Source organism: Bacillus sp. ISL-18 (assembly GCF_018613415.1).
GTDB lineage: Bacteria > Bacillota > Bacilli > Bacillales > Cytobacillaceae > Neobacillus.
In genome coordinates, this window is record NZ_JAGGQG010000030.1 from 1 (window position 1) to 115,343 (window position 115,343).

At 38.5% G+C, this 115,343-nt stretch carries 121 protein-coding genes, 1 other RNA gene, 2 pseudogenes and 1 riboswitch; of the genes and pseudogenes, 40 read left to right on the forward strand and 84 right to left on the reverse strand.

Annotated elements, in window-relative coordinates; genetic code table 11:
* Positions 1-184: 184 nt before the first annotated feature.
* On the reverse strand, positions 185-505 hold the full coding sequence (locus J7E81_RS27855; RefSeq protein ID WP_215047431.1) for a hypothetical protein: 321 nt from the start codon (positions 503-505) through the stop codon (positions 185-187).
* 290 nt (positions 506-795) lie between these two features.
* Between J7E81_RS27855 and J7E81_RS27860 the strand changes: the two genes are divergently transcribed.
* Positions 796-1,131, forward strand: coding sequence for a YciI family protein (locus tag J7E81_RS27860; protein ID WP_215047432.1), 336 nt, complete (start codon positions 796-798; stop codon positions 1,129-1,131).
* A gap of 178 nt (positions 1,132-1,309) precedes the next feature.
* Here the strand turns inward: J7E81_RS27860 and J7E81_RS27865 are convergent, their stop codons facing one another.
* A complete protein-coding gene (locus J7E81_RS27865) occupies positions 1,310-1,699 on the reverse strand; it encodes a cupredoxin domain-containing protein (RefSeq protein WP_215047433.1) in 390 nt (129 codons plus the stop codon).
* Between the two features lie 130 nt (positions 1,700-1,829).
* Entirely contained in the window at positions 1,830-2,081 is a 252-nt protein-coding gene (locus tag J7E81_RS27870) for a hypothetical protein (protein ID WP_215047434.1), read from the reverse strand.
* Between the two features lie 243 nt (positions 2,082-2,324).
* Between J7E81_RS27870 and J7E81_RS27875 the strand changes: the two genes are divergently transcribed.
* On the forward strand, positions 2,325-2,981 hold the full coding sequence (locus tag J7E81_RS27875) for a DUF6198 family protein (protein ID WP_215047435.1): 657 nt from the start codon (positions 2,325-2,327) through the stop codon (positions 2,979-2,981).
* A gap of 296 nt (positions 2,982-3,277) precedes the next feature.
* Entirely contained in the window at positions 3,278-4,195 is a 918-nt protein-coding gene (locus tag J7E81_RS27880; protein WP_215047436.1) for an alpha/beta hydrolase, read from the forward strand.
* A 31-nt stretch (positions 4,196-4,226) separates the two neighbouring features.
* Here the strand turns inward: J7E81_RS27880 and J7E81_RS27885 are convergent, their stop codons facing one another.
* The 7 genes and pseudogenes from J7E81_RS27885 to J7E81_RS27915 all read right to left on the reverse strand — a co-directional run.
* Positions 4,227-4,364 carry a hypothetical protein gene (locus tag J7E81_RS27885; protein ID WP_215047437.1) on the reverse strand — a complete coding sequence of 46 codons (138 nt, stop codon included), beginning with the start codon at positions 4,362-4,364 and terminating at the stop codon, positions 4,227-4,229.
* Between the two features lie 15 nt (positions 4,365-4,379).
* Complete coding sequence (locus J7E81_RS27890; RefSeq protein ID WP_215047438.1) at positions 4,380-5,408, reverse strand: YheC/YheD family endospore coat-associated protein; 1,029 nt, start codon at positions 5,406-5,408, stop codon at positions 4,380-4,382.
* A 120-nt stretch (positions 5,409-5,528) separates the two neighbouring features.
* The gene (locus tag J7E81_RS27895; protein ID WP_215047439.1) at positions 5,529-6,743 is read right to left on the reverse strand and encodes an ATP-grasp domain-containing protein; all 1,215 of its coding nucleotides are present in this window, start codon (positions 6,741-6,743) and stop codon (positions 5,529-5,531) included.
* Between the two features lie 290 nt (positions 6,744-7,033).
* A complete protein-coding gene (locus tag J7E81_RS27900) occupies positions 7,034-8,413 on the reverse strand; it encodes a Mur ligase family protein (RefSeq protein WP_215047440.1) in 1,380 nt (459 codons plus the stop codon).
* Positions 8,414-8,663: 250 nt separating this feature from the next.
* Positions 8,664-9,536: a YitT family protein gene (locus J7E81_RS27905; RefSeq protein ID WP_215047441.1), complete on the reverse strand. Its 873-nt coding sequence runs from the start codon at positions 9,534-9,536 to the stop codon at positions 8,664-8,666.
* Between the two features lie 32 nt (positions 9,537-9,568).
* A complete protein-coding gene (locus J7E81_RS27910) occupies positions 9,569-10,135 on the reverse strand; it encodes a tyrosine-type recombinase/integrase (RefSeq protein WP_215047442.1) in 567 nt (188 codons plus the stop codon).
* A gap of 243 nt (positions 10,136-10,378) precedes the next feature.
* Positions 10,379-10,588: pseudogene (locus J7E81_RS27915) on the reverse strand (collagen-like protein); the annotation flags it as partial.
* On the opposite strand from J7E81_RS27915, the pseudogene J7E81_RS27920 reads away from it, so the two are divergent.
* Positions 10,581-11,130, forward strand: a pseudogene (locus J7E81_RS27920) (hydroxylamine reductase); the annotation flags it as partial. The pseudogenes J7E81_RS27915 and J7E81_RS27920 sit on opposite strands and share 8 nt — an antisense overlap.
* A gap of 71 nt (positions 11,131-11,201) precedes the next feature.
* On the opposite strand, the gene J7E81_RS27925 reads toward J7E81_RS27920, so the two are convergent.
* Together J7E81_RS27925 and J7E81_RS27930 are read right to left on the reverse strand one after the other, a co-directional pair.
* Entirely contained in the window at positions 11,202-12,185 is a 984-nt protein-coding gene (locus J7E81_RS27925) for an NADPH:quinone reductase (RefSeq protein ID WP_215047443.1), read from the reverse strand.
* A gap of 338 nt (positions 12,186-12,523) precedes the next feature.
* Positions 12,524-12,955, reverse strand: a complete 432-nt coding sequence (locus J7E81_RS27930; protein WP_215047444.1) for a MarR family winged helix-turn-helix transcriptional regulator — start codon at positions 12,953-12,955, stop codon at positions 12,524-12,526.
* Between the two features lie 158 nt (positions 12,956-13,113).
* On the opposite strand from J7E81_RS27930, the gene J7E81_RS27935 reads away from it, so the two are divergent.
* Entirely contained in the window at positions 13,114-14,610 is a 1,497-nt protein-coding gene (locus J7E81_RS27935; RefSeq protein WP_251028931.1) for an MDR family MFS transporter, read from the forward strand.
* Positions 14,611-14,726: 116 nt separating this feature from the next.
* On the opposite strand, the gene J7E81_RS27940 is transcribed toward J7E81_RS27935, so the two are convergent.
* Positions 14,727-15,659, reverse strand: a complete 933-nt coding sequence (locus J7E81_RS27940) for a VCBS repeat-containing protein (protein ID WP_215047445.1) — start codon at positions 15,657-15,659, stop codon at positions 14,727-14,729.
* A 453-nt stretch (positions 15,660-16,112) separates the two neighbouring features.
* On the opposite strand from J7E81_RS27940, the gene J7E81_RS27945 reads away from it, so the two are divergent.
* Positions 16,113-16,832, forward strand: coding sequence for a CAP domain-containing protein (locus J7E81_RS27945; protein WP_215047446.1), 720 nt, complete (start codon positions 16,113-16,115; stop codon positions 16,830-16,832).
* 202 nt (positions 16,833-17,034) lie between these two features.
* Here the strand turns inward: J7E81_RS27945 and fdhD are convergent, their stop codons facing one another.
* The 14 genes from fdhD to J7E81_RS28015 all read right to left on the reverse strand — a co-directional run bounded on the left by fdhD (position 17,035) and on the right by J7E81_RS28015 (position 35,732).
* On the reverse strand, positions 17,035-17,841 hold the full coding sequence (gene fdhD / locus J7E81_RS27950) for a formate dehydrogenase accessory sulfurtransferase FdhD (RefSeq protein WP_215047447.1): 807 nt from the start codon (positions 17,839-17,841) through the stop codon (positions 17,035-17,037).
* A gap of 15 nt (positions 17,842-17,856) precedes the next feature.
* Positions 17,857-18,213 (reverse strand): Na-translocating system protein MpsC family protein, encoded by a 357-nt coding sequence (locus J7E81_RS27955; RefSeq protein WP_215047448.1) that lies wholly within the window; start codon positions 18,211-18,213, stop codon positions 17,857-17,859.
* 95 nt (positions 18,214-18,308) lie between these two features.
* Entirely contained in the window at positions 18,309-18,788 is a 480-nt protein-coding gene (locus J7E81_RS27960) for a helical membrane plugin domain-containing protein (protein ID WP_215047449.1), read from the reverse strand.
* The gene (gene fdhF / locus J7E81_RS27965) at positions 18,788-21,760 is read right to left on the reverse strand and encodes a formate dehydrogenase subunit alpha (RefSeq protein ID WP_215047450.1); all 2,973 of its coding nucleotides are present in this window, start codon (positions 21,758-21,760) and stop codon (positions 18,788-18,790) included. The genes J7E81_RS27960 and fdhF overlap by 1 nt, the downstream gene beginning before the upstream one ends.
* A gap of 157 nt (positions 21,761-21,917) precedes the next feature.
* Entirely contained in the window at positions 21,918-22,730 is an 813-nt protein-coding gene (locus J7E81_RS27970; RefSeq protein WP_215047451.1) for a formate/nitrite transporter family protein, read from the reverse strand.
* Positions 22,731-23,185: 455 nt separating this feature from the next.
* Positions 23,186-24,397, reverse strand: a complete 1,212-nt coding sequence (locus tag J7E81_RS27975) for a Gfo/Idh/MocA family protein (protein WP_251028932.1) — start codon at positions 24,395-24,397, stop codon at positions 23,186-23,188.
* On the reverse strand, positions 24,385-25,347 hold the full coding sequence (locus tag J7E81_RS27980; RefSeq protein ID WP_215047452.1) for a sugar phosphate isomerase/epimerase family protein: 963 nt from the start codon (positions 25,345-25,347) through the stop codon (positions 24,385-24,387). The genes J7E81_RS27975 and J7E81_RS27980 overlap by 13 nt, the downstream gene beginning before the upstream one ends.
* Before the next feature lie 19 nt (positions 25,348-25,366).
* Positions 25,367-26,197 carry a carbohydrate ABC transporter permease gene (locus J7E81_RS27985; protein ID WP_308162298.1) on the reverse strand — a complete coding sequence of 277 codons (831 nt, stop codon included), beginning with the start codon at positions 26,195-26,197 and terminating at the stop codon, positions 25,367-25,369.
* A complete protein-coding gene (locus tag J7E81_RS27990) occupies positions 26,194-27,141 on the reverse strand; it encodes a carbohydrate ABC transporter permease (RefSeq protein WP_215047453.1) in 948 nt (315 codons plus the stop codon). The genes J7E81_RS27985 and J7E81_RS27990 overlap by 4 nt, the downstream gene beginning before the upstream one ends.
* Before the next feature lie 42 nt (positions 27,142-27,183).
* Positions 27,184-28,434 carry an ABC transporter substrate-binding protein gene (locus tag J7E81_RS27995; protein WP_215047454.1) on the reverse strand — a complete coding sequence of 417 codons (1,251 nt, stop codon included), beginning with the start codon at positions 28,432-28,434 and terminating at the stop codon, positions 27,184-27,186.
* Positions 28,435-29,451 carry a Gfo/Idh/MocA family protein gene (locus J7E81_RS28000; RefSeq protein ID WP_215047455.1) on the reverse strand — a complete coding sequence of 339 codons (1,017 nt, stop codon included), beginning with the start codon at positions 29,449-29,451 and terminating at the stop codon, positions 28,435-28,437.
* Between the two features lie 530 nt (positions 29,452-29,981).
* Entirely contained in the window at positions 29,982-31,016 is a 1,035-nt protein-coding gene (locus J7E81_RS28005) for a LacI family DNA-binding transcriptional regulator (protein WP_215047456.1), read from the reverse strand.
* Positions 31,017-31,339: 323 nt separating this feature from the next.
* Positions 31,340-33,646 carry an RNA polymerase recycling motor HelD gene (gene helD / locus J7E81_RS28010; protein ID WP_215047457.1) on the reverse strand — a complete coding sequence of 769 codons (2,307 nt, stop codon included), beginning with the start codon at positions 33,644-33,646 and terminating at the stop codon, positions 31,340-31,342.
* Between the two features lie 154 nt (positions 33,647-33,800).
* Positions 33,801-35,732 carry a fructose-1,6-bisphosphatase gene (locus J7E81_RS28015; RefSeq protein WP_215047458.1) on the reverse strand — a complete coding sequence of 644 codons (1,932 nt, stop codon included), beginning with the start codon at positions 35,730-35,732 and terminating at the stop codon, positions 33,801-33,803.
* A gap of 265 nt (positions 35,733-35,997) precedes the next feature.
* Between J7E81_RS28015 and J7E81_RS28020 the strand changes: the two genes are divergently transcribed.
* On the forward strand, positions 35,998-36,426 hold the full coding sequence (locus J7E81_RS28020; protein ID WP_215047459.1) for a ribosomal maturation YjgA family protein: 429 nt from the start codon (positions 35,998-36,000) through the stop codon (positions 36,424-36,426).
* 176 nt (positions 36,427-36,602) lie between these two features.
* Here the strand turns inward: J7E81_RS28020 and J7E81_RS28025 are convergent, their stop codons facing one another.
* The 7 genes from J7E81_RS28025 to J7E81_RS28055 all read right to left on the reverse strand — a co-directional run bounded on the left by J7E81_RS28025 (position 36,603) and on the right by J7E81_RS28055 (position 44,579).
* Entirely contained in the window at positions 36,603-37,355 is a 753-nt protein-coding gene (locus J7E81_RS28025; RefSeq protein WP_215047460.1) for an NADPH-dependent oxidoreductase, read from the reverse strand.
* A 177-nt stretch (positions 37,356-37,532) separates the two neighbouring features.
* Positions 37,533-38,426: a DUF6807 family protein gene (locus J7E81_RS28030; RefSeq protein WP_215047461.1), complete on the reverse strand. Its 894-nt coding sequence runs from the start codon at positions 38,424-38,426 to the stop codon at positions 37,533-37,535.
* Positions 38,413-39,459 (reverse strand): Gfo/Idh/MocA family protein, encoded by a 1,047-nt coding sequence (locus J7E81_RS28035; protein WP_215047462.1) that lies wholly within the window; start codon positions 39,457-39,459, stop codon positions 38,413-38,415. Before J7E81_RS28035 ends, J7E81_RS28030 begins: the two co-directional genes overlap by 14 nt.
* A gap of 27 nt (positions 39,460-39,486) precedes the next feature.
* Positions 39,487-41,346 (reverse strand): MGH1-like glycoside hydrolase domain-containing protein, encoded by a 1,860-nt coding sequence (locus J7E81_RS28040; RefSeq protein ID WP_215047463.1) that lies wholly within the window; start codon positions 41,344-41,346, stop codon positions 39,487-39,489.
* Between the two features lie 15 nt (positions 41,347-41,361).
* On the reverse strand, positions 41,362-42,267 hold the full coding sequence (locus J7E81_RS28045; RefSeq protein ID WP_251028933.1) for a carbohydrate ABC transporter permease: 906 nt from the start codon (positions 42,265-42,267) through the stop codon (positions 41,362-41,364).
* Positions 42,267-43,157, reverse strand: a complete 891-nt coding sequence (locus tag J7E81_RS28050) for a carbohydrate ABC transporter permease (RefSeq protein ID WP_215047464.1) — start codon at positions 43,155-43,157, stop codon at positions 42,267-42,269. The genes J7E81_RS28045 and J7E81_RS28050 overlap by 1 nt, the downstream gene beginning before the upstream one ends.
* Before the next feature lie 66 nt (positions 43,158-43,223).
* Positions 43,224-44,579, reverse strand: coding sequence for an ABC transporter substrate-binding protein (locus J7E81_RS28055; protein ID WP_215047465.1), 1,356 nt, complete (start codon positions 44,577-44,579; stop codon positions 43,224-43,226).
* Positions 44,580-44,836: 257 nt separating this feature from the next.
* On the opposite strand from J7E81_RS28055, the gene J7E81_RS28060 reads away from it, so the two are divergent.
* Positions 44,837-45,724: a helix-turn-helix domain-containing protein gene (locus J7E81_RS28060; RefSeq protein ID WP_215047466.1), complete on the forward strand. Its 888-nt coding sequence runs from the start codon at positions 44,837-44,839 to the stop codon at positions 45,722-45,724.
* 164 nt (positions 45,725-45,888) lie between these two features.
* Here J7E81_RS28060 and J7E81_RS28065 read toward each other — a convergent pair whose 3' ends face one another.
* The 5 genes from J7E81_RS28065 to J7E81_RS28085 all read right to left on the reverse strand — a co-directional run bounded on the left by J7E81_RS28065 (position 45,889) and on the right by J7E81_RS28085 (position 53,001).
* Positions 45,889-46,740 carry a sugar phosphate isomerase/epimerase family protein gene (locus tag J7E81_RS28065; protein WP_215047467.1) on the reverse strand — a complete coding sequence of 284 codons (852 nt, stop codon included), beginning with the start codon at positions 46,738-46,740 and terminating at the stop codon, positions 45,889-45,891.
* Between the two features lie 244 nt (positions 46,741-46,984).
* On the reverse strand, positions 46,985-48,352 hold the full coding sequence (locus tag J7E81_RS28070) for a dipeptidase (protein WP_215047468.1): 1,368 nt from the start codon (positions 48,350-48,352) through the stop codon (positions 46,985-46,987).
* Between the two features lie 300 nt (positions 48,353-48,652).
* Positions 48,653-50,212: an L-serine ammonia-lyase, iron-sulfur-dependent, subunit alpha gene (gene sdaAA / locus J7E81_RS28075; protein ID WP_215047469.1), complete on the reverse strand. Its 1,560-nt coding sequence runs from the start codon at positions 50,210-50,212 to the stop codon at positions 48,653-48,655.
* Positions 50,213-50,325: 113 nt separating this feature from the next.
* Entirely contained in the window at positions 50,326-51,759 is a 1,434-nt protein-coding gene (locus J7E81_RS28080) for a M20 family metallopeptidase (RefSeq protein ID WP_215047470.1), read from the reverse strand.
* A gap of 12 nt (positions 51,760-51,771) precedes the next feature.
* Positions 51,772-53,001, reverse strand: a complete 1,230-nt coding sequence (locus tag J7E81_RS28085) for an MFS transporter (RefSeq protein ID WP_215047471.1) — start codon at positions 52,999-53,001, stop codon at positions 51,772-51,774.
* A 138-nt stretch (positions 53,002-53,139) separates the two neighbouring features.
* Between J7E81_RS28085 and J7E81_RS28090 the strand changes: the two genes are divergently transcribed.
* Positions 53,140-55,197 carry a helix-turn-helix domain-containing protein gene (locus tag J7E81_RS28090; protein WP_215047472.1) on the forward strand — a complete coding sequence of 686 codons (2,058 nt, stop codon included), beginning with the start codon at positions 53,140-53,142 and terminating at the stop codon, positions 55,195-55,197.
* 10 nt (positions 55,198-55,207) lie between these two features.
* On the opposite strand, the gene J7E81_RS28095 is transcribed toward J7E81_RS28090, so the two are convergent.
* On the reverse strand, positions 55,208-55,798 hold the full coding sequence (locus J7E81_RS28095) for a molybdopterin-dependent oxidoreductase (protein WP_215047473.1): 591 nt from the start codon (positions 55,796-55,798) through the stop codon (positions 55,208-55,210).
* Between the two features lie 282 nt (positions 55,799-56,080).
* Between J7E81_RS28095 and J7E81_RS28100 the strand changes: the two genes are divergently transcribed.
* On the forward strand, positions 56,081-56,878 hold the full coding sequence (locus J7E81_RS28100; protein ID WP_215047474.1) for an HAD family hydrolase: 798 nt from the start codon (positions 56,081-56,083) through the stop codon (positions 56,876-56,878).
* A gap of 294 nt (positions 56,879-57,172) precedes the next feature.
* On the opposite strand, the gene J7E81_RS28105 is transcribed toward J7E81_RS28100, so the two are convergent.
* Positions 57,173-57,736, reverse strand: a complete 564-nt coding sequence (locus J7E81_RS28105) for a hypothetical protein (RefSeq protein ID WP_215047475.1) — start codon at positions 57,734-57,736, stop codon at positions 57,173-57,175.
* A 291-nt stretch (positions 57,737-58,027) separates the two neighbouring features.
* On the opposite strand from J7E81_RS28105, the gene J7E81_RS28110 reads away from it, so the two are divergent.
* Together J7E81_RS28110 and J7E81_RS28115 are read left to right on the forward strand one after the other, a co-directional pair.
* Positions 58,028-58,870 carry a manganese catalase gene (locus tag J7E81_RS28110; RefSeq protein ID WP_215047476.1) on the forward strand — a complete coding sequence of 281 codons (843 nt, stop codon included), beginning with the start codon at positions 58,028-58,030 and terminating at the stop codon, positions 58,868-58,870.
* Between the two features lie 146 nt (positions 58,871-59,016).
* Complete coding sequence (locus J7E81_RS28115; protein WP_215047477.1) at positions 59,017-59,457, forward strand: cell wall hydrolase; 441 nt, start codon at positions 59,017-59,019, stop codon at positions 59,455-59,457.
* Positions 59,458-59,584: 127 nt separating this feature from the next.
* On the opposite strand, the gene J7E81_RS28120 is transcribed toward J7E81_RS28115, so the two are convergent.
* From J7E81_RS28120 to J7E81_RS28130, 3 genes are all read right to left on the reverse strand, one after another.
* A complete protein-coding gene (locus tag J7E81_RS28120; protein ID WP_215047478.1) occupies positions 59,585-60,856 on the reverse strand; it encodes an L-lactate MFS transporter in 1,272 nt (423 codons plus the stop codon).
* 60 nt (positions 60,857-60,916) lie between these two features.
* Positions 60,917-62,083: a phosphoribosylglycinamide formyltransferase 2 gene (gene purT, locus J7E81_RS28125; protein ID WP_215047479.1), complete on the reverse strand. Its 1,167-nt coding sequence runs from the start codon at positions 62,081-62,083 to the stop codon at positions 60,917-60,919.
* Between the two features lie 273 nt (positions 62,084-62,356).
* The gene (locus tag J7E81_RS28130) at positions 62,357-62,992 is read right to left on the reverse strand and encodes a hypothetical protein (protein WP_215047480.1); all 636 of its coding nucleotides are present in this window, start codon (positions 62,990-62,992) and stop codon (positions 62,357-62,359) included.
* Positions 62,993-63,622: 630 nt separating this feature from the next.
* On the opposite strand from J7E81_RS28130, the gene J7E81_RS28135 reads away from it, so the two are divergent.
* From J7E81_RS28135 to J7E81_RS28140, 3 genes are all read left to right on the forward strand, one after another.
* Positions 63,623-64,390, forward strand: coding sequence for a TraR/DksA C4-type zinc finger protein (locus J7E81_RS28135; protein ID WP_215047481.1), 768 nt, complete (start codon positions 63,623-63,625; stop codon positions 64,388-64,390).
* Positions 64,391-64,535: 145 nt separating this feature from the next.
* The gene (locus tag J7E81_RS31020; RefSeq protein ID WP_285292064.1) at positions 64,536-64,667 is read left to right on the forward strand and encodes a hypothetical protein; all 132 of its coding nucleotides are present in this window, start codon (positions 64,536-64,538) and stop codon (positions 64,665-64,667) included.
* Positions 64,668-64,900: 233 nt separating this feature from the next.
* Entirely contained in the window at positions 64,901-65,626 is a 726-nt protein-coding gene (locus tag J7E81_RS28140) for a ZIP family metal transporter (protein WP_215047482.1), read from the forward strand.
* A 56-nt stretch (positions 65,627-65,682) separates the two neighbouring features.
* On the opposite strand, the gene J7E81_RS28145 is transcribed toward J7E81_RS28140, so the two are convergent.
* From J7E81_RS28145 to J7E81_RS28170, 6 genes are all read right to left on the reverse strand, one after another.
* Positions 65,683-66,642, reverse strand: coding sequence for an aldolase catalytic domain-containing protein (locus J7E81_RS28145; RefSeq protein WP_215047483.1), 960 nt, complete (start codon positions 66,640-66,642; stop codon positions 65,683-65,685).
* Positions 66,643-67,559: 917 nt separating this feature from the next.
* Positions 67,560-68,414, reverse strand: coding sequence for an HAD family hydrolase (locus tag J7E81_RS28150; RefSeq protein WP_215047484.1), 855 nt, complete (start codon positions 68,412-68,414; stop codon positions 67,560-67,562).
* Between the two features lie 51 nt (positions 68,415-68,465).
* A complete protein-coding gene (locus J7E81_RS28155; protein WP_215047485.1) occupies positions 68,466-68,684 on the reverse strand; it encodes an SMI1/KNR4 family protein in 219 nt (72 codons plus the stop codon).
* Between the two features lie 122 nt (positions 68,685-68,806).
* Positions 68,807-70,618, reverse strand: coding sequence for a phospholipase C (locus tag J7E81_RS28160; RefSeq protein ID WP_215047486.1), 1,812 nt, complete (start codon positions 70,616-70,618; stop codon positions 68,807-68,809).
* 303 nt (positions 70,619-70,921) lie between these two features.
* On the reverse strand, positions 70,922-71,239 hold the full coding sequence (locus J7E81_RS31465; RefSeq protein ID WP_215047571.1) for a YhfC family glutamic-type intramembrane protease: 318 nt from the start codon (positions 71,237-71,239) through the stop codon (positions 70,922-70,924).
* Positions 71,211-71,690, reverse strand: coding sequence for a YhfC family glutamic-type intramembrane protease (locus J7E81_RS28170; RefSeq protein WP_215047487.1), 480 nt, complete (start codon positions 71,688-71,690; stop codon positions 71,211-71,213). Before J7E81_RS28170 ends, J7E81_RS31465 begins: the two co-directional genes overlap by 29 nt.
* 229 nt (positions 71,691-71,919) lie before the next feature.
* On the opposite strand from J7E81_RS28170, the gene J7E81_RS28175 reads away from it, so the two are divergent.
* Together J7E81_RS28175 and J7E81_RS28180 are read left to right on the forward strand one after the other, a co-directional pair.
* Positions 71,920-72,546, forward strand: coding sequence for a metal-dependent hydrolase (locus tag J7E81_RS28175; protein WP_215047488.1), 627 nt, complete (start codon positions 71,920-71,922; stop codon positions 72,544-72,546).
* Between the two features lie 194 nt (positions 72,547-72,740).
* A complete protein-coding gene (locus tag J7E81_RS28180) occupies positions 72,741-73,778 on the forward strand; it encodes an LLM class flavin-dependent oxidoreductase (RefSeq protein ID WP_374104115.1) in 1,038 nt (345 codons plus the stop codon).
* 98 nt (positions 73,779-73,876) lie between these two features.
* On the opposite strand, the gene J7E81_RS28185 is transcribed toward J7E81_RS28180, so the two are convergent.
* From J7E81_RS28185 to J7E81_RS28205, 5 genes are all read right to left on the reverse strand, one after another.
* A complete protein-coding gene (locus J7E81_RS28185) occupies positions 73,877-74,446 on the reverse strand; it encodes a hypothetical protein (RefSeq protein ID WP_215047490.1) in 570 nt (189 codons plus the stop codon).
* Positions 74,447-74,981: 535 nt separating this feature from the next.
* A complete protein-coding gene (locus tag J7E81_RS28190; protein WP_215047491.1) occupies positions 74,982-75,161 on the reverse strand; it encodes a hypothetical protein in 180 nt (59 codons plus the stop codon).
* A gap of 195 nt (positions 75,162-75,356) precedes the next feature.
* Positions 75,357-76,994, reverse strand: coding sequence for an Ig domain protein group 2 domain protein (locus tag J7E81_RS28195; RefSeq protein WP_215047492.1), 1,638 nt, complete (start codon positions 76,992-76,994; stop codon positions 75,357-75,359).
* Positions 76,995-77,123: 129 nt separating this feature from the next.
* The gene (locus tag J7E81_RS28200) at positions 77,124-77,846 is read right to left on the reverse strand and encodes a hypothetical protein (protein WP_215047493.1); all 723 of its coding nucleotides are present in this window, start codon (positions 77,844-77,846) and stop codon (positions 77,124-77,126) included.
* A gap of 142 nt (positions 77,847-77,988) precedes the next feature.
* Positions 77,989-78,198, reverse strand: coding sequence for a hypothetical protein (locus J7E81_RS28205; protein ID WP_215047494.1), 210 nt, complete (start codon positions 78,196-78,198; stop codon positions 77,989-77,991).
* Between the two features lie 29 nt (positions 78,199-78,227).
* Positions 78,228-78,311: riboswitch (cyclic di-GMP riboswitch) on the reverse strand.
* Positions 78,312-78,535: 224 nt separating this feature from the next.
* Here J7E81_RS28205 and J7E81_RS28210 point away from each other — a divergent pair.
* Positions 78,536-79,066: an ECF transporter S component gene (locus J7E81_RS28210; RefSeq protein WP_215047495.1), complete on the forward strand. Its 531-nt coding sequence runs from the start codon at positions 78,536-78,538 to the stop codon at positions 79,064-79,066.
* A 175-nt stretch (positions 79,067-79,241) separates the two neighbouring features.
* On the opposite strand, the gene J7E81_RS28215 is transcribed toward J7E81_RS28210, so the two are convergent.
* Positions 79,242-79,856 carry an LbetaH domain-containing protein gene (locus J7E81_RS28215; protein WP_215047572.1) on the reverse strand — a complete coding sequence of 205 codons (615 nt, stop codon included), beginning with the start codon at positions 79,854-79,856 and terminating at the stop codon, positions 79,242-79,244.
* A gap of 243 nt (positions 79,857-80,099) precedes the next feature.
* Positions 80,100-81,482, reverse strand: coding sequence for an NADP-specific glutamate dehydrogenase (gdhA, locus tag J7E81_RS28220; RefSeq protein WP_215047496.1), 1,383 nt, complete (start codon positions 81,480-81,482; stop codon positions 80,100-80,102).
* Positions 81,483-81,625: 143 nt separating this feature from the next.
* Here gdhA and gltC point away from each other — a divergent pair, with 143 nt between their 5' ends.
* The 7 genes from gltC to J7E81_RS28255 all read left to right on the forward strand — a co-directional run bounded on the left by gltC (position 81,626) and on the right by J7E81_RS28255 (position 84,918).
* Complete coding sequence (gene gltC, locus J7E81_RS28225; protein WP_215047497.1) at positions 81,626-82,537, forward strand: glutamate biosynthesis transcriptional regulator GltC; 912 nt, start codon at positions 81,626-81,628, stop codon at positions 82,535-82,537.
* Positions 82,538-82,736: 199 nt separating this feature from the next.
* On the forward strand, positions 82,737-83,204 hold the full coding sequence (locus J7E81_RS28230) for a hypothetical protein (protein WP_215047498.1): 468 nt from the start codon (positions 82,737-82,739) through the stop codon (positions 83,202-83,204).
* A gap of 35 nt (positions 83,205-83,239) precedes the next feature.
* A complete protein-coding gene (locus J7E81_RS28235; protein ID WP_251028945.1) occupies positions 83,240-83,479 on the forward strand; it encodes a spore germination protein in 240 nt (79 codons plus the stop codon).
* A 125-nt stretch (positions 83,480-83,604) separates the two neighbouring features.
* Entirely contained in the window at positions 83,605-84,006 is a 402-nt protein-coding gene (locus tag J7E81_RS28240; RefSeq protein WP_215047500.1) for an Hsp20/alpha crystallin family protein, read from the forward strand.
* Positions 83,993-84,175, forward strand: coding sequence for a hypothetical protein (locus J7E81_RS28245; protein WP_215047501.1), 183 nt, complete (start codon positions 83,993-83,995; stop codon positions 84,173-84,175). Before J7E81_RS28240 ends, J7E81_RS28245 begins: the two co-directional genes overlap by 14 nt.
* Positions 84,176-84,191: 16 nt before the next feature.
* Positions 84,192-84,554, forward strand: a complete 363-nt coding sequence (locus tag J7E81_RS28250) for a hypothetical protein (protein ID WP_215047502.1) — start codon at positions 84,192-84,194, stop codon at positions 84,552-84,554.
* 16 nt (positions 84,555-84,570) lie between these two features.
* Positions 84,571-84,918, forward strand: a complete 348-nt coding sequence (locus J7E81_RS28255) for a hypothetical protein (RefSeq protein WP_251028934.1) — start codon at positions 84,571-84,573, stop codon at positions 84,916-84,918.
* A gap of 158 nt (positions 84,919-85,076) precedes the next feature.
* On the opposite strand, the gene J7E81_RS28260 is transcribed toward J7E81_RS28255, so the two are convergent.
* The gene (locus J7E81_RS28260; protein WP_215047503.1) at positions 85,077-86,252 is read right to left on the reverse strand and encodes a glucose-1-phosphate adenylyltransferase; all 1,176 of its coding nucleotides are present in this window, start codon (positions 86,250-86,252) and stop codon (positions 85,077-85,079) included.
* 514 nt (positions 86,253-86,766) lie between these two features.
* Positions 86,767-87,594 carry an SPL family radical SAM protein gene (locus J7E81_RS28265; protein WP_215047504.1) on the reverse strand — a complete coding sequence of 276 codons (828 nt, stop codon included), beginning with the start codon at positions 87,592-87,594 and terminating at the stop codon, positions 86,767-86,769.
* A 237-nt stretch (positions 87,595-87,831) separates the two neighbouring features.
* Here J7E81_RS28265 and J7E81_RS28270 point away from each other — a divergent pair, with 237 nt between their 5' ends.
* Both J7E81_RS28270 and J7E81_RS28275 read left to right on the forward strand, forming a co-directional pair.
* On the forward strand, positions 87,832-88,836 hold the full coding sequence (locus J7E81_RS28270) for a DUF3231 family protein (protein ID WP_215047505.1): 1,005 nt from the start codon (positions 87,832-87,834) through the stop codon (positions 88,834-88,836).
* A gap of 131 nt (positions 88,837-88,967) precedes the next feature.
* The gene (locus J7E81_RS28275; RefSeq protein ID WP_215047506.1) at positions 88,968-89,273 is read left to right on the forward strand and encodes a hypothetical protein; all 306 of its coding nucleotides are present in this window, start codon (positions 88,968-88,970) and stop codon (positions 89,271-89,273) included.
* Between the two features lie 62 nt (positions 89,274-89,335).
* Here J7E81_RS28275 and J7E81_RS28280 read toward each other — a convergent pair whose 3' ends face one another.
* Positions 89,336-90,316, reverse strand: a complete 981-nt coding sequence (locus J7E81_RS28280) for an aldo/keto reductase (protein ID WP_215047507.1) — start codon at positions 90,314-90,316, stop codon at positions 89,336-89,338.
* Positions 90,317-90,516: 200 nt separating this feature from the next.
* Between J7E81_RS28280 and J7E81_RS28285 the strand changes: the two genes are divergently transcribed.
* Entirely contained in the window at positions 90,517-91,437 is a 921-nt protein-coding gene (locus J7E81_RS28285) for an AraC family transcriptional regulator (RefSeq protein WP_215047508.1), read from the forward strand.
* A gap of 81 nt (positions 91,438-91,518) precedes the next feature.
* Here the strand turns inward: J7E81_RS28285 and spoIIP are convergent, their stop codons facing one another.
* The 7 genes from spoIIP to J7E81_RS28320 all read right to left on the reverse strand — a co-directional run bounded on the left by spoIIP (position 91,519) and on the right by J7E81_RS28320 (position 95,722).
* A complete protein-coding gene (gene spoIIP / locus J7E81_RS28290) occupies positions 91,519-92,670 on the reverse strand; it encodes a stage II sporulation protein P (RefSeq protein WP_251028935.1) in 1,152 nt (383 codons plus the stop codon).
* Between the two features lie 151 nt (positions 92,671-92,821).
* The gene (locus J7E81_RS28295; RefSeq protein WP_251028936.1) at positions 92,822-92,959 is read right to left on the reverse strand and encodes a helix-turn-helix domain-containing protein; all 138 of its coding nucleotides are present in this window, start codon (positions 92,957-92,959) and stop codon (positions 92,822-92,824) included.
* Positions 92,960-93,107: 148 nt separating this feature from the next.
* Entirely contained in the window at positions 93,108-93,269 is a 162-nt protein-coding gene (locus J7E81_RS28300; protein ID WP_215047509.1) for a hypothetical protein, read from the reverse strand.
* 104 nt (positions 93,270-93,373) lie between these two features.
* Positions 93,374-93,829, reverse strand: coding sequence for a CBO0543 family protein (locus J7E81_RS28305; RefSeq protein WP_215047510.1), 456 nt, complete (start codon positions 93,827-93,829; stop codon positions 93,374-93,376).
* Between the two features lie 249 nt (positions 93,830-94,078).
* Entirely contained in the window at positions 94,079-94,702 is a 624-nt protein-coding gene (locus J7E81_RS28310; protein ID WP_215047511.1) for an FMN-binding negative transcriptional regulator, read from the reverse strand.
* A gap of 23 nt (positions 94,703-94,725) precedes the next feature.
* The gene (gene paiA, locus J7E81_RS28315) at positions 94,726-95,244 is read right to left on the reverse strand and encodes a spermidine/spermine N(1)-acetyltransferase (protein WP_215047512.1); all 519 of its coding nucleotides are present in this window, start codon (positions 95,242-95,244) and stop codon (positions 94,726-94,728) included.
* Positions 95,245-95,269: 25 nt separating this feature from the next.
* On the reverse strand, positions 95,270-95,722 hold the full coding sequence (locus J7E81_RS28320) for a MarR family winged helix-turn-helix transcriptional regulator (RefSeq protein ID WP_215047513.1): 453 nt from the start codon (positions 95,720-95,722) through the stop codon (positions 95,270-95,272).
* Between the two features lie 225 nt (positions 95,723-95,947).
* Here J7E81_RS28320 and J7E81_RS28325 point away from each other — a divergent pair, with 225 nt between their 5' ends.
* Complete coding sequence (locus J7E81_RS28325; protein WP_215047514.1) at positions 95,948-96,172, forward strand: hypothetical protein; 225 nt, start codon at positions 95,948-95,950, stop codon at positions 96,170-96,172.
* Between the two features lie 62 nt (positions 96,173-96,234).
* On the opposite strand, the gene J7E81_RS28330 is transcribed toward J7E81_RS28325, so the two are convergent.
* From J7E81_RS28330 to J7E81_RS28345, 4 genes are all read right to left on the reverse strand, one after another.
* Positions 96,235-97,068, reverse strand: coding sequence for an STAS domain-containing protein (locus J7E81_RS28330; protein ID WP_215047515.1), 834 nt, complete (start codon positions 97,066-97,068; stop codon positions 96,235-96,237).
* A gap of 139 nt (positions 97,069-97,207) precedes the next feature.
* Complete coding sequence (locus J7E81_RS28335; RefSeq protein WP_215047516.1) at positions 97,208-97,411, reverse strand: hypothetical protein; 204 nt, start codon at positions 97,409-97,411, stop codon at positions 97,208-97,210.
* A 117-nt stretch (positions 97,412-97,528) separates the two neighbouring features.
* The gene (locus J7E81_RS28340; RefSeq protein ID WP_215047517.1) at positions 97,529-97,726 is read right to left on the reverse strand and encodes a hypothetical protein; all 198 of its coding nucleotides are present in this window, start codon (positions 97,724-97,726) and stop codon (positions 97,529-97,531) included.
* A 121-nt stretch (positions 97,727-97,847) separates the two neighbouring features.
* Entirely contained in the window at positions 97,848-98,960 is a 1,113-nt protein-coding gene (locus J7E81_RS28345) for a glycosyl hydrolase family 18 protein (RefSeq protein WP_215047518.1), read from the reverse strand.
* Positions 98,961-99,132: 172 nt separating this feature from the next.
* On the opposite strand from J7E81_RS28345, the gene J7E81_RS30740 reads away from it, so the two are divergent.
* Positions 99,133-99,552 (forward strand): CotD family spore coat protein, encoded by a 420-nt coding sequence (locus tag J7E81_RS30740; protein ID WP_374104111.1) that lies wholly within the window; start codon positions 99,133-99,135, stop codon positions 99,550-99,552.
* A 155-nt stretch (positions 99,553-99,707) separates the two neighbouring features.
* Here J7E81_RS30740 and J7E81_RS28355 read toward each other — a convergent pair whose 3' ends face one another.
* The gene (locus J7E81_RS28355) at positions 99,708-100,898 is read right to left on the reverse strand and encodes a macrolide family glycosyltransferase (RefSeq protein ID WP_215047519.1); all 1,191 of its coding nucleotides are present in this window, start codon (positions 100,896-100,898) and stop codon (positions 99,708-99,710) included.
* Positions 100,899-101,105: 207 nt separating this feature from the next.
* Between J7E81_RS28355 and J7E81_RS28360 the strand changes: the two genes are divergently transcribed.
* The gene (locus J7E81_RS28360; RefSeq protein ID WP_215047520.1) at positions 101,106-101,333 is read left to right on the forward strand and encodes a hypothetical protein; all 228 of its coding nucleotides are present in this window, start codon (positions 101,106-101,108) and stop codon (positions 101,331-101,333) included.
* A 101-nt stretch (positions 101,334-101,434) separates the two neighbouring features.
* Here J7E81_RS28360 and J7E81_RS28365 read toward each other — a convergent pair whose 3' ends face one another.
* Positions 101,435-101,650 (reverse strand): hypothetical protein, encoded by a 216-nt coding sequence (locus tag J7E81_RS28365; protein WP_215047521.1) that lies wholly within the window; start codon positions 101,648-101,650, stop codon positions 101,435-101,437.
* Between the two features lie 42 nt (positions 101,651-101,692).
* Entirely contained in the window at positions 101,693-102,088 is a 396-nt protein-coding gene (locus J7E81_RS28370; RefSeq protein ID WP_215047522.1) for a VOC family protein, read from the reverse strand.
* Between the two features lie 355 nt (positions 102,089-102,443).
* Between J7E81_RS28370 and J7E81_RS28375 the strand changes: the two genes are divergently transcribed.
* On the forward strand, positions 102,444-103,514 hold the full coding sequence (locus J7E81_RS28375) for an AI-2E family transporter (protein WP_215047523.1): 1,071 nt from the start codon (positions 102,444-102,446) through the stop codon (positions 103,512-103,514).
* 72 nt (positions 103,515-103,586) lie between these two features.
* Here J7E81_RS28375 and J7E81_RS28380 read toward each other — a convergent pair whose 3' ends face one another.
* Positions 103,587-103,760, reverse strand: a complete 174-nt coding sequence (locus J7E81_RS28380) for a DUF3934 family protein (protein WP_215047524.1) — start codon at positions 103,758-103,760, stop codon at positions 103,587-103,589.
* Between the two features lie 210 nt (positions 103,761-103,970).
* Between J7E81_RS28380 and J7E81_RS28385 the strand changes: the two genes are divergently transcribed.
* On the forward strand, positions 103,971-104,114 hold the full coding sequence (locus tag J7E81_RS28385; RefSeq protein WP_215047525.1) for an anti-repressor SinI family protein: 144 nt from the start codon (positions 103,971-103,973) through the stop codon (positions 104,112-104,114).
* A 147-nt stretch (positions 104,115-104,261) separates the two neighbouring features.
* Here the strand turns inward: J7E81_RS28385 and J7E81_RS28390 are convergent, their stop codons facing one another.
* On the reverse strand, positions 104,262-104,399 hold the full coding sequence (locus tag J7E81_RS28390) for a hypothetical protein (protein WP_215047526.1): 138 nt from the start codon (positions 104,397-104,399) through the stop codon (positions 104,262-104,264).
* A 437-nt stretch (positions 104,400-104,836) separates the two neighbouring features.
* Between J7E81_RS28390 and J7E81_RS28395 the strand changes: the two genes are divergently transcribed.
* The 3 genes from J7E81_RS28395 to J7E81_RS28405 all read left to right on the forward strand — a co-directional run bounded on the left by J7E81_RS28395 (position 104,837) and on the right by J7E81_RS28405 (position 106,130).
* Positions 104,837-104,953, forward strand: coding sequence for a YjcZ family sporulation protein (locus J7E81_RS28395; protein WP_215047527.1), 117 nt, complete (start codon positions 104,837-104,839; stop codon positions 104,951-104,953).
* A gap of 63 nt (positions 104,954-105,016) precedes the next feature.
* Positions 105,017-105,106: a YjcZ family sporulation protein gene (locus tag J7E81_RS28400; RefSeq protein WP_215047528.1), complete on the forward strand. Its 90-nt coding sequence runs from the start codon at positions 105,017-105,019 to the stop codon at positions 105,104-105,106.
* Positions 105,107-105,314: 208 nt separating this feature from the next.
* On the forward strand, positions 105,315-106,130 hold the full coding sequence (locus tag J7E81_RS28405) for a hypothetical protein (protein ID WP_215047529.1): 816 nt from the start codon (positions 105,315-105,317) through the stop codon (positions 106,128-106,130).
* 71 nt (positions 106,131-106,201) lie between these two features.
* Here the strand turns inward: J7E81_RS28405 and J7E81_RS28410 are convergent, their stop codons facing one another.
* Positions 106,202-107,848 (reverse strand): copper resistance CopC/CopD family protein, encoded by a 1,647-nt coding sequence (locus J7E81_RS28410; RefSeq protein WP_308162300.1) that lies wholly within the window; start codon positions 107,846-107,848, stop codon positions 106,202-106,204.
* A 712-nt stretch (positions 107,849-108,560) separates the two neighbouring features.
* On the opposite strand from J7E81_RS28410, the gene J7E81_RS28415 reads away from it, so the two are divergent.
* On the forward strand, positions 108,561-109,052 hold the full coding sequence (locus J7E81_RS28415) for a CBO0543 family protein (protein WP_215047530.1): 492 nt from the start codon (positions 108,561-108,563) through the stop codon (positions 109,050-109,052).
* 90 nt (positions 109,053-109,142) lie between these two features.
* Here J7E81_RS28415 and J7E81_RS28420 read toward each other — a convergent pair whose 3' ends face one another.
* Positions 109,143-109,313 carry a hypothetical protein gene (locus J7E81_RS28420; protein WP_215047531.1) on the reverse strand — a complete coding sequence of 57 codons (171 nt, stop codon included), beginning with the start codon at positions 109,311-109,313 and terminating at the stop codon, positions 109,143-109,145.
* Between the two features lie 252 nt (positions 109,314-109,565).
* Here J7E81_RS28420 and acpP point away from each other — a divergent pair, with 252 nt between their 5' ends.
* Positions 109,566-109,793 (forward strand): acyl carrier protein, encoded by a 228-nt coding sequence (gene acpP / locus J7E81_RS28425; RefSeq protein WP_215047532.1) that lies wholly within the window; start codon positions 109,566-109,568, stop codon positions 109,791-109,793.
* A gap of 109 nt (positions 109,794-109,902) precedes the next feature.
* Positions 109,903-110,361 carry a hypothetical protein gene (locus J7E81_RS28430; RefSeq protein WP_215047533.1) on the forward strand — a complete coding sequence of 153 codons (459 nt, stop codon included), beginning with the start codon at positions 109,903-109,905 and terminating at the stop codon, positions 110,359-110,361.
* 122 nt (positions 110,362-110,483) lie between these two features.
* Here J7E81_RS28430 and J7E81_RS28435 read toward each other — a convergent pair whose 3' ends face one another.
* From J7E81_RS28435 to J7E81_RS28450, 4 genes are all read right to left on the reverse strand, one after another.
* Positions 110,484-112,085 (reverse strand): glucose PTS transporter subunit IIA, encoded by a 1,602-nt coding sequence (locus tag J7E81_RS28435; protein WP_215047534.1) that lies wholly within the window; start codon positions 112,083-112,085, stop codon positions 110,484-110,486.
* 184 nt (positions 112,086-112,269) lie between these two features.
* Positions 112,270-112,578: a hypothetical protein gene (locus J7E81_RS28440; RefSeq protein WP_215047535.1), complete on the reverse strand. Its 309-nt coding sequence runs from the start codon at positions 112,576-112,578 to the stop codon at positions 112,270-112,272.
* A 188-nt stretch (positions 112,579-112,766) separates the two neighbouring features.
* Positions 112,767-113,057 carry a hypothetical protein gene (locus J7E81_RS28445; protein ID WP_215047536.1) on the reverse strand — a complete coding sequence of 97 codons (291 nt, stop codon included), beginning with the start codon at positions 113,055-113,057 and terminating at the stop codon, positions 112,767-112,769.
* A gap of 82 nt (positions 113,058-113,139) precedes the next feature.
* A complete protein-coding gene (locus tag J7E81_RS28450) occupies positions 113,140-113,679 on the reverse strand; it encodes a hypothetical protein (protein ID WP_215047537.1) in 540 nt (179 codons plus the stop codon).
* Positions 113,680-113,829: 150 nt separating this feature from the next.
* Here J7E81_RS28450 and ffs point away from each other — a divergent pair.
* Positions 113,830-114,095, forward strand: an RNA gene (gene ffs / locus J7E81_RS28455) — signal recognition particle sRNA large type.
* A 56-nt stretch (positions 114,096-114,151) separates the two neighbouring features.
* Here the strand turns inward: ffs and J7E81_RS31025 are convergent.
* Positions 114,152-114,280 (reverse strand): hypothetical protein, encoded by a 129-nt coding sequence (locus J7E81_RS31025; protein ID WP_285292065.1) that lies wholly within the window; start codon positions 114,278-114,280, stop codon positions 114,152-114,154.
* A 232-nt stretch (positions 114,281-114,512) separates the two neighbouring features.
* The gene (locus tag J7E81_RS28460; RefSeq protein WP_215047538.1) at positions 114,513-115,337 is read right to left on the reverse strand and encodes an aldo/keto reductase; all 825 of its coding nucleotides are present in this window, start codon (positions 115,335-115,337) and stop codon (positions 114,513-114,515) included.
* Between the last annotated feature and the right edge of the window lie 6 nt (positions 115,338-115,343).

The window sequence follows — 115,343 nt, forward strand, 5'->3', positions numbered from 1 at the left end:
ACACAATTAAATGGACTTGACTTTCTTATCTGTCGAAGCCCCTCCTTCTTGTTGCATACAGGGGTTATGATCCTTTCTTATCTGTCGAAGCCCCTCCTTCTTGTTGCGTACAGGGGTTATGATCCTTTCTTATCTGTCAGAGCTCTTCCTTCTTGTTGCTTACAGGGGTTATGAACTCTCTTATCTACTCTCTATCAGCGAATTTTTCCAATCTTTCCAACTTCACTTCAAATCTATTAATCATTTCATGTAATTCCTCAAACCCATGCTTACATTCCTGTAGTAGAGTTTTCAATGCCCTTTCCCTTACTACTTTTCTTATGGCTTGACTAACTGTTTTCCCATCTTGTCTCGTCTGCTGGACTCTTTCTAAATCGGCAATATGAGTATCATTTAAATGTTCAAATTCCTTTATTAAACCATATTTTATGTATTCCTCTCTAAGATCCGCTAATAATGATTTGCTGACACCTGTCATTTCCCTTACTACCTTATCCGGATACATCCTACCATCTCCTTAAGTAGTCTTTACTAGACTCTATTAAAGATAGTTGGGATTTATACCACCCCAAACCAAATTCAAGCTAGGATTGGTTTCAAATATGTCCCCCAAACGGGAATACTAGACGAAAAAACCATAACAGCACTCTTCTTCTCTGGGAGTATCCAAAATATCTATTATCTTTCTATTCATCCAAAAGAGGTTTGATTGTATCCGAAAGGGATTTATGGAATAATTGTTGAATGTCGTAATCAAGAAAACGGAACATTCAGATTGATGGAGGCTAATAAGAAATGTCGGACAATACCGTTAGTAAAGCTACTACTAAAATGCACTTTATGCTTAAATCTACTCCACCAAGAACAACTTTTCATCAGGATATGACAGTAGAAGAACGGGACATTATGTTAAAACATATCGACTATTGGACGGTTAAGCAAAACCAGGGGATTGCACTTGTCTTCGGTCCTGTTTTACATCCCACCTCTCCACATGGAATTGCCATCATTGAAGTTGAAAATGAAGCACAGGTCCCAACGCTCATAGAAGAAGACCCTGCCGAAATTGCCGGCCTAATGACAACTGAATTTTATCCGATGAAAGCAATGCTGCCGAAACAACACGCTTGATCTTTAGGAAGTGTTAATAAAAAAGGAAATTTGAAAAGTTCACAGGAAATGGCTCAGTATCGGACTGAGCCATCTGCTTTTTCCGTTCAAAAAATGATCAAAATCTAATAAAAATTCAGAGTCGCTATTGAGGTTTTTAAAATTAACAAACTATAAGCAAGTCCCATTATCCCTGTTTTTATTTGACAATTACTTTTCCAACCATTCCCTCTTGGAAATGGTACCGACATATCAAATCATATGTACCGGGATTAGTCGGGTTCACGGTAATGGTTTTTTCTTTTCCAGGCTGGATTTCTTCGTCAATTCGGAGCTTTTCCACAGTGAAGGTGTGCTCTTTCCTACCATTGTTCTTCAATATCAACGTTGTCGTTTTTCCATTCGGAATGGTGATCGATTTTGGATTAAAGTAATCATCGTTCAACTCGACCTGAAGCGCTGTTACTGGTTGAGCAGGCTGTGTTTCGGCGTTGGATTCGGCAAATACACGCAGTGAACTTGGAGTTGTCATACCCACCATCATCGCAAACAAAACGACCAAGCCAGTTACCCATTTTTTTAAAAACATTTCTATCCCTCCTTTCCTAAGACTATTTTTTTCCTATTTATAAAATATTATTAGATAAGTTTGGGTTCTCAATAAAAACTAGCAGCAACAGGTATCTGAAACTGATTATGCTCGGGCATCAGCCAAATTCTTACCAAAAGATATCGTCCATCGGTGGAATCGGTTGATTTTCGATTTCTTTTACTTCCTCTGTTATGTCAATTGATCCGTTCGCCACTACCTCTTCAATTATTGTTCTCCGATACCCCGTTTCATGTTTTATGCTTTGTATGTATTGATGGGCAACGGTTGGGATGTCTTGTTTGTTCCGTGCTGAAAATCTTCCTCTAACAGATAGCCCTGTCCCTTCAATTTTTAAATGTAATTCCAAGTTAAACTCCATATCAAACACCTCTTCCTTGTTTATTATAGAACAAATGTTCCTATTTAGTATATAATAAATAAATGGAAGTATTCCCCAAATAGGTTTATTGGCTCTTGACCCAATACTCATTACTTATTCCGGTATTTCAACGTATCGTCAAGTTCTTTAGGAAAAATAAATATATTGAAAGCTCCTCTATGAAAATACTATTATTACAAGGTAGGTAAAATTTTTACAATGCGCTGAAGGCGAGGAATAGTCATGCACTTATTTACTATAAGAAGAATTTTTATGACGGTGATTGGAAACTTATGTATCGGAATTGCCGTTTCCCTATTACGTTTAAGTCATTTTGGAACTGACCCTTTTAGCACGATGAATTTAGGGGTAAGTGGATTTTTACATGTTTCGTTTGGTGTTTATCAATTAATCTTTAATTTATTCCTCCTTATTATTCAATTTATTTTTGTTCGGAATGCCATTGGGTTTGGTACTATTGTCAACATGGTTGGAATTGGTTTCATTTCCGATCTTTTTGTAAATGGTTACCATGTACTATTCGGATCTTCTTTACTCTTTATTACAAAAATTTTATTCCTCCTTATTGCTGTAGTCTTGATTGGAATCGGAGTTGCCCTTTATATGACCTCCGATTTGGGCATTTCACCATGGGATGCTATGCCGCTAGTCATTCAAAAATTATCGCGTAACAAACTGCCATTTGTCCTCGCTCGGATGATGGCAGATGTAATAAGTGTAGTGATTGGTTTTTCCTTCGGGGCCATTGTGGGGATTGCCACCGTCATTATGGCTTTTGGTACCGGCCCTCTTGTCCAATACTTCCGGAAACAGCTTGCAGAACCATTATTACGAAATAATCACGCAGCCTTACCAGCGTCAGTTGACCTTCATAAATAACGACTGAAAAACCTCTATTTCGAAATAGAGGTTTTTTTGGGATACAAGGCCCTCATTTCCTAGGCAAGCGCATGATTTGACAATATCGGCAAAAGTGGGACTTATCTTGACCAAGCCAGTCATCCTTTGTTTGCTCGAGTTTAAATTGCATTTTTATTTAAATGCATTTCTTCCATACTTCTACCGTTGACCATTTTAAAAAAGGACGTAAAATGGGACTCTAGAACTTTTCCGTTTTTATGTTCACCCGCATACGATAAAGTATCGGTTGCTTAAACGGAAAGGAGGAGTGGATGTTGAGCAAGGAGAAAAAAGGTAAATCAATTTGGCGCCCATTATTGGCAGCACCCGCTTTATTTTTTCTTGCGCCTGTTTCCATCGGATTGTATCTAACACATCCCTTCCCGGCAAAAACCATGAAAACACCAAAGGAATACGGTCTTGAATTCGAAGAGATTGAATTTTTCAGCCGAAAAGATCAAGTTAAGCTGTCTGGCTGGTGGATTCCAGCGGCTTCCAACCAAAGCAAGAAAACGGTCATCACGGCTCACGGATATATGAACGAACGAGCCATGGAAGGAATTGAAGGACTACAACTCGCCAAAGTTCTCGCGGAACATGGATATAATGTCCTGATGTTTGACTTTCGTAATGCAGGCAAGTCGAAGGGAAGAACCACAGGGATTGGATATTTCGAAAGACACGATTTGTATTCAGCGATTGACTATGCCATTCAAGAAAAAAATCAGGAAAAGATTGCTCTCCTCGGCTGGAGTATGGGAGCTGCTGCTGCTCTTATTGCCGGATGTGAACATCCTGCTGTTTCCGCTATCATTGCCGATAGTCCCTTTAGTGAATTAGGACCTTTTTTAAAAGAAAATCTTTCTCACTGGACTAAGCTGCCCAAAAGACCTTTTACATCGATAATTTATCACTCGATGCGAATACTCCTCAAAATTGACCCCACTGAAGTATCACCCATTGAACATGTAAGAAATACGAAAGGAAAATCGTTTTTCCTTATTCATAGTAAAACGGATGAAGCGATTCCTTATGCAGAGAGTGAAAAAATCGTGCAAACGATCTCATCCGATAACCATAAAGAATTGTGGCTGACGAAAGATTGTCAGCACATTAATTCCTATCTTTTAAATAAAAAAGAATATACACACCGTGTACTCCGATTCCTGGAAAATCACTTAAAACTTGGCTAGGCAGTAAACAGCAGAGGGTCTCTTTTAAACATCAAGCTTTTCTCGGATTTTCCAAATTCAGCCGTTTTCTCCTTCTCTCTCTTGTGACGATACGGATGGTAAAAGAGCAAATGACACCACTGTCTGTCATCGCTCTTTTTTTGCTTATCATCATTCCTACTAAATGCAATTCGCGTCCTCCCACTTAGAGTTTTTTTCTATCAGCTAAATATTTAGCATACAAAATTGTATTTTTGGCTACATCTAATTCAAGACTATATATATTAGGCGGGCCTGGTCTCCAATTCACTTCAAAAAGCCATAGTTTTTGATTTGCATCTATTCCGACGTCAATCCCCAATTCATCCAATTCACTGTCATATAAAGAATCAAAATGATTTGAAAAACTGATTGCAAACTGTTCAAGATACTTTTTCATATCATACCAGGAGTCACCAAACTCTTGTTTTAAAAAAATATCCGGGTAAGTACTATAACCACCACTCCCCATATTGGAAGTTATCGTCCCTAAACGCCCGATCCTTGGATAAATAGAAGTAATCACCCATTTTCCTTCTCCATTTTTTTGTACATGTAACCGGAAATCAAAAACATGTCCAGATTTTGTTTGACTCGTAATAAACTGTTGAACGACGTAATCTTGTTCTCTTATTTTTGGCGATAACCAGTCTAGCATTTGTTTTTCATTAATAGATGATTCCTCTCCGGCTTCATTGATTTTATAATGATTGGATCCATCTTTTTCAATAAAAACAACGCCGCCGCCTTGATGGCCAGATAATGGCTTGATAATCACCTTTTGATAACGATTGATCATGTCTGTAAAAATCTGAATGTTTGTTAATTCATAAAAAGGAATAAGATATTGTTTATATTTTTTTGCTCTTTTTATTCTGTTATATACAGATAATTTGTCCCCAATCGAATGACTTGTAAACGGAATCCGCTCATACAAATAATCAAAGATCGGTCTAGTTTTCTCAGTTTCTTTATAACTTGCATTATAAATGACATCAGGGAAAGGAAATTCCTTTTCAATCCATTGTCCATTTTCATAGGATTTTCCCAAGATTTTATGCTGTTTTATATTCACCTTCCCTGGGGTAAAGTAAAAAAAGGTTACACCTTCTGCTTTAGCTACAGCGGCATATGCATATGCTTTCTTTACTTTACTTGGATCTTTACGATGATGAAGCATGCCTATTAACGTCATTTTGCTTCTTCTCCACCTCTCCAAGTTCTGTTTCTTATAAAAAGACGATAATCATTGTTCATTCATTAAAGCTTAAAGCTCACGATGAACATCATACACATTATTTATCACTCGGAAATGTTAAAGAAGTTCAAGGTAGAAACGGATATTACTGGCTGCTTGCATGGCAATTTTTTTCGCTTCTATTTTATTATCTGAGGATGCCAAAATATATCCCAAGCGATCTCCCATTGATAAAGGCGGTCGTACAATCTGGCCTTTTCGGGGCTTTATATACACCTCTTCGACACCTGGATATTGAGAACTGAGTTCTTTCCCCGTTACCTTTATTAATTTCCCCCTAGAACCAACGGTAAAATAATGTGCGTATACATACTTACTGTGTTTTTTAGTAAGGCAAGGCTCATTTCCTAGCATTAATTGAATGGTTTCCTCTACTAAATTAATTCCATATCCCACTTCAATGATTCGATTCATCGCTCCGCCTGAGATTCGCGGGTTAATTTCGATTAATTTCCACAACCCATTTACCATGCGCATTTCTAAGTGACAGGCACCATTTTTCATTTGAAAAGCCTTTAAAATGGAACTTACGGTCTCATAGATACTAGTGTATAAACGTTGATTGATAGTTGGTAGTAAACAGTATCCGTTTACGATAAATCGCTGTGAAAAGGCAATCTGTTGTTCGATTATTGCCACAATATGAACTTTTCCATTGTGGACAAGAACTTCAATTAAATATTGAGGTCCTTCTAGATATTCCTCCAGTAAAATCTGTTTATTATTTTCAAGTAATTTTTGCATTGCCTGCTTTAACTGGTTCACGTTATTGGCCAAAAGAACATCTCTTGAGCCGGCAGATGTGGGAGACTTTACAATAAGTGGTAAATGGTCTTTAGCTTGTTCAATAAAATTCTCTAAGGGATAATCTGGCGTATAAATTTCATAGAGGGAAGATAGTGGAAGGTCTTTGAGAAGTTCACGGGTTAAAACTTTATTTTCCATTTTTAATATGGCTTCAGTAGAGACTATACTTGAACAATATTCTTCTGATAAAGTTGCTGCTACATGGACAAAAGGATCTACAAAACTAAGTATCCCTTTTATTTGTTTACCCTGTTTTTGTAGTTTGCTAAGGTTATTTTTTAATTCATCATAATTAGATAGATCCACTAAAATCATTTGATGGACATCGGGGAATTCTGTTCTTTGTAGAATATATTTTTGTCTATTCGTAAATAACACCGTATAATAGCCGAGTCGTTCTGCGGCTTTGATTGCTTCCCTGCTTGACCCAGATTTGTTCGTTTCAATAAATACAATAGTTTGCATACGTTCATCATCCTGCCTTTTTGGTTTTATGTAAGAAGATTTAGCTTTAACAGCCATGTTGAAGAGTAAAGTACAAACAGCTTTCCTTTTTAATATATTGTCTTATGACAAGTTTGGTTTGGACAATCATACTAATTCTTAAGACCGAAATTTAATAAAGATAAAAATAAAAAGAGCGGCTGCAATAGGTGCAAATCGCTCTTCAAAAGTAAGATAAATGGAACCGTGTTGTGGGTTAACGGCAGTAATAGTATAAAGAACATTCCATAATGAGAGCTGTTCTAATCTTCCTAATTTTCTCCCCTTAAATAATCGATGATCTCATCGAAGTCATAGCCATTACCGGCCGTTTTGAAATAAACAATATCATTTGGGAGTAAAAACAAATCAAAAAAATTCTTTATTTCATCTACTTCTGTAAAATGATAATGCGATTTTACTCCCGCCTCTATTGCTGGCTTAGCAAAATCTTTTGCAATCGATCCTTTCGTAATAAGAACATCAATCCCTAAGTCACCTACTAGATGACCTGCTTTTTCGTATTCTTCATCTGCATATTTTCCAAGTGCTTGCATTCTTCCCAAAACAACAATTTTTCTTTGAGCTGCCGATGCGATCTTACATAATGTTTCTAAGCCTGTTCTTAAGGAAGCAGGATTGGACTTCCAAGTATCATCTACCAATGTAATTTGATTTCGCAGTTTAAAAATTTGAAAATGGGATCCCATGTGATGGTAAGTGGATAATCTTTTTAACGCATAGTTAAGGTCCACACCTAAGCTCGCAGCTGCAGCTAATGAAGCGGCTGCATTATAGACATTATGCTCACCTAGACCTGGTATATATCCTTTGTATTCATTTTGCTTATATTCAACCCAATAAGTCATGCCGGATGTATTATATTGAATCCTCTTTATTCTAAAAATAGCATTCTTGTTTTTTCCGAATGTTATAATCTTCCCTTTAAACTTTGAAGTATCTATGGTGGAGAGAAATGGGTCGTCCTTATTTAGAATAAGCGTTCCCTCATTGTTCATTCCTTCCATAATTTTTACTTTTTCTGCTACATAATCATCGAATGATCGAATTTGATCCGTATGATCCACATCAATCATTGTCAAAATCCCAATCGTTGGGTAAAAATACTTACAGGATTGTGTCATATCCCCTATTTTAGATACAGCTGTCTCAAACACGGCCACATCCGTATCTTCGTCAATTCCCAGTAAATAAGAAAGATTGTAATAATCAGCATTTTTGCTCGATATTGTTGCTTGGACATTGTGTTTATCTTCTAAAATATGTTTTAACATTTCCTTCGTAGTAGACTTTCCGCATGTACCTGTAATGGCAACTACAGGAATGTTAAACAGATGTCTGTAATACGAGGTGAATTTATAGAAACTGTCTTTCAGATCCTTTACCATAATGATTTGCTCTGAATGTAATCGATCCATATCAGAAAATGGTTTATCTGTAACGATAAATACATTCTTGTACCTTTTTATCTTTTCAACAGGCACTTCTTTGTTGTTATAGCGAAAATACACCGTATGATTACTAATTTCAGATCTGTCATCCGTGACCGTCTTAATCCGTATCCCTTTTTGCTTTACACTAGGCTGAATGTTCATGGCAGTTAAAATGTTCTCCAATAATAATGTCTTCAAAATCTCCCTCCTGAAGTTCCTTTTATGAAAAAAGCATCTCTCCCAAATGCAATAATTGAATCACTATGAATTCAAAGCCTAATGTATCATATGATTTGTCCCCTCATGCAGGTGTGTGATAAATACACAGGCAATAAGCGGAAATAAATCATGGTTTAAATTTATGATTGTAGGAAAGTTAAAATCAGGGTATCGGCCACGTTCAACCGTTTGTTGAATAAAAAAAACCGCCAAATTTATGGCAGTTCGTTCAATGAATATTATGCTTTCTAAAATTACCGCCCTTCACTTCTGCTACATCATATACGGTAACAAAGGCTCTTGGGTCTATCTCATTGATGATTTCCTTTAGTTTAGTTTCCTCTAAGCGGTTAATCACACAGGTAATTTCTTTAAATTTTTCATGGGAGAAACCGCCATAAGCTTCTTTATACGTTGCACTTCGACCTAAACGATCCCGGATGGTCTCTACCAGGATTTCGGGTTGAGTGGTGATAATTTGAAAGCCTTTCGAACCACTAAGACCTTCTTCGACAATGTGAATGACTTTCGAAGCAATATAGTATGCTATGGCCGAAAGAATCGCTCCTTGCAGACCAAATACAATCGCAACAAATATAAACACAAATATATTTAAGAAAAGAATCAAATCACTGGTACCAAATGGTAATTTTCGAGCTAAAAGTACGGCAAGCATATCAATACCATCTAATGCACCGCCATTCCGCAAAGCTAAGCCCATCCCAACTCCAAGGATAATCCCGCCAACAACGGTAATTAATAGTGTATCTCCATCAATAATGGCTGGAGTATGGTGAAAAAGGAGTGTACCCACCGCTAGAGAAGCAATGCCGATAATCGAAAAAAGGGCAAAGCTTTTTCCAATTTGTTGATACCCTAACCAGATAAAAGGAACGTTTATAATGGCAATTAGAACGCCTAATGGTAAATCAAATAGTTCTGAACCAACGATACTAAGACCCGTCACGCCCCCATCCGATACGTTGTTTGGAATCAGGACCGTTTCTAGTCCATAGGCAGCGATAAATCCTCCGATAATGACCATTAATCCTCGCAGGATCAATTTTAGTTTATTCGGTTTATGTATTTTGTTTGTCTCCATCGAATTCCTCTCTTCCACTGTGATTTTAGAACTTATAAATTTACATCAATTTGAGTGGTAATCACGTCTTCTTTCGTGATTCCTAAAAATTTCAGAGTCTCTGCTGGTGTTGAATGATTAAAGTGTTTTTGTAAAAGGGCAATCGAGACACCTTGTTTGAACGCATGAAATCCAAACGTCTTTGCCAGTGAATTCGTCCCAATCTTCCCTTCTATGCCTACCTTTACTGCAGCTTCATGAATAATTCGATAGGCCTGTTGCCGCGTAATCGGTTGTTTAAACTTACGAGATTGGAATAAATACATCTGTTCTTCTCTGTTGACTTGATTTAAGTATGAGAGTACAGCTTCCTTCACTTTGTTATTTAAAAATACCGTCTTCCTCCTTTCACTCTCCATTTCTGAATAATGATAAAAATCCTTGATTTCTCCTTCGCTATTAAAAAGTTCCTTTACCTTAATCAAAAGCAGTTCAGATATTTTTAGACCTGTATTAATTCCAACCACAAACAATAAATAATCCCGGTAGGATTGTTTTTTTAGTTGTTCTTTCATGGAATTTATTTGTTCTAGGTCTCTAAGTGCATCGACTGTTTCCAACTTATCCATTACTCCTTCAATGTTACTTAATTTAAGTTTAATTTATAATTGAGTAACATTCAAACCATACGCTTGTGAAATACTGATTTATTTATCTTCTGAAATTTAATCAGCAAGTATACTTTTTGGACATCAGATTTACATCAAATTGTAAAGAAAAGAGTAGAAACCCTTAGTAAACATTTTTTTTAAAAGCAAAAGGCGATTCCGTTATGCTGGAATCGCCTTCGAAAATGAATGGAGTTAAAAACACGTAAACGACATAATTCTCCTTGTATCAATACCAAAAATCATCCATGACCACCCATTCCATCTAAAACCAGTAACAGATCTTGGACCTACGAAAACAGGATAAAACCAAAACGCTTCACCATTGTTTAGCCAAATAAAAGTATTACGGAACTGGCACAACCTAATTGCTCCTGGATCAACCGCAAATGGTGAAGCAACTGCTCAAGTCGCTGATCAAGTGGTAGAAGCCGTGAAAAACGGTGATATTAAACGATTCTTTGTCATGGCTGGCTGTGATGGCCGTCATAAGAGCAGAACATATTACAAAGAATTTGCCGAAGAGCTTCCTAAAGATACGATCATTTTAACAGTCGGTTGTACAAAATATCGATACAATAAGCTAGATTTAGGTGATATCAACGGAATTCCAAGGGTCCTTGATGCTGGTCAATGTAACAATTCCTACTCTCTTTTCATGACGGCAATGAAGCTAAAAGAAGCTTTCGGATTAGAAAGTGTGAATGAATTACCGTTATCTTACAATATCGCATGGTATGAGCAAAAAGCAGTGATCGTTTTCTTATCACTACTTTACCTAGGTGTGAAAAATATTCACGTTGGACCAACCTTACCAGCTTTCTTGTCACCAAACGTTACAACTTCTTGGTTGAGAATTTTGGTGAGGCGGCATTACCAATACAAAAGCCGACTTGGAAATGTTTATGAACAGCTCGATTGAAGTTCAAGAAAGTACAATAGTTTAATAATAGACTAGGGTCCCACCTGGGATGAAGGATAAAGGGAGAGTCAGTGACTCTCCCTTTATCTATATTAATCAGTCAATTGTCAAAACAAGTTTACCATTTCCTATCCCTTTTTCCAGCTGTTCAAAGCCCTGTGCCGCTTGCTGGAGCGATAAAGTTGTCCCAATCATTGGACGAAGTGCACCACTCGTTAGCATTCCAATGACACCATGAATGCTTTGTTCATATTCATTTTTTGGAGCATTCCAAAGAGCGGTTGCTAAAATATCACACTCCTTTTGCATGGCAAGACGTGGATTGATTTCGATGGAACCACGATTTCCAATAATGACAATTTTACCAAATGGTGCAATCAGCTTTAAATCGGTTTCTAAATTCTTGTTGGCTAAAAACTCAATAATAACATCTGGTCCATTCCCACCTGTTAAGGCTAGCACCTCTTCAATCGTTGCTTCTGTCACATGATTAATGACAAAATCGGCACCAGCTTGCTGGACCATTTTTTTACCTACATCTCTGCTTGCCGTTCCAATCACTTTAGCACCGTGAGATTTCGCCATTTGCACAGCCTGTAATCCAACCCCGCCACTGGCCCCATGAATCAGAACGGTTTGTTGCCCTGGCTTCAGATAAGCACGTTGAAATAGTGCACGATAGGCGGTTAATGCAGGGACTCCTAGTGCTGCACCTTGTTCAAAGGATACCTGTTCCGGTAGTGGATGAACCGAAGCTGCATCACATACTACTTTTTGAGCAAATGTACCTGTACTATTCCCTCCCATTAAGGATGCAATAAAGACACGATCACCAACACGAACATTTGTAACCCCTTCCCCAATCGCCTCGACAATCCCAGCGCCGTCTAAGCCTGGGGTATAGGGCAGCTGGGGTACACTAAACGCATATGTACCTGTTAAGGTGTAGGTATCACTCGGATTGACGCCCGCGGCATGTACACGAACACATACCTCTCCCTTTCCTGCTTCTACTTCCTCAACATCAGTAAAGACTAATTTCTCAGGTCCACCAAATTCTGTAACTTGAATGGCTTTCATGTTATCAACCTCCTCGTAATTTATTATATATCGAAATTTATTATTTACTGTAGTATCAAGGTTTTAACTATGATTTTTACTTAATTTTACTTTTTACGAGCTTTTAGGTTGGTCGGCCGTCAATGAGCTCTATTGACTACTCTGTTGCTTTATTTTTGGGGTGGTCGGTCGCCAATAAGCTCTATTGACTACTCTGTTGCCTTATTTTTTGGATGGTCGGTCGTCAATTGGCTCTATTGACTACCCTGTTCCCCTATTTTTTGGATGGTCGGTCGTCAATGAGCTCTAATGGCTATCTGTTGCCTTAGTTTTTGAATGTTTTTCAGTAATTTGATAGACTACTCCACTTTCAAATGCTCCACGAGCCGGCCAAGTAAATCACTTAAAACCATTATTTCTTGATCATTGTAAATATGATAAGTCTGGGCATTAAAATCATTGCGTAACGATTTCAGTTGCTCATAAACATGGATTCCTTCCTCAGTTATTTTCACCCGCGTGCGTCTTTTATCTTCAGGGTCTTGAAATAGGGTAACCAAATTTAACTGCTGCAGGCGATTGATCATCCCTGTCATATTTTGTTTCGTGACAAGCATTTCTTCTTTTAGTTCCCCGATAGATATGTCTTCTCTATTTATGATGGTTCTAAGAATCACCCATTGTTGTATACTAGTCAGTCCAACCTCGGAAACCATTTTTGCACCATATCTATTTAAGAGATTGGATATCCTAAAAAAATCTAACGTTATGTTTGTTTTTACTTCTTCCATACAAACCTCCGCATCTTTAAATTATCACTATCTTAATGCAGGGAAAAAACTTAGTCAAGTAGTTGACTAAGTTGAAAGGATAACTTAAACTAATTTAGTCAATAACATGGCAATCAAAGAACTTTTATCTAATTTTTAAAAAATAAAGGAGAAAAAACATGCCAAAAACAACAACGAATCGTAAAATGGTAACCGTTGCGATGCTGGTTGCGATTTTATTAGTCGCGATTGATGTCACGGTTGTCAGTACCGCGATGCCGCGGATTGTCAGTGACCTGAGTGGTTTAAAATTAATTAGCTGGGTATTTGCCATCTATACGCTTACCACTTCGGTAACGACCCCTATTTACGGGAAGTTATCTGATTTATTCGGCCGAAAAAAGGTTTTTATCACTGGTGTTATTTTGTTTGTAGCAGGCTCGATGTTATCAGGTGCTGCTCATACGATGACTCAATTAATTTGGTTCCGCGCTTTTCAAGGAATTGGTGCGGGTGCGGTTATGCCGCTAACTTTTACGATTATTGGTGACCTCTACCCTGGTGAACAACGCGCCAAAATGCAGGGAGTATTTAGTTCAGTCTGGGGAATTGCCGGTCTTCTTGGTCCATTAGTAGGTGGATTCTTTGTAGACCAAATCAGCTGGCGTTGGATTTTCTATATTAATTTGCCGGTTGGGTTAGTTTCACTTGTATTAATCACTGTCTTCTTCCACGAAACCGTTGAATTGAAAAAAGATCGCAAAATCGACTATCTTGGAGCGATTACGTTTACGATTGGAATTTCGACTCTATTATATGCATTACTCAATGCCGGTCCTGGTCAGAAATATGCATGGAATTCAACAGCAATTTATATCCTGTTTGCTGTTGCGGTGATCTTTATTGTGCTGTTTGGTTATATTGAAACCAAAGTCAAGGAACCGATGCTTCCTCCATCCTTATTCAAGATTCCAGTGATCCTTGTTTCCAATCTTATCGGATTTCTAGCAAGTTCTGTCCTGATTGGGGTTAATGTTTATTTGCCAATGTGGATCCAAACGATTCTTGGACACAGTGCGACGAGCTCCGGACTTACGCTTATGCCAATGTCGATCGCCTGGCCGTTGGGTGCCACTTTTGCTGGCCGATATATGTATAAAATTGGCTCTAAGTTAACGGCCATCCTTGGTGCTGTATTGATTGCCCTCGGTGGAACATGGCTGCTTGCCGTGGAGCTGGACTCCCCGTATTGGTATTTTGTAGGAATTATGATTGTGATTGGTCTTGGAATGGGCTACGCTACCACTCCTACCACGGTTCTCGTTCAATCAGCGGTAGGCTGGCAAATGCGTGGTGCGGCAACCGCATCCAACACGTTTACTAGGTCGATTGGCCAAACAGTTGGAGTGGCTGTCTTTGGAACTATTTTTAACAACTCCCTGATTACTTATGGGAAAGAACATGCAGGCGGAGGCAATATTAGTAATGTCTTAAGCTCTGAATCGATTAATAAGCTGCCTGCAAACGTCATTACGATGATCCATGAAGGGCTCGCCCATGGAATGCACTTAGTGTTTATTCTCGTGTTTTTTATTGGAATCGCGAACCTCGTTGCTACTTTCTTCCTACCTTCACATAAGAAGGTCATGGAGCAGCAAAAACAAGTTCAACATTAGTTATTAAGCCGCCAATTTGGCGGCTTTTATTTTGCAACTGCAAGTAGAAGAAGGTATAATCTCCAGAACCAATTCCTCCAGCCGTACCGTCCCATCCGTCCCCATCATTAACGTTGTTACATTTGACCTCCAGTGATGGCCACTGTCTGCCTATCAGGGCCAAACACCTGACCGTTCCATTTCAATACCGTTTGGACCAATCCCAGACTGTCAGCATTATACCTGCCGGCTATCCGTTGATACGCTTCTAGTTCATATATTTGATCCCTGTTAAAGTCAATCGGGTATAAACCCGACAAAGGGTTAACCCATCCATTAATTGGAGCCTTTAAAATCCCATTGTCGTTATATACTTCGGATAGGTATTCCTTCCCCTTATAAGTAAGGTCCAGAATATACTTTTCTTTGAGATGATAACTGAGGACCTTTGCTTTGTATTGATTTTTAAATGTCACATTGTACGTATAGGAATCATTGAATGTATCCGAATCAAAAATCTGCGATATTTGACCGTTCATATAAGAAAAGATATACGCATAAATAGCACCGCCGCTTCCTCCGGTATCAATGACCACTAGAATATCATCACCCTTTTTCCCTGTAAAGTCACCAAGAAAAAGGGTGGGATTGTATCCAGAATTATTTTTAAAGTGGATGTAATCATAATGATGTGTGCGCCCATTTTGGACAACCAAAGTTATATCTTTCCAGAATGGACTATCCGAGGATTTATTCGCAGTTAGAAAGACATTATCCATAATCCCGTCTCCGTCTAAATCACCCCTCTTTACCGTTACAACGGATGGACTCTTGGTTTGTACTTGTCTTGCATCAGCTGATTGCAATCCCGCCCGTATTTCTAAAAGTTTGTGCTTTGACGGATAAGGATTGGGAAAAGACAAAGCCATGTCTATCGTTTGCAGTGCTTCATTGGTTAATCCGGCTCTTGCCTGCGTATTAGCCAAACAGTACCAATAATAAGGATGATTCGTTTCACGAATTTTTGTGTAATAGTGATGGAGCTCTTTATGGAAATCTTTGGTGTCCATTTTCAACCCACCTGTCTTATTATTCTCCATATAGATTTATGTAAGAATTCACAGGAGCATTCCAAGTCCGATCTACCCGTACTTATATTTGACAATAAGAGGCACCTAGGTCAGTTTGGAGCTAATGTTCCCCCTTCTCCTTTTACATCTATATTTTCCTGTAAGCTTTGATACTCAACTGAAATATATGTAAAAAAACTCCGGATTGCTTAAGGTTGTCAACCCTCAATTCTAGAGAAAATTTTACTATTTTATCAAACTATTAGACCTAATTAGGACTTTCTTAAAAAGTCTCCCGGAAGTGGTAAACGATAAGGGTTTTAAAGACGTTTTATTTAAATAAAATATTCCTGAATTGCTTTGACTGTAAAATCATCCCATAAATATGACAAAAAACATATGTTAGGATAATTATGTGTTAACTAGTAAACTTTCAAACAGGAGGATCTTAACATGTTATTGGGTAAAACAATTCTTACCTTAGCCGCCTCGGGTGCCTTATTTGGGGCAAATCCTACATTAAATCAAGATCATTTATCTTCTAAACAGGAGAAAATCTATTCAATCCAAGGAACCAATGTAAATTCTGATGAGATTAATAGAATGATTGAAGCGTATCTAAGTAAAATGGAAAGCAACTCACAAACTTCTGTTGCCCAAAAGCCTCAGGCCCAGTCTCAGCCTGCTCAAACAGTCCAACAGTCAGCACAAGCTCAGCCAGTGCAAACCGAAACCACGAAGCCAATACAGCCGTCAACAGCGGGAACAACCACTACAACTCAAACAACCGGCACATTAAGTGCTTTTGAACAAAAAGTGGTTGATCTAACAAATCAAGAGCGAGCTAAAAATGGCTTACCAGCCCTTAAAGTGGATACAACGCTCAGCAAAATGGCACACGAAAAAGCACGTGACATGTCGGCAAACAACTATTTTAGCCACACGAGTCCGACTTACGGATCCCCTTTTGACTTGATGAAGAAATTTGGCATTACCTATAACTATGCTGGTGAGAATATCGCCATGGGGCAGCAAACTCCGCAGGAAGTTGTCAATGCATGGATGAATAGTGAGGGTCACCGCAAAAACATTCTCAGCTCGAACTTCAACTACATCGGCGTTGGATATGTGGCTCAAGGAAATTATTGGGCACAGGATTTTATTGGTAAATAATAAAGGACAAAGGCAGGCTAGTAAAATAGTATAGGCTGTCTTTTACTAAGATCTATAAATAATGAACCAACCTCCATTAACATATCGTTTTTAACCAATAAAATTAATATAAAAATGATGAAAATCGCAAAATACGGCTTCGAATTACTGGTAATCTCTATCTCTATCATACAAAATAATGGCAATGACTAAAATTCCCCAGCTATATAGATGGATGTATCTCAATCCGATCGGGTCTTGTATAAATGTTTAAAGAATGATTGCGGAGAAAACCAACTGTCGTAATTTGAAGCTCTTCCGCCAGCCTGACAGCCAATTCGGTTGGAGCTGATTTTGACAGAACAATGCCGCATCCTATTTTGGCTACTTTTAGTAGTACTTCCGAAGATAGACGACCACTAAATACCATGATCTTGTCTGAAAGGGTTATTGAATGCTGTAAGCAATGACCATAAATTTTATCTAGGGCGTTGTGTCGTCCTATGTCCGTTCTATCTACAATGATACCGTTACGGTCACAAAGGGCTGCATTGTGGACCCCGCCTGTATCCTTAAAGATAACAGACGACTCCTGCATAAGTCGCATCAAATGAAAGCATTGGTCAATAGAAACCGTCACATCAACATTATCCAGTGGTTTAACGGTTCTGGCATCATTATAAAAATAAAAGCTTTGACGGCTTTTCCCACAGCAAGATGTTACTACTCGTTTAGAATGGAACAATTCATTTAGTTTGTTGGCCCTATACGTTTTTACAATTGCACGGCCAGTTGCTTCTATAATCGTAAGTTCTTTAATTTCTTTATAACTTCTGATGATCCCTTCTGACGCCAAAAAGCCAATTACTAATTCTTCTATGTGCTCAGGGCTACAAACAAGTGTAGCAAATTCTTGATCATTTAGAACAATGGTGATCGGATATTCAGTGACGATCGTATCCGTTACTCTCTGTATGGCCCCATCCTCATACCGCCATATATTGCTTTCCGTTTTCATTGGCTGATCCATACTTTTCACTCCTAATTACTTCCCCTCAATCGTCTGGTCAAATACGAATACAGTCATAGCAATATCTTCATCAACATTAATATCTGAAAATAACCGTGTTACTTTTGCCCCCATCAGGTTTTCAAATCTTAAAAGGACCTCTGGCTTTTTATATATATCCTTCACAAATGTTGTTCTCGTTTGATGGACCATCTTTTCACCATGTTCTGAATGAAGCATAAACTTCTCTATATTTGTCAGGTTCCCTTTCATTTCACTGATCGCCCAAGAACCGATAAATTTTGTGGTGATTTCCTTCGGACCATTTCCTACATACTCTTTTCTAATTTCGCGAACAAGCATACTAAATTGATGCTCCAGATTCTTTGCCATTCACTGTCCCTCCTTTTCCATACAAATTAGTTTGATTCAAGAGAGGAAATCCATTCTTTAATAAAACGAGTGGGTTTCCATTTTTGTATTTCATGTTACTCTTTTAATCCTTCACCCATCCCTTTTAACAGATTAAATCCAAATCCTAACGCCCGATTAATATCAGGATCCTTTAACGCCTTCATTACATCAAAGAGTCCAAGCTTGGAATCGGCTTTTAATCCTTGTTCCGCCTTTTTCAATCCAGCCGTTAAGCTTTTGGCGAGCTTACTTGTTGTTTCCGGGTCCAGCTCAGTCAGAATTCCGCCTGCAGCCATCGCATTATTAATCATGTTTGTGACAGGTTGGCGTGTAAGTTGACTGACCGCAATTTTTGCTGCTTTCTCTTTCGCTTTTAGAAGACTTCCTAAAGCGTCCATAATACCGCTATCGTGTAATTCCTGCATCAGATTCAATGTCTCGAGCAGTGAATCCTCATTTTGTGCAACCCCAGAGAGAAGATTCTCCAGGGAATGCATTTTCTTTTGTTCTTCAGTCAGTTCTGTCTTTTGAATCACTTTAATCGGTTTTGCCATTACGCATTCCTCCTGTCATAGAATCCAGGCTTAATATGTTCATTGACACTGGCGAGTGGAACGTAATCACCGCGTTCCCATTTGCGATAGATTTCAAGGCCCATTTGCGGTATACGAGTCCCATTACGTGGATTGTACCTTGGAAGCGGATTTTCTCCGTCCATTTCAAGGACTTCCATCCGCACTTTCACTTGTTTGTATGCTGGTGTATGTGTCACGACATCAACTGCCCCACCAGTAAGAAGGTTAACCGCACTCTCGTGGCTTGAGGAATGCATTGGTACATAAACGGTTTTTCCTGTCACACGATCTGTTACAAGAACTGGTAGTTTAATAGTTCCGTACGTTGATACAAGACGTACAAGTGAACCGTCCTTTACGCCGCGTTCTTTCGCAAGTTCCGGTGATACCTCCACGAAAACTTTCGGGAATTTGTAGTTAAGTCCCTCTGATTTCTGTGTTAAGTTTCCTTCATGGAAGTGCTCCAACAGACGTCCATTATCTAATGAAAGATCGAATTCTTTCGGGAACTCCATAGGCGGTACATAATCGAACAAGCCGAACCGTGCTTTTTTATCTGGGAAAGCAAAGCCGTCTTGGAAAAGCAGCGGCGTGTTCGATCCATCAAGAGATCCCCAGTGGAAACTGTTCCACCCTTCGAGAACATCATAGTTACACTGGCTGAAGAATGGGGTTAAGCTTGCCATTTCGGCAAAAATCTCACTTGGATGCATATAATTCCAATCAAAGCCCATCTTTTTAGCGAGCTGTGTAAGAATCCACCAGTCCGGTTTACTATCGCCTAGAGGCTTTAATGCTTCGTACAAGCGCTGCACGCGACGCTCGGTATTTGTAAAGGTTCCATCTTTTTCAAGAGAAGGAGCACCTGGTAAAATCACATCTGCAAATTGGGCGGTTGTTGTTAAGAAGATCTCTTGGACGACAAGGAAATCTAACTTCGCAAGCATAGCCTGTGTATGATTCGAGTCAGCATCAACCCATGCCATATCCTCTCCAGCAATAAACATCGCTTTCATCTCGCCTTTATCAACAGCCCCGAGCATTTCAATATTGTCTAGACCAGGATTTACGGGGATTTTAACCCCATATGCCTTTTCAAATTTTTCGCGAATTTCGACATTTGTTACTGATTGATATCCTGGGAAGATATTTGGCATTGTTCCCATATCAGCTGCGCCTTGCACATTATTATGTCCGCGTAATGGGTAAGCACCAGCGTTTGGACGCATCATGTTACCTGTTGCAAGAAGCAGGTTGGCAATCGCAACGGATGTGTGTGAACCTGCGATATTTTGCGTAACACCCATTCCCCAGCAAATCGCTGTTCCATCCGCATCACGGACCATTTCTGCCATTTGAATTAATGTTTCTTTTGCAATACCTGTAATCCTTTCTGCCTCTTCAAGACTATATGGCTCCATCATTTTCAAAAACTCGTCATAGTAATTGACGTGTTCTGTGATAAATTTCACATCATGCCAACCTTGGTCAATGATATACTTTGTAATAGCGGAAAGCCAGACATAGTCCGTTCCTTGTTTTGGACGAACGAACAAATCCGCACGGTCTCCCATTTCATGTCTGCGCACGTCAACGGTAATTAATTTTTGTCCGTGAAGTTTTTGCGCCCGCTTAATACGTGTGGCAAGTACAGGATGTCCTTCTGCAGGTGCGCATCCCACAAGAATGACAAGCCCTGCACCCGCGATATCCTGAATCGTTCCAGAGTCGCCGCCGATGCCTCCGGTTTGCTGTAATCCCCATGAAGCAGGTGATTGGCAATAACGTGAGCAATTGTCCACATTATTGGTTCCAAACACTTGACGAGACAGCTTTTGGATGAGGTAGTTTTCCTCGTTCGTAATTTTAGATGACGAAATAAAACCAATCGCATCGCTGCCATACGTTTCTTTAATACCGCTAAGCTTATTCGCAACGAGAGAAAGAGCCTCATCCCAACTAGCTTCCACAAATACATCACCTTTGCGGATTAAAGGTGTGGTGATCCGTTCTTGTGAATTGACAAAATCCCATCCAAATTTACCTTTTACACAGGTGGAAACACTGTTTACAGGGGCATTTTCAGATGGTTCAATTTTGAGAATTTCACGGTCTTTTGTCCAAACTTCAAAAGAGCAGCCAACCCCGCAGAACGTACAAACGGTTTTTGTTTTCTCAATACGAGTTTCACGCATGGCTGCTTCTACCTCTGAAATTGCCATGATAGTTTGATAATCAGGCTCTACCGCTTTGACAATGTCGATCATGGGTGTAAGTAAGTCGTCAGAAATTCCGGTCATAAATCCAGCATTTCCAAGCATTGATTTTTCCATTAATGCGTTACAAGGACAAACGGACACACATTGACCACAGGATACGCAAGAGGATTCATTAATGCTTTTTCCTCCGTCCCATAAGACACGCGGCTGCCCGGTTTCCCAGTTGATGGTTAGCGTTTCATTCACTTGAAGATCTTGACAGGTTTCCACACAGCGGCCACACAAAATACATTGATCAGGATCGTAGCGATAAAACGGGTGAGACATATCTACTTCATAGCCCTTTGAGCGATGAGGTCGTGTTTGGTGTTCTATTCCCATCATTTCTGCTGTATTATGTACACGACAATTGCCATTGTTATTGTCACAAACGGTGCAATATAATAGATGGTTTTCTAAAATACGGTCCATTGCTTCCGCCTGCGCTTGCTTTGCAATCTCAGACGAGGTCAGAATGTCCATGCCATCTTCCAGTACCGTTGAACATGCGCGCATAATACTGCCATTTACTTCACACATACATGTATCGCAGCTCTGAACCGGACCCAAGACATCCGAATAGCAGATGTGTGGATGCTCCATTTCCTTTTGTAGTAAATAATTTAAAATACGCGTTCCTTTTTCTACCTCATGTTCTGTTCCATTAATAAACACATTTACTTTTTCTTTCACTGTTAGTCCTCCTACGTTCAAAGCATGCAGAGAATATCTATTTAATAACCAATAAGATCACATTTAATGACAATGTATCAGGTATTCTCTCTTACCTAAAACTAGTCCTTCTTTTTCTATAAAACTATTAATATGCATAATGTACAAATACTAGTCGTTAACTAGCTTTTTTGATACTTGTCTTTGCTATTGCTAGTGTTTGAAAAGATTCTTTATGTATGATCCAATAGATGAAAGCAACAAAAACCGCACCGCCAATAGCATTTCCCATTAATACTGGGACAAAATTAATAAAATAATTTTCCCATGTAAAGTGCCCTGAGAAGATAGCTGCCGGGATTACGAACATGTTAGCTACAACTTGCTGAAAGCCGATTGCTACAAACCCCATAATCGGCAACCAAATGGCACACATTTTTCCAACAATATCATTTGAACCAAAAGCCATCCAAACAGCTAAGCAAACGAGCCAGTTACATCCAACGGCGGAAATGAAGCTTTGAATAAAGGTTTGGTGTATTTTCTCTTCTGCGATTGCAACGGTTTTGTTTAGGAAAGGACCTGTTTCCGTTAACCCTACTATGTGACCAAAGAAGTAGGCAACAAAGATTGCTCCAATAAAATTACTTATTAATAGTAAGAGCCAATTTTTCATTAACTGTACGATCGTCGTACGCTTCGCTAGAACGGCAATCGGAAGTACCATCATATTTCCTGTTACCAATTCTCCCCCTGCGATTACGATTAATATTAGTCCTATTGGGAAAACCGCAGCACCTATTAGTGAACTGAAGGAACCCCATTCCTCTGGTAAATTTGCCGTTACTCGAATATCTAAGAGGAATCCAAATGCAATAAAGGCTCCACCTAAAAATCCTAATAAAAGTGTATGTCCAAGCCTCATTGATGCCTTTTTGTCACCAGCCTCAACTGCTAATTCTACAATCCGCTTGGAACTATGAAACGCCATATTCTTTTCCTCCCGTTAGTTAATTCTAGAAGCATGGGGACGGTTCTCTTGCTCCTTTAGAAGCAAGAGAACCGTCCCCGTGCTTCCCCTTGTTTCAAAAACGCAAAAAAGCCCACCATAAACCGGTTTTCATGCTAATGCATGTACCGTTTTATAGTGGGCTGATAGCTGAGCATTTTATCATACTAGCAATCTTTCCCGCCATAGACACTAAGTCAAGAACAGGATGCTGCAGTCAATTTTTTATTAACTGGCATCTATGAACTTGCCATACTCTATAAATCTATCTAATATTATCATGGAAAAGTACATTTGTGAACATTTTACGAATTTTTTTTGCTTTTAAAATCGGTTTTTTATTTTTCCAAGCCTTTTATAGATTGAGTTCTCTCCCAAACGACTTTTTCCGTTATCATTACTTTATCCATTTATTTTTTATACTATCTGCAATTGCTCTAAACAAGCGTTTCCTTCTCTTTTTCCAATACTTCCTGTTTGATGTATTGATCGATTTGTTCCCAACTCCTATGTTTGGATGACTTCTCAACAGCCTCCATAATAGCTTGAGTAATGTAGCCATCCATAAAATTTGGAGAAGGCGTTTCCCCTTTTTCAATTCCATTCATCAAAGTAGCGATCAAATTAATGAAGGTATGCTCGTATCCAATAATATGCCCAGCAGGCCAATAGAATCCCGCAAATGGATGCTGCTCCTCGGTACAATTGATTTTCCGGAACCCTTGTAATCCGGGTTCATCAGAGGTGAGATAAACTTCCAACTCGTTTAAATTTTCGGCATTCCATTTAATTGAGCCCTTCTCCCCATTGATCTCAAATTTATTGGCATTTTTATTGCCTGCTGCAAATCGAGTGGCTTCGAATGTGCCCAGGGCCCCATTCTTGAATCTGGCCACAAAAATACTGGCATCATCCACTTCCACTTTTTTGAATTCGGTAGTAGAAGCAATACCACTTAAACCTGAACTGTCCGCCACTGCCGGACGTTCTTTAATGAAAGTTTCCAGCACACCAGAAACCTCCTCGAACTCTCCCACTAGGAAACGCGCCAGATCGATTAAATGGGCGGCTAAATCACCGTGTGACCCGGAACCACAAACCGATTTCTCCAATCGCCAAACTAAAGGGAAGTTCGGGTCCATGATCCACTCTTGAAGATAATTAGCCCGGATATGATAAATCTTGCCTAGTTTCCCTTCGTCAATCAGTTTTTTCGCAAACTGAACTGCAGGAGCAAACCGATAATTATAATTCACCATATGAACGACCTTATTTTTCCTTACCGCTTCTAGCATTCTCTTCGATTCGTCGAGCGTCAGCGAAAGCGGTTTTTCGCAAAAGACATGCTTTCCCGCTTCGGCCGCAGCAATCGCGATTTCTGCATGACTGTTATTCGGAGTCACAATATCAATCAAGTCGATATCATCCCTGGTGATCAATTCCCTCCAATCGGTTTCATAACTATTCCAGCCGTATTGCTCTGCCGCTTCCCGGACTCCCGCTTCATTTCTTCCACAAATGGCTTGTTTTATTGGTTTGACTCCCAATTGAAAGAAGGTGGACAGACCTTGATAGGCATGTGAATGAGCCTTTCCCATGAATTTATAGCCGACCAGCCCGATTCTGACTTCTTTCCTTATGCCCACCATAATTCCTTAGCCCCCTCTTGAATCACCATATCCTTGAGGAATGTCACCGCTTTACTAAACCCTTCTTCAACACTCATAAGCCCGTCTTCATGTTCAATGCTAATAGCCCCTTGGTATCCGACAACTTGAAGAGCACTAATGATCTCCCTCCATACCTCTTCTCCATGACCATATCCGACGGTTCTAAATACCCAGGATCGGTTTGCGATATCGCGGTAGGATTTGGTATCAAGAACCCCATTCAAAAGACAGTTTTGGTTATCGAGCTTCGTGTCTTTCGCGTGGAAATGGACGATTGCCTCTCCTAATGCCCTTATACTGGCGACCGGATCCATTCCTTGCCAGAAGTAGTGGCTTGGATCAAAGTTGATGCCGATTTGATCGCCGCACTCCTTGCGTAAGCGCAGGGCCGTTTCCGTATTATAGACCACGAATCCTGGGTGTGGTTCGATCGCCACGCGAACATTACACTCCTCTAACAGTTCCACCTGTCTCTTCCAATATGGGATGACTTTCTTTTCCCACTGCCACTGAACCACCTGGGAAAAGTCATCCGGCCAAGGATTTGTGTTCCATACTGGGTGTTGTGAAAAGTCCGATTCACCTGGACATCCCGCGAAAGTAACCACACTTTCTACACCCAAAACAGATGCAAGCTTAACGGTATCAACAAATACGTCATGGTGTTCATAGGCGATTTCTGTATTTGGATGCAGCGGATTTCCATGACAGCTTAATGCACTGATTTTGATCCCTCTTGATTCGAATGCTTGTTTAAATTGCGCCAATTTGGTTCGATCTTCAAGTAATTCCTTCGGGTTACAATGAGCATTTCCGACATAGCCTCCTGTGCCAATTTCGACTGTGTCCAACCCGCTTTCCTTTACGTGATCCAACATTTCTCCCAAAGACATTTTAGAAAATAATACTGCAAATACTCCTAGTTTCATACTTCTCCACTCCTATCAATTATTTTTCGGAACCTGCTGTGATTCCACTTACAATATACTTTTGCAACAGCAAGAATAAGAGAATGATTGGTGCTGCTGCTATAGTAGAAACCGCCATCAAATTATCCCATTGCGTTCCATACTGACCGATAAACTTCGTTAACCCCATGGTCAGTGGTCTGATTTTTTCATCTGTTGCTAGAGTTAACGCGAATATGAGGTCACCCCAAGCAAACAAAAAGCTAAATGTCCCTACAGTTAGAACAGAAGGTTTCGTTAAAGGCAAAATAATCCGCAAAAACGCCGTATATCGATTACAGCCATCCACTACCGCAGCATCCTCCAACCCCTTTGGAATCGATAAAAAGAAGGGCCTCATGACCACAATGGCAAATGGAAGTGCGGTGGTTGTGTTTCCGATAATCAAGGCCATATAACTATTTAATAGACCAAGCTTCGTAAACAAGATGAATAGAGGCATGGCGGTCATGATGCCTGGGATCATCTGTGTAACTAGTAAAATTAATAGTAAAATCGATGCTCCCTTTAACCGGAAACGTGCGATGGCATAGGCACATGGCAAGCTAATAAGTAACGTCAAAGCTGCCGTACCAATCGCGACAATAAAGGAGTTCCTTAGGTAAGGCAGAAGACTTTGGTCTTCGATTAAATTCTTTACATAGGCATCGAATCGAATCGTTTCCGGAATGATCATCGGTGGTGTGGCAAAAACATCTTGAATGGGCTTGACCGATGTTGTCACCATCCAGTAAATCGGAAATAAGAAGATGATGGTTATCAGGATGGCAGCAAGAAGTAATAAATACTGCTTGACCGTATACTTCTTCACGCTGACTCCTCCTTCTTAACCAAATATAAGTAAACGAGTGAAAAACACATCAATATAACGAGAATAATTGTCGCAACGGCACCGCTTGCACCAAAGTTAAAGTTCACAAACGCCTGCTCATAGCCAAAGAATGGCAGCACCTGGGTTGCGTTCACAGGTCCACCACCCGTCATGACTAAAATAATGTCAAACACTTTAAAAGTATAAATAATACCTAATACTAGGATGACGAAAAGTGTTGGCTTTAAAAGTGGCAATGTGATTTTGCGGAATGTCTGGAATCTATTTGCTCCATCTATTTTTGCTGCTTCATATACATCGAGTGGAAGCGCTTGTAGCGCAGATAATATCAGGATCATATTAAAAGGAATCCCAATCCAAATGTTTGTCACGATCACTGCAGCTAACGCTGTACTTTCTTGTCCCAGCCAATTGACCGGCTTATCAATGAAATGAAAATTTAGGAGAAGTTCATTGATGACACCATAGTCAACATCGAATAACCATTTAAATAGAGTTCCAGTGATAACTAATGGAGTCATCCAAGCTAGTAGAAAAATAGAACGAAAGAAATTTCGGAATGGAAATTGCTGATTGAAAAAGACAGCTAATAAGTATCCAAACACTACTTGGAAAACGATACACACACCTGTGTAAATAAATGTATTTTTTAACGCAATCCCAAACTTTTCTGATTTGATTACTTCGAGGTAATTTTCCAAACCTATAAAAGTACCGCCAGTTTTTAAATTAAGTATGGTTAGATTTTGAAAGCTGACAATAATGTTATAGATGATTGGGTACACCATAAAGCAGATGATGAATAATACTGCAGGGAGGATAAAGAGATAGAGTGGCAAGCTTTGCTTCAACACAGAAAACTTTACCACGCTATTGCCGGCCTCTGTTCTGTTGATGGTATTGGTTTTAGTTGAACTGTACATACTGAACCCCCTTAAACGGGAGAGAAAAAACTCTCCCATTTATTACTTAGGTAATAGTGGCTTAATTTTATCTGCCGTAGAACCCATAACTTTCTTCACATTTTCCCCTGTGATGGAACGTTGGATGGCTTCTTGGATGGAGGTAGAAATTTCAGGATACTTTGTTCCGTACGCACGTGGTTTGGCGGTTTTCAATTGTTCCATATAACTCTTCACGTTCTCGTCCTTCGCCCATTCATATTGAGTATCAGACGCGACATCTTCCCTGCTTGGTAATCTTCCACCAAGTTCATGCATTGGTCCTAGGACCTCCGGCTTCTGCGTCCACATGAGGAAATCCCATGCTTCTTTTTTGTGCTGAGAATTGGCAGTGATGGCCCAGTTTTCCCCTCCAAGGACGGAAGCGGATTGCTTATCGCTTGGCATCAGGAACACACCCCAATTAATGTCCTTTGATTTTTCCTTTAATATAGGAATCTGCCAAGGTCCATTTTCCATCATTGCCGCCTTTTTGGTTTGGAACTGCACCAATACATCCGACTGATCCCAGTTGATCATATTCTTTGATAATGAACCATCCTTCACAAGGCTTTGAATATAGCCCATTGACTTTTGGGCTTCTGGACTCTCAAAGGTGTTGATATCAGCGCCGGCTGACCATAACCAAGGCAAGAACTGGAATGTCCCTTCTTCGCTTTTCTTTCCAGCCATCGCAAACCCTTTGACATCCCCTTTTGTTAACTGCTTAGCCGTTTCTGCAAACTGATCCCATGTTTTAGGTAACTCCGTTATACCGGCTTGCTTAAATAAGTCCTTGTTGTAATAGATAGCCAAGGCGTTGCTGTTATTTGGAATCCCATAATATTTGCCATTCAGTTTGGCCGAATCCATAGGTCCTTGAAAATATTTATCCGCCTGGCCCCATGCTTCGACTTCCTTCGTTATATCGGCAAACACACCCGCTTCAGCAAAGGCCTGATGATCCGGGTTATCAATGACCACGATATCAGGCAGTTCATTGCCTGCTACACCTTGAAGTAACTTTGTCTTCAAATCGGCAAAAGGTATATACGTTCTCTCTAACTTGATAGTTGGATTTTCTTTTTCATATTTTTTAATCAATGCTACCTGCTCACGCGCTGATGAGGAATCGGGTGCTAGATAATCCCAGATTTTGATGGTTACTTTCCCATCTTTCGTTGTGGCTTCCGTGGAAGAACTGGAAGAATTGCTGCAAGCCGCTAATAAAATAAGCAACAGAATACTAGCGAAAATCAGAATCTTATTTTTCATCTAGGAAATCACACTCCTTATCCCTAGCATCTCTTGAATATCGATTTCTTTATTTTGTTGGATGGATTGTAAGGCTGCGCCCACTAAAGCGAAGCTTTGAATATTATCTGAAAGAACCGTTGATGGGATTCTGCCTTGTTTAATGGCTTGTACCATCTCGAAAATGGAGTACGCTCGGTCCTCAAATTCCATTTCCTCTTGCTCTAGTTGTTTGGTTTCGCCGTTTTCAAGCGTAATCGTGGGACAATTATCATTCAATTCAATCACACCTTTTTCTCCAACCAATTTAAAATCTCCATTCCAAGGTGTCTCTTTCCCTCTTGTCACCCAACTTCCGAAGTAATTGATCAGAATATCCTCAAAGCTCATGATTAGACTTGCGGCACTATTGCCATTAAACCAACTCCAGGATGGTTTTAAGCTTTTAGCAAATACAGTGGAAGGATTTACACCGAGCAGGTATCTCATTAAGTCAAAGTGATGAATGCTCATATCCTCTATTAAAATTTCGGAATACTGATCTCGCCAGCCTCCGAACTTGGTTGCCCGGCGAAAGTTCCATTCCACATATTCTACTTTTCCAATAACATTTTCATCTAGGGCTTTTTTTACAGCTTGTATTTCTGGTCTCCAGCGATAATTTTGGCTAATCATAATGAATTTCTCGTATGTGTCGGACTTTTCTAGCAGTTCTTTAGCGTCTTCAAATTTTTGCGCGATTGGTTTTTCCATAAAGACATATAAGTCATAGGCTAATGCATCAAGCGCCAGCTTCTTATGCGTCTGTGGCGGGGTGACAATCACAGCGATGTCCGCCTTACTTTTAGCAAAAGCTTCTATGTGGTCCGTGTAGTATTGAGGGGAATTATTTTGAATAAACTGCTTCGCATTTTCAAGATTTTCTGGATTGACATCAACTACTGCAACTAATTCGATTTCTTGAAACCTATCCAATATTTCAAGCCAAGAGGATCCGAATCCCCCTGTTCCAACTTGTATCACCTTTAATTTATCCATTCTCCGTCTCCTTTGTTATAATTTTCTGGCATTTGAGTAACGTACATCATTTTATGCCAAAGGATGAAAATCTAATTAAATGATGCTTAATGATTTACTTTCAAGTAACCCAAATAGTTAAATTTGTTGCAGTCAAATGATGTACGTTCATCATTTTATTCAAAAATAAAAGGGTCTTCTGCGTGCAATCTTAGGGGGAATAATTCATGTACTAACTTATGTATTTCTAGAAGGAAAAGTAGGGAAAGATCACCATAATGAAACGCTTTCATTTAAAAACAAATAAAAGTTCTCTTCCAATTATGTAAACCTAGATGAAATGATGAGAATTGAGTTCTCTATTATTGGTATCATAGGAGAAATTTACTCGAAGGAAAAACTTATGATTCTTAAATTAGCGCATTGAATTCACCCCCAACTCATTTCGAGAAGATTAATACACCATATAAATCAATAAATTCTGAAAATTAAGTGATTTATAATCCTATCTTAATGGCTTTCATGATGTACGTCAATCATTTTTTTATAAATTAATAGTTAATATAGTACTTTGCATTTGCCTTTGTCACAATTTCTAACTTTATAATGGTATCACTTTGATCCCTTCTATCTTCTAGAACCACATACTCAAATACCTTTTGTACCATCCACCTTGCTTGACTTGAGGGATCTTGACAAATAACTGATTTAATCACATTATTTTGAAGGTAAAGATGAATTTTTTCACTCATATCATGACCAATCACGATTTTGTTATTCTTATAGTTTTTATGATCAATATAATCGGCAATTTCACCCAGCACGCCATTCGCTACATAAATCGCATCACTTGAAAGCAGCATATTGCTTTTCCATTCCTCTGAAAGTTGGATATTATCGCTCATGACTGGAATTGTCTGTATATTCATTTGCCCCTTTTGCTTCGCAAAATAATCCCTAAATCCTTTTTCCTTATTAATCATTTGATAGGTATTTTCATCTTCTCTAATGATGACAACATTTTGCAATTCCTTTGTAAATGATTGAATTAGCTCCGCAGCCAAATATCCAGCGGAATAATAATCTGTTCCTACAAACGAGATTCTGTTGCTATTGGGTACATCGTTATTTAATGTGAATATTGGGATACCCTTTCGGACACCATCATTTATTATTCCGACATAAGGATCAGCATCGTGAGGAGAAATGACGAATGCATCAAAAACATTCTGTTCGAGCAAGTCTTTGATAAATCCGATTTGAATCTCTTTTGGGATTGTATCTACTCGAAAAATTTGTACGTTCAATCCAAAATCTTCATATAACTTTGCTGAGTTGATAATTTCTCGTTCTAATTCGTCCCAAAAATAGCGTGGAATGACAGGCAAAATGAAGGCGACATTCATACTTTTTTGTGTAGCCAAAAATTTGGCTGCTGCATTTGGTCTGTAGCCTAATTCGGCTGCTTTTTCTTTCACTCTTCTGATTGTCTTTTCACTTACTCCGCTTCTGTTATTCAATACTCGATCTACGGTGGCCGTAGATATTCCTAATTCTTTCGCGATCATTTTTGCCGTAACTTTCATTCCAGACCACCTACCTATTTTTCATTGTATTCTAGATATAACATACAAATAGAGATTTTCGCTATAGAAAAAGTCGCATTCTTCAAAAAATTATTTTGAAATTATGCTTCCAAGTCCACAAACTGTTCAAAATGCTTGTTGAATCCCAGTTCCACTTTATATCAAAAATCTAATACTTTTCATATAAAAAGGCATCATCTACTTTGAAGATGATGCCTTTAATACCATTTCTTCCGGTTTGGGCATTAGCAATCACACCATCTCGGCTAATCAATGCTAGATACAGAAAAAGCCTACTTTTTCATGAAGTTACTTTCCTCTATTTATATATCAAATTTAGTATCGTCGGTCCGATTTAATAAAAAGTCGGCCGGCTCTTTCCCGTATAAATACAAACGATGCATCGGCCTTGTCATCGCTACATACAACAATTTGATGTCCAGGTCTGCTCGTGAATACGACTCCTCCAAGCATACGAGCAAAACAGAATCAAACTCCAGCCCTTTTGATAAATAAGAAGGTAAAATCACGACATGCCCCTTCTTCATTTCTTCTTTTTCCTCTAACAACTGAATCGGCAGATGACTATTTTCGAAGAGCTGGTAAATTCGTTGGCTTTCTTTATCTGTCCGTCCAATAATAGCAATCGAGTGCAGTTCTTCCTCTTTGAGTGAAGCAATATCTTGTTCGAGTAGCACCCTGACCTGTTCCGGAATCGCAGGGTCAATCTTTTTAAAAAGTGGTTTTTGCCCATGACGAATAACAGGTTCGACCTTAGGCAATTCTTGCTCCATTAACATCTGGATGTCGTTCGCTAAATTCATAACTTCAACAGTCGTTCGATAGCTTTTTTGTAAGGCTTGATAAGTCGCATTCGGGAAGATCTCTTTCAATACTGGTGCCCAGCTATTTAAACCGCGATAGGAATGGATTCCTTGTGCCAAATCTCCGACGATTGTAAACAAGTCAGTCTCAAAGCCTTCCTTTAAAGCCGCAAATTGAAAATAGCTGTAATCCTGCGCTTCATCGATGAAAATACTGCGCATTTTATATTTATCATCGATGCCTTCCAGCTTTGATTTCATGAAAAAGATCGGCGCTAAATCCTCCAATTCATAAGCACCTCGTTCAAAGATCTTCAAACAGTACTTACTAAGTACCTTACATTCTTGATTTGAAAGAGTAGAGGAATGCTTTTTTAGTAATTCAGGAGAAGACATAAGTTCTTTGTAAAGGGTGAAAATATCCTTCATGACAAAGGCATCCATATATTTTTTTACAGCGGTCTTTGCCTCTTGTTCTACCCGCTTCTTTCTCTCTTCCTTTCGTTCCATTAAAGAAACGACTATTTGCTTCCTTTTTTCTGATTTCATTTTCGTGTTATAAAGGGCTTTCTCAAGTGCCTCCTCATATTTTTTGTTCAGATTCGTTAACATAATCGACTTTTTCTTTTTTAGATCCTCTTCTAACAGGTTTTTTATTTTTCCAAGCCTTTTGTAGATTGGCAGGTACGTGTATTCTTTTAAAAATAGCTTTTTTAGTTTTAGGCCCTTCATCAGAACGGATTTTTCAACAACAAAATCTTCATGTGGGGCAAGACTCTCTTCCAATTCATTGATATATCGCTGGATTAGTTCCTTAAATTCGAGTGAGCCCTTGAAGCTTGAAATCCATTGCATCGATTTGGTAGTTCGGTTCGCTTCTAAGAGCTTGATCAGCTTGGAATTAGGCGAAAATAGTTTGAGTTTTGGGTCCAAGCAGCTTCTCATAAAGTCAATATAGGTGGTTTGATTAATCTTGTTGACCCCTAATTCCGGTAAGACGGCCGAGATATACTCAATAAATAGTCGGTTAGGTGCCAGTATCATTAATTTTTCTGGAGGAAATCGAAACCCAAAGGAATAGAGAAAGTAGGAGATTCTATGGAGTGCAATCGTTGTTTTCCCGCTTCCGGCCGCCCCTTGGACGATAATCGGGTGCGTTAAAGAAGCCCGGATTACTTCATTTTGTTCATTTTGAATCGTCGCAACGATTTCTGTTAAGCGATTGTCAGCTTTTCCTGACAACGACTTCTGCAACAGTTCATCGTGGGTGGTTAAATCAATGTCTCTGATTTCTTTTAATAATCCATCGATAATCTCATACTGCCTTTTTAAGGCTAAGTAACCCGTTTGTGTTTCCCCGTATGCTTCATAGGAAACCTCTCCCAGCCGGCCGTCGTAATAGACATTGGCAATCGGTGATCTCCAATCGACGATAATCGGCTGCTGCGAGACACGGTCAAACAATGACACTTTTCCTATGTACAAAACTTCTTCTGTATTCGTGCTAGTACTCGTAAAGTCAATCCTTGAAAAATAAGGTTTACCGATGACGCTTTCTAACCTTTTCAGTTCACTTTCAGCCAATTCAAGAAAATTTGCATTCGCTAGGAGATCGGTGTAACTGGTACTGCTATCGTTAGAATTCAGCTCGGCAAATGATTGTTTCATACTTTCAACAGCAAACTCCTTATTCTCTTTCGATATGTCTAAAACGGTTCGTATATATTCCTTCGTAAACTCTAAGCGCTCTACTTCTGCTTGGTAGTCTTTATGGTCTCGGGCCGACACTTGATCTTTGGCACTCATCCTTTTTACACCTCACCTCTCCATACCATTTTGAAATCTTGGGATAATAAGAGTAAACGAAGTCTTTTCTACCGTCAAGTTTTCCACATGGTTAAATCCATCCTTTTAAATCGTAAGGATGGATTTAACCATGTGCATTAGTATTATTTTTTCGTTAATTCATATATCGATATTCCCGCAAACTATTCAAAATAGAAATCTCCTGTAATAGTTCTTTACCTGTATTCGTTTCTCTTACCTTTTTCCGTACCAGTTCTTTATCGACTACTCTTTTTACTGATAATACATCCGTGCCGTCACATAAGACATCTTCTTTGGAATGAAACTGTTTATGGGCAACCAATTGCATACCGTAGGAATTATAAAGTAGTGTATATCCTGCAATACCTGTTACAGATTGATAGGGTTTGGAGAAACCGCCATCGATGACAATCATTCTTCCATTCGCTTTGATCGGATTTTCTCCCTCAATTTCTTTTACGGGCGTATGGCCGTTGATAATATGCCCCTGCTCAGGGTCGAGATCAAATTCAGCCAGTAATTTTTTACAAATATCTTCGTTTTCACGTAAGTAATAATAAGGGTTCTTTATTTCCTTATGTGTTTCCTTTTCCTTAATAAAATATCTTTCAAAGGTGGTCATTGCTCTTTTTCCAAACAGAGAAGAGTATTCTCCAGTCCATAAATACCAAACCATATCTGTTGCCAGGTCATCTGTCATTTCCGGGTGTTTAAAAGCATATCGTAAATAATATTCAAACGTATCAAGTAATTCACGGCCTGCATATGTTTTATTTTCGATCGTCATTTTTTCCATATTTCCTTCATCATCTAAAGGAATACAACCATGAATTAACAAGTTACCGTTATATTTCAAATAAAGGCTGCCTTTTTTCATGAGGAAATTCATATGTCTTGCCAGCTTTTCAGAATGCTGAACGGAAAATAGCAATTTGTCGATCACTTGTTTTTCTTCATCTAATAGTTGATCCGGCTGATCTGGATTAACCGTTGCAAAACAGCTATTTTCTAAAGGGTACGTTTTCCCATTGATCGTTATTTCGTTCTTTTCATAATCAATTTTCTCAAGTAATTGCCTTTCTGACATATTAAAATTCGGGCGCCGCTTGATAATTGGGATTTCCAGCTTGAATTGAATCATGGCGATGGCTTGATGAATCTTTGTAATTTGCAATTGTTCATAATCAGCTAATTTTTTTTCGGAATGGACTTTAGGTCTAAAGGCTGGATTATCTTCATAATACTTTTCCGCTAAATTAAGTAATGGTCTTAGATTGATTCCATATACGTCCTCAATAATGTCCAAATTGTCGTATCTAGCACAAATACGAATAATATTCGCGAGGCATACCTTTGACCCTGAAAAAGCCCCCAGCCATAGGACATCATGGTTTCCCCACTGAATATCGACCGAATGGTAACCGATCAGCGTTTCGATAATTTTATCGGGCTCGGGTCCACGGTCGTAGATATCCCCCACTACATGTAGATGGTCAACCACTAATCTTTGTGTCGTATAGGCAAGACCTATAATCAGCTTTTCAGCCTGGCCTAAAGAGACGATCTGCTGGACAATTTTCGAATAATAATCATCCTTATTGGTGGAATCATTTTTTTTGTAAAGCAACTCTTCAATGATGTAGACAAACTGATTCGGCAAAGCTTTACGTAACTTAGAGCGTGTGTATTTAGAGGATGCATACGAAATAAGCTTAATCATTCGCTCAATAATTTCTGTATACCATTTATTTAACTCTAGTTCATTATAAAAATGATTTTTTATGAGCTGTAGTTTTTCTTCAGGGTAATAAATTAAAGTTGCAAATTCATTCCTTTGATTTTCCGATAAAATATATTGAAACAAGTCATTGATTTTCTCTTTTACCTTACCAGAACCATTTCTTAATACGTGTTGGAAGGCTTGGTACTCGCCATGTAAATCACTGACAAAATGTTCAGTCCCTTTTGGCAGATTTAGGATGGATTCGAGATTAATAATTTCTGTTACTACTTTTTCAGCACTATCATATTTTTGAGCTAATAAATCCAGATATTTTGCATTCACGAATATGTATCCCCTTTCAAAATCGACTATGTATTCTCCTTTTACTAAATTTCTTACTTCCTATTATACTGGAAAAATAGAATATATTTAATTTCTTACTCCATATTTTTATCGTTTTATTTATTTTAATAGAGAAAACTTCGTTATGTCCATAAGTCCTACGCACACATGGGCCTTTACCTATCAGGAATAATGAGAAGTGTGAGGTATGATTTGGATCTGATATAATGATTGTTAAAATAATTTTTTTAAAAGAGTGATTCAGTTGGCAAGTGAACGATTATCTACTAACAAAACTTCCCGTACCTTGAGGAAAACCTATCTCATTTCTGCAGTGGCTGTGATTTTTTGGGGGCTTGCTTCTCGAAAATACGGTCAATATCTGCCTTTATTTCTAGCCGAGAATGCCGGCGATGCGCTGTGGGCCATGATGGTCTATTTTGGCTTTCGCTTCTTGCTGGCAAGAAAGAACGTGCAAAACAGCATCTTTTTCAGTTTGTTGTTTAGCTTTGTGATTGAATTCTCGCAACTTTATCAAGCAGATTGGATCAATCAAATCCGCAGTACATGGCTCGGTGCCCTAGTGTTAGGCAAGGGTTTTTTAACTGCAGATCTTATTCGCTATACCGTTGGGATCCTCATAGCGGCTTTTTTGGATTTACTATTGATCCGGCACTATCGTTCTTCCAAATAGGTTACCTGCCTATTGAGGACAAGTTTGGCGAACTTTTTACATTTCTAAAACTGGGTTTACTCACAAAAAAGGCTCAGAGATCGAACACTCTGAGCGTGGGATGTTTCGTTTGATTCATTGAAATCCGCCAAAACGAATTGATAGAAACCCCCAATTTGATCGGTCAAACACTTTTTCTACTTGTATTGAAAACGTTGATTTTTAACCGTAGGACTGGAGTTTTTTCTGTATTGTTCAAATCCGTTATCATAAAACTGAGCTATTTTACTCGACCAGTCACTAGAATCTTGTCCATTTGTCCGTTCGTACAGATAGGATGAGATGGTCTGATCATATTGGTCAATGATTTCCCTTTGAATCTTAGTATCGTACTGTTCTTTTTGAAGGGTAGCCTTCAGTGGCAGCCTTGGTTTTTGACCAGGTACGTTTCGTGGATGTCCAACCACCAGACCTGAAATCGGAAAAACATATTCCGGAAGATTCAAAAGATCCACAAAGACTTGAGGATTTCTCCTTAATCCTCCGATTGGAACAATTCCAAGTCCCATCGATTCCGCTGCGATTACCGTGCTTCCAAGTGCAATCCCGACATCTGTGGATCCAACCAAAATTGCTTCTAAGTCCTCGACGATTTTAAAATCAGTCCCATTTTTTTCCGCTGCCAGCTTCGCCCGATAAAAATCCATGCAAAACACGAGAAACACGGGAGCTTCCTCGATCCATCGCTGGTTGCCAGCCGCTTTCGCCAATCCTGCTTTTCTATCAGGCTCCCTTACTTCAATCACAGTTACTTGCTGACCATTAATCCAATTGGGCGCAGCCAAAGCCGCCTCAATAATCGTTTCAATCTGGGCTTCACTTACCTCTTTTTCAGTGTCGAACTCCCTGACGGAACGATGGTTTTTTAATATTTGAATTGTTTCGTTCATATAATCACTCCTTGTCTATACGATACTACACACACAACTTCAAATTCAAACGTCCGAATTGAATATGTTCCTGTCACCAGTATCTCTATCATTAACATACAAATAAGCCGAATATTAGAGTTTAGAAAAGATAACTCTAATATCCAGCCTTTAAGCCATTCCAAATAATATTTACTATTAATTACAGACCTTCTCCCAAATCGAATTCAACAGGTTTGAGTCTGCTTTCCCGTCATGAACGTAAAACGTATAGTTTAATTCCAAAGTCTCTCCCTTTTGTAGCACATAGGGCTTTTCAAGGAGAAACGCGGCATGTAAAAACTGCAAATCTTTGTAGTCATAGGTCAGCATCGGGGATGGGTGCCTTAAATTGGAAAAGTGATCCATCAAACAGACTCCAGCCCATTTCTCTTCTACATATCCATCTAGTTTACCTGAATAGTCACACCACTTAAACGGTTTAGCATAAGCCTCCTCTGCTGTATAGTTTCCAAGGTCGGTAGTGATCACCGGGCCGAGGAAATTACGGTCGAACCTGCAGGATAATCCGGCATATCCTCCCCATGGGGTGTTTTCCGTATATTCTGTCCTGTCTAATGTAATGCTGCTATTTCCCGCTGTGGTAAATGATCCATTCCAATGAATCAAATAACCTTCTGATTCCTGTTCGATACGGACCACTCTGCTTTCCTTTACGAGTGTTTCGCCTTCGAATGATAGGTAGGAGAGTGTTTGACGGAAGCCCGCATCATTTTCCAGCGGTTGGAAGGAATCCGTTACGGCGACATTTTTCTTCCCGTGGTACATAGATTCCCAAAAATTTAGACCATTGATATATTTCCAGGAAAAAAATATTCCCGTATGCCACGGATGATCCCAAGGATGATAGAGGGTAATACTCTGACCTCCGGCTGTTTTGACTAAGCGGAAGGATGGGTTCGGGTCTTCAGGCACACGATAGACGTACTCGAGTACCTTTAACCCGTTTAAGCTAAGTTCCCAGAGTCCCTCTTCTTCACTAAAATTGGTCTGAAGCCCCAAAGCCTTCTCCGCCCCTTTAGCTTCCAACATTGATCTTTCCTCCATTCCTTACTGGCAGTCCATCTCTTCTTGAAGCATACATACTAGTGACTAGTTCAATCGTCTTGATGGTTTCTCTGCCATCTGTTTCAGGACGTGTCCCGTTTTTCACACTATCAAGGAAATGTTTTAACTGATTCGTCTGAGGATGGCCATCCAGTTGAGGAGCCAAACTGTCAATCTCCACACGTTCATATCCCGCATCCGGGTCTAATGATCGTTTACTTGATCGAATCCACAATCCGTTTTCCCCTTGGTAGGGACCAAAGAACATCGTTCCCTCTTCTCCATATATATGGAGCATTCCGTTATCTGGCGGGAAAAATGGCGTATAACCGGTGAAAAGGTGTCCGATCGCTCCATTATCAAATTTCAACTGTGACATGGCCCAGTTCTCAGCCTCATTTGTGGACCAATCATCTGTATATAAGGCATTGGTATAGACTTCCTCGATTTCCCCGACAATAAAACGAAGGGCGTCGACATTATGTATCGCCAAGCTGACAATTGCACCTCCTCCTGCCAATTCACCGTTGTAAATCCAGCTTCCTTTTGGAAAAGATGGACGGAAATTAAGCAGCCACTCGGTCCGAACTGCCCGAATTTGCCCCAGCTCTCCGCTCTCTACAATCCTTTTTGCTACAATACACCATGGCGTATACCGCCAATTCTGGGCAACCATAAGGGTACGGTTATGTTCCTCAGCCGCTTGAATCATCTGATTGCATTCCTCAACTGTACGGGCCATCGGCTTTTCAATCAGAACATGCTTCCCTAACTGCAACGCACGGATGGCGAGCTCCGCATGCAATTGGTGGGGAACAGCGAGAACAACGGCCTCCACATCTGCTTCTGCAAAGAAAAGGTCAATATCGCTATAGGTATCACAGAGTCCTTCAAATTCTTTTATTTTTAAGGGATCTAGATCACATACTGCAGTTAATTCAGCTTCTTTCGCATATGCCTTAATGGCTCTGACATGCTGCTGTCCTGGCCAGCCTAGCCCTACAATTCCGAATTTCATCCTGTTTCCTCCTCGAATAAATAGAATTTACATTCCGCTTTTTATTTCTATTGATAACTCTCTTTCCGGGCCAGCCAAGTACCCTTCCTCAATGAGGGGAATGATCCCTAACAAAGCACCCCAGTGGTAGAACCTGTCACTGTTGTTTTTATCACAGCCTTCACCCGTATCGGCATTATAATTCTCATGTACATGACCGTGTTTCAGCCATTCTTTTAAAAGTAAATCCTTAGACTTTTCTGCTAAGATTTTTTGAGCTTCCGGCAGTTGATAATTTCTGAGACCAAGATAGACTAAGAAGTTCATAGGAGCCCAAATACGGCCTCTCCAATAGTCCTGGTCAGGGTAGGAGGGATCATTTCTGGAAATAGATGGGATGATCCATTCTCCAAAAAATTCTTCAGGATTAAAAAAGTGTTCATTTATCATTCGTTCTGCTTGTTCCTGCGTTGGTACTTTACCCAATAATGGATAAAAATTAGTCGGTGACAATCGTTTACTAAACTCCTGTTGATCACCCACTAGGCGGTTGAAATAGATCCCTTCCTTCTCCCCCCACAGCTCTTGCATGTTAGTTGAAATCAATTCAGCCCGCTCAAGTAATTCACTCACTCGTTTATCATCCTTTAACACGTTTGCAATATCCGCGAGCGCATAGCAATCCATCATATACAATCCATTTAAACCCGCATCATGTAATTGCATCAAATGATTTTCAGCATTAAAAGGGATCCCATCATACATAGGCGAGTTATCCAATCCGGATTCCAAGGCTCCCCCAAAGATTTCATTTACTCCGGTTATTTCCCAATAATTATCCATTACTGGCTCATAAGGGGTAGAACCCCAGGATAGTAGATTTCCATTTTTCCTATTTGTAAACCACCAGCTATTCCACTCATAAAGGTCATCAAACACCTCCTCAAGCAGCCACTTCTCTTCAAACTTTCGATACATTTCCTTTACCACTAAAGAGCCAACGGGCGGCTGAGATCGATCGTGTGACTTAAACCCATTCCCCCAGGAACAATTCGGAACAAACCCACGGTCCACTTTTTCCCTAGTTATCTCAATCGCATTGGCGTAAGCTAAATCTTTATTTTCCAAAGATGCCATATAGGCAGCAAAATAGTTATCCCAACAGAACAATGCATATCCTCCATGGGTACAGTTCCAAATTCGGCTGACAGGGGAAACAACTCTATCATTCATCGGATCATAAATGGTGTCCCACGCCAAACAGGTTTCCACCGCTTCGTAAACATCCGCTAATTCCCCGTATTTTTGAATCCTTTTTCGTTCCTTTTTTCTACTATTTTCAATTCTAGTCTTTATTTCTTCCACACTTCTTTTTCTGCCAGTTGAGATACCCACCTGCTGGTCAAGACGAATCGCTAAAAAAGGTGACTGTGTGTGGACATTCAGTTCTTCTATTACCGCATTTGTGACATATACTTCGATTTTTTGTTCAGGAAGAACGGCAGCAAGAAACTCCCTATTTCGGAGCACATAGCCTTCTCTGTTCCAGAGTATCGCTGATTCAACAATAAGGGTTGCCGGAAAGCGCTGATCTTCCAGTGGTGTGACTAAGATAAGAAGGTCGTCAAGGTCCTTTGCACTTTGGATGAATAGCTTGATTCCTTTCCATTCCAAATGCAATTCCGTGTAACTCCCATCAAAAGATCTTAATCCCGGATGAACCTGTTCACTTTCACTGTCTATCCTTCCTACTAACGCTTCTTTTAGATAATCACCATTCTTATATTCCTTTATTCCTAGATTAATAGAAAAACCGCTTGGTAATTGCACATGGGAAAGTACACTCCTTGTATTCCATGTATTCCAGCCACTTGCGAGCCGGTTTTTCAATTTCTCATACTCTGACATGAAAGAACCTCCATCTTATCCTTTTATCCCGCCATTGATATTGGCGCCCGACATAATATGCTTTTGTGCAAAGAAGAACAAAATAACTAAAGGAGCAAACATGACGGTGGCAGCAGCCATTAAATAATTCCACTGAGACGAGTATTGCCCTTTAAAACCTTGCAAGCCTAAGGCTAACGTCCACTTTGATTCATCACTTAAATAAAGCAAGGGACCCATAAAGTCATTCCAAACATGCATAAATGTAAATACCGCAATCGTGACCAAAGCCGGTTTGGATAATGGAACGATAATTTTTAACCAGATCTGAAAGTAATTCGCTCCCTCAACTCTCGCAGCTTCGTCATATTCAAACGGAATCGAAGCGTAAAATTGTCTTAATAAAAAGATGAAAAAGGCATTGCCAAAGAAGGCCGGAAGAACCAAAGGAATATACGTATTATAAGCTCCAACTGCTTTCCAGCCGATAAATTGAGGAATCAGCATGACTGCACCAGGAAGCATCAAGGTCATTAAAACAAAACCAAACCAAAAATTCCTTGTTTTAAACTGAATTCTAGAGAATCCAAACGCAATAAAACTGTTACTTATAACCGCCCCAACGACATTTAAAACAACCAAAATGATCGTGTTTAAGAAATACAATCCAAATGGTGCTGCTGTGAGGGCTTCTTTAAAGTTGGACCATAGGAGCTCGGATGGCAGCCATTTAACGGGCATCGTAAAAAGTTCCACCTGATTCATCAATGCGCTTCTGACTAACCAAAAGAAAGGAAAAATCATAGCAATAGAAAGGATGATTAAGACCAAGTAAAGAAAAACTTTGAAGGTCAACTCCTTTACTGACCTTTTTTCCATTTTGAGCGGCAGCTTTTTTGTTTTCAGTTTAGTTGGAGTACTGGTCGTTAATGTGCTTCTCATTATTTCCCCCCCGCTTCATAATGTACAAAGCTTCTTGAAAACTTAAAAATAGTAATGGACAAACCCGCGAGGATGATAAACAAAATCCAAGCTAGTGCACTGGCGTACCCCATATTTCCTTCGGTAAAAGCTTCTCGATAGATCATAAATAAATAGAAATACGTTTGTTTATCCGGCCCGCCATTTGTCATGACATACGCTTCATTAAAGGTTTGCATCACACCGATTAATCCCATTAAACTATTAAAAAAGATGATCGGGCTCAACATCGGAACCGTCACATGCCAGAATTTACGAATTCTTCCTCCCCCGTCCATTTCGACCGCCTCATAAAGGTGATTAGGAACTCCCTGTAACGCTGCAAGGTAGATTACCATGGCTCCCCCACACATCCACATGGACATGAAAACCAAGGAAGGTAAAACAAGAGATTTACTGACAAGCCAATCTTGTGGGGGAATATGAAATACCCCTAACAGCTGATTTAGCAGACCAAAATCGGGATTATAAATAAACATCCATAGAATGGCTACCGCGATAAAAGGAAAAATCGATGGGATATAAAACACTGTTCGAAAGAATGATAGCCCTTTAATTTTACTGTTCAATAAATTGGCTAATAGAAAGGCAAAAATTTGTACACATGGAACTTGGAGGATCGCATAAAAAAATGTTACTTTGATCGAATTCCAAAAGTTGATATCCTCAGTCAGGATATTGCTATAATTTTGAAAGCTAATCCAATGAAAAGATGAAACCATATCCCAATCCGTAAAACTTACGATTAAACTAAAGATCATGGGTGCAACAATAAAGACGGACAGTCCGATAATAGCTGGCAATATAAAAAGATAGCCCCAAGCCATGTTTTGCTTTTGAATCCTGGTCACAAACGTTTCCTCCTTATCTAAAGCAGGTAAGGAAGGATGTCACCACACTTCCTTACCCTTACGATGCTATTTAAAATCGTAGGCGCCGTTTAGTAATTCACTTACCTTATCACTCTTAAAATCTTTCATCGCATCTTCAGCAGTGACTTTACCGTCGCCGCCATAGATTTTTTCGGTAACATCATCAAAATACTTGGCCATATCTCCATAGTTTTTAATCGTTAGGGAGTTTGGTAAACTTGAAATATTATTCAACACTGATGGTAGGACAACCTGGTTATAATTGCCGGAATGCCTTTTGTTATCAGTCCAGATTTTCAATTTATCCTGTTCGGAATACCATGATTTCATTGGAGGAATCCAAACGGAATCCGCATACATGGAATTCATGGAGTTCGGATTGGCTAAATAACGTAAGAATTCCCATGCGGCTTCTTTATGTTTACTCTTACTAAATAGGGAGGTCGAAGCACCGAAAATAATATTGGCCGGCTTCTTAAAAATCGGAACAGCTGCATAACCTGGTTGGTAACCGTTTTCACCAAAGGTTGCATTATCCCAGTTCCCGTTCATATACATAGCCAGCTGCTTGTTTTGTACCATCACTGTCGCACTAGGTAAGGTAGAAGCCTTTTGTGGAGAAGGGGCTACATGGTATTTATAACTTAAATCAGCCACTTTCTGAAAAACTTCAAGGGATTCTGGCTTATTAAATAAAATGTCCTTACCATCTCTGGATAAGTAACCGCCGCCATTACTTAACAACAGTGGTTCAAGGGTAATCCAATTGGTACCAATCATGGTGCCATATGTTTTAATTTGATCCGGATTAAAATCAGAATCTGAAGGATGATTCCCCTTCACATCTACGGTTAACTTCTTTGCAGCATCTACAAATTGATCCCATGTCCAAGGGTGATTTGGATCTGCTGATGGCGGGGTAATTCCCGCTTCTTTGAAAAGTTCTTTATTGTAATAAAGAAGAATAATTTCTTGACCCAAAGCGATTCCGTATGTTTTACCTAAATTTCTATATAAGCCAATATAGTCATCTGGTTTGATACTAGAATCTTTCGCAAAATACGGTTCAAGATCTTCCAAAATCCCTTTTTCTCCCCATTCAATCGCATTGGTTTCATGTACATAACCTGCATCTGGCGGATTCCCTGCGGCGATTAACGCGTTAAGTTTTGTATCGTATTCATCGTTTGTTACTGTTTGGAGCTTTACCTGTATGTCAGGATGAGTTTCATTAAACTTTTTTACCGCACGCTCTAAGGAAGCTTTTTCACCCCCTCCAGCCCAGGACATGAACGTGATCATTTCTTTTTTAGAATTGGTTGAACTAGATGAAGAGCACCCTGCTAGAACTAGAGCTAAAGTGAGTACCAGAGATATCGATTTCCATAACCTCTTGAACAAATGAACCCCTCCTATAGTTGTTTATAAAGATTTGAAAAAATTTGATTCCCCCTTTTAGTTCAGTATGATTTACACTCTTCGCAACTATTTACAGAATATTGCAAAGAGTGCAAATCCGTTGTATGGTATATACTATAATTGATTGAGAAAGTAGATAGAATGAACTTATCGCACATGTTTTTAACCATTTGTATTCTTAATCTACCAATTATTTTTCTAATAATTTATGGACTATATGTGTTGGAGGAAAAATAGAAATGGACAAATATATTAAAATACCTGATACAAATAGCACCATTGTAATACAAGGCTTTATGTTTGGAGTGGAAAAACCGGGCTGGAAATTAGAGGACCATCATCATGATATTTTTGAATTAACTCTGTGTACGGAGGGATCCGCCCTACAATGGTTTAATGAGGAATGTATCGAGTTTAATAAAGGTGATTGGATTTTCCTTAGGCCAGGGGTTAGACATAAAACGATAAATATTGGTGAAAGTCCTTTTTCTTATTTGGCCGTTCATTTCGATATTGATGATCTTCCACTAAGAAAATTGTTAAAAAATTCGATTCTTAACCATATTACACATCAAACAGCAATGGAAACCCAGTTAGCAAAATATACATCAGAAATTGACCTTCTCATCCAAAAAATATTATTTAACAAAAACTACATCCTAACTGATCAAGATATCATTTTAACCGTGACAGAGGTGGATAAATTACTATTTCAAGCAAATGTCATGGCTGTAATATCTGAATACATAAAACTGATTGAAAAGAATAACCAGACTGCCCAAGAAACCAACTTTACCAAACAACAGTTCGAGATTGCTGATGAAATGAAAGCTTTATTAGAAAACAACGTTATTGGCTCCTTAAATATAAATGATATATCCGAGACCTTAGGATACAGTCGCAGCCACTGTACTCGTATTTTCACACAAGTCTATGGAAGTTCTCCAAGACAGTACTATACCAATTTAAAAATTAAAAAAGCGAAAGAATTGTTGTTGTTAACGAATAAAGGGATTGATGAAATTTCCTCTGATTTAGGTTTTTCATCTTTATTTCATTTTAGTAGACAATTTAAACGCTGGACTTCCAAATCCCCTTCTGAATATAGAATGAATCCGACAAGATAAAAAAACTTCAAATCATGGAAAGCTCACCGATGACCTACGAACGTGAAGAGGCACCTTAATGTTTCCATTAAGATGCCTCCATTATTTTTTTCGTTTTCTCGAACTAGTGGCAACTGCTTAAAAAGCTTTTCGTTTGCCATCTACTAGGTCAAATGAATGAAATTCTACTCTGCCCCTAAATCTTTCAGAAATTCATAACTTTGCATAACTGCTTCATCTCCAGCAATTTCCAAAGTAGTATGTCCATTGAATCCATTAGCGACAAGCGAGTCAAAAACCCCTTTAATATCGATTACCCCTGTCCCAAGTGCGATCGTACTCATGCCACATCCAAACTGTGTACCTCGCACAGTTTCCATCTCAGCAGGCAGGTCCTTCCAATGAACATGTTTAATTTTACTTGCAAATTTTTGAGTAAACTCTACCGGATCAGTCCCTCCCAGCCAACAATTTCCTGTATCTAGGTTGATTCCAAGGTGATCAGGGTTGCCAAGTCCGTGGATTAATTTTTCAAGACTGGAAATAGAATCGGTTAATTCGCCATGTGGTTCTAAAAGGAGAGTCACACCGTAGTCTTTAGCTATTCGGAGAGGTTCATGCAACTTCTCGATAACAGTAAAAATCTTCTGATCTTCTGTCAACCGATGCCCAAACTCGGTTGTTGGCTCCCCTTCAGTCGTGATGACATGCTCTACACCAGCTGCAGCTGCTGAACGAATCGCTTTAATTATCTGAGAAGTACCGTAACGCCAAGGGGCAGTTGGATCAAGTAAATTAGCATGTGCACAAAAAGTGGTGATAGTAAGTCCTTCCCTTTCGAACATTCGTTTCAAATCGTAGGGGTTTCCATCTAAACTTGCTGTCGCAGCAAAACCAAACTCGACTCCGAGCTGTGCCCCATCGCGATTATCTGTTACATCGGCATAACGGAACCCCATTTCTCGAATGCGCTTTAATTGATGCTCCAATACTGAAAAAGGATCTACTAAAGCAAAGCAACCAACTGTTATAGCCATCTTAAAAGCCCCCTTTTTTTCAGAATAGTTTGTCCAACTCGATTTCTATTTTAACAGTTAGTCTGCATATTAAAATGTCAATTTGGTTCAAGTATTTTACCATTTGTAGCGTGACTTTATTTATACGGAAGACACTCAATCAATAATTACGCTAAAAAAGACCCCACTCTTTGTAAGAAGGAATCTTTGAGCATAGTGCATATAAAAGTGCCTGTCACCACTGCAGGTGGTGACAGGCACCATTTTACTTATTAAGAAGTTCGAAAAAGGAACAAATGGTTAAGATTCCTTTATCAAAGTTTTCCAAGTTAAAATGTTCATTCGGGGCATGAAGATTTTCATCCGGTAAACCGAATCCCATTAAGACCACAGGCACATTTAGAGATTGGTTAAAGTCAGATACAATCGGAATCGAACCGCCTTCTCTTTTATAAACGGGTGCTTTTCCATAGACGTTTTCATATGCTTCGGCCGCTTTTTGGATCATCGGGCTGTCAATCGGCGTTAAAAATGGATTACCCGTATCTTGTAAGGAAACTTCCACCGTACATCCGTTTGGTGCGTGTTCTTCCAAATGCTTTTTGATCAATTGCTGAATCTTTTCAGGGTTTTGATTGTGGACGAGACGGCAGGTGATTTTGGCATGCGCCTCATTCGGGATAACCGTTTTTGTCCCTTCTCCCCGAAATCCGCCCCACAAGCCGTTGATTTCTAAGGTTGGCCGGGAACTAATTCTTTCAGGATAAGGAAAATTGTTTTCTCCTCCGGTTAAGTCGGTTAACCCTAACGATTTTTTAAGCTTTTCTTCATCAAAACCCAGTGCTTTAATTTGTTCTTTTTCATATTCTGTCAGTTCGACGACATCATCATAAAAATGGTCAACTCTTACTTTGCCGTTTTCATCATGAAGGGTCGAAAGAAGCTGGACCAGTAGATGGTTAGCGTTCTGAACTCCCCCGCCAAACATACCCGAATGCAAATCAGAATTAGCGGTTTTAAGAGAAAATTCCAAGGCACATAGACCTCTTAAAGAATAGGTGATGGCTGGGACGCCTCTATCCCACATATCCGAATCAGAAATAATCACTACATCACAGGATAACTTTTCTTTATTCTCGGCTAAAAATGGCGGAAGATGTGGACTTCCGATTTCTTCTTCTCCTTCAATGCAAAATTTAACGTTTACTGGTAATTTACCTTCTACCTTCAATAGCGTTTCGACTGCTTTAATATGTAAAAATGTCTGCCCTTTGTCGTCGGTTGCCCCTCTCGCATAGATCTTCTCATCACGGATCGTTGGTTCAAATGGAGGAGTTTCCCATAAATGAACAGGGTCAACGGGCTGTACGTCATAATGGCCGTACACTAAGACTGTCGGAGCATCTTCCTGATGAAGCCAGTCCCCATAGATAATCGGATGGCCTTTTGTATGAATGATTTCAACATGTTCGATTCCAATGCTTTCTAATTTATTGGCAATCCATGAAGCTGCTTTTTGGATGTCCTCTTTATGCTCAGATAAGGAACTTATGCTGGGAATCCTGAGCAGTTCTTTTAATTCCTCGACATTTTGCTGATGGTTTTCGGATAATAACTCGGATAAGTGACTCATGTTCTCACCTTTTCTTTTTATTTACTATTGTTATTTTATACAAAAATTAGAAAGAATACCTACAATTAGCTCTGAAACAATTTAAGCTTGTTGCTTTTGGACCTTATTAAGGACCATCTACTATGTTCCAAGGCAATTTTCGCAAACGTTTTTATCTTACAAAGAGATGCCACGAAGCATTTAATATCACGGACTGATAAACTTTTACGAAAAACAACAATTTAAGCGAAAATATCCTTTATTCAAAACAAAAAGCTGCCAATGGCAGCTTGAACCTCAGGTGAATGTACCTTTTTCTTCTTATGGTAAATGCACTATTAGAATATCTTCTAAGATTGCAAGTTCTTTTTTCAAAATTGGAATGATAGTGGTAACGGATCTTTCATCCACCTCACAAATGGTAACAGCTGATCCGCCTTTTTTAGCCCGTTCTAGTCCCAAACGGGCGATATTATACCCATGCTTATTAAGAATATTCGATAAGTCCGCAAGAAATCCTCGTTTGTCAATATGACGGATCACAAGTGTCGGCCGCTCACCCGAGAATTTTAACGGGTAATCATCCAATTCTTGAACCTCCACTTTTCCACCACCTAATGAACTTGCCAATATTTTGATCCTTCTTGTTTCTCCTTCCAATTCAATGAGAACCGTATTAGGATGGTAACTTCCTAATATTCTTTTGGTAAATTCGTAAGATAAATCATTTTGCTCTGCCAACTGTTTTGCATGGGGTACTTTTTCATCACTCGTTGCCAACCCGAGTACCCCTGCTAATAAAGCTACATCTGTCCCATGGCCTTCATAAGTTTCCGCAAATGAGCCCATTAAGGAGAACTTCACATGAACAGGTTTTTCATTTAATAACTGATTGGCAATACTGCCGATGCGAACGGCGCCTGCGGTATGGGAACTAGAGGGACCGACCATAATCGGGCCAATAATTTCATACGCACTCTGATATTTTGCCGGCTGACTTACTGTTTTCCTATTAAACACTTTTCCCATTAGTTTCTTGCCAGTTGGAGTTCCTGCCAGACCTCCTATTCCCGTTTCCCTTAATGATTCCGGCATTTGTTGTCCTACTTCGTGCATCACATAAATCACTTCATCGGGTGGGATCACACTATTGACGCCTGCTAACGCCATATCCGCTGCCGCTTGCGCCGTGATGGCATGCAGCCCATTTCTGATAATGCAAGGAATTTCTACTAGTCCGGCCACTGGATCGCAAACCAGCCCTAGGGAATTCTTTAATGCGATCCCCACCGCATTTCCGACTTGGGATGGTGTTCCCCCTGCTAATTCAACCAACGTACCTGCTGCCATCGCTGTTGCCGATCCCACTTCTGCCTGACATCCGCCCGCGGCTCCAGAAATGGATGCTTTATTCGCAATAACTAATCCAAGGGCAGAAGCTGTGAACATAGAAAGAACAATCTCTTCACGTTTAAATCTTCCACTTTCCAGAGCATGAATAAGAACAGCCGGTAATATGCCAGCTGAACCTGCTGTAGGTGTGGCAACAATCCGCCCCATGGCTGCATTGACTTCAGACACGCTCAGCGCGTAGGAAAGGGTATCTAATGTTTTGGGGGCGATAAACGACATCCCTTTTCGAGCATAGAGTTTCATACGATATCCATCCCCGCCTGTCAAACCGGTCCAAGACTTCACAGGACTTTCTGTCCCTTTTCGTACCGCTTCCTCCATTACACCTAATTGCTCCAACATTTTCTCCAATAATTGATGCGTAGGAATCCCCTTTTGTTCTTCTTCTGTTTTTAACATGATCTGAGCGATGGTTGTGTTCCCCTTTTCTGCCAGTTCGATTAATTCTTTTAAAGAAGTAAAGGACATATAACGTACTCCTTTCCTAGTAGTCACTCATATTATTCCTTATAAATACTTTTGCCCTTCCACCTTATAGTAGAAGGGCAAAAGTAATGGAATTCATCTTTTATACGAAATTATTATTTGCTTGCTACCATCAATTTCGGAGGCATCAAACCTGAAGGAATCAGTGATTCATACGTTTGACCATCAAGCGTTTCATTTAATTCTCTTTTGGCGTTTTCAATTAATTCGGGATTCTTGAGTGCAGAAATAGCTGTACAAGCGATCGCTTTTCCTGCGAGTAGCATGGCATCGTGTGCATACTCTTCTTTGCCTTGTGCGACAACTTGCCACGTATGAAACGGGGTACCAAACGCCCAAGTTGACGTGACACATTGTGCAGTGGGAACATTCCAGCTGACGTCAGCTACATCCGTCGAACCACTCATAAAACTGACCTTTTCGGAAAAAGGAACAACAAAATCGGCAATAGGTCGTTCAGCGAACCTTCTTGCCATGTCTTTACCGACAGTGGCTGCAGCACTTTGTTTCTCTTCCTCTGTCAAAGTGGCATACATCTCGTGTGCAAAATCGATACTCGAATCTGTTACACTTGGAAAACCTAATTCTTGCATATGCTGATGCATTACTTTTTCAAGTGTCAGGTTTGGAATTAAATTATGGCAGGATCCCTGTATACTGTGCTCCATTGCTGTTTGTGTCATCAGTGCTGCACCACGTGCGCAATCTACCACTCGATCAAATAAATCTCTTACCTGATTGGGCTTGGGTGCTCGAATTAAATAGGTCACCTCTGCCTCAGATTGCACCACATTCGGTGCTAACCCGCCTGTATTGGTTACGGCATAATGGATGCGGGCCTCGTCAACCATATGTTCTCTCATATAATTGACGCCCACATTCATCAGTTCAACGGCATCGAGGGCACTTCTGCCCAGGTGTGGAGCCGCACCAGCATGGGCACTTCTGCCCGAAAAATTAAAATCCACATGAATGACGGCGTTTGAGGTGGAATGCATGACAGCGTTCATTGTTGCCGGATGCCAAGAGAAAGCCACATCAACGTCCTTAAACAGCCCGTCCCTTGCCATAAACGTTTTGCCATAGCCGCTTTCTTCTGCTGGACACCCATAATATCTTACAGTTCCTTCCATTTGATTCTCATCCATATATTCTTTAATGGCGATTGCTGCGGAAAGTGCACCAACCCCCAATAGATTATGCCCACATCCATGTCCATTTCCATTCACCGATACAGGGTTAAAATTTGTACTGCCTGCTTGCTGACTCAGCCCCGCTAAGGCATCAAATTCACCAAGTACCGCAATGATTGGGTGCCCCTTGCCAAATGAACCAATAAAGCCGGTTTCCAACCCCGCCACTCCCCTAATTACAGAGAATCCTTCATTTGTTAATGTTTGACAAAGTATATCAGCCGAGTGAAATTCTTCAAACCGTGTTTCTGCAAATTCCCAGATTTGATCACTGACATTTGTAAACAGAGAACGTTTACTCTCAATGATTTTTGCTATTTTTTCTGTTAAATTCAACTTGTCCATCTCCTATCCTACATGTTGACTAGTTAACTCAATTTGTTTTTTTGGCCGAATTGTAAATAATGAACCTGCACATAAAAGAGCAAAGATAACTAGCATAATAAATGCTGCATTGTATGAACCATTAAAGGCATCCACTAAAAACCCAATTAACATCGGTGTTAGGACACCTGCAAACTGCGCACCTGTATTAATAAAACCATTTGCCGTCCCCACCACTTCTTCTGGAAGAATCTTCAAAGGGACAGTGGTAATCAAAATAATATTAAATGAGAATAAAACTGTAATGATACTTTGGTAGATTACAAACATCGTAATGGTAGGCGCAAAAGCCATGAGGAGGAGTGAACCCGCCGATATTATCGCAAAAACCGCTGCCAATAGCTTATCCTTCCCCTCGGGTAATTTATCTAAGACATATCCACTTAAAAACATCGCTAAAACACCTGCGAGCGGAGGAATAGCAGATACGTAACCAACCGATGTTAAATCGAGCCCTTTTACCTTCACTAAGTATGTTGGCATCCATGCAGTTAATCCCCAGTTCACTGCGTAAATACTAAAATAAGCAATAAACAAATTCCAGATCATCGGTGTCTTCAATACATCTTTTAAAGGCTGTTTCTTTTTACTAGAGGTTTTCTCTCCTCCTACACTAGTCTTTGTTTGTTCCTTAAGAAAGAAAACAAACAATAGGGTAATGACGATTCCGATTACACCAACTGAGTGAAATATACTTCTCCACCCAATGCCTTGTATGAGATGTGTTCCTACAATTGGGGTCAAAACCCCCATTATGGTTCCAGAAGAGAGCATAATAGACATGGCGCGACTCCGCTCATTGATTGGAAACCAACCAGCTATTCCTTTTGACGCAGATGGAAAGAAACTTCCTTCCCCAATTCCAAACAGAAAGCGGATGAAAATCATCGATAATAAGGACCATGCAAAGCCTGTAAAGACGGTAAAGATGGACCAAGCCAGTAAGGCGGTAATAATGATTTTCCGGAAACCGAATCGATCGGCGAGCCATCCACCTGGAATCTGCATGATGGCATACCCAGCAAAGAAACTACTTAATACAATTCCTGTCTCGGATGCACTAAAGTGTAAATCATTTGAAATACCTAAAATAGCATAATTCATAATAAAGCGATCAAAATTCCCTAATGACCATCCTAGAAAAAGCATGGTGATAATAATATACTTCCAATTTTGCTGTACTCTCGTTACCATATACCTACCCCCTATCAAATTTAGTAATGTGATGTTATCCTAAATATAAAAAATTCTGACTATTTATACAATGTTCAAATGTACACCATTCATGTAAAATTAGTGTAGTTATATACACTCTAAATAGGAGGGATCCTTATGAACACACTAATAAAAATCGATCACTATTTGACAGAGCAATGTCGCCTTCCTAGTTATCAGTTATGGGAGAGTATCAATGGAATGGATTTTTCTCTTGTTTCCTCTCATCAATTTCATGATAAGACCCCTCCTCCAAAGACTCTGGGAAAAAGTATCGTCTTGGCATATTCGGAATATACTGAGTTCCATTTCTATTACCCTAGTCACTCGACCATTGTCCTAAGAACACTAGGATCGAAAAGGTTGGAAATCTATGATCAGGAACACCTTACCTTACTTGTGGATCTTCATTATTTACAATTAATGTTAGATAGAGAGAAACATATTCGGAACAAACTAATAGAGAGTATTCGTGATATATCTGTTTTAGAAGATTTAGACTTCCTGCTAACAAAAATCCTTGAAAATGCTCTATCTGTTATTCCTAGTGCGGATATGGGGGTCCTTTGGATGTATGACGATGACATAGGAAAACTAATTCCTAAGGCATGGACAGGAGGACCTAGTGAAGAAATTAAAAATATGAAAATGAACATTGGGGAAGGCATCATCGGTAAAACATTTCAGACTAATCAATCGATCAGATTGACTTCGATGGATGATATTCTTAGAGAATCAGCAACGATGTCATCTGAAAATACCCAGCACCTACTTAATTCCTTTCAATTTGAAACACTGCAATCGATTATTTCGGTGCCAATAAAGGTAGAAGAAAATACCTTATGTGTATTAATTGTTTATCAGAATGGTCACACGTCCCTTTTAACAAAGGAGGACCAGCGATTGCTAACAAGTTTCTCTGACCAAGTTTCCATTGCTCTAAAAAATTCAAAATTATTTCTCGATCTCAAGTTACATAATCATTTACTGATACAACGTGATGAAATTCACGACACCTTTATTAAAATATCCCTCCAAAGTAAAGGGTTGAAATTCATCGTAAACGAATTAAATAAACTAATCCAAAAGCCATTAATCATCTTTGATTTTTCCGAGGACCACGTATTTTCAAGTCCTGGTGAATGGTTATCGGAGTTTCCTAACGAGTTAAAGAAACTCATTACCTACTGTCAAGAACCATCTTTTCATTCTATACAAGTTCTGGGACAAGAGGAAAAGCTTTTATTCATTTATCCCATTCTAGCTATCGATGTACCATTTGGTCTAATCATAGTAGAAATGAATGATGGTATTCTGTTGCCCTTAGATAAAATGATTTTAGAACAAGCTTGCTCAATCATTGCATTAGAAATGATAAGAAAACACACACTCACTGAATCGTTTTATCAAAAAAATCATGATTTATTTCATGATTTCCTTGAATGTAAAGATAATTATTTACTAATACAAAAAGCTGTTGAACTAGGAATTGATGTCACATCTAACAATCTAGTTATACTGATTAATATTCCTTCTCACTTGGATATCCAAGTGACCAATATCCAAATTCATAAACTTATCTCACTAATCAAACAACATTTTCATTCATATACCCCTATTGTTTTCGGATATCGGAACAAAATCACGATGCTTTGTCAATTTTCCAGTCAAAGCGAGAAAAAGTATTTATTAAATAATCTTAAAACGATTCAAACGAGCTGGAAGTACTTATATAAAGGAGACTTAAAAATCGGTGTAGGTTCCACTTATCAAGAGCTTGAATCTATACAAAAAAGCTATACAGAAGCTGAAAAGGCCATAACGTATCTGGTTTCCAAAAGACTGACGGGTATCATGAACTATGACGAAATTGGAATTAATCGGCTTTTTATTAATCATCCGAACGAAGAATTAAACGCATTTATCAATGAGGTCTTCCTTCCACTTCAATCAGAAAAGGATAAAAGCTTAATGCTCGAACAAACACTGCTTGTCTATATGGAACATGACCGAGCACCGGGAAAGACTGCACAATTTTTACACGTTCACGTTAATACTTTATATAAAAGGCTTAAAAAAATTGAAGAAATCCTTGATATTTCTCTAACGGATACAGAAGACATTCTGAAATTGCAGCTTGCATGTTATTTAAGAAAGACGAGTAACTCGATTTAGAGGAACGGTACTAACGGTACCGTTCTTCTTTAAATGGATTTGCAGTCATCGAATAGCCGAACTCTTCCCAAAATCCTGCTTGATCTTCTGTCATAAACTCAATCCCTGACACCCACTTGGTGCCTTTCCATAGGTAAAATACTTCTGGTGGAATAAACCTTAGTGGATAACCATGTTTTCGATCTATGTCCTGCCAATCATGATTTTGATCCTTCCACCGGTAAACAAACAAAGAATCGTCCCCTAATAAAGGCTCGAGCGGCAGGTTGGCAGAATATCCAAATCTCTCCCGATTATAGTACCCATAAATTTTAATGTATTTTACCTCTTCCTTTAATTCAACAAGCTTTACTAACTCTCTGAGTGCAATTCCTTCAAAGGTTGTATCAAATTTAGACCAGGTGGTTACACAATGCATATTAACGGTAGAAATGGTCTTCGGAAGCTCCATAAATTCCTTATAGGATAAAATTTTTTCTTCTTTTACCTCACCAAAAAGTCTGAAATTCCAAGTGGTTTTATTGAACTCGGGAACGTCCCCTTTATGAAGTATTGGCCATTTTTCTGTTTCAAATTGGCCTGGCGGAAGCCGTTTTTCCATCCTACACCACCCCTTCTTCCTCTTAACGTTTATTAAATTACAGTTTTTCATATAGATGATACCAAATAATGCCAGCCAAACCAAATTCATAGACACTCTACAAAATATGAAAAAGGGTAGCGGAACCAATTGAGGACACGGACCCTATCTCTGTTGTTGATTTGCATAGATCCGCCGCATGAACTCCAATAATAAACTTTATTTTGTCTGTACACAGAGTTTACACGGACTTAATATTTACATGATACGATGGGTTTACCCACAAATGAGGAGGCAGATTAAATGAATGTGCGTGCAATATTTATTGATATGGATGGTACCCTGTTAAAAGCCTCAAACATCATTTCCGATCGTAATCGGGAAGCTATAAATAGTCTCGTGAATCAGGGGATTAAGGTTTTTCTAGCTACTGGTCGACACTATGAAGTAACCGTTCCCTACCACAAAGAACTTAGATTATCCACTCCCATGATCTGTTTGAATGGTGCTGCTATTCACGATGCAGAGACTGGCAGAGCTATACAAATGAAAACGGTCCAACTGAATGAAGAACGATTCCACCATCTGACCGCTGAAAAGCCTTGTAATGTTATGATCCATACAGCAAGCGGGCTATATTGTAAGGAAACAAATGAGGAAATCGAATATTGGACAAAAGTCGGGCAAATTCCGCCACGATATTTTGGAGATTTAAGACTGGCTAATTATCAAGATGTTCTTAAATATAGTGTTCGCACTGGTGCACCAAGTCCTGAATTATCTACTTTGTTTAAGAAAGAAGCAGAAGTCATCGATTGGGAAGACGGGTTTGAGTTGGTTGCTCCTAATGTTTCCAAATGGTCTGCTATAAAAAGCCTACTTACCGAATATGGAATTAGCCCAAATGAAGTCGTCGCTATTGGAGATGGACCAAATGATATCGAGATGCTTCGTCATGTCGGTACAGGTGTGGCAATGGGGAACGCTAGCGAAAAGGTTAAAGCAGCAGCTCATTTTGTTACAGGACACCACGAAAATGATGGATTAGCCGAGTTTATCGAACGTTATCTGCTTAAATCATTTGAATCTTATGCTATTTAGAGTTGTTTATTATGACTTTCTATTACAAAAATACCGTTACTTTTCATTTAGACCCGCCCTATAGGACAAAACCAAACCAAAGTCATCCATATTGTCTAATAGACCCGTCCTATAGGTCAAAACCAAAGTCATACGGGTACGTTCCCTAACACAACCAATAAAAATGTATTAAAATATGGCTATCAATTTGATTGCGAGTTTGTGCTGCCATTTTGATGGCTTTTTCTTGGTGAGCTTCCTGTTAGAGGTAAAAAAAACGAATGTTAATAAAAACGCTTGAAGAGTTCCCCAAGCTTATTGTCTTACCGTATAAAATTTTGTAAAAAACTTCGTAAACCCATAAGCAACCACCGAGATGGCTAAATCGATAAAAAAAATATGAACAATGGTAAGTCCATTTCCTATGGAAACGAGTCCCATCCCCTTCTCAATGGGTGCAAAACCAAAAGCTATTATAGCACTTAAGCCCGCAACCCATACAAAAAAATTCTTATCAGGTTTGATGCAATATTGATATACAAGCATGAATGAAACAGGTATAAGGGATGCTGTTATTCCTAAACCTTGTGGCAAGAATGGCAAAAGGAAGTAGTTATGGTCTATAAAACCTTGTCTTATGAGCGAGAGATCAGTATAGCTCCATAACATATGTACTGTGTAGCCAAAGAAAAGAATTTCAAAAGTTCTCCTTCGGTCAAGCTTCATCAAAAGCACAATCAATGGAGCAAGCAAGAAGAGCAGTATGACCCAAAACTGCCAGTTTCCCCAGTCTGAATACTTATGCCAATAAGAATGCATTAACGATGTAACCTTCTCACTCGCCCTGTTTATTTCATTCCAGTACTGTTTCCCTGACATGTTAACGCCTCCTGCCTATACAGTGAAAAGCCACCTATATCCATATAACAGGCAGCTTCTATTAAAACATTCCTACTATTGCTTAACAATTCGTCGCAGCTTAACTGCCTACTTTAATAAACTAACCAAGCCCCATACCTTTATACATAAGGAGGTAATATGCGACGACATTTCATTTGTTAATGAAATAATACCATAGGAAATTTCACCGCTTCCCTTTTTAAAAAATGATTAACCCTAAAGATTAACGGGTAATAAAGTATAGAATTTTAATGAATAAAGGAGGATTTTATGTTTCGACACCAAAAGCAATTACAGTTTGAGGTAAAAGTAGACCGACCAGACCCAATGCTCGCCCGACAAGTACAGGAAGTACTTGGTGGTCAATTTGGAGAAATGACCGTCATGATGCAGTATCTCTTTCAAGGTTTTAATTGTCGTGGTGAAGAAAAGTATAAAGACATGTTGATGGATATTGGCACAGAGGAAATAGGACATGTTGAAATGCTATGTTCCCTAATCAGTCAATTACTGGATGGAGCTTCCCCAGAAGATCAGGCTGAAGCGGCAAAAGACCCTGCTATTGCTGCCATCATGGGCGGAATTAATCCTCAACATTTACTTGTCAGTGGTCTTGGCGGTCTGCCCACTAATGCCAATGGAGTCCCTTGGAACGGTGCCTATATTGTAGCAAGCGGTAATTTATTAGCAGATATGCGTTCTAATTTACACGCTGAAAGCCAGGGTAGACTTCAAGTAGCTCGTCTGTACCATATGACAACCGATGAAGGTGTCCGTGCAACCTTCCGCAAAATGCTTGCCCGAGACCGTTATCACCAATACCAATGGATGGCGGCCATCGCAGAGCTTGAAGAGAAAAACGGTGTGGTCGTACCCGCTTCCTTCCCTGCTGAAGCTGAACAGGAATCTCAACCCCAGGCCTATGAATTTTGGAATCTCTCCGAAGGCAGTGAATCCTCTGAGGGTCTTTGGGCAACAGGAAGTGCACCCGATGGGTCGGGAGACTTTGTGTTTATTGAAGAGCCAATCGCCAAAGGACAAGTACCTAGCCCAAGTATCCCCTCTGAAAAATTACATCACGATTTAGATATCACTCAATTACCTGCAAAATAAGAACAAAAAACAAGATGATCTCTATCCGAGTTCATCTTGTTTTTTGCTCTTTTGAGCGTAGCATGAAAGGTAATTGTAATTTATTTTTTTTAAAATCTACATCTAAATAGGCTTTTTTTCATACTTATATTTTGGAGGTGAAAAAAATGCCAAGAGTAAGCTATCGAAGTTCGGACGTTGCCTTAATGGCAAGGATGATGAGAGCAGAAGCCGAAGGTGAAGGGAAATTAGGGATGTTATATGTTGGAAATGTAATTGTAAATCGCCTTGTAGCTAATTGTTTAGACTTTAAAGGTTTACGATCTATAAACCAAGTAATTTTTCAAGTACAAGGTGGAAATTTTTCCTTTGAAGCTGTTCAAAAAGGAAATGTATTTTATCAAAGAGCCAGAACGTCTGAGAGAAGATTAGCAAGACAGAATTTGGAATATTGGCGACAACACCCAGGGAAATATGCCCTTTGGTATTTTAATCCACATGCTCCATGTCCCCCCACCTGGTACGGTCAACCACAATCTGGTCAATTTAAAAATCATTGTTATTATGAACCGAAAGCTGGAACATGCGATACGGTTTATCGCGGTTAGAGAGCAGGATTTTCTCTGTTCTCGATTAGTACCATATGTAGTGCAATTGAAAAATAAAAGGGACCACACCAGTTGTACATATACTGGTGTGGTCCCTTGTTTTAATGCGCCATTCTTTAGTGGAAGGTTAAAAATTTCCTACATTTTTGACAATGTGATTTTCGCTGTTCGCCTTTAATTTTTTAATATCTAGACGGATGAGGAGTGAAACGGCTAGAGCGATGATAAATATCCCTGAAAAAATGACCAAAGTCCCTTGATAGCTTCCTGTGGTCTCCCTGACCCAGGCGACAAAGATTGGCCCCACTAGACCAGCTGCAGCCCATGCAGTCAATATGTAACCATGAATGGCCCCGAGCTGCTTCGTTCCAAATAAATCGCCGATATAGGCAGGGATAGAGGCGAATCCTCCTCCATAACAAGTCATAATCATATAAACAATGATTGAAAAAAGAATTCCAACTGTTATATTTGGCAGCATAAAAAAAGCAACGATTTGAAAAGCAAAAAATAGCGTGTACACATTTGGTCTTCCGATATAATCGGAAATCGTTGCCCAAGCAATCCTTCCTGAGCCGTTAAATAATCCCATGATTCCGACCATTGCCGCGGCTCCCGCAGCCGACATCCCTACTAACTCTTGAGCCATGGGGGACGCAACAGAAAGAATCGCGATTCCACAGGTAATATTGATAAACAGCATTACCCATAAGGCCCAAAACTGTCTTGTTCTGACTGCCTCGTTGGCGGTTAACTGACGTAAGTCCTGCTTTATTTTCATCGTTCCAGATTTTTTGGCTGCTGCTTCTAGACCCTTAGGGACCCATCCCTCTTTTGGCGGGGCCAGATACTGTGCAGAACAAAAGATGATAATAAAGTAGGCAGAACCAAGAATATAGAAAGTGTTTGAAATCCCATATGTTTCGATTAAATGATTCATAATTGGACTGCTTACCAATGAAGCAAAGCCAAATCCCATGATGGCTAAACCCGTTGCGAGACCCCTTCTGTCAGGGAACCATTTTACCAGCGTGGAAACAGGTGTGATGTATCCAACCCCCAAGCCAATTCCTGCAATCATTCCGTAAAATAAATAGAGTAATAGCAATGATTCTAGATGAATGGCTAATCCTGCTCCAGCAATTCCCACTCCAAAAAACAGAGCGCTAAGTGTACCTGCCGCTCTCGGTCCAAACTTCTCAACAAAGTGCCCTAAAAAAGCGGCGGATAAACCTAAAAATAAAATCGCTAGGCTAAACGTAAACGATATTTGCTTTAATCCCCACCCCATCTGTTCCTGCAGCGGTTTCGTAAAAACACTCCAGGCGTAAACTGATCCAATGGAAATATGAATTCCAACGGCTGAGAGAGCGATCAGCCAACGATTTTTTGTTTGCATCCTTTAAGTCCCCTTTTTTCAAAATGTCTTTTCTTGCTGCTTAGTTAATTTAATTAGTAATTAGTCGTGAGTAACCATCATCTTAGAAGCTGCTAATGCGGCACGCTGCCTTGCCTCTTCGACTGATTCTCCGTTACTCAACACGACGGCCATCCGTCTTCCCACTTTTGTATCAGGTTTTCCAAACACCCTAACCTGTGTGTCAGGAATGGATAAGCTATCAGAAATTCCAGTTATTTGGTAGGTCTTGCTCTCCATCGTTGCTTTTATCGTATGACTTGCACCAGGTCTCAGTAGCTGAACGGATGGAATCGGGTAGCCTAAAATCGCTCGTATATGTAAGGCGAATTCGGACAGGTCCTGGGTTACCATTGTCACCATCCCGGTATCATGTGGCCGTGGCGATACTTCACTAAAATAAACACCTTGTGGAGAAAGAAATAATTCCACTCCAAACAAGCCGTATCCGCCAAGAGCATCGGTGATTTTTTTTGCAATATTCTGCGCTTCGGCGATTTGATCGATTGACATGTCATGCGGCTGCCAGGATTCAATATAGTCACCATCTTTTTGGACATGTCCGATTGGAGCACAGTAGGTTGTTCCTGAGGTGGAACGGACGGTTAGCAGGGTAATTTCTGATTCAAAATGGATAAATTCCTCTACAATTACCCGAGTTTTTTTGCCTCTTCCACCTGAAATAGCTTCTTGCCAAGACCATTCTACATCCTCGATTGAACGGCAAACGGTTTGCCCTTTTCCAGATGAGCTCATGATTGGTTTAATCACGCAGGGAATCCCAATTTCTTTTACAGAATCCCTTAATTCCTCTAGTGTGTTTGCAAAAGCATATTTTGCTGTAGGAATCCCTAGTTCCTCACTTGCCAAGCGCCGGATTCCTTCCCGATCCATAGTTAAGTTGACTGCCTTAGCCGTCGGTACAATAAGGAATCCTTCGTTTTCAAGGTCGAGTAAGGTTTCTGTTGCGATCGCCTCAATTTCAGGAATCACGAAATCCGGCTTCTCTTGTTCTATCACTCTGCGAAGTTCTTTTCCATCCAGCATATCGACCACATAGGAACGGTGGGCCACCTGCATTGCCGGTGCGTTTTCATATCTGTCTACAGCTATGGTCTCAAGTCCTAACCGCTGTGCCTCGATGATCGTCTCTTTACCAAGCTCACCGGAACCGAGCAGCAACACTTTTTTTGTTTGGGTTCCAAACATTCAACACAACCCCTTATTGTTTGTCTTTTGAATATAATAACCCATAATTTTACTTCGTTCAAGTGATATTTTTACTTTAAACACGAACGATATTTGTTTGTTTTATTTTTTTATTCGTATTTTTTTGAAAACGCAACCAACTATTAATCAATCTACCTTTGGCCTTATATAAAAATTGGTAAAAGCAAAAAAGAGCACATCCTTGATGCCCCCTTTTCCTTGGAAAAATAATCCTCCATACGGCCTCCACATTCCTCAATGAAGCTCGATTGTTTATTTGGATTTGAATTTTTTTATAATTTTATTAAACATGGGAGAGATTTCTTTCAGCAATGGTTTATATTGTTTAGTTGTTTCGACCAGCATATCAACCGTCTCCATCAGCAATCCGACATCCACTTTATTAAGAAGATTACCAATTTGTTGTTCTAGTTGACTTTGAGGAGTGGGCGGACTGTCCTCCTCTTCATTTCTCCTAGAGGCAAAAAACCAATTATCAAAATGATTGGATTTGCGATTAGAAGGCGGTACCTCTTTTTGGCCCGCAAATTCTTGTGAACTGCTTTCATACTTTGTATGTTCTTCTCTGTGTTGATGGGCCCCAAATATTAATTTTCGATCCGGTATTTCTTGTGAACTACTTTCATTCTTTTTACTTTCTTCTCTGTGTTGATGGGCTGCAAACATTAATTTACGGTCCGGTATTTCTTGTGAACTGCTTTCATTCTTTTTACGTCCTTCTCTGTGCTGATGGCCTCCAAACATAAATCCTCGGTATGGAACTTCTTGTGAACTAGTTTCGTCCTTTTTGTTTCCCTCTCTTTGCCGATTGGCTCCAAACATTAATTTCGAAAACCGATCTCCATTAGGTTCCTTTCTAACTCTTTTCTCTTCCCCCAACGATCTCACTCTTCTTCCCTTCAACCTCTTTTAGATAAAATATGATTGGATTTGTAACAAGGTGTGGACAACATAAGAAAAAAATCAGGATATCCTCCTGATTTTTTATGTCCTTACTGATAAAACATCATTATTCTTTAAAAGCTCCATGTGGAATCTTGATTATGCACTCCCATTTTTCCCTGATAAACCAACATAAATCATAAACCAAAACGGTGCCATCATCGTGATTCCTCGGATAAACCCAATAAAAAAATTGAACATAGTGATCTCCTCCTTATGAGTTCAAGATAGAAAGATTTCCTTCCTGGTTTTATTCCCATTCGAAATGGTTAGAGGTACCTTTGGTTAAGACATAAGCATTGGCAACGTGACAATGTGGAAACCGCTCTGGTAAAAGGAATTTCATCCTTTGAATAGATCACCTTCGCTTCAGCCCTTGTCACGTTGTCTTTCTAGTAAAATACCCGTTTTTTGAATAGAAGAAACAGACATTTATTAATTAAATAAAAACGGAAACTAAACCTTACGCTAAACAATCCGGCACCCGCTATTCATCCGATTGTTAGGTTTTTAATAACACAAAAAGGGTATATGTTAAGAGATTACTAGCAACTATTAAAAGGGATGTGAATGAAAATGCTATCTACAAACCAGCTTGATCATTTAAAAAATAGTCTTGAAGAGGATAAACAGACCATTGAAGGTCAAATTGGTGTAAATCGTCAATTGGATACAAGCTTGCGGGAAACAGTCGATGAATTATCGACCTATGACAATCACCCTGCTGATCTCGGGACAGAATTATTTGATCGTGAACGAGATCTTGCCTTAAAGCAACACCAGGATGAAGAGCTTAGAAAGATCAATTTGGCACTGGAGGCCATTGAGAACGGAACCTATGGAAAGTGCCTGGTTTGCGAAAACGATATTCCTTTCGAGCGGCTGGAAGTTCTTCCCTCCACCTTGTATTGTGTCAATCACACTCCGGAAACATCTGGAGGAGATTATCGTCCAGTCGAGGAAGACATTATAGAACCACCTAAGATTAATTCCTTCAGGCATGACCCAAAAGACGGTGTAATCGATACGCAAGATAGTTTTCAGGAAGTGGCCAAGTTTGGAACCTCGGAAACTCCTGCCGATCTCGTTGGGGATTATACGAACTATAATGAACTTTATAACCGTGGAAAAAACGAAGATTCCTATGCGGAGGATTACGAAACTTATGCTGCGACAGACCTAACGGGTCAGCAAAAAACCGTTCTGCCTTCCAAAAAGATGGAAGAGTACGAGGAACTGCTAGAACGTAAAGGGATTGACTCCAAACTTGGAGATATTCAGTATAAATGGAAAGATAGTTATCTAGAGGATAAATTAGATGAGAAGAAAACAGAGACTAAGTAAAGTCTCTGTTTTTAATATGGTGACATTAAACCTAAACCAGTTTGTTTATAAACGAATGCAAAATTATTTACTTTTAAATGACTTTCCCTTATGATAGTTAGCGCACTTATATTTAGCAAACCGAAAAATAAGGGAGGCGAAGTAAATGTGGATTCGGCTCATTCCCATTATATTTTTTAGTGTAACAGCCTTATCATTATTGACTTTTCAATCATTAGAAATTATCCATGCTTTTTTTGATTTATTTTCTAATAACTCTAATAACATGGATATTTAATATTCGTTCAGTTATCTTTTTAAAAATATCAAATCCCTTCCTCCGAGAAGGGATTTATTATTTGAATCGGTATTTTATGTTTCCATACTTTCCTGGATTTACCGCACCTATAGTAGTGACTAGATCCCTCTTTCTTAAACAACTGAATCCATAGCATAAATAGTTACAAGGTTTAACCAATAGTGATTACGTTTATACATAAGTGATACCTATTTTGGAGGGAGGAGTAACTTATGTGGTATGCTGCCATGTGGGGAGCCATTTCCGGATCGGCGGTTTTCCTAGGTGCCCTAGCTGCGATGTTTCTACCTGTAAAGCAAAGGATCATTGGAGACATTATGGCTTTTGGTACAGGGATATTGATTGGAGCAGCTTCCTATGAATTGCTTGAAGATTCCATCCACGATGGAGGTTTAAAAGCAACAGCGATCGGATTTACTTTGGGTGCTCTTATTTTTACCATCCTAAATTATTTCATTTCAAAAAATGGGGCGCATCAACGAAAAAGATCAAATCAGCAGGCAAAAGGTGCAGGGCTTGCCATTTTTATCGGCACAGTGATGGATGCTATCCCCGAATCCATCATGGTAGGAGCCAGTCTTTTGGAAAAGCAGTCTGTCAGCTGGTTGTTAGTTGCAGCGATTTTCCTCAGTAATATTCCTGAAGGACTCTCCAGTACCGTTGGTTTAAAAAACAGCGGGTATCCTAAAAGCAAGATTTTTCTTTTGTGGGTATCCGTTTTGGTGATTGCTACTGTCAGTGCCTGGGGAGGATACTTTTTCCTATCAAACGCACCTGACTATCTTTTGGCAGGAATCGCCGCTTTCGCAGGGGGCGGAATCATTGCTATGATTACCTCAACCATGATGCCCGAAGCGTACGAAGAAAGCGGAACCGTTACGGGTTTGATTGCTGCCCTCGGTCTATTGGTATCCCTGGTCATGGATCACTTTTCGTGACAACTGAGAAAAAGGTGCTTTCCTTAACGGAAAACACCTTTTTTTTTGAATCATCTCTACTTCGAAACGGTTGCTAACGTTGCTTCCGGAGTGGTTACCTGATCATAAAAATTCACGAACTGGTCACGTTCGTTGCTATTACGGTACGCCATGGCGACCCGAGGATGTTCATTAAGCACACCAGAAATCATATAAGGAATGATATAGCCCCACTCCCACTTATTTCTCATTTCTACCATGTGCTTTTCGATTACACCCAGTAACGGTCTCAGCTCATAGCTTGATTTTTGAATATAGCTAACGAGAAGTTCTGTGTTACAGTTACCTGCCGCACGTCCCATGCCATAAACAGACGAATCTAGGAAGACTGCTCCATTTTGGTAGGCCGTTAAGGTGTTAGCGAATGCTAGCTGCATATTATTGTGGGTATGAATCCCAAGCTGTTTGTTAGGGAGCATCGACTGGAACTTTTTCACTTGATGCGCGATTCCGGCAGGATCTAAGCTTCCAAAGGAATCTACGACATACACCACATCTACAGGGCTTTCTTTTACCATTTCCATTGCTTCAATCAGCTGATGCTCTGGCACGCTGGATAACGCCATAATGTTAAGGGATGTCTCGTACCCTAAATCATGGAACATTTGAACAAGTTCTAAACCTTTATCCACTTCACGGACATAGCATGCCACCCGGATCATATCCAATACGCTTTGTTCACGGGGCAGAATGTCATTTGGATCGACACGGCCAATATCTACTAGAGCTGATAGCTTCGTGAACTTTTTCTCAGGAATGACTTCTTTTAGGAACTCATCATCCAGAAATCTCCATGGATTATGCTCCGTCGCGTTCAGAAGCTTTGCGGAATTTTTGTAGCCGATTTCCATATATTCCACACCTGCTGCACTTAATCCATTATATAAGTCCTGAACAAATTCGACACTGAAATCCCAATTGTTTACTAATCCCCCATCACGAATCGTACAGTCTAATATTTTGCTGCTATGTGCCATAATAGTAACTCCCCCTGTTATTTACTCTTTCGCCATATTATTTGGTATTATTAATGCTTATATCATGATTCGATTAAAAGTGTCAAACTTATTTTTAAAATTGGAACTTTCTAACGGTATTTGAGGACTATACTTTCTTCGTTTTAACTGTTGTCTTTTTGCGGAGTTATAAAAGGCATGGTAGCAGAAAAAGAAAAAGGTACCAACAACTAGTAGCCGTTTCTTTAGGGATTGTACTCATTAAATTAATTAGTTGCAAATTATGCTTGTTTTATACACTTTTGTTTAGCCTGTATTCGTTTTAATTTTCTTTTATGTGTTCTTATAGCCGTTTCCTTATCTTTTAAACTTTTGGTAACCACTCCACTGCTTTCTACAACTACCAAATTATTAATTCCGCCATGATGGTTTCTATAAGAAATATACATAAATATGATCCTTCCTTTATGAAAAATATTCGACTTTTCTTCATAGTTTCCGGCAATTACATCTGGTTACTTATGATTATTTTAACCTTTAATTTTTTAGTTTTTATTAAGAAGCAGTAAAGTTTTCTTAAATTATTTTTTACCTATCGACTTTTACGATAGGGGTAAAACTTTAAATAATGTTTACATAAAATTCATTAGAACTTAAATACTTTCCTTTAAAATGGAATTATTAGGCGTAATTATAGAGGGAGTAATGTTTTTGCTGTGGTTAGATAGTATTTTACTTTTGTGGGTAAATAGGATTTTACTTATTGGTACCGTTTTTTGGTTTGTTTTATCGGTCATTCTATTTAAAAAGTCATCTGACCGTGATTTATCGTTTATTTCTTTTGTTATAGGGATTGGCTTTATCAGTACTTTTTTTATAGTTAACCACACAACAAGATGAAAAAACTCCAAATATCTATAGATTTGGAGTTTTTTTATTTACAACATATATAAAGACTTTAAATAATAGAATACCCCATCTTCATCACAAGTGAAATCTGTTACGTCATCTGCCATTTCTTTAATACGATCAGGAGCATTTTTCATTGCCACTGCATAATTCACGAGCCGCAGCATCGGTACATCATTGTCGCTATCACCGATGGCCATTGTTTCCGTCTCGGACAACTTAAAGTGCTTTAACATTTGTTGGATTCCGGTTGCTTTGTTGACGTTCGCCACCATCAATTCGACGTTATACTCCGTTGAAATGGAAGTGGTAAAATTTATTTCTTTCTTTAATAGCTCCAGTTCTTCTTTCCAGTGATTGATCTGTTCCTTTGTTCTGGCAAAGAAATAGAATTTAGAGAATTCATTCCCCATAATTTCATTGGCCCAGTTAATTTTTTCATTAATCGCATCCTTACGAGAACACCACTCATTTATTCCTACACCCTCCGGCTTGGGATCTCTTATTTCATTTTCTACGTAGGCCCTGTCCTGTTTTAATGTGATTCGGGGAGAGCCATATGGAAACAGTTCATAATACACCTTGTTTTCCCTTGCCATTTTAATAACGGTTTCCACTAGCTCACGTGAAAGTGAATGTTTAAAAATTACTTCATGGCCTGCATAACCAACCATCCCATTCGAGGCTACAATCCCATCTACTTGAAAACCAGGCGGAACGATGCCTTTAATTTCTTCAAATGCTCTGCCTGTAGCGATGAAAACGTTGATCCCACGGTTTCTAAGTTCATCAATGATTTCTTTTGTATGAATACTCACCTGGTTTTGATGGTTTAATATCGTTCCATCCATGTCTAAAAATATCGCTTTTGGTGTTACCTCCACCTAAATTTCCCCCTTTGCATGCAAAAAGAATTCATTTAGTTAGTATACACTTTATTTATTTTTCCCACTATAATGCCATCTTCCCTCCTCAATCTCGGGTAGGATTCCTCTTATGTATTCCTTTAGGTTCTCCGGCAATTCATCCTTTTCAAGTTCATCAAGTGTAAAGTAAATAATCTGTGCAGCAGCTGGATCCATGACTTGGACTTGAATCTGTGTGTGCACTTTTATGTCAGAAATTTTCCATGTTAGCATGATATGATAAGACATCTTCATCACCTCAATACCATTATAACAGAACAAATGTTCCTTTTGATTGAGATACCCAAAAAACAGGGTGACTCAGTCGAACAATTTCGACTTCGGAGTCACCCACAAAAATATGATTTATATTATTTACTGTTCACAACAAAAGTGTTGCCTTGTTGTTCCATTGACCAACCAAGTATATCAACTGCAGACTGAAGTGGAATATAGGTGATACCTGTGTCACTCTTGATCGCAGGTGTTATAAGATGTATTGGTTTATTGTCTACAGATGCTGTATTCCCTTGTACCTTCCATTCAATATCTTTGTCATTTGTTGAAAGGACTAGACGGTTTTCCTTTGTTTGTTTCACTAAACCATTGATGCTGCGAGCAAAATCGTCTAATGGGACCATTACATTACCTTTTTTGTCTAAATATGGCGCTTCCCCAGCATGACTTACACCTAATAAGGCATTATTTAGCTGTACGTTAGCAACTGGCCCATTAGAAGACTTGACAGTTAATTCACCATCGTTAAACAAGTAAGGCAAGAAATTAGGATGTTCAAAATCAAACATATCTAACATATTATTGGCATTTGCATCCTTGCTGTTTAAGGCGGATAAACCATAGTTCCATTCTAGGAATTTCAAAACCGAAGAATGGTCATATTGCACGTGGCTTACATAGTTCTCTTTTGCATATGGTGAGATAACCATTGCCGGAATACGTGGTCCATCTCCTTGTAATCCATCGGCGTTTGGCGTTACAGTTGGAGGGGCAATATGTTCAAAGAATCCGCCTCCTTCATCATACGTAACAATAATGGCTGTATCTTTCCAATATGGGCTGTTCATAATCTTGTTAATCGTATTGACTGTGAATTCTTCTGCTGATGGAGTACTCTGGTTTCCAGTACCAGGATGTTCATCATCTCCATAACCAGCTTTGATAAAACTAACCGCAGGAAGATTGCCCTTATCGATATCCTTCAAAAAGTTATTGTAATCTTTTAGATTATCATCATATTTCCCATCCTCATAGTTTTGAAAATACTGGAATGGGTTATGGTGAGGTGAATACGTCCTTGCTTCAGCTGAAGCTGGATCTCCTTTAGCTGCATCCCATCCCCCAGCATACCATGCCCAGGATTGCTTTGATGCGCTTAACTCATCGCCAATATTTTTGTAAGTGAGATTATATTTAAGTCCATTGGTGCTATCCCCGCCAAATGGGCCATTTTTAGGAGATGGGTCACCCGTAATTTGAGCTAAAGGATTTGTGTTTGTATTTGTCGTTTCATTCCCATTTCCAGATTGCGCTCCCACTAAATATAATGCTCCTGGCGTTGATGGTCCATAAACAGGCTGAAAATAGTTATCTGCCATCGCGAAATGCTGAGCATATTGCCAATAAGCAGGAATTTCATTGTAATCAAAATGAGACATAGCTAGTAAACCCTTGTCATTTGTATCAGTAGGTTTGCCACTATCATGATTCACCTGATAGAACTTGTCCATTTTTCCTCCATCGGCCATGGAGATCATAGCTGTATAGCCATGATTTACATCTGTTTCTTGGATGTCGCCTTTACCCGCATCATGCCAAGGATATACAGGAATTCCATTTGAATCAGGGTTATAGACATTCCCGTTCACATCTTTAGGTACACTACCTGTTACATATTTAAAGTTTCTAACATCATTAGGTGTTCCGGGAAGTGATTTAAACCCGGGAGCATATGGATATGTACCAAAATAGTTATCAAACGTACGGTTCTCCTGAAAAATGACCACAGTATGTTTGATTGGCGAAGCTGTTTTTAATTCAGATGCCATTTGTTGTTCTACTGAGGCGGGTTTTGGAACTTCAGCGTATACCTTCCCAACAAAGGGTGATGCCATAATCGATAATGCGCTTAATGATAATGTTACTGTACGTATTCCTTTTCTCACCTAGAATCTCCTCCACTACTCTCTAAATATTATTTCTTTCAACTAAAATTTAACCAAAAGAATGTAAAGGAATAGGAACGAGAGTGTAAATGGGCTGTAAAAAAACATTAGAATCTGATGAGAATTATTCATAACTATCTAGGAGGGATACGTGGCCATATGAAAAATGCCTAAATTAGAACGTTCCCACCTTACACGGGAACGAGAAAGTTCAAACATTCCTCATAGCCTGACCATCCTTCCATCCCCGTAATTTTTGTAAAATTAAAAAACCCTTACGAATGCGTAAAGGTCTCTTAATGGTTAGGATAAAAATACTCTAGCCTTTTTTATCATCCAAAACGAAATCATCGCGACAATCGCTAAATATAATTCCACCGCCCATAAATTTGTAAAACGACCCGTCTGTACGAATATGAGCGGGAAATCAATCGCTGAATGAATCAGAATGGCATAAATTACGTAAACAAATTTCTTTTTTACAACCGCTATCAATACCCATAAACTAAAAGCAATCTGCATGAAGACGGCGAAAAACCGTTCGACAGAGGCTAATATATAATAGGAGATACCATTGTTTAATACGGAATCTTTAATAATGGCGAGCTGGTCCGTTGGGATTTGTCCCCCCCAACGATTTTTCTAGTGTTCCTGCATTAATCATAAAAGCAAAGATAATGTTTGGCACGATTATCGTTAACATTAGGACCACTGCCTCAATGCCGCCCCAACCAACGCCAAAAGAAATTCCGCCTTTGTAATCATGGAATTTTTTTAGCAGCCAAGTAAATAAAACAAAGCGGCCCAGCTCTTCAAATAAGCCCGCTGCCATACCTCCATACACCCCAAAAGCCCAAGGGTGGTCTGCATAATGGGGAAAAGCCGTGATGACCGCAAGATGGAGCGCTTTTTCCAAAACCTGTGACATCACCACAAATCCAAGCGCCCCTACGATGACTGGCTTTACAGCAATCCCTGACTTCTTATGAAAAAATAAAATCAACCCAATAAATAATGCAAATGAAAACACAATCGGAACAAACATTGATATAATCGTTGCTGTACTGACCATGCTAAGCTCCCCCTATTAAAACCACTTTTTATTATCATTATTAATAATGATAATAAAATAGTTACCATTAACTGTCAATACCCAATTATAAATTTAAAATAATAATAGGCCTTTCACTCTTCCAACCCTAAAGTATATCAAACTGCTAAACAGAACAGATGTTTTGTTGTACAATAGTGATTGTCTGTTTTTGTTTTATGAGATTAATAGGATGAAAGGTGGAAATACATTGAATGGTACCTCACATGCAGTCATTGGATCAGCAACAGGATTTATTGTAGCTCATACATATCATGCCTCTCCAGCTGAGACACTCTTGTTTGTCGGACTAGGAGGCGTCTCAGGATTAATGCCAGATTTAGATATTGACGGGAAGCTCCGCGGAAAAATTACTCTGCCTCATGAAGTAATTCGGCTATCTGCTCTGATCATTGGATTGATGATGATTGTCTATAGTTTCGTAGAGAAAGCAGTTTTAGAGCGCTGGCTGGGGGTTGGCATCGGATTGCTAATTATGGTCGTTGCCTCCTTAATTAAACAAAAACATATGTTAACGATTACCGGATTGGCGGTCATTACGGGCGGATTCTCGATAGACGAACGATGGTTGATTCTGCTCGGAATCTACCTTATCATTGCGTCCTTTTCTTCTCACCGCAGCTATACCCATTCCATCATAGGGATTGTTTTCTTTGGGATAATCTCTTCCAATTTAGAGGCCTCACTGGGGATCCCTGGTGTGTTCTATACCTGTTTGTGGGCTTACATCAGTCACCTGATCGCTGATTTAAAGATCCTGCCGTTTAATAAACGTGGGATTAAGCCATTTTTACCTTTGTCACACAAGGAAATTTAACGCTAACAATATTGAATAGTGACCACTTATGTGGCCAGCCCTCATCTTTCCGGTAGCTTATTTGCCTTACATACTCGCTTAACTTCCGATGTTATTTAGTTAATTCCTTTTTTAAAAAACTGAATAGTATTAAGTAAAAGCGATTTTACACCATTGTGGAGGAGAGGAATTTGAAGGCTGCAAATCAAATCGGTATGGAGATTGGAATTTATTCATTAGCGGATTTATACCCAGACCCGCTAACAGGGAAAACCATCAGTGCAAAGCAGCGGATCGAGGAAATTATCAAGGCGGCCAAGTTAGCGGATGAAGCAGGGCTCGATGTATTTGGCGTGGGAGAACATCACCGTTTAGATTATGCCGTGTCCTCCCCGTCAGTGGTCTTGTCTGCGATCTCCCAAGTCACAAAGCGAATTAAACTTACAAGTTCTACAACCGTGCTAAATACGGTAGATCCTGTTCGATTATTCGAGGATTTTGCCACATTGGATCTATTATCCAATGGTCGTGCTGAAATTATTGCGGGACGCGGGGCTTTTTTAGACTCCTTCCCCCTTTTCGGATTCGATCTAACGAATTACGATGAATTGTTTGAAGAACACCTGGAGCTTTTTCTAAAGCTAAATGAACAGGAAATAGTCACATGGAATGGCCGTTATCGTTCCTCCTTAAAGGATGCGGCCATCTCTCCCCGTCCTATTCAACATCAGATTCCCATATGGGTAGGTGTTGGAGGGACAGTGAAAAGTGCGGAACGAGCTGGCAGATTAGGGACTGGATTAGCGTTAGTGATTCTTGGCGGGGATCCCAGCTTCTTTCAGCCGTTCGTCGACCGGTACCGAGAATCGGCTGCTTTAGCCGGCCATGCTTTGGAAGACATGAAGGTTGCCGTTACCGGGCATGCCTATATTTCCAAAACGAATCAGCAGGCCTTCGAGGAATATTACCCGTATCATTCCAATTATTGGCACCAGCTCAATCGTCATCATGGGGTCAATAAGACTTGGCCAAGAGTAGAATTTGAGCAGATGTGTAGCAAGGAAAAAGCCCTATTTGTCGGAAGTTCACAGGAAATTATCGAAAAAATCCTGCGCCACTACGAGTTGTTTGGGCACCAACGATTTTTAGCCCAAATTGATATAGGTGGTATGCCCTTTAACAAAGTCGCCGAGAACATTGAACGATTGGCAACTGAAGTGGCACCCGTTATCCGAAAAGAAACTAGGAAATAATACAGACTAAAAATGAGGAAAAAAATATCCCCAATAACTAGTTCACTAGTAGGTTGGGGATATTTTTTTCTATCATTCATTAATGATGATGATAGAGATTAGCGAATATCCCGCTTCGGAGAGCTTTTAACCAGCTTAATCTCTCCATTTTTAGGGATTAGTTCACTGATATTTTCAAATTTTTCTTCCCTTTGATTTGGGCCTTCCCAAACATATTCCTTAAAAGAGCAGCAAAAGAGTTTCCGGGCCACTCTTCCTTTTTCTCCAATTAAGTTGAACCAGCCTTGTCCAACATAAAAAGGATTAGTCAAAAATCTATCAATGATATAAGCGATACCGTCCTTCTCTTCCCCTGGATTAAATTTGGTTTTAGAAGAAAGAGCTAAGATAAAATAGTTTTTTAACGGATCTAATTCAAGTAATTGCAGATGGTACTTTTCACTTTGTTTTTGATTGAAATCCCCTAATATGGTTTTGATGCTTTTTTCAACATCTATGCCAAATTTACTTGCATCGTTCCATGTCACTAAACGTGAATCAAAAATGGACAAGGTTAGGATATAATAGGCAGCAAAATGTTGGGGATCAAATACTTCATTTTCCACTTTCTTTTCATCTTTTGGTACAACAATAAACCTTTTATAGTCCGCAAAGAAATCTTCCATCACATCGTATACCTTCTTTCATACTTTGATAGAATGAATGAAAAAAATGGCTTTCGTTTTTTATATTCTAACTATTCCTTTAATAAGGGTAAAAATCCTGCTATTTCTTACAAAAATCCACATCTTTCACGAATTTTAATCAAAAAGTCCTATGAAGGGCTTCATATTTTGTCGTAAACGAAAGGTACATTAAGCATTTGTCGAGGCGGGTGACATTCGGCAAAGTTTCCGACCCAACGGGCGCGATTATCTTTTTATGACCGTTCGACTGTATCTCACGTCCCAACGGGCACAATTATCTTTTTTTGTGACCAATCAACTGTTTTTCCTAACCCAACGGGCACAATATCTGCTTTTGTGACCGGTCTACTGTATTTCCTAACCCAACCGGCACAATTGTTGTCATTCTAATGACCTTAAAAACTGAAAAGACCTTTCTCTACACAAAAACACATCACTATTTCCGTATAGCGATGTGTATTAACATTTATTCACTTTTTATCAAAAAATCGCTATCTACTTAATCGTACCACAGCCACTAAAGCCCCATTGAGTTAACCGTACTGCTTGCCTCTTCTACGATTGAATCGCCTATTCGAGCCTCCTCCTGAATGATCCTTTCATTTCCTGTATCCTCTTTGTCCTGTGTACCAAGTGGATGAAAAGCTAGAATCGACGTGGCAGCGATCAAGGCGCATCCTGCTACTCTTTTTCGCATAAAAATCCCTCCCGAGGAATTTAAAAATTTCCTTCGCAATTTTTACGTTCTCGCCTTTTGATTGGCCAAGATTCCCTTCCTAACGGTCATCCGCCTTTCATCGTTTAAATATAGAAAAAGAGGCAAAAAGGTTTGACTTGTTTTAAATCTTTGCAAAAAAACTATCCCACTAATTTGGGATAGCTCGTCTTGTAGTTAATTATTTATCACAATATCATCAAAATTAATTCTACTCCCAGATATACCAGAAACGACAATTCGGAAGCGGACTGGAGCCGTTTGGGTAAGGGTAAACGTTTTAACCGTTAAAGTGGATGAACTAGCATTCGTACTCCCCACGTTCGTCCAGGTCGAACCGCTATTCGTCGACAGTTGCAGCTGCCAATTAGCTCCGCTGTCAGTTCCGAAATTGGCATGAGAAATCTGAATACTCTTGGCCCCGCTGACATTGAAATTCATCGTAATCGCTCCACCTGCTCGTACACGTGCCGACTGCAAGCCGGTTTTTTTATCGGTAGATAGATTGCCGATCAGCGCATTATCAAAGTACCAAGAACCGCTCGTAAGAGTCACGTTTCCTGAAGTGTACGCTGTTTTAGAACCAGATTCAAACTTTTCGTTCAAGGTTGTTGTTGTTCCACTAGAACCGCTAGAACCGTATCCATAGGAACCGGATTTAAACGTGCTAGAATCATACCATTTATAGCCTGGATCTGGTGCAGCCCATGGTTCTACTTGCGGCTCAGTCGATGTTTGAGGATTTTCCGTCGATAGCAAGGTGGTTGGCTGATCTAGCTGCAACCCGCTAACCTGGTTTAAGGCGGTATAACCTTCCTGTTTTGCTAACCAATCGATGATATTTACAAGTAATGTACCATCATTTTGTTCTTTAAAACCGTCATAGGTTGTCTTCTTTGCGCCTGTTTCCTCACGCAAATATTTGGGGGTCGCATCTTCAACAGCCGAGGAATCACCGATAAACGCTGCTTTTCCTAATCCGAGTTTGGAAACAGCCGCATAAGGCCCCTCTGCTCTGCCTCCGCCATTATAGACGCCCTGATCGACTGCATTACCCCAAGCTAGTGTTGTTTTTGGAAGATAGACAATCCCTTTCGCCTTGGCAGGATCTGTAATTGCTAAGGTGGATCCGGCATGCATGGCAACCGTAGAGACCCCGGTTGTTATTCCGAAGGCTTGACTCGGTGTGACGATATCATTGGCTGTTACATCCCCAATCGCATTGTAGCGGAAGCGGATTCCGAAGTTGGCTGACAGCCAGTCAGAGCCGGTGACCCCCTGCATGGCGGCAGACGAAGCCTCTTCTGATGTCATCCCTTTGGTCGGATTGTCATAGGCACCGCGACGATAGCCATTAAAGACCTCCGAAGCATCCCAGCGGTTTTTGTTGCGATCCGCATTATAATGATCGCCAATGAAAAAGATGCTCCCGCCATTTTGTACATATTGGATCAATGCTGCTTGCTCTGAAGTTTTATAGGGGATGTTCGCTTCCCCGATGACCAACACATTGTAGCCTTGTAAATCTTGATAGGTAATCGGCGTGGTTTTTCGCAGCTCTTTTGCGTAATAGCCTTTATTGGCTAAAGCATTAGCAAAATCCGAGAAACCTCCATCCAACACCCAGTCTGCTGCACCGGCTGTTTGTCCATGGGTATTATCAAATAAAATTTTCTTGCCATTTGCTGTCCCGACGGGCTGTAGTTGTGGGGCAGGATCGAGCGCATTTTCTGCTGAAGCAATCGTTGGCAGATAAAGAGATGAAGACAAGAGCAGAAGGACCAATGCGAAAATGGGAAAGCTTTGACGTTTCATTCCATCACTCCTCGTATAGGTTGTCCTCCATAAAATACCATACTCATGTTAGGTGAATGTTAAGAAAAGATAAACTTTTAAAATTTTCCCAACTATCCTTATCTAGATGATTGACTACCCTTTGTTTCCTTATTCAAGCGCATTAATTTCAACTAAATCCCAAGAGGTAATAATCCCTAGGGGCTTTTCGCTCTGGTCCCCTGTTTCCGTTAGGATGACCGCTTCTAATTTTTTATTTTTCTGATGATACTCTTCAAAGATCTCTTCCACTACAAACATATCTGTTTCCTGACCTACAAATTCAACCGAAAGAGGCGGATTGAACGAATATAGGTCTTTTACCCTTACTTCATCTAAATAAACCGTATTTTCGACCAAATTTTGAGAAAACCATTGAATGATTCCTTCAGCTGTTAACAGCCATTTATATCCACTTTGATTGTATATTGGATAAACAGAATACCTTTTACGGTTAATGACCGTAAGAATATCCTTTAATTTTGCATCTTCTAGATAATAAAATACGGGTTTCGTAGCAATCGAAAGGGCTGTCCTTGGTTCATTAATCTTGGAAGCGATCATTTCAATTTGTTCGACAACGCTCATATGTGGTTCCGCGATATAAAACCCTGGTTCCACTTTGTCATGAACGATGGAGTTTCTAAGTCGGCCGTATATTTTTAAATCATCATAATGTTTTCTAATGATGGCATGGATCGGAAAACCGATTCTAAGTAATTCCGTGTATTTAGTCGTTTTTGCATGTTTAATATTTTTTTGCAGCCAAGTATGGATTTTATTAAAAGCCACTTCAAAACGTTCAGATAATTCATTATCGGTTCCTGTTGTCATATTAAAACCCCTCTTTTCTGTCTTATTTTATAGGTATGTTTCCTATTATTTCTTCATAAAACCCAAAATAAAAAAGGAGGAGTCCTAAAGAACTAGGAACTCCTGCGTTAATGGTCATTTATCTAGTTTTATTCTCTATTGATTACAGGTTTAATAGAGTCCTGCGTTTTTTTCGATCATAACGTTCTAAAGCAACTAAAAATAATTTTCTTTTCATTAATTCCTGTTCTAAACTTCTTAGGTTTTGGTCCCATTTATTCAATATACTTACTACATATGCCTCTACTATATTTTCGTCGCTAGCTTCCTCCCATTCTATCTCCAGTTCCTTTTCCCAAGTAAGAGCAATCAAAATATAAGCCTCCTAAAATAAATTCTATTTTAGGCAGCTCAGCCATCATAGTGTGAAACCTTAGACCTGTAGCTTTGCGTCCCAATCTTTCGAGTGGTTTGCCTTTATCTATTAAATGTTTTAACTAATTAAAGTAAATTATATTACATTTATTTCAAAGGTTACAAAATAAAATAACACAAATTTCGACATTGCGGAAGATTCGAAAGGTCAAGGACACCGGTTCAAAAAGGAAATACTTTCCATGTTTGTAATCAGAATTTTTATTTGTGCAAATTAATAGTATTGAGCTTATAGTAAATTATGATATTATTTAAAAAAAGAAAGGGGTTATCAAATGAATACAACATATTCGCCAACAGCATCAACGAAAACAAGAGCGCTAGTCATCAATGCACTTTTCATCGCATTAACCCTAGTTGCGACCATGTTTATCAACGTAAAGCTCCCAATCATGAGTAACGGAGGCCTAATCCATCTAGGTAACGTACCTCTTTTTATAGCCGCTTTGGTTTATGGTAAAAAAACAGGAGCCATCGCAGGTGCTTTTGGAATGGGCTTATTCGATCTCATCTCTGGTTGGGGAGCTTGGGCACCGTTTACCTTTATCATCGTAGGGGCAATGGGCTTTGTCGCCGGCCTTATTGCTGAAAAGGTACCGGGGAAAAGAGCGATTGTCTTTTCACTTGCAGTTTTTGTTGCCCTGATTATCAAAATCGTCGGCTACTATTTTGCTGAGGTAATCCTTTATGGAAATTGGATTCAGCCACTCGGCTCCATCCCTGGCAACTTTTTGCAAGTCGCCCTCGCTGGTATCATTGTCGTTCCTCTTATAGGACGCTTACAGAAACAAGCTGGACAGAAATAGAAACAGTGGTTCTCTGATGGAATACCCGTTTTCGGAAGTGTGAAACCAAATATAAGTAAGTAAATTAGCAAAGTCAATTATTAAATAAATTGACTTTGCTTTTTTTCTTTAACCACCATCTTTAATATACTCCGAACAAAAAAGAAGCTGACCTTGCTTAGCAGCTTCTTTCCTGTTAGTGATAGGCAAGTCCACAAGAACAACGATTTTTCCCAAGTAAAACGTGATAAGATGCCGGAAATTCCTGATTGACTCTTTGGACTTCCATCGCGAATTCCCTGCTATCCTCTGGTACTGGGGAAAGGGCATCCGCTTTTGCTTGGGTGTCAATATTAGATCCAGGTGGAACGAAACGATTCGGTGGAATGCGTACGCCATTTGTTACGACCGCATTATAGGAAATAAACGAGCCTTTTCCGACAATGGCATTATAAACAATGGCATTAAAGCCAACAAATACCTTGTCCCCAATAAAACAAGGACCATGAACAAGAGCTCGATGGGCAATGCTCACTTGATTTCCAATGTAAATCGAAAAGCTTTTCGGTCCGACCGAAATTTTTCGATTCAATAAACCATGTAAAATGACTCCATCTTGGAGATTGGTATTGGACCCTATATAAAATGGGGTTCCTTCATCAGCACGTATACTAATGTTTGGGGCAACATACACATTATTTTTAATCGTAACGTCCCCAATTACACTGGAAAATTGACTAATAAAAGCTGTTTTATCAATAGTAGGAAAGCGTGGAACAGGATTAAAAGAGGTAATCGGATTGGAGCTGATAAATGGTTTAAAACAGCAGTCTGAATGGTTATTTGATGATGACTCTGAATGGTTTTTTTTCGCTCAAGAAAACACGTTCTTTGCATTCTAATGTTATAGAATTATCGGATGCAAAAAGGCTGCGTATGAAATGGACAAGTGGTTAAATAATATATATTTATTTACTCTTCCAATTACAAAAAGGCCACCACACAGTGACCTTTCGTTGTTGATTTGTACTTTCCATCAACTCATTACTAGATCTTAGATAACACCCTGCTCAATCATGGCATCCGCTACTTTTACAAAACCAGCTATATTGGCACCAACCACAAGATTTCCTGGCGCATCATAATCTTTTGATGCTTTCAAACTCTTATAATAGATTTCTTTCATAATGTCTTGTAATTTAGCATCCACTTCTTCTAGTGTCCAAGCAAGCCTTGCACTATTTTGTGCCATTTCTAACGCGGAGACTGCCACCCCGCCGGCATTAGCAGCTTTGCCAGGCGCAAATAAAACATGATGCTCCATAAAAATATCGACAGCTTCTTGAGTGGAAGGCATGTTTGCCCCTTCGCCGACGGCCTTTACTCCATTCGAAACTAACATTTCTGCTGCTTCCTTGTTTAACTCATTTTGTGTTGCACATGGCAAAGCAATATCGCATGGGATGGCCCAGATTCCTGAACATCCTTCTTGGTAAATAGCTTCCGGATGGTGGGCCACATATTCAGAAATTCTTTTATTCTCCACTTCTTTTAATCGTTTGACGGTCTCTAGGTTTATTCCGTTTGGATCAAACACATAGCCGCTGGAATCACTGCAGGCAACCACTTTTGCACCAAACTGACTAGCTTTTTCGATCGCATAAATCGACACATTGCCTGAACCAGAAACGACTACTGTGCTTCCGTTAAAGCTTAATCCCTGACTTTTTAGCATTTCTTCTACAAAGTAAACCGTTCCATATCCTGTTGCTTCTTTCCGGCCCAAGCTTCCTCCATACCCAATGCCCTTTCCAGTCAGTACACCCGCCTCATAGGCGCCTTTTAATTTTTTATATTGGCCAAACATATAACCAATCTCTCTAGCTCCTACTCCAATATCTCCTGCAGGAACATCGATATCTGGTCCGATATGACGGCTGAGTTCGGTCATAAAGCTTTGACAAAAACGCATGATTTCAAAATCCGATTTCCCTTTTGGATCAAAATCCGATCCGCCTTTGCCACCGCCTATTGGCTGACCTGTTAAAGAGTTTTTAAGAATTTGTTCAAACCCGAGAAATTTAATAATGCTTGCGTTAACGGAAGGGTGAAATCTTAGTCCGCCCTTGTAGGGTCCAATTGCATTACTAAATTGAACACGATAGCCACGATTCACGTGTACCTTCCCTTGATCATCCACCCAAGGAACCCGAAAGGAAATCAATCTCTCTGGTTCAATTAGCCTTTCTAGAACGGCTTGTTTCATATAAATTGGTTTTTTAACAAGGGCAGGTACTAAAGAATCAAGTACTTCTTTAACCGCCTGCTGGAACTCCCCTTCATTTGGATTACGCTGTTGAACACTTTTATATAAACGATTTACATACTCTTTCACAATTTCTGTTTGATTCTCTTCCACCTTTTCCAACATTTTCATTTTGTTCAGCCCCTAATGTAGTTAAAATGAGAAAATTCCCTTTTCTTAAATGTGTTTTCATTTTATAATTTTATAATTGATAGTTTCAATATGAATTTCCGATGAAACCAATGCGTAAAACGCATGAATGGGAGGGATTACAATTGGAGACGCGGCAAATTCACTATTTCCTAGAAGTCGCAAAACGAGAGCATGTAACCGAGGCCGCGGATGCCCTGCATGTTGCCCAGTCTTCTGTTAGCCGGCAAATTTTCAATTTAGAAGACGAATTAGGGGTCGAACTTTTTATACGTGAGGGAAGAAGGGTTAAGTTAACCCCATTAGGGAGAATTTTCTATGAACGGATGAAACAAGTGTGGAACATGATGGAGGATGCCAAGCGAGAAGTAGAAGAATACTTAGACCCTGAGAAAGGGACCGTTCGAATTGCTTTCCCGATTAGTATGGCCGCTCATACCTTGCCTTCAATTATTTATGCTTTCCGGACTCGATACCCCGAAGCTAAATTTCAAATGAGCAATGCTCTATATTATGATTTAATTGATGGTGTGATCAATGGTGAATTTAATTTGGCCATGATGGCCCCGATGCCCAATCAGGAAAAGGAACCAAAAATTAAAGGAGCGACACTGTTCACTGAAAATATTGTTGCCCTCATCCCTCTCCATCATCGATTTGCTGATCGGAAATCGATTAGGTTACGGGACTTACGCGAGGACCCGTTTTGTGTCCTTCCTGAGGGTTTTGTCTTTCGCGAGCAAGTGGTCCAGGCATGTCATGATGCTGGTTTCAATCCACAAATCACCTTTGAAGGCAAAGATATCGATGCCTTAAAAGGGCTCGTCTCAGCAGGTTTAGGTGTGGCATTAATGCCCGAGATGACATTGATCGATAACACGCCTAGGTCTACTGTCATTGTCCCCCTATCTGACGCAAATCTGACCCGGACTGTTGGTGTGATCTATCCAACCCAACGAAAACTGCTCCCGACGGAGAAATTGTTTTATGATTTTCTGCTTGAAACGTATGAAAGATTAAATCAGTTTCGATCGTAAAGGATTAATTAAATTCAAGTACTTACCCATACAAAGGTGGGAAAAGGGATCATGGACTCAAATTTCTAAGCAACAGAACCGTCCCCATGCTTCCCAAGGGTAAAAGGCACAAGAACTACTAACAAAACATACTTTGTTAGTAGCGGTTACTCTTTTTCATTTTCCATGATTTTTATTCATTACTTGTTGGAGGCTAATGATGCAAAAAAGAATTATTAATAATTTGGTGATCAATGGAATTGCTGTAAATTCGATTGATACATCTTCGGGGATTTTTGTGGGTATCAATAATGTAAATAACTGGTCTTCCTGTCGAAAAAATAATCATGGTTTTGGCTCTGTTTCTAATTCCTTGGTCTCTACAAATTTTAGCTTAGTTATTGATAATGATGTCATTGACACCCCAATCGAAAATAATGCTGTGACTTACATCGATGGCAGACAGGATATCAACAACATTGAAGTGACTGAAATAAATGTCAACTCATTAGATTCTAACGCAGCCGTTTCCGTTGGCGAAAATCTGTTAAATGGATGGAGTTCACATGGAAAACGGAATGATGGAACAGGCAGATCGACTGGTATTAGTCAGAATAAATCTAACACCAGTATCGTGATTGACAATGATTTAATGGACTGTCAAATTTACGATAACCTAAAAGTTTAAAATATTTCACTATAATAGGGGTGATTTCTTTGGCCATGCCTGTAGCCGTCGGGGCAATCAACGTAAATTCATTAAATACAAACGCTACCGTATCCGTAGGAGAAAATCAACTGTCTGGCTGGTCTTCCCATCGGAAGACGAACAATGGAGTTGGTATTCAAGTAGGAATCTTTGCAAATTCTTTAAATTACACGATTATCCTTGACAATGACCTAGCTGATGCGCAAATGCTCGATCCAGATATTATTCCTGGAGTTCAGACTCAGGCTCTTTAAGTTTATACTTTAAGAGCCTTTTTTTATTTATTCATACCAAGTTATTTTCACCTTTTTAGCATTACCTTTAACAAAAGTACATATGGTTAACTATAGATTAGTAGTTCGGTAAGGAGATTTTGCATGTGGTAAAACCTCTTTTTCACTCCCAAGTCAAGCAGATGTTAGGAGCAGACTTCTCGGAATTATTGCAGGAACTCTCCCCCTTTGTTGAACCAAGGATCGACATATACGAAGCAAATCGGAACTATGTGCTTTCCGTTGATTTAGCAGGAGCCAATAAGCAGGATCTCTCTGTAAAATGGCAGAATCATACCATAATGATTGAAGGAACCATTAACCATCCTCATCCTGGGGAAAGTATTCAAGTAATTAGGCGGGAACGTTTTTACGGTACTTTTATAAGGGAGATTTCCATTCCTGAAAAATGTGATCTCGAACAACTTCAGGCTGTTTTTGAAAAAGGAATTTTATTGATAACCATCCCATTTAAAAATAGTAAGGAGAACAATCATGACATCGATTAAATATGGTTCGTTAACAATTGCTAACATAAGTAATTCTTCTGGCTTATTTGTGGGAACAAACCTTCAAAAGGGACGGAAAAACGAAATGGTGGTCAATCAAGGATTTGGCACTATCCAAGGAAAAAATAGAGTCAAATCTAATACTGGAATGGTAGAGAAACGCTCTTAAAAAGGAATGGGGTTTGATGGATCAAACAAATATTCTAGGAAAAATCGATGAATTGTTCGAAAAAATTAACCATCTTGAGAAATCCCTCCAAGAGAAAAGCACTCCACCTATTATTGTAAAAATGGACGTCAAGGACCTTCATTTACAGGAATTAAAACTTGAGGAACTTGTCTTTCACCTAGATAAACTGGATATTAAAGAATTAAGTGGAATGTTAAACCTTGGAAATACTTTCTCTCCCGTCGTCCACCGCAAACCCATGCCGAAAAAGCGTGCTGCTGAAGAGAATCAAACGAAAAAGGAAGATAAACAAAAAGGCAAAACGCAAGATATTGAAGTTAACATAAATGGAAAACAAGTGCCTTACACCATCAAATAGGGAAAGGATGTTGGAATTGAAACGTTTTTCCCCCTCTTTTTTTATTGGTTCGATTTCGATTGGAACGGTTGAAGGTGCTTCATGTGTCAATCTTGGAAACAATCTCCCAAGTGGTTTTGTCAATTATAAAAAACAGAACCAAGGGTTTGGTTCCATCTCCGGTGACAATAATGATATCCATGATATTTTAGCGACGATTGAGGAAGAAGCGATAACGGATACATTTCATTATGATGCATTAGCCCAATCAGAAAATGAACAAATTGTTGATAAGATAAAAAATGAGATGTTTGAAGCAGAACTAAATATTGGTGAAGAACCTGACGATGAGATGAGTGATCATAATTACGACCAAGATGCTTAATTTAGCCGACTGTCCGATAAAACATCGATTTTTTGCTATTCTTATGGTCATAAATGACTCTTTCAATATGTACAAGCATTTTTATTCTGTTCATAAGTTGAAAAAACCCATCCAATTGTTGGGTGGGTTTTAGTTTACATAATAATTTTACTGTTACCTCAAACTGCATTACCTTTTATTTTTTCAGATTTGCTTTTCTTAATAATTTGATTGTTTCCTATTAAACTAATCTCACTAAAAGGATTAGGATCTCCCACATGTACATTCGAGTAAATAAACGATTCACTACCAACGATTGCTCGATTAATCACCGCATTTTCCCCAATAAATGTGCCTGGCATAATCACCGAATCCTTTATGACGGCCCCTTTACTCACCGTCACGCCATGATATAGAAGCGAATTTTCAACTTTACCAAACACTTTACAGCCCTCAGAAACTAATGATTGACTTAAGGCCGCTTTTCCGTCCAAATAGAAAGGCCGCTGAGACGTTTCACGGGTATAAATCCCCCACTCTTCATGCTGGATAATAGGATTCGTTTCATAGGAAAGTAGATCCATATTCGCTTCCCACAGGCTTTGAACGGTTCCGACATCTTTCCAGTAACCATTAAAACGATAAGCGTACACTTGACGATGATCATGAATCATGGCTGGGATAATATCCTTACCAAAATCCTTAGATGAGAATCGTTTTTTCTCCTCTTTTTCCACATATTTTTTTAACACGCTCCAATTAAAAATATAAATCCCCATTGAAGCGAGATTTGATTTCGGTTGTTTAGGCTTTTCTTCAAAATCTATGATTTTTTTGGAGCTGGAATCCATATTCATAATCCCAAACCGATGAGCGTCTCTCCATGGAACATTAATCACAGAAATAGTCGCTTCTGCTTTTGTTTTTATGTGTTGTTCGAGCATTTTCCGATAATCCATTTTATAAATGTGGTCACCTGATATAACAAGAACATACTCAGGATTATGACTTTCAACATAGTCGATGTTTTGGTAAACGGCATGGGCCGTCCCTTCATACCACCGATCCCCCTCCTCACTTTGATACGGTGGAAGGATCGTGAGACCGCCATTTTTCCGGTCTAAATCCCAATGCTTGCCGTCTCCAAGATAATTTTGCAATGTATGAGGCTGATACTGGGTTAAAACACCGACAGTATCAATCCCAGAATTGCTGCAATTGCTTAAGGTAAAATCAATGATCCGGTATTTACCACCAAATGGTACGGCTGGTTTTGCCATCGATTTGGTCAGGTCTTTTAAACGTGTCCCTCTTCCCCCTGCTAAGAGCATCGCTATACATTGTTTTTTATTCATAATGGTTCTCCTTCCAAAAATTTTTCTCTATAGTTTTAACTTCCCTTTTCTATAAGTTTTCAAACAATCATATAGCTGAAGAAAAACGGGAATGATCTTAGTTGGAGCTATACAAGCAGAGCAGCAAACTAAATGGAAGTATTTCAGATATGATGGTCATTTATGTTTGTTAGTTGGTTGGGAACACGAGGATAATTAGTCAGTCTTAAATTCTCTTTAAGTAAATAGTAAACTAAAAAATCTTCATATCAAGTTTATCGGCAGATTATCTAACAAAGATATTTTAAAATAATATGAAGGTTTTTATTTCTTTTTATGAGTCAAACGAAATACCTTTTCAAATGTATATTCAAGTGATTCCTCTGACATGACTTTTGTATCTTTCAACAGGATGTGTCATGACCCCGTTAAGGATTATAAAAAAGAAGAAGCAGACTAATTCATTTGTGAATTGGACTACTTCTTTCAAATATTTTGTATTATAATACAGAATTTTCTATGAGAAACATACTTCTTATTTTAGGAAAGCGTCTTGTTTAGAAACACGTATTCTGTCATGAGGAAAATATTTTTTAAAATATTTCTCCACTCTTTCATGTATATCTTGACGATACCATTCCGCTAAACCATGCTTCTCAAATAATCCAGGCATTCCAAGCTTTTCAGACCGTTTCCCCATTAAACCATCGCCGATCCTTAACGTATCAATCCAAATGTGGTCGACCCTTCCTGCTAATTGTTTAGGGAAATCAGGGGTAAAGGGCAAAACAGGTGAAATCGAAGCTTGGGTGGCGATTCCAGCATCATGGATTGCTTGCAAAGCTTTTAACCGCAATTTTATCCCGGGAGCAAATGGAGAAAAAATTCTTTTTATGTCTTCCCTGTCTGTTTCAATGGTCATCGAGACTAAGACTTTACATTTTTCCTTCAATTTCACAATCAAATCAAGATCCCTAGTGATCAGTGGGCTTCGGGTTTGAATCTGAAGAAAATCTGGCGGATTTTTAATCATCGCTTCAACTATTCCGCGTGTAATCTTTGTTGTGCGTTCCATCGGTTGATAGGGGTCTGTGGCCGAAGACATAAAAATATTAACAGGCTTATTTTTCTTCCGCAATTTCAAGATTTCATTTTCGTAATTTTCTGCTGCGTTTGTTTTTATGTCCAGCCATTCTCCCCAAGGGATGTCTTTAAACCGTTGAATCGGCATTTCTCTCACATAACAATACCGGCATGAAAATGCACAGCCGCTAAAGGGATTCAATGAATGGGTAAATCCCACATCCAAATACCCTTTTGCCTCCGTAAGGATTTTCTTAGCAAGGATATTTTTTGTTTCCATTTAGAGCTCCTCTCTTGTTGAATTTTTTAAAAAGTAGAGAAAAGCTGGCTTGCAATATATCCCCTTAAACCAACTTGACAACTGACATAAATCGTTTGGTCCTTTGGCAGTTCCTCCAATCGATTCCTCTAACCATTTTAATGACAGATAAGCCATATTTGGCGGAAGATGTCCACAACGTCCAAAGAGATGCATAGCTATTTCTGAGTTAGCAAAAAATATGGAAGAGGTGAAAAAATGGAAAAAAATCATTTAAAACTTACATCTTCCGAAATAGGTACACTATGGGGAGAATATGTTAACGGAACAATGACCGAGATCGTTAATAGGTATATGATTTCTATTTTGGAAGACGAATCAATAAGAAAGGTTTTTGAAATAGCCATTGAGACATGGGAAAAGCAAAAGAAGGAGATTATATCCTTCATTGAAAATGAGGGGTTTCCCGTTCCAATTGGATTTACTGAGTCAGACTTAAATAAGGGTGCAGAGAGATTGTTTTCTGATACATTCTGCTTAAATTATTTACATATTATGACTATACATGGTCTGCTGGGTCATACAACTTCTTTAAGTGTTTCTGTCAGAAAGGACTTACGTGAATTTTACAATTTATGTGATAATGATGCAAAAAATATGTACGATTTAACCATAGAGTTATTGCTAGAAAAAGGAAAATTCCAAAAAGATCCCTATTTCTATCCTAAAGAGAGACCTGAATTTATTTCAACTCAAGATTTTACCGATGGATTCTTCGGAAAAGGGAGACTCTTATCTGCTACAGAAATAATCAGTATTTCTCTAAACATTAAAAAGAGCATTATGGCAAAAACGCTTTCAATCGGGTTCAGTCAAGTCGCTAAATCGAAAGAAATAAGATCGTTTTTTCGAAACATTGGAAAAAAGGCAGATGAAAACATACTAGCCCTTTCAAGTGTTTTGCACAAAGATAATTTGCCAGTTCCAATGTCGTGGGAATCAGAGGTTACAACGTCAACAGACTCTCCTTTTTCAGATAAATTAATGTTGTATCATATGGGTTTCCTGGCTCAAACTGCACAAGTTTATTATGGTACAGGGCTAGCAGGAGCCATGCGAACAGACCTAGCTGTAGTTTACGAAAAAACAATCTTAAAAACATTAGTAATGACAAAAAACTGGTTCGATATAATGGTGGCAAATAAGTGGTTAGAACAGCCACCACTTGCTCCTAATAGAAATGAACTAGCAAAAGAAGAATAAAAACTAAAATGTCCATCCTCATGAGGCTGGACATTTTAAATTATTATATAATTACATTAGATGGAAAATAGATTCAAACGTTTTCTATTAAAATTGATAGGTAAAATCTCTTTTAAGGGCAAGGAGAAGTTATGATAATCATTAGTGATTTTTTAGCTGATTTGCTTGGTGATTTGTTTGGTGGTCTAGTGGAGGCAATTTTCCCTACTTCGAAGTCAAAACTAGAAAAAAACATAGATGAATTAACGGAAGAGGAATGGTTCTCCAACCTGTATCAAGATGTTCGATATTCTTACATCATTTGGCATAACAAAAAGGTTAAGCACTACTTACGAAGGACAGAAAATATTAAAGTCCTCAAAAGTAGTGCAGACGATCGTGAAAAATTTATTCAGCTTGTTATTAAGGAACATAACAGATTCGTAGGGATACGGTAAGTTTTTGCGACATATAAGCCCAAGTCATCCTGTTTCACGGCAATTTCGGTTGAAAGAAGAAATTAATTATGTCCAACGATTGGGTGTGGTACATATGGCTCTTCTAAATATACAACTTCCTCATTTGTTAACTTAATGCTTAGGGCACCTACGGCATCTTCGAGATGAGATATTTTTGTCGCTCCGATAATAGGAGCTGATACCGCCTCTTTCTGTAACAACCAGGCAAGTGCGATATAGATACGTGGAACACCATATTTTTCCGCGATGGCAGCAACTCGTTCTACAACCAATCGATCAGCATCAGCGGTCGCATCATATTTAGATTTTTGAATCTGATCCGTTTCTGAACGATACGTTATTTCCGACCAATCACGCGTCAATCTACCCGATGCAAGCGGGCTATACGGGGTTACACCAATTCCTTCCTCTTTACAAAGTGGCAGCATTTCTCGCTCCTCTTCACGGTAAATGAGGTTTAAATGATTCTGCATTGATACAAACTTAGTCCATCCATTTTTGTCAGCAACGTGTAATGCCTTTTGGAATTGCCAAGCATACATGGCAGAAGCACCAATGTATCTTGCCTTTCCAGCCTTGACAACATCATGCAAGGCTTCCATTGTTTCTTCAATAGGTGTATGGGAATCCCAGCGGTGGATGATATAAAGGTCTACATAATCTGTTTCCAACCTCTTGAGACTTTTATCGATTTCACTCATAATTGCTTTTCGGGAAAGACCAGATCCGTTAGGACCCTCATGCATTTGCCCGTGTACTTTAGTTGCGATTACAACTTCATCACGATTCGCATAATCCTTTAAAGCTCGTCCAAGAAATTCCTCACTTGTTCCCATCGAATAAACATTAGCCGTATCAAAAAAATTTATACCAAGATCCAATGCTTTTTTGATAATAGAGCGGCTTTGCTTTTCATTAAGTACCCATTGATGGATCCATTTATCTGCATCCCCAAAACTCATACAGCCCAGACATAATCGAGATACATCTAAGCCTGTCTTACCAAGTTTTACATATTCCATGTTATATCACCCTCATTTTCTAGAAATATTAATCTTATATAGGTACAAATTTTCACTTAAGACTATCTATAGTATGCAACAATTTAAAGAACAATCGTTATCTCATTCCTATCAAGTTTTTGCCTAATCCTATCAAACGTATTTACATAATCGACAACTATGAGATAGAATGTGACTATCATTGATGCGGGAGAAACTATATGTCTGAAGAAATCTACAGCCAGCAGCAGGAACTTGCCAAACTCATTAAACGTTATTCAAAACAGGACGGGGTTCATCCGACTGCTATCCCATCTTTATTTTTAATCCATGAATCTATCGTTACCGAACCAATTGCTAGAATAAACGAAACATCCTTCTGTATGATCGTCCAAGGGGAAAAGGAAGTATTATTAGCTGAGGAGCGCTTTAGGTACGGTCCTGGTGATTACATTGTTGCATCCGTTGACTTGCCGGTTACCGGGCAAGTAGTAAACGCCTCTTCTGACACTCCGTATTTAGCTCTCAAACTTGAATATACACCGAATCAAATTTTAGAGGTTTTAACTGATTCCGACATTCGAGTAGGACAGAAAAAAAATGCCAAGCGTGCTATGTTTGTCAGTAAAGCAGGACCATCTCTGTTGGATGCAGTAATTAGGTTAGCACGGTTGGTGGAAAATCCGAAACATATTCCGGTACTAGCTCCATTATTCATAAAAGAAATTCTCTATTGGATTCTACAAGGTCCTCATGGTGAATCTCTCAAACAAATGGCTATAAAGGGCAGCAACGGGGATCGAATCAGAGATGTTATTGAACAGATCATCAATAGTTATGATCGCTCTTTCAAAATTGAGCAGCTTGCAGAAATAGCGAGGATGAGTGTTGCTTCTCTTCATCGACACTTTAAAGAGGTTACAGCTATGAGCCCTATCCAGTTCCAGAAACAATTGAGACTCCAGGAAGCAAGACGCATGTTATTAAATGATTCAACAGATATCGCTGATGTTGCCTTTCGGGTCGGCTACGAAAGTCAATCACAATTCAGTCGAGAATATTCCCGTATGTTTGGTTATCCACCAAGAGAAGATCTAAATCGCCTGAGGGAGCAATCAGAAAAAAGCCAGTCTTTCATATGAAAAACTGGCTTTTTTCTGATTTTAACGTTACCTGCATACCTGTTTTTGAAAAAAACGATCCTGCGCTAGTAAAGAACGCTCTTATTTTCCATTTCCATTTACCGCTTTTGCTTCATTTGATTTCCAATAATAATCGGCCAGTATATCTGAAAAGACATCGACGGTATGATGGAGTTCGGCCATATTATTATCTACACCACCAATTTCTAACAACATGGCTTTATTTGATATATCTTGATTATAGACTCCGTTTCCATCCCTATAAGATTTAAGAAAGACCCCTCGACTAAGTCCAGGATACTTTTTTTCCAGCTCTGCGTTCAGTGCTTTCGCAAATTCTAGATTTTCCAAATAATTTTTATTTTCTCTTCCTATTATAAATAAAAGCTTTGCATAGGTAACACCATTAATGGTTTTTGTCGTAATTTGTTTTCGTGCCGAGTCCCTATGAATATCAATAAAATATTGTAGTTCCTTATTTTTGGCTGCTGCTGCTTCAACGATTTCCCGCGATTCTGTATAGGCTTGTGTTGGCTTCCATTGTTTCTTTAGTAACTCCTGCGTCATATTTGTTTTATCATGGTCAACGCCAATGCCTTTCCTCATTAAATTCCTGGCTAAACGGTCTCCTAACCCAATTACATTTGCTCTTTCGTCAGAGCTTATTGCGTCGTCAGGGTTCTTAGCATCCTTCAAAACTGGAAGATAGGACTCCCAGCTATGAGTATGATAAATCATTACCGTTTTATGTTCAGGATTCGTTATAGGTTTATTGTCGTCTGTGGTTTGATTGATTAATTCCTCTGATGCTTTTCTCTCATTTAATAAAACCTCGGTTGGAGGTGCAGATTCGTATGGAAGATTAGTAATATTGGTTCCTTCACCAGCTACGACGATCTCAGTGTCATACATTCTTAATCCAGGAATTTCATTGCCTAAAAACGTTCGTGTATCTGTAGGTTTAATCGTGGTTCCTATTTGAAAAGCTAAATTTGTCAGTTTGGTAAAAGTGAAATCAGGATTATTCATTTTAGGGAAAAAGGTATGATTCTCAGATTTGAAAAATTGCAAAAAAAGTTTTTCACCATTTACTATTCCAATGGAATTATTCATTTTTAGAGAGGAGATATTCAGATTGGAAATAACAATCAGAGAAATCATTAAAAACGTAAATATGACCATTAGAATCGACCGGAACGTAACGTTTAGTGTGATGAATTTGATGGATTTCATCGTAACCCCCCTTAGCCCATATATATGAGGTAAGTAGAGTTTTATTGCAGAATTTTATTGGACTCAACCACACGCTAAGTTTAACAATACCCCAAAATGACAACTAAATCTGTAAACCTTGTACCCGCCAATTGAATAAATTTATTGCCTATTATGCTTGAATGTCTAAGTCACTTTTATATTCTAAAATATCTCCAGGTTGACACTCTAAAGCTTTACAAATAGCCTCTAACGTTGAAAATCGAATCGCCTTTGCCTTTCCATTTTTCAATATCGGAAGGTTAGTCATTGTTATTCCAACCCAATAATTAATTATTAATTTATATTTTATTTTTATTGATATCTATATATTTTTCTATAAAAAAACCCCTAAACGGATTTATTATCCAACTTAAGGGGGGCAATTCGAAAGGTGAAATTGTTTTGAATATTGCTGATTATGGTCCAAACGTATTCATATTTTTCATCGGGTTTATTATCTCTTCTGGCTTCCCAGCTAGTTGACTCTCATCTGGCGGAGTCGTCCCTGATTTAAATCCAAAATAAATCGCTATAGCACTAACAATAATAACTGGTGACAGTATAATTAACCAAATCAAAATAACACCTCCAAGTAAATAGACACATTATTATTAATATTATATTATAAAATTAACTTTTTTTTACATTTTTAAATCTTCCCCGTTATTTTAAGTGACAATTTTTAAATGGATTCTCTAACTAGCTTTTGAACAATTTTTAAAACAATCACAAGGATACAGAACAGAACTGGATAGGAAAAGGCTGAGTACAAATAAGTCCAACCGTTATGATAAAAATACCCCGATTTGACCGCTATGTACTCGTACAGAACAGCAAATCCACTCCAAACGAGAATGTATACTAATTTATTTCGCCATTGTCTTTGAAATGGATAATAATTTAGAAAAATGGTGGTTACGGCTGGGTATATTCCAATGATTGCGATTAAGGTCCTCCATTGAATACCTTTAGTAAAATATCCATACAGATCATATTTACCATCAAGATAAATATCTACATTATCTTGTAAGGTCATCGCAAAGAAAATCGTGGAAAAGATTTCTATACGGGTTAATTTTTTGGGCATAAAAATAGAATAAATACTAAATATAATAGCGGAAATGATTAAGAACCACATAAAAATGAACTGCACCACCTTATCAAAGGTATTATACCCTCTGTAAATAAAAAAACTACAAACCATATACTGCTCTAATCCGTTTATCCTTCAACTAACTTGTTACAAATAAAAAAAAGGGCTGCGCAGCAACCCAAATGTAAAGTCTTTATGATAAGTACAATCTTTCACAATATGAAGAGAAGCATCAATAGGACAACCCTGTTCCGATTATTAATTCTTGCATTAATGTGTATTTAAATTAGGGGCTTATTGGTGATTTTTTACTCTCTTTTCCATTTGCTCGGCAATTTGTTTCGAATTTACATTTCCTTCGTTTTGTAATCTTTCAATGATGGCGGTATAATCCGTTTCATTTCGGTTCTGGCTTAATTTATAAGCAGCCTGGACATCTTCCACTTTAATCTTAAAACCAACAATACCTTTTAGTTGATTTTCTACTAGTTCAGGAGAAAGTTTATCCCATAAAACTGGATTTTCACGATTATGCTCATATTTTTCTAACATTCCTGCCAATTCTTCTATTAACTCATCTCTCGTTAAAATAGTGGCTTTTCCGTAAAGATGGACAGCCTGATAATTCCAAGTCGGCACATTTTCGTGCAAATACCACGAAGAAGAAACATAAGCATGCGGTCCCTGAAACATTACAAGCACATCTTCACAAGTTTCAAATGTTCGCCACTGAGGATTTCCATAAGCCATATGCCCTGTAATATAGTAATCATCACCTTGTTTATTTAACCCTAAAGGCACATGGGTGGCAATTGGCCTCCCTTGTTCCGTTGTGACAATCGTGCCAAAGGCATTTTTTTGAACAAAATCCCAAATTTCATCCCTATTCGTGACCTTAAAATAGTTTGGAATATACATAATAATCCCACCTTCCAAAAAAGTTATAAGAGAGTTTTGATCATGATAAAGTCAATTTGTTCTTCATCCCCCATATAAAAAGAGTGGGCTCCCGATTGAACAAACCCCATTTTCTTATAAAAAGCAATCGCATTTTCATTTTTTTCCCATACGCCTAGCCAAATTTTCTTTTTATTTCTCTCCATTGCAATTTCCATCGCTTTATTAAAGAGAAATTTACCAAGCCCATGTTTTTGAAATTTATTCCTTATATAAATCCTCTCAATTTCAAGTGATTCATCACCCATCTCTTCAGACTGAGCTTCATTGGTATTGACCTTTAGATACCCAGCGACTTCACTATTAACATAAACAAAATAGAATTGTGACGAACTATTCGCTAATTCCTTTTCCAATTGGTTTAAGTTAAATGCCTTTTCCAAATAGGCATTCATATTTTCGGGTGAATTTTGATGCTTAAATGTTTCATTAAATGTTTCATAACTAATTTCTTGAAGCATGGCTAAATCATCATGGGTACATTTTTTTATCGTTAAAGTCACTTTTGTCATTACTCCTTTTGTATACTTAATAATTTCTCTTGTTTCCTTTTTTCACCCATTCCCAGTCTATTTCAATATTTTTTCTAACTCTTTGAAGAAGATTGAAGATGGTTTCTACTTCCGTTTCCGATAATCCAGCTAATGCAATATGATTAGAGTAATCATTTTCTCGTCTTATAAACGGATACACATTTTCCCCTTTCTCCGTTGGAAAGAGCTTTTTTATTTTTTTGTTATACTGATCATCTTTCTTTTCAATAAAGCCATTCATTTCAAGCTTTTTAATCGCACGAGCTGCTGTTGTCCGATCAACTTTAATCATCTCAGCTACCTTTTCTTGAATGATACCAGGGTTTTCACATATTCGCACAAGGTACAAATACTGTCCCTTTGTCAGGTCATATTCTTTAAATTCTATATTGCTTATCGAATCTAAGGCCCTGGCAATCATTCCAATTTCTCGAAGAATTTCCTTCATAATAAACTCCTTAGTTCTTGATTTTGTTGCAAACGCAATAAAAAATGCTATATATTAAATTTAACTTAACTTTGTTGTATTTGCAATAAAAAATAATTAAGTAGTCGAGTAATGTGAGATAGGTTATGAGATAGCAGGAATGTCATTTCTTGTTTACTTTTGACGTTATTTTATTTTCAGAATGAAACCTAACTCTTGATCATATATTAATCTGAGGTGATAGGAATGGATAGACATCTAGAACAAATATTTGATGTCCGTTATTTAAAAATTGGTTCGATGGTCAATGGCGGAGTTTTGCAAATTGGTTGTGGTGGAGGTATAGTTCACCAAGCTCCTCCGGCTGGATATACCACAGTAGGAACTACCTTAGTTGGACTATCAGGTCCTCAACAATTCAGTGTCCCATTACAAGCCGCAGTTCGGCCGAATAATAAGACTAGACCCTAAATAATCTAATAAAAAAGGCCGCCTAAAGTGGCAGCTCGATGGTACAGAAAAAAGCAAGTTCATTATGTGATGTCAACTTTTTGATTGATCCATTCTAACGCATGCTTGACATGGGCAAATGTTTTAAAGGACAACATGTCCATTCCACTTCTTACAACTGTCAGGGCTAGCTCAGGTCGCATCCCCGTAACAATCACATCTATACCTAACAAGCCTAGTATATCTCCGATCGATTTCAAGCTGCTTACCAGTTCCTGATTGAGATCTATGATACCTGAATAGTCAATGATCAGAAATTGCAATTGCAACTCTGCGATTTTAGGAACCCCCCTATCTAAAATATAGCTAACTCGATAAGAATCTATTTTACCCACTAATGGTAGAACAGCAACCCCCTCCTGAATCAAAACAACGGGTGCTGACAACTCTGCCAATTCTCTCTTTGTCTTTTCCTCGTATCTTTCCGTTAGCATTTCAAATGCTAAAATGGTCTCGTTTAAGCTGACGTCGAGCATGGAGTTAACCTTTTTAATAATCGATTTACTTTCATTTAATGAAATCCCAAAGTCGTTGCTGAGTTTGGTTATAAGGTCAGTAAAGACTTCTCTTGTGGGTGGATACCTAACTGTAATCTCAGATATTTTTCCTCCTGAAGTAACTTGATGCTCTGCGTTCTTTTTACTCCATGATAAAATGTCCTCCGCTACATCCTCTGTTCCCTCCAAAATCGACTGTCCTAAAAACTCAAAAAATTTTATATACATTTCGATCGCCTGCTGCTTTTCATCTTTGGAAATGATTAAATTCATTCTTTGAATGACACCTTCAACAATTTGCACTGCTAGTAAAGATGCATTTTTTGTGAAATAGGTAGCTATTTTACTTTCTAGTCTCATTTATAACAATAACCCTCCTTTTCCCTATAGTAAGATTATACCTTAAAAAAGCGAACACTTCAGTAACTGTCCATTATCCCTATATCAATCAAACCAAATAGGAATATGAATTAGGGCAAAAAAAAAGCCACAGCCCTATTTATAATAGATCTGTTGCCTTAAATGAAATTTCCCCTGATGGTAAACCTTTATCATCAAAAATAATATGCTTATACAGTTTTCGAATTAAACTTTTCATCTCTTCAGGAGAATAAGCTATTATGACAACCTGTTCTTCCTGATTATTCCCTTTCATTGTTACATGGTATCTCTTTCTTCTTCTAACTTGTTGTATTGATTCCATTTAAAAATCGACCTCTCCTTGATGAACTAATCAATATTATATTCCCAGTTCGCAAGACTTTTAAACTATAGAAACAATAAATTTGATACTCAAATTAGAATACATTTGAAGACTATCTTAATTCGTACATCTCGAAAGGATTAGTATTCCTCCAATAATAATAACCACGGTGATAATCTTGGTAAGACAGCCTCCTTGTGATAAAGCTCCCAAGTCACCAACTATTGAACGGTTTATCGATTCTCCTAAGTTACCCGTTGGATTTATTTTATTCTCCTCTATTTGTTTTTTATCTTGTTCGTCTGCTTTACTCACAAATCCACCCCCAAATGATTCCTATTAAACGTTTATTCTCTACTATTCAAATTTAATCCTTCTTTCACGAAACTGATCGAACAATAAGAAAAGCCGCCGGAGTAGGCAGCAAGTTTAAAATTCACCTTTTTACTTTTATTTTCTCGGGGATTGTCGTCCAGTACTTTGGGTCTTCTAAGCCGAGCCGCCAAATTCCAATTCCTCGTAAGTTATACTTTTCTACAAGGTTTAGCTTAAACCTTAGACTATTGCTATTCTCAAACCAAACTTCGTGGCTATGATGGTTTTTATCTACATAACGAAAATGAGGTGTTTGCGAACGGGAGTCCCATTGGACTTTAGCTTTATATTTTTTTTTCTGATCCATTAACAGTGCATAAGAGCTATACAAGGCTTTGTCTGCTGTAGTGTCCCAGTCCCATCCATAACCAGCGATGCCAAGTATCATTTTTGATGGTGCTACTCGATGTTTCAATGCATAGCGAATTGTGGCTTCTGTCCAATTGACTGATGCTGACGCCCCGGGTGATGTTCTTGGGTTGTGCTCATCGTAAGTCATTATCATTAGCCCATCTGAGTATAAACCTAGCTTTTCGTAATCAAACCATGGTGACCAGGGATTTGCACGGGAATCACCCGTGTTTGCCGGAACTGAAACCGTAACTACTTTCCCATCGCGATGCAAAGTATCTGACAATTTCTTTATCAGCAGACTAAAGGAATCTCGATCAGATAAATACAAATTTTCCATGTCAATATTAATACCGTCATAATGAAACTGGTTCATTTCATTACGTAAGTTCTGAATGAAAAGATTGCGATTTTTATCATTATCGAGTACATGACTTGCTGCCTGCTTGCCTTTCTCCACGGTGTCATATAAGAGATTATGTACAACCATATATACCTTTAGTTCTTTCTTATGAGCACTCTGAATAACCTTTTTCTTATGATCTGCTGTAACGGAATCGATAAGACTGCCTGGACGTTTATCATCCAGCTTATACCAAAAAGGTGCAATGATGCTTAAGCTCTTGAAATGCGCATTTACTGTAGGTTGAGAGCCTGGATACGTCCCTTCCCTTTCTGTGTAGAAACCTATCACTTCACGAGGAGTTTTAGGGTTCTTGTATTGCTCTTTTTTTTGTGATTGTGACTGACTACACGATGACATGAGTAATAAGGCCATACTTAAAGAAATAATGGTGAATGACCGATAACGATTTTTTGCCATAATACACCTTCTTCTACTTTGTATATTCCTTAAGTTGATAAGAAAAGGTGTAACTTATTCATAATAGATTTCCTTCATAACTTAAAAAATTAGGTATTCGAACTAGTCCGAACGAACAAATTTTCACATAGACTGATGATATAACAAGACAAATGTAGATGGAGGTCATTTAATGATGAAAAGACAAAGTGGTTTTGGTGGTTTCCCGCCAAATATGCCAAATATGATGCCTAACGCGATGCCAAATATGTTGCCAAATGCAATGCCAAATCAAGTAGCACCGATTCAATCATTACCAGCCCAATATTGTCCGCCACCACCATGCCCACAGTTCTGTCCGCCTCAAGTGTTCCCGACTCAGTATGATCCGCCACTCGTTTCACCCGGACAACAATATGTGAAAACCAACTTATTCAACAAGGTTGTACAACACATTCATCCTTCGCATACTACAACAGTTAACAAATTACATGTTAACCACCAACACTATTTCCCACACACAGAATCCTGTGTAAATGAATGCTGTGAGACACATACTATGTGCGGCGTACCAGTCAATCCTTGTTGCCCTCCGGGTCCATTCGGATTCTAATTTTCTAAAAATCATCCATTCTTAGTAATTTGTTAGAAATACGAAACAAAATCATATAATACAGGCTTATTGAAACACCCAACTTACTCAGCTGGGTGTGCTTCTTTGTGATTAAACGGTTGTTCCTGCTTCACTTTAGATGTCAGTTGTTATGGCTAGAGATTATATTGACGTTGAAATTCAAAAATCTCATCAACAGCTTGGTGATACCCACCTGATTTTTGAAAAGATTCCTTAATAGATTCAACCGCTTTATGAACAGAATTCTGATTTAACACATAATCAACGGCTTCACTTAGTTGATTTGCAGACAAGCTTTCCATTTTTAATTGGATACCAGCTCCAATCCGGGCTACTTGTTCGGCAATGATCGGCTGATCCGCACTTTGTGGAATCACAATTAGCGGAACGCCAAAATAGAGACCTTCATGGGTACTGTTCATTCCACCATGTGTAATAAATAATTTTGTGTATTTCAGTACCTCCGTTTGTGGAACATAATTGTTTACAATGAAGTTTGCAGGAATTTCCCCCAAATCAGCCGGTTGAATATTTTCGCCAATAGACATGACAACAGTATGATCAGTGTTTCCGAATGCCTGAAAACAGAGCTTATAGAAATCAATGGCTTGGTTAAAGACCGTACCTAGTGAAATGTATAATAGGCTTTTCCCTTTAATTTTAGCAGTGTCGATGTTTTCTTTCGTCAATCGCGAGGAGATGGATGGACCGACAAATTTGTATGTTTGGTCAAATGCCTCACTAAAAGGTTGAAACTCCCTAGTTGTATAAACGATTGTCATTGGAGCAGGATTACAAAAAACTTCGTAAGGAGAATCGATTTCCACATTATATTTTTCCTTCACCTTTTCTGTCAGGCTATGAAATTCGTGAACGATTTCAGTGGGAATGGTATTAGAATGTGGTTCCATCATTTTATCGAATGAAGCCTTTGACTGGGCAAATGAAGTACAAGAATTAATGGCCGGAAGTTTAAGGATCTGGGCAAGTATATAACCACATCCAAACATGGAATCGTGAATGATATAATCAAAATGTTCTCCTTCGATTTGCTCTAGAACACTAGGGATCACGATATCTGCCGTCCGTAAAAGACCGTTGATTCTTTCGAGTAAGTAATTTCTTCCACCTGAAATAAAGGCTTTTATAAATTTTTGTCCATCAAATGTTCGTACAGTCGCCCCAGTTTTTTCTAGGCGCTCTCGAAAATCTTCGATTGCAAAGTACACTACCTCTTCTCCTCGCGATATAAGTTCTTCCACCACTCCAATGGTTGGATTGATATGCCCTTCTGATCCACCATTTATAAATAAAACACGTGCCATTATAACCACTCCTTTTAAATTACCCAAAACCAGCACCTGATCAATAAAGCTCTCGTTTATTATACCTATATTCACGATACATCGAAAAATCTAAAAAAGGATTCCATATGGATATGTTATAATTTTTATAAAATGGAACCTTTTGAAAACAGCGGTATACAGAATCTCTGTTGGCCTGAAATAAATAACATGTTCGTAGGTGATTATATGAAAATATCAATAGAAGAAATCAGCAAAGAACTGGGGGAAGAAATCCTCATTAGATGTCATGAGGTAGATGATGAAATATACGAAATCGTTAACAAGCTGAAAACGGAGAACCTCATTTTACTAGGATATCAACATGATCGAGTTCACCGTATTAAGCCATTGATCCCTATTACTGTATTGAAATTGAAAATGAACTCATCCTTAAATTTTTTGACTATGAATTAAAGGGCATTGGCCATTTTACTCCAAAAGAGACATATGGAGTGATGAAAACTGTAAATGACAAAACCAAGTAAACTGGTACAATAGTAGAAGAAGGATCGTTCCTACGGTCCTTTTTCTACTAAATTCACGCTTCTTTTATCTTTCAACAAACGAAAATTTTTATGAAAATCTGTTTCATTTATTGATATTCTAAACGATAAATCCATTGTACGTAATACATAATCTTTCACACCGATAAATTCAGATTCAGCAATTAGATAAAATTGTGTTCCTTTTTTTAGACCATTAAAATTTTTCTTGAGTTTATATACCTTCATGTTTTTACCTGCTGTTTCACTAAGAAATTTGGTTTAACTTCACTAGGAAAGATTTAATTGCCACGATATTCCGAACCGATCATTTAACCAGCCAAACCTCTTGCTAAAACCATAATCCCCAATTGGCATTAAAGCTTGTCCACCATCTATAAGTGTTTGATAAAGGTTATTGATTTCCTCTTCCGAATCGCAAGTGACATAGATAGAGAATGAAGGAGTAAAGGAAAATTGATGTTTCACATTACTGTCAATGCACATAAATTCCTGCCCTTTTAAGGAAAAAGAAGCCATCATCACAGTTCCTTCATCCCCACTCTCATTTGCTCCATATCGATCGATGCTTGTAATATGTGAATCTTCAATTATTGACGTATAAAAATTCATTGCTTCTTCTGCATTTCCCTCTTGAAACATTAGAAATGGTGTAACCTTTCCCATTGTATTCGACTCCTTTAACTAGTTAATCAGATCCTTTATAGTCTTCTGCCCTTTTAATAGGATCAATAGTGGGCAATCCTAGTTGAATTTCCTTTAATTATAGATTTCCCAACAGAATAATTCAATCCGTCATCTATTCTTTGCTGAATTGTCCCGAATTGAAATCCCAAAAAAAGGATGATAGCCGTTTATTTTCTTAGGATGCGGTTACGGCTATACAGTATAATGCCGTGTTAGTTACCTCTGTTTTTAACTCATCAATCATTCGTGAGGAGATTTTTCTTAATAGGTTTATGATGAACGAAAAGAGGCTAGTTAAATAGAGACCTAATTAAAAACTTCTAGGGGGGTTGGTATGTGGATTACGAGACCTTTTTTTAAATATGCAACAGGAACCTTGTTAATTTTATTAATCATTTTCTTATTTGGCAAAATCGATTACTTTGTATGGCCGTTTCAAAAATTAATTGCGACGATATTTTTTCCCATCCTCATTTCCGGAATCATATATTATATTATGAGGCCATTTGTAACCTTTTTTTCCAAATATATCAGCAAAAATATGAGTATATTGATTGTTTATCTACTATTCATCGGGGCGGGCTATCTTTTTGTTCATTTTACTGGTACTCCTATTGCACAACAAGTCCAGCAGCTTTCGGAGCAATTTCCAAATAAGTTTGATAAGATCTCAGATGTTTCCCATGATATAGTTAAGCATAATAGCTTGGGTAATAGTTCATTAAGAATGATTGAGAAAAAAGCAAGTTCCCTCTCAAACTCCTTATTACAGCATATCGAACAAAATATCACGAATATCCTATCCATTGTCACTAGTATTGCAACGGTGCTTGCAGTGGTTCCCTTTATCGTTTTTTATTTTTTACGAGATGGCGAGAAACTAAAGCCTGCTCTCTTAAAGAATCTTCCCGTTGAACACGTGGAAGAGGGAAATTTAATTCTGGCTGATATCGATAAGACTTTATCCGCTTATATCATCGGACAATGCCTCATAGCGTTATCGGATGGAATCATGATGTATATTGGTTTTTGCATGATTGGTCTGAACAATAGTCTAGTGCTTGCCATTTTCGCGATGTGTATGACGATTGTACCCTTTATTGGCCCTGTGATTGGAATGGTCCCGGCCATCATTGTCGCACTTTTACAAGGTCCGTTTATGGTCTTGAAAGTCGTATTCGTTGTCATTGTTGCACAGCAAATAGATGGAAATTTTGTTACACCAAGAGTTATGGGAAAAAAACTGAATCTCCATCCATTAACAGTCATTTTCATTTTGTTAATTTCAGGGGCTATTTATGGATTTGTAGGAATCATAATTGCCATCCCACTCTATTCTGTTGTTAAAGTAACCCTTAAAAATGTCATTCGTTTTTATAAACTGAGAAAAATTGAGAATAGATAGCAAAATAAAACAGAGTTTCACGGACAGTGAAGGTCTGTTTTATTTTGATCATTTTAGACCATAACGAGGAAATTAATCAATCTTTTGTCCTTTTAAAGTTGGCTCCTGGTCAACCACCGCTTTTTTGGTACCTTTACTACTATAAGGTTTTGCACTCTTTGCTTTGTTTGCGCTGGCTTGCCAACGATTCCAACCCTTCTTGCCTGTTCCTCTGCCTGTTCCACCTTTTCCTTTAGCTTTACTCATATCATCATCTCCTAATCATTTGGTTGAGTTACCTATCTAGTTTTAGTCATCATTTGACTCTGTTATTAAAATTATTAAGTCCTTAAGTAACATGATCTCTTCAGTAATCCATGCTTCTGCCCACAAAAACAATCCAATTGTTTCGAATATTATAAAAGATAGCCTCACTGAATCATTTCCTGTAGTAAATAAATTAGAAGGAGGTTTCCCATGAAAACAAACGAGCTTGATTATCCTAAAGAATGGGTTGAACTGGTAAAAGAAGCCATGAAATCAGGCATAAAAAAAGAAGACTTTAAAAAGTTTTTAATAAAAGAGAAAGACAAAAGGCAAAACAAAGGTTTGACTTATTAAAATAAACAAACCGATATACTGTTTAAACTAGAATTGTTTCACTATAGATAAAATTAAGCCTTTACAAACAAAAAATAAGTAAATTTTGTTTTAAAGGCTAATTGATTTTTGATTCGTGATTCATTAAAACCCTGGACAATGAAACGACTACTTTTTATTGTTTTTTTTCAATTCAATTGTTATCTCATTAATGCGTTTTTCTACCTCATAAAGGTTCTTCTGCATCCGATCCCGCCGGCTGGTCAAGACCTGTAATTCCTGTTTTAATTCCTCTATTTTGCTCATAATTTCTCCTCCGTTTGACGATAAATCAGTAATATGCTTGCAAAGAAACATTTTTAGACAGGTTTCTCTGCTTTCTATTATTCTTATCATAATCATTAAAAATTCATTATATCAAATTGATTATTTAATTTGTTAAAAACTTGTTCGCATGTGCAGAATTGTTAAAAATATCCCTTTACTAATTTACTTTTAGATGGCACTTGTCCATTCCATTTGATTCTAAATGCATATATTATCAATACCACCAAGCATTAAATACCTCCAAATGAAGCGTTTGCATTGATTGCAGACGCTTTTTTTATTTTTTAAAAAATGGTATAAGAAAATCGCTGATTTCTAAATAACATTGTGACGCTTGTCCAATCATCCTTTATGTTAAGAAATATATATATATAGAAGTTAATACTTCAAAAAAGTCAAATAGGTGGTGAAATAATATGTGGGGATCTTATGGCTACGGTGGTGGCTATGGCGGTGGCTATGGCGGCAGCAGCTTTGTATTAATCGTTGTTTTGTTCATTCTATTAATCATTGTTCTGAGCGCTTGGGTTTAATTTAAAGCCGTTTGTTTTGGTCTATGTCATTTCCTATTTTAGCAAGGAATGGAGGTGTTGCACATGGATGGATTAAGAAATGGTTTTGCTTTAATTGTCGTATTGTTTATTCTCCTTATCATTGTAGGATCTTCTTTTATGAGAGGTTATTAATTTGTACAGAAACAATTTGAGTTCGATAGGGAAAAAGCCGATTCTATTAACGCTAATGGTTTTAACATGAATCAAGGAGCCTTCGGGCTCCTTTTTTATTAATCCGCTGTACTATAAAAAAATCTATATTATTTTTACAACATGGTTTATTATGGTAAGTTATATCTATACTTTTAAAACAATTTTTGCAGTGAAAAGGGGGCTAACGTTGAAGAAGATATTTATTGTTCTCCTATTGTTTACTTTTTTATTATTAACTGCTTGTAATTCAGCCAGAGTCCCTATGCACACAGATCAAAAACAAATGATGAACATGAAGCCCCTTACTGGAGAAGAAACACGTTCAGAATGGACCGCACCTGATCACATTAGCGCTAATCAGTCAGTGACAATCTCTATTCTTATTAAGGATAAACACAATAAGCCAATAAAGGAATTTGAAACGGTTAGCACTAAAAAAATGCACTTAGTAGTAGTCAGCAAGGACCTTTCTTACTTTGACCACATCCACCCCACCTTCAAGGGCAATGGCCGTTTCGAGATAACAACTAAATTTCCTGCAAGCGGTGACTATAAACTCATTGCTGAGATGACACCTGTTGGGGCCAGTGATTACAGTATTGAAAATCAATGGTTAACGGTACAGGGTTCTCCCCCCCTGCCAAAACCGATTGAACCTGAAACAGAAAGATCAAAAGTGATTGATGGAACAAAAGTAACCCTTACTTTTGATGAGAAACTAGCAGCAAAGAAAAATATCGATATGAACTTCACTTTATCTGATACTGCTACGAATAAACCTATTAAAAACTTACAGCCCTACCTAGGTACGGTTGGTCATGCGGTCGCTATTGATAAGGATGTTAATCTGTTCATGCATATTCACCCATTGTACCCGAAAGGAACAGGTCCTAAAGTTGTTTTTATGACCTATTTCCCCACAAAGGGCGTTTACAAAGTCTGGGGGCAATTTAATGTCAATGGACATATATTGACTGTTCCATTTGTACTTAATGTTGAATAGACATGAAAAAACCTGTTCAAGCTATGAACAGGTTTTTTCCATCTTCTTTTCTCCTTGTATGGTTCTTTATTTTATTGACTGCCTACTCTCACTTTGAAGTCAGTATCAATCGTTTCTAAATCTTTGGTCAGAACATGGACATGTACGTTCCAACGACCTGCCATATTGAAATTCATTCCCTGTCCTTCATATTTGCCATTTTGGACTTTTATTAAGGTCTTAGTATCGTCACCCATATCCATTTCTAACGATGTAAACGTAAGGGTTACTTGCTCAATCCCCTTCATAGGCTGACCTTTTTTGTTTTTCAATGATAAGACGAAATCATTTTCCCCTATAACATTAGGAGTCGCTTCAAAAGTAATGCTACTTCCCTGATTATCTTTATTCGTTTCCTTAAACGGACCTGGAGACGCCATAGCAGTGGGCAAATTGGTTAATAAGACTGAAAGAATTAACACCGATAATCCTGTTATCAATTCTCCCCATAAGGATGAGGTCAAGCCTTTTTCTCTGTTTCGTTTCCCTTTAACAAAATTAACCGCAGCAAAAACCATCATGATCATCAAGAGAAAAACCTTGCCTAACAACACACGTCCGTAATCAGTAAATAAAAGACTCCGAAGATTAGGAATAAAGGAAATACTACTAAAAAACCCGCTAGTGGTTAACAGGAGGACGAATAAGACTCCCCATTTAGAAAATCTATGGATTGTGTCAAAATACAGTGTCTTTGTATCCGTCTTTCTACTCAGAGGGATCAAAGCTACTAGAGTAACGATACTCCCTATCCAAATCGAAGCAGAAAGTAAATGAATAAAATCTAACGGAATGGTTAGATAAACATTTGTAGACGAGGCAGCATGACTCGTAAATGTTTTTGATAGGATCAAGCCGGTGCCAAGAATAAAGGAAACCCACATCCATAACGGTTTGAAGTTTGTTTTTTGTATGAAGTATGCAGCAATAAAAACGAAAAACAAGCAACAGATTTGAAGAATCCATATTTCTCCAAAAAACGTGTTCTCTAGGATATCACTAAATACTTCAACGCTTAAAACCTTCCCCCAGCTCAAACCCGATTCAATCGTTGCCTGCAATGGTAAACTCAAAATCATACTTAGAGCTAATATCATGATGGAAAGCTTTGCTATTTTACTTATAATAGTTAACACCCATGTATCATTTATTAATTCTTTACGAAGAACAAAAAGGCTAAAGAAGAGGATTCCAAGGAAACACGCATTACTCATATATTGGAGCCAGCGAATAATGATAAGATCAATTTTTGGGCTATAGCCCTTGGATTCATGATCATTTGAACTGTCTTGGGCGTTTCCATTTCCAATTTGGAATGGAATCACCCCCTGTACTGGATGACCATCACTAGAAACCACTCGCCATTGGATGCTGTAGGTGCCATTAGGGAGACTTTCATCTAAATTACATTCAATAATGGATGGATTTTCAGCATTAACCCCTCCATTTTTCTGGTCCACTCGCTTACCTGATGAATCAAACACTTCTATAGAATTAAAAGACGTCTGAATTCTCTCATCAAATTCAATAGATACCTTTTTTGGTGCTTCTTGTATGATTTCGTTTTCGTATGGGGTAGATTTAAGTATGTACGCATGTGCTGAAACAAGTGAAGGATAAAAAAAGATAAAAAGGTATAATACCGTCATAATCAAGCTGCTGTATTTAAGCTGTTTCACCCTATTACTTCCCTCTTTTTGAAATGGCCGCATATCAAACTCCTGTTCTTTATTAAATTTACGTCAACAAATATACATTAGGATAATTTTTCGATTTAAACAAGTAACACATGATTATTTTGAGTAAAAGTTTAATTCAATCGCTTTTGTTACCAAAAATGAAGTTCAAATTATGTATTATTCTCAACGGTGCCTCCCCTCTTTACTGCTCACCAATTAAGAAATAAAAAAGACCGCCGCGGCGATCCTGTTAGAAGATCAAAAAAGTTATTTATTTAATGTTAATGTTAATTCAGAGAAATGAACAAGTTCTATTTCATGTTGACCTTTTGTTGGCTCAGCAATTTCACAATAACCAGAGGCATATTGGTGGATTATCATGTATTCTTTGCCCTTATAAATTACTCTTATCTTATCCAAAGAATTCACATCCTTCGAGTTTCTACATCTATCATAGTGTAAATTAACTCAAAGGTCTGTGTCTTTTTACCGACAATTCTTCAATTTACCATTATTTGTATTATTTATCCTTAGAATCGTTTTGGATTCATATTTTATTTTTCCTCGTAGCGCAACATTTATTTGTTTATTCTACTATTTAAATGGCAATAGTATAGTATTAGCTTATACATGACAGGAGGAACCTCTCATTCACTCATTTCAAGGGATGCATAAATCTTTTTGGGAATACCATAAAGCTTATGATCACAGAATGTTTGCATGGAAGCATGAAGTACTATTTACTTGGGAATGGTGGCTGGGTATTATACTTACATTCATTCCGTGGATTGTATGGATTGTTTTAAGAGAAAAGAAAAGCACCAGTCGATTACTTTACGCGGGTTCCATTGTAGCTCTTATTTCTTTAACATTGGACAATGCAGGAATTCAGTTATCTGCATGGAATTACCCAAAACCTGTTACACCGATTATTCCATCCTATATTCCTTTTGATTTTTCGTTAATGCCAATAACCATAATGTTTCTAATACAAAAGTTTTATAATAAAAATCCATGGATTATTGGTTTCATTTTTGGAAGCATTACCGCTTTTATCGGTGAACCTATTTTTAAATGGCTTGGCTTGTATGATCCTATAAATTGGAAAGTTGGGTACTCTGTTCCCTTTTATGCATCTATCTATTATGTAGCTTATAAAACCGCCATGAGTAAGAATTTCAGTCAATTAGGGGCATCCAAGTGATGCCTTTTTTGTGTTTGTTTAACGAATGTATAAAAAAGAAGGTTCCCTAAAAGTTAAACTTTCGGGAAACCTTCTTTTTTAACAAACACGTTAGTGAAATTCCGTAAAAGTATCTATGCCTTCATCATTTTGCTCTATTTGATTAATTTTTTCACGAATGTATCGATTGGAATAGACCAATAATATAAGCATCATACCTAAACATCCGCTAATAATTAACAAGAAATACTGAAACCAAACACCGAAATCTAGAATCTCCATTAAACTTCCTCCTGTTCATTTTAACTTCATGTCGTTTGTACCTTTTTTAAATGTGCCGTTACTCCGTTCTACCCATGACTTAAGAGAATTTGCTTAAAGGTAGTTCATTTTGTTAAAGTATATACCCGAATACAAGTAAATGAATCATTTAAAGTAGCTCTTTGATCGATAAAAAAACAGTCAAAAAGCGGTTTCCCCTTCCTAATTTGACTGTTATAATTGAGCTTATGATCTATTTAGGAGGATTCCGCCATGACTACATTTGAAAAGTTAAAGCCAATTATTGCAGACCAACTGGGTGTCAAATTGGAGAATATCAGACCAGAAGCATCATTCAAGGATGATTTCGAAGCTGATTCACTTGATATGGTGAACTTGACGATGGAAATTGAAGATGAATTTGCGATTGAAATTAGTGACAAAGTCGCCGCAAAGCTTCAAACGGTCGGTGATGTTGTAAACTATATTCAAAACCGTTAACACAAAAAGAGCATCGAATGGATGCTCTTTTTTATTTCTATTAATGAAGAAACTAAAATACATATTTCTTCTTTGTTTTTAGCACGATAAAAGGGAAAGGCGTGTTAACATGTTACCCAACCTAATTAGAATTGGACTTTTGTTAATTTCTTGGTCAACTCTTTTCTTTATTCCAAAAAAAACATTGAAAACCTATACCCCGGTAGCAATATTTGCTTCAATACTATTAGTAATCGAAAGTATTTTAGCCGTTCCATTTAAATGGTGGACAGTAAAGGGAGGACTACTACATAAATTTTTTAATGATTTTAGTTTTATTTTTGGACCATTCTTTGTTGGAACTATTTTGTTCTTTCGTTTTACCTTCAGAAAATTTTGGCTTTATGCAATCACTAATTTATTAATGGATTTATTTCTTGCTTTTCCTGTAAGTTGGCTGTCTCAGAAGCTAAACGTTTTTAAATTAGTCAACTTTAAGCCCAAACACATTTTTTACACAGCTATTATTTATGCTATTGTTATTTACGGCTTCCAAAACTTTATAACACGTTCAAAAATCCGTAGATAAAATAGGTAAAAATATATTCTTTTAACAAAAAGGGAAGTCTCCTATCGCACTAGTGCAATGAGAGACTTCCCTTTTTTTTATTACTAGGAAAACATTAAAAAGAATTTTCCTCAAGGGTAAGATTATACAAACAGCTTGATTAATTCATCTTTTGCGGTAACTTTTCCTTCATTGGCAGGCAACACATCTAAATATTGATTGGTATTGGTGATGACAACAGGTGTTTTTACATCATAGCCTGCCGCCTTAATGTTTTCTATATCAAATTCAATTAGCAAGTCACCACGTTTTACCACATCCCATTGTTTTACATGTGAAGTAAAAAATTTACCCTTTAAGTTAATGGTATTCACTCCCACAATAATTAAGATTTCTGCTCCGCCTTCTGAGGTAATCCCAATGGCATGCTCGGTTGGAAATAAAGTCGTAACAACTCCATCAACAGGTGCGACCACTTCACCCTTTGTTGGTTCAATCGCAATCCCTTTTCCAACCGTCTCCGTAGAAAAAAGAGGATCTGAAATTTTACTTAATGGAACTATTTCTCCGCTTAATGGACTTCCAATGATTTCCCGCTGCACATTCGAGATACCAAATTCTTTAACCGTTTTAGCAGCGACGGTGTCGTTCTTTCCTTCATACCCCAAGACAAGTGTCAAAACTAGTGCAATCACTAAAGCTCCTAACGTACCAATCAAATATAATCCGATCGGTGTAAAGACTGGAATGGACAAGAAGCTTGGGAGCGCAAATCCAGTCCCTTTTACCCCAAATGTCCCGTTTATCGCTCCGCCAATTGCCCCTGCTATGGCAACAATCAACATGGTTCGTTTGTAGCGTACTAAAAGACCGTAGGTGATGATTTCTGTTGTACCTGCTAAGGCACCTGGAATAAGCCCCGATCCAGCAAGTGTTTTCAAGTCTTTATCTCGAGTCTTGAAGAAAACCCCAAGAGCCATCCCCATTTGAGCGAATGGAGCTGCAGCAACCATTGGGCTAAGTGGATCTAAACCTTTCGATGCAAGGTTGGCAAGAAATATCGGAATAACCGCCCAGTGAAGGCCTAATATCGTCAGAAAGGACCATGCAGCACCCATCACCGCACCTGTTAAAAGACCGCTTCTTGCACTTAAAAATTGAATTAGAATTGCCAATGCCTCACCAACATATGTACCAAATGGACCAAAAATAAGAACAGTCAAGGGAACAATTACAATTAAGGAAACAAGTGGATTAACGAACATTTGTAAGTCTTTATAGATAACCCTTTTAAGAAGCTGATTTAATAAGGAATAAATAGAAACAGCAATCAAAATCGGAAAAACGGTGGAGGCGTAGTTCGCCAATATCACTGGAACTCCTAAGAACTCCACGTTTTGGGCCTTTGCTGCTACCAAATCTGTATAATGCGGCTCTAAAAGTGCGCCGCCAATCGCACCGCCGACAAAGCCATTCGCTCCTAGCTTTGTCGCTAATGTAATCCCTAAAAAAACCGGAAAAAAGTAAAAAATAGCATGCCCAGCTGCAGAAAAGATCGCATAGGTACCACTCTCATGAGATAACCATCCTAATGAGATCAAAATCGATAATAGAGCCGTAATAAGTCCAGATCCAGCAAGCACGCCTAAAATAGGTGCAAAACTTCCACTGACTGTTCCTAAAATTTTATTCATCACGGTTTCTTTTTTTTCTACTGTACCATCACTCGTATTAATCGCGTTCATGTTGTGTTCTCCTTGCTCGTAGTTTTACGGTTGAGTTTTTGGAATAATACCCTCTTTAATAAACCTCCCATTTATTTTTAGCAATAAAGGACACAACCATTCTCAAATCTCATTCATAAATATTAATCTTCGTTAAACATAAGAAAGGAGATACCGAAGTATCTCCTTTAATAAAATATAGGAATTATTGGTAAGATGGTTCTACTGCCTTTTTATTTCTCAACTCGTTGTTCACATACTTTCTACTCTTATACAAAAATGAAGTTAATTCTGTCCCAGTTAATTCCTTTTCACTTTCATCACAATAATCTAACCCTTTACCATGAATGGTCCATTTCTCTTCGTCTGGATAAAACATTAATGTCCAATCCCCATTTCGGATATGATCTTGGAATATAAAATAATGTTTATTCCCCTGTTGATCAAATTCAGCGAGGTCTAAGAAGTTATTTAGAAAATACGCAATATCTTTCTTGGATACTATCAATTTCATATTTCCCTCTACCTACCTTTTCTTTTTCTATTTATTTTAACATAATCTGCTAAAATTCTGATAGAGGGATGATTCTTTCTTTTGAATTGGCTGGAAATCTAAAAAAATAACTTTACCTTTTTAAGCTGTCTCATTCCAATTATGCTCGGATTCGTTTACAGTACGAAAAATCTGTCTGATAAATAAAATTATAGCAGATGATGAAAGTCATCCTGTCCATTTGATAAGAGATTTGCCAGAATAGCAGAGTTTTCCTGATCTGCATCATATTGTAACACATCGTCATATTCAAAAAGTTGGAACGTATCTGGAAAGGTATTCCTCATATACTGAACAAAAGCCTCCATATTTTCTTCACCATTTCTACGGAATTCCATCATGATGGACCGGAATTTATGGGGCGGAATATCGCATTTAATATGATAGGATTTTGTAAACCCAATTTCTTTTGAGCTGTACAGATTATATGTAAAAGACATGATCATCACCATCCTTCTTTAGCTTTGTTATTTTCTCCATAATTAGAATTTTGGATGTACAAGAGAATTGAACATATTTTTTCTATACATCATCCACAGATATTACATCGGCAATGAAAAGATTTTCTTGTAAAAAAATACAAAACAGGTCGGCCGAATCACCTTGCAGCTGTGTGTTTCGTACTGTAAAACCCTCATATTGCTGTTTTAAAAGTTGTTTTCGAAATTTATCATTGGCTTCCTCTTTATTTAAGAGAGTAGCTTGGTCCTTCCAAGTAAGGTTTCCCCTCTTGGTTGCAAAATAATCACAAAAGGGGTCGCGATCACTCATAAACGATTCATATGATTCATATTCCTTTAGGTTTGGTTCATCAATAAACACTCTGTAGATAAAGCCGCGGACAGGTTTTTCATATTGCACGACTTTCGGTTCCCCATCGTCCCAAAACTCAGTTTTTGATTTTTCAATAACCGTCTCGGTTCCAAATGCAAAAGGTTTCGCTGCCTTCATTTCTGACACAAACCAAAATCCAATCGTATCAATATCGTTTGGTAATCGTGGAATGGTGGTTGTTTGTGTAAAGTGGTCAAATTTTTTTAAGGAACCATGATAAACGATCATAAGCAAACCCTCCTTTTTTAGATTACCCAATTTTTATAGAAACATTTAAGGATAAGAATCAAACAATTGATTTTAAACTTAGAAAAATTAGGTCGTTTTTCCAGAGAAAGTATAATGTTATTTTTTCACACTGGATGTATAATGAATGTATCGTGCTAGACGGGGAGGTAGCGGTGCCCTGTACTCGCAATCCGCTCCAGCGGGGTTGAATTCCTTTTCTAGGTTAATTCGCTGTAGGGTCAGTCTTAAAAAAGTGATGTTGACGTCTTGGTCCTTCGCAATGGGAATCCATGAACTATGTCAGGTCCGGAAGGAAGCAGCATTAAGTGGAAGCTCTCATGTGCCGAAGGGTTGCCTGTGCTGAGTTATCTTTTTTTTGCAACGCTTATGGAGATTAATCGACAGAAGGTGCACGGTTACATATATAATCGAAAACTCATCCATTTGGATGAGTTTTTTTGGTTAACTAGATTTACTGGTTATGATTTTGTTGAGATTTTATCGCCATTTTTTCGAGTCCATTTTCTCTGTCAAATTCTACATCAGCAACTGGCGCGCCTTTTTTATTTTTTGAAAATCTGCTTTTTTTGTTTTTAGTCATTTTGCACCTCATATTTGTTAGTTTTGTTTCGTCAAGGATGCTTTTTCTATTCTTGAATGGCACCCACTATTTTAGTTTGCTTTCTAATGGCTAAGCTATTCGATTATCTTTGATGACATAAGAAAAAGACGTGTGAGGTTCACACGTCTTTTGTATATCTTACCTTTCAATTGGTATTAAAGCTGGGGTGGAATGGATTTCGGCAGGATTGCGGTTTTTTCCCCACTCTCCCCTATCGAACATTCATCTCGTTCGGATTTGGACCTTTACGCCGATTGCGATTGATCTGATTGATTTCATTCATTTCAGCAGAAGTCAGTTCGAAATCAAAAACTTGAAAGTTTTCTTCGATTCTAGATGTTGTAACCGACTTTGGAATGACAATCGTATTGTTTTGTAAATGCCACCGTAAAACGGTTTGAGCTGGTGACTTATCATGGGATTTAGCAATTCGTTGAACCACTACATCTTGGAGCACTTCTCCACCTTGATCCAGCGGGCTCCACGCTTCTATAAAGATGTTATGCTTTGCACAAAACTCTTTTAGATCATTTTGGGCAAGGTAAGGATGGCATTCCACTTGGTTTAGCACCGGTACTACTTCACATTCTTTTAAAAGGCGCTTTAAGTGTTGTATTTCAAAATTACAAACACCGATAGCTTTTACGCGGCCATCGCGGTAAAGCTTTTCTAATGCTTTATAGGTATCCACATACTGGTCAAATTGAGGAGTGGGCCAATGAATCAAGTAAAGATCGACATAGTCCAGTCCTAATCTTTCTAAGCTTTCTTCAAACGCACGGAGTGTATTTTCATACCCTTGGTCACTATTCCAGACTTTTGTCGTAATAAATAATTCTTTACGGGGAAGAGATGATTCTTTAATTGCTTTTCCCACGCCTTTTTCATTTTGATAGATCATCGCCGTATCGATGGAGCGGTAACCTACTTGGATTGCCGTTTTAACTGCAGCAGTGGCTTGATCATCTTCAACCTGCCACACACCAAAACCAAGCTGAGGCATTTTTAATCCGTTGTTTAACGTAACAAAATTCATGATATT

Bases quoted from the DNA above. Each gene is read 5' to 3' on its own strand.
- J7E81_RS28460 (WP_215047538.1), bottom strand. From the start codon at position 115,337: ATGAATTTTGTTACGTTAAACAACGGATTAAAAATGCCTCAGCTTGGT.
- J7E81_RS28110 (WP_215047476.1), top strand. From the start codon at position 58,028: ATGTTTCGACACCAAAAGCAATTACAGTTTGAGGTAAAAGTAGACCGA.
- J7E81_RS27895 (WP_215047439.1), bottom strand. From the start codon at position 6,743: ATGCAAACTATTGTATTTATTGAAACGAACAAATCTGGGTCAAGCAGG.
- J7E81_RS27990 (WP_215047453.1), bottom strand. From the start codon at position 27,141: ATGTACAGTTCAACTAAAACCAATACCATCAACAGAACAGAGGCCGGC.
- J7E81_RS28190 (WP_215047491.1), bottom strand. From the start codon at position 75,161: ATGCGAAAAAGAGTAGCAGGATGCGCCTTGATCGCTGCCACGTCGATT.
- J7E81_RS28260 (WP_215047503.1), bottom strand. From the start codon at position 86,252: ATGAATAAAAAACAATGTATAGCGATGCTCTTAGCAGGGGGAAGAGGG.
- J7E81_RS28115 (WP_215047477.1), top strand. From the start codon at position 59,017: ATGCCAAGAGTAAGCTATCGAAGTTCGGACGTTGCCTTAATGGCAAGG.
- J7E81_RS28275 (WP_215047506.1), top strand. From the start codon at position 88,968: ATGATAATCATTAGTGATTTTTTAGCTGATTTGCTTGGTGATTTGTTT.
- J7E81_RS28195 (WP_215047492.1), bottom strand. From the start codon at position 76,994: ATGAAACGTCAAAGCTTTCCCATTTTCGCATTGGTCCTTCTGCTCTTG.
- J7E81_RS28095 (WP_215047473.1), bottom strand. From the start codon at position 55,798: ATGGAAAAACGGCTTCCGCCAGGCCAATTTGAAACAGAAAAATGGCCA.
- J7E81_RS28025 (WP_215047460.1), bottom strand. From the start codon at position 37,355: ATGAACGAAACAATTCAAATATTAAAAAACCATCGTTCCGTCAGGGAG.
- J7E81_RS28045 (WP_251028933.1), bottom strand. From the start codon at position 42,267: ATGAGAAGCACATTAACGACCAGTACTCCAACTAAACTGAAAACAAAA.
- J7E81_RS27960 (WP_215047449.1), bottom strand. From the start codon at position 18,788: ATGGCAAAACCGATTAAAGTGATTCAAAAGACAGAACTGACTGAAGAA.
- J7E81_RS28105 (WP_215047475.1), bottom strand. From the start codon at position 57,736: ATGTCAGGGAAACAGTACTGGAATGAAATAAACAGGGCGAGTGAGAAG.
- J7E81_RS28445 (WP_215047536.1), bottom strand. From the start codon at position 113,057: ATGTCTTTTACATATAATCTGTACAGCTCAAAAGAAATTGGGTTTACA.
- J7E81_RS28355 (WP_215047519.1), bottom strand. From the start codon at position 100,898: ATGGCACGTGTTTTATTTATAAATGGTGGATCAGAAGGGCATATCAAT.
- helD (WP_215047457.1), bottom strand. From the start codon at position 33,646: ATGAGTGCCAAAGATCAAGTGTCGGCCCGAGACCATAAAGACTACCAA.
- J7E81_RS28170 (WP_215047487.1), bottom strand. From the start codon at position 71,690: ATGGTCAGTACAGCAACGATTATATCAATGTTTGTTCCGATTGTGTTT.
- J7E81_RS31020 (WP_285292064.1), top strand. From the start codon at position 64,536: ATGTGGATTCGGCTCATTCCCATTATATTTTTTAGTGTAACAGCCTTA.
- J7E81_RS28295 (WP_251028936.1), bottom strand. From the start codon at position 92,959: ATGACTAACCTTCCGATATTGAAAAATGGAAAGGCAAAGGCGATTCGA.
- J7E81_RS28385 (WP_215047525.1), top strand. From the start codon at position 103,971: ATGAAAACAAACGAGCTTGATTATCCTAAAGAATGGGTTGAACTGGTA.
- J7E81_RS27980 (WP_215047452.1), bottom strand. From the start codon at position 25,347: ATGAAACTAGGAGTATTTGCAGTATTATTTTCTAAAATGTCTTTGGGA.
- J7E81_RS27865 (WP_215047433.1), bottom strand. From the start codon at position 1,699: ATGTTTTTAAAAAAATGGGTAACTGGCTTGGTCGTTTTGTTTGCGATG.
- J7E81_RS28250 (WP_215047502.1), top strand. From the start codon at position 84,192: ATGGATCAAACAAATATTCTAGGAAAAATCGATGAATTGTTCGAAAAA.
- J7E81_RS27890 (WP_215047438.1), bottom strand. From the start codon at position 5,408: ATGACGTTAATAGGCATGCTTCATCATCGTAAAGATCCAAGTAAAGTA.
- J7E81_RS28200 (WP_215047493.1), bottom strand. From the start codon at position 77,846: ATGACAACAGGAACCGATAATGAATTATCTGAACGTTTTGAAGTGGCT.
- J7E81_RS27855 (WP_215047431.1), bottom strand. From the start codon at position 505: ATGTATCCGGATAAGGTAGTAAGGGAAATGACAGGTGTCAGCAAATCA.
- J7E81_RS28135 (WP_215047481.1), top strand. From the start codon at position 63,623: ATGCTATCTACAAACCAGCTTGATCATTTAAAAAATAGTCTTGAAGAG.
- J7E81_RS27905 (WP_215047441.1), bottom strand. From the start codon at position 9,536: ATGGAGACAAACAAAATACATAAACCGAATAAACTAAAATTGATCCTG.
- J7E81_RS28310 (WP_215047511.1), bottom strand. From the start codon at position 94,702: ATGTATATTCCAAACTATTTTAAGGTCACGAATAGGGATGAAATTTGG.
- J7E81_RS28285 (WP_215047508.1), top strand. From the start codon at position 90,517: ATGTCTGAAGAAATCTACAGCCAGCAGCAGGAACTTGCCAAACTCATT.
- J7E81_RS28400 (WP_215047528.1), top strand. From the start codon at position 105,017: ATGGATGGATTAAGAAATGGTTTTGCTTTAATTGTCGTATTGTTTATT.
- J7E81_RS27860 (WP_215047432.1), top strand. From the start codon at position 796: ATGTCGGACAATACCGTTAGTAAAGCTACTACTAAAATGCACTTTATG.
- J7E81_RS28335 (WP_215047516.1), bottom strand. From the start codon at position 97,411: ATGGAATCAATACAACAAGTTAGAAGAAGAAAGAGATACCATGTAACA.
- J7E81_RS28375 (WP_215047523.1), top strand. From the start codon at position 102,444: ATGTGGATTACGAGACCTTTTTTTAAATATGCAACAGGAACCTTGTTA.
- J7E81_RS28070 (WP_215047468.1), bottom strand. From the start codon at position 48,352: ATGAGTCACTTATCCGAGTTATTATCCGAAAACCATCAGCAAAATGTC.
- gdhA (WP_215047496.1), bottom strand. From the start codon at position 81,482: ATGAAAATGTTGGAAAAGGTGGAAGAGAATCAAACAGAAATTGTGAAA.
- J7E81_RS28265 (WP_215047504.1), bottom strand. From the start codon at position 87,594: ATGGAAACAAAAAATATCCTTGCTAAGAAAATCCTTACGGAGGCAAAA.
- J7E81_RS28155 (WP_215047485.1), bottom strand. From the start codon at position 68,684: ATGTCTTATCATATCATGCTAACATGGAAAATTTCTGACATAAAAGTG.
- sdaAA (WP_215047469.1), bottom strand. From the start codon at position 50,212: ATGTCCTTTACTTCTTTAAAAGAATTAATCGAACTGGCAGAAAAGGGG.
- J7E81_RS27935 (WP_251028931.1), top strand. From the start codon at position 13,114: ATGCCAAAAACAACAACGAATCGTAAAATGGTAACCGTTGCGATGCTG.
- J7E81_RS27970 (WP_215047451.1), bottom strand. From the start codon at position 22,730: ATGGCGTTTCATAGTTCCAAGCGGATTGTAGAATTAGCAGTTGAGGCT.
- J7E81_RS28230 (WP_215047498.1), top strand. From the start codon at position 82,737: ATGCAAAAAAGAATTATTAATAATTTGGTGATCAATGGAATTGCTGTA.
- J7E81_RS28005 (WP_215047456.1), bottom strand. From the start codon at position 31,016: ATGAAAGTTACGGCAAAAATGATCGCGAAAGAATTAGGAATATCTACG.
- J7E81_RS28325 (WP_215047514.1), top strand. From the start codon at position 95,948: ATGGATAGACATCTAGAACAAATATTTGATGTCCGTTATTTAAAAATT.
- J7E81_RS30740 (WP_374104111.1), top strand. From the start codon at position 99,133: ATGATGAAAAGACAAAGTGGTTTTGGTGGTTTCCCGCCAAATATGCCA.
- J7E81_RS28370 (WP_215047522.1), bottom strand. From the start codon at position 102,088: ATGGGAAAGGTTACACCATTTCTAATGTTTCAAGAGGGAAATGCAGAA.
- J7E81_RS28330 (WP_215047515.1), bottom strand. From the start codon at position 97,068: ATGAGACTAGAAAGTAAAATAGCTACCTATTTCACAAAAAATGCATCT.
- J7E81_RS28060 (WP_215047466.1), top strand. From the start codon at position 44,837: ATGGACAAATATATTAAAATACCTGATACAAATAGCACCATTGTAATA.
- J7E81_RS28120 (WP_215047478.1), bottom strand. From the start codon at position 60,856: ATGCAAACAAAAAATCGTTGGCTGATCGCTCTCTCAGCCGTTGGAATT.
- purT (WP_215047479.1), bottom strand. From the start codon at position 62,083: ATGTTTGGAACCCAAACAAAAAAAGTGTTGCTGCTCGGTTCCGGTGAG.
- J7E81_RS28040 (WP_215047463.1), bottom strand. From the start codon at position 41,346: ATGTCAGAGTATGAGAAATTGAAAAACCGGCTCGCAAGTGGCTGGAAT.
- J7E81_RS28140 (WP_215047482.1), top strand. From the start codon at position 64,901: ATGTGGTATGCTGCCATGTGGGGAGCCATTTCCGGATCGGCGGTTTTC.
- J7E81_RS28305 (WP_215047510.1), bottom strand. From the start codon at position 93,829: ATGTGGTTCTTAATCATTTCCGCTATTATATTTAGTATTTATTCTATT.
- spoIIP (WP_251028935.1), bottom strand. From the start codon at position 92,670: ATGAAATCCATCAAATTCATCACACTAAACGTTACGTTCCGGTCGATT.
- J7E81_RS27870 (WP_215047434.1), bottom strand. From the start codon at position 2,081: ATGGAGTTTAACTTGGAATTACATTTAAAAATTGAAGGGACAGGGCTA.
- J7E81_RS28360 (WP_215047520.1), top strand. From the start codon at position 101,106: ATGAAAATATCAATAGAAGAAATCAGCAAAGAACTGGGGGAAGAAATC.
- J7E81_RS28435 (WP_215047534.1), bottom strand. From the start codon at position 112,085: ATGAACGCGATTAATACGAGTGATGGTACAGTAGAAAAAAAAGAAACC.
- J7E81_RS28450 (WP_215047537.1), bottom strand. From the start codon at position 113,679: ATGATCGTTTATCATGGTTCCTTAAAAAAATTTGACCACTTTACACAA.
- J7E81_RS28035 (WP_215047462.1), bottom strand. From the start codon at position 39,459: ATGAAATTCGGAATTGTAGGGCTAGGCTGGCCAGGACAGCAGCATGTC.
- J7E81_RS28380 (WP_215047524.1), bottom strand. From the start codon at position 103,760: ATGAGTAAAGCTAAAGGAAAAGGTGGAACAGGCAGAGGAACAGGCAAG.
- J7E81_RS28180 (WP_374104115.1), top strand. From the start codon at position 72,741: ATGGAGATTGGAATTTATTCATTAGCGGATTTATACCCAGACCCGCTA.
- J7E81_RS31025 (WP_285292065.1), bottom strand. From the start codon at position 114,280: ATGACTAAAAACAAAAAAAGCAGATTTTCAAAAAATAAAAAAGGCGCG.
- acpP (WP_215047532.1), top strand. From the start codon at position 109,566: ATGACTACATTTGAAAAGTTAAAGCCAATTATTGCAGACCAACTGGGT.
- J7E81_RS28145 (WP_215047483.1), bottom strand. From the start codon at position 66,642: ATGGCACATAGCAGCAAAATATTAGACTGTACGATTCGTGATGGGGGA.
- J7E81_RS28085 (WP_215047471.1), bottom strand. From the start codon at position 53,001: ATGGTAACGAGAGTACAGCAAAATTGGAAGTATATTATTATCACCATG.
- J7E81_RS28210 (WP_215047495.1), top strand. From the start codon at position 78,536: ATGAATACAACATATTCGCCAACAGCATCAACGAAAACAAGAGCGCTA.
- J7E81_RS28430 (WP_215047533.1), top strand. From the start codon at position 109,903: ATGTTACCCAACCTAATTAGAATTGGACTTTTGTTAATTTCTTGGTCA.
- J7E81_RS28440 (WP_215047535.1), bottom strand. From the start codon at position 112,578: ATGAAATTGATAGTATCCAAGAAAGATATTGCGTATTTTCTAAATAAC.
- J7E81_RS28390 (WP_215047526.1), bottom strand. From the start codon at position 104,399: ATGAGCAAAATAGAGGAATTAAAACAGGAATTACAGGTCTTGACCAGC.
- J7E81_RS27875 (WP_215047435.1), top strand. From the start codon at position 2,325: ATGCACTTATTTACTATAAGAAGAATTTTTATGACGGTGATTGGAAAC.
- J7E81_RS28365 (WP_215047521.1), bottom strand. From the start codon at position 101,650: ATGAAGGTATATAAACTCAAGAAAAATTTTAATGGTCTAAAAAAAGGA.
- J7E81_RS28000 (WP_215047455.1), bottom strand. From the start codon at position 29,451: ATGGATAAATTAAAGGTGATACAAGTTGGAACAGGGGGATTCGGATCC.
- J7E81_RS28090 (WP_215047472.1), top strand. From the start codon at position 53,140: ATGAACACACTAATAAAAATCGATCACTATTTGACAGAGCAATGTCGC.
- J7E81_RS28270 (WP_215047505.1), top strand. From the start codon at position 87,832: ATGGAAAAAAATCATTTAAAACTTACATCTTCCGAAATAGGTACACTA.
- J7E81_RS28345 (WP_215047518.1), bottom strand. From the start codon at position 98,960: ATGGCAAAAAATCGTTATCGGTCATTCACCATTATTTCTTTAAGTATG.
- J7E81_RS27995 (WP_215047454.1), bottom strand. From the start codon at position 28,434: ATGAAAAATAAGATTCTGATTTTCGCTAGTATTCTGTTGCTTATTTTA.
- J7E81_RS28415 (WP_215047530.1), top strand. From the start codon at position 108,561: ATGTTTGCATGGAAGCATGAAGTACTATTTACTTGGGAATGGTGGCTG.
- fdhD (WP_215047447.1), bottom strand. From the start codon at position 17,841: ATGGATCAGCCAATGAAAACGGAAAGCAATATATGGCGGTATGAGGAT.
- J7E81_RS27930 (WP_215047444.1), bottom strand. From the start codon at position 12,955: ATGGAAGAAGTAAAAACAAACATAACGTTAGATTTTTTTAGGATATCC.
- J7E81_RS27925 (WP_215047443.1), bottom strand. From the start codon at position 12,185: ATGAAAGCCATTCAAGTTACAGAATTTGGTGGACCTGAGAAATTAGTC.
- J7E81_RS28030 (WP_215047461.1), bottom strand. From the start codon at position 38,426: ATGTTGGAAGCTAAAGGGGCGGAGAAGGCTTTGGGGCTTCAGACCAAT.
- J7E81_RS28420 (WP_215047531.1), bottom strand. From the start codon at position 109,313: ATGGAGATTCTAGATTTCGGTGTTTGGTTTCAGTATTTCTTGTTAATT.
- J7E81_RS28320 (WP_215047513.1), bottom strand. From the start codon at position 95,722: ATGAAGGAAATTCTTCGAGAAATTGGAATGATTGCCAGGGCCTTAGAT.
- J7E81_RS27955 (WP_215047448.1), bottom strand. From the start codon at position 18,213: ATGGCAAAGAATCTGGAGCATCAATTTAGTATGCTTGTTCGCGAAATT.
- J7E81_RS27975 (WP_251028932.1), bottom strand. From the start codon at position 24,397: ATGGTGGGCATAAGGAAAGAAGTCAGAATCGGGCTGGTCGGCTATAAA.
- J7E81_RS27945 (WP_215047446.1), top strand. From the start codon at position 16,113: ATGTTATTGGGTAAAACAATTCTTACCTTAGCCGCCTCGGGTGCCTTA.
- J7E81_RS28245 (WP_215047501.1), top strand. From the start codon at position 83,993: ATGACATCGATTAAATATGGTTCGTTAACAATTGCTAACATAAGTAAT.
- J7E81_RS28235 (WP_251028945.1), top strand. From the start codon at position 83,240: ATGCCTGTAGCCGTCGGGGCAATCAACGTAAATTCATTAAATACAAAC.
- J7E81_RS28100 (WP_215047474.1), top strand. From the start codon at position 56,081: ATGAATGTGCGTGCAATATTTATTGATATGGATGGTACCCTGTTAAAA.
- J7E81_RS27940 (WP_215047445.1), bottom strand. From the start codon at position 15,659: ATGGACACCAAAGATTTCCATAAAGAGCTCCATCACTATTACACAAAA.
- J7E81_RS28280 (WP_215047507.1), bottom strand. From the start codon at position 90,316: ATGGAATATGTAAAACTTGGTAAGACAGGCTTAGATGTATCTCGATTA.
- J7E81_RS28395 (WP_215047527.1), top strand. From the start codon at position 104,837: ATGTGGGGATCTTATGGCTACGGTGGTGGCTATGGCGGTGGCTATGGC.
- J7E81_RS28065 (WP_215047467.1), bottom strand. From the start codon at position 46,740: ATGGCTATAACAGTTGGTTGCTTTGCTTTAGTAGATCCTTTTTCAGTA.